Origin of the sequence: Rathayibacter sp. VKM Ac-2928 (assembly GCF_022815545.1) — a bacterium.
GTDB lineage: Bacteria > Actinomycetota > Actinomycetes > Actinomycetales > Microbacteriaceae > Rathayibacter > Rathayibacter festucae.
The window spans coordinates 573987-686734 of record NZ_JALGRU010000001.1; the positions used below are offsets into that span (position 1 = coordinate 573987).

Consider the following 112748-nt stretch of genomic DNA (forward strand, 5'->3'; position numbering starts at 1 on the left):
GCCTCGGCGCGGCGGCCGGTGTCGTAGAGGAGCATGCCGAGCAGCGACCGCGCGGTGCTGTCGGCGGGGTCCGCCGCGACCACGGCGGTCAGCGCGTCGTGCGCGTCGAGGCCGGCGGGGAAGGCGCGGGTGAGGTCGAGCGCGCGGGTGTCGACGGGCTCGCCGAGCCGGGCCAGGAGGTAGGCGGCGATCGGCGCGGCGTTGCCCGCTCCCGAGGTGCCGGCGTTCCCGCCGGCGACGGCGCGGAGCAGTCGGCGGGCCTCGCCGGTCTCACCGAACGACGCGAGGTCGAGCGCGACGTCGATGCTCTCGTGCGCGTCGGCGGGGTCGGTGCCGGTGAGCGTGCGGGCGAGCTGGTCGAGCGGATCCAGGCGCAGGGTCTCGTGGAGGAACCGCTCGGCCTCGCCGACGCGGCCGAGCGCGCGGAGGCAGACCGCGCGCAGGGCACGGGCGCGGAGGTCGTCGGTGTCGAGACGCAGGGAGGTCGCGAGGTCCTCCAGCGCCGCGGCGTGGTCACCGGCGGCAGCGGAGAGCCTCGCGCTCTCGAACAGGGCGGCGCGCGCCCACTTCCCGTCCCAGGCGGCCTTGCCGAAGGCGGCGGCGGCCTCGGTCGTGCGGCCGAGGCGGCGCAGGATCAGCCCGCGCAGGTACAAGGCCTCGGTGTCGGCGGGGTTGCCGTTGCGGGCGGTGAGGCGCCGGATCGCGGAGTCGGCGTGGGTGAGCGCGTCGGCGTACTCGCCGCGGCGGTAGGCGTGGTCGGCGAGGGCGAGGTGCACTCGCGCGTCGCCGGGATCGCGGCGCAGCGCCTCCTCCCAGTAGGGCAGCGGCGAGCGGGTCGGGTGCCGGTACTGCGCGAGGTGGACGCCGACGAGGTACAGCTCGTCGACGGAGGCGGTCTCGGCGGGTGGCAGCGGCTCGGTCGCGATCTCCGGCTCGGCGTCGTCGAACTCGGCGGGCACCTCGTAATCGAGGAGGGTCGAGCCGTGCGCGACGACCGTGATGCGCAGACCCTCCGGGCCGGTGCGCGTGGTCGGCAGGTCGGCGAGCAGCGGCTGCCCGGGCTCGAAGTCGACGGTCCACTCGTGCAGGGCGGTGCCGTCGGCCCATAGCGTCACGGTCGCGGCGGGGATGCGACGGGTCGTCGCGACGCCCACGCGGAGGATCCCGGCCTCGACGTCGAGGTGCACCGCCGCGTCGCGGGTCGCCTGGTGCGCCACTCCGATGCCGCTGATCGGATACCAGTACTGCGAGAAGGTCTTGGTCTCGCCGGGCATCAGCCAGGAGAAGTCGGGCTGGTTGTCGGTGTAGACGCCCGCCATCAGCTCGACGTAGGGCCCGTCGGCGTCGGTGAGCTGGGCGTCCCAGGCGTGGCCGAACGGGGCGTCGCCCCAGGTCCACTGCTTCTTGCCGGGGGCGAAGCGGCGGTCGGCCCAGTGCACGAAGCCCGCTCCGGCGCGGTGGTCGTAGCCGCCGAAGAAGGAGTCGCCGGTGCGGACGACCATGTACGAGGTGGGGACCGGGATGTTGCGGTACCAGTCGATCCGGTCGGCGGGCGGGCCGTCCGGCGTCGGTCCGTCGCCGCGCTCGGCCGCGAGGGCGGGGTAGTCGACGCCGTAGTAGGGGCGGTCGGCCGCCGGGAAGGCGGTGATCGCGCGGCGGGCGTGGTCGGCGACGTAGCGGACGTCGCGCGGGAAGAACGACTGGTAGTCGTCGTGCACCCGCGCCGCGACGTTCGCCCACCAGAGGAAGGTGTGCCGCTCGCTGGTGCGGTTGTGCAGGCGTACGTCGAGCTCGACGAGGCTCGAGCCGGGGCGCAGGCGCACGCCGTGCAGGCCCTTCATCCGGCGGAACGGGTCGTGGTCGCTGCACCAGACGACGACCGAGCCGTCGTCGGCGCGCTCGAGGCTCCAGGCAGTGGGCAGGTAGGTGCCGGGGCGGTGGTGCTGCGGCCAGTTGAACTCGACACCGCCGCTGATCCACGGACCCGCGAGGCCGACGAGCGCCGGCTTGATGACGGTGTTGCGGTAGAAGAAGTCGTAGCCGGTGGTCTTGTCGTAGCCGGAGTAGATCCGGCCGCCGAGCTCGGGCAGGACGACGACCTGGACGAACTCGTTCTCGAGGACGACGACGCGCCACTCCTGGTCGACGGCCTCGGAGGCGATCCGGTCGATGAAGGGCAGCGGATACACCCGCCCGCTCGAGCCCTGGTAGACGCGGCGGTCGAGGAACATCGGCAGCTGCACCGGCTCCTCGGGGGTGTAGGTCGGGAGGGTGATCGTCGTCTCCCAGACGGCTGCCGCGCCCTGCGCGAGGAGGTCGGCCGCCGCAGGCGGGGGCGCGATGAGCTGCGAGGCTTCTGCAATGACTGCCATGGGTCGAGGGTACGGAGCGCGGCGCGCGTGGAGGAATGGGCGATCTGCCGCGTCACCTGGACGATTCGCGGGCGATCGATCCTCTTTCTGACTGCTCCACCGGGTATTCCATGCGGCGGCCTGAACGAACCTGCTCAGTCCGCATCGATTCCCCATCGGAACTCGGCGCGCTCGCCCGGCTCCAGCCAGCGGAGTCCCTCGCCCGAGTTCAGGGCGTCGGGCGGGGCGGTCATCGGCTCGATCGCGATCGCGGGCGGGCGCCGGTCGCGGTCGATGTAGAGCTGCAGGACGGTGAAGGACGCGTCCGCCCAGAGCGCGGTGCGGCCGTGGCCCGGGGCGCTGAGCTCGGCGCGGACCGTGCCGTCGGGGTCACGGTCGAGAGCGGTGAAGCTCGCGTGCCAGGGTGCGTCGCGCTCCGGGACGCCGGCGCGGAGATCGAAGGGCGTGCCCGCGACCGGGAGGCGCTCGCCGGTGGGGAGGTGGCGCTCGTCGAGGACGAGGCGCTCGCGGGCGGGGAGACGGAGGCGCGGCTCGGTCGCGTCGCCGACGCGGAGGTAGGGGTGGACGCCGAGCGCGACCGGGGCGCGCCGGTCCGACTCGTTGACGAGGACGTGGCGGGCGTCGATCCCGGCGGGGCGCAGCCGGTAGCGGACGCTGGTGGTGAGGGTGAAGGGGTAGCCGGGCGGGGAGTCGAGGCGGGCGTGCAGGACGACGCTGTCGGCGGTGCGCTCGCCGACGCGGTAGCGGGTCGTGGCGAGGAGGCCGTGGTTGGCCGAGTGCGTCGCCGGGTCGGTGATCGCGAGCTGCTGGACGGCGCCGTCGAGGAGCCAGCGGCCGTCGCGGACCCGGTTCGGCCAGGGGGCGAGCACCGCGCCCGCGGCGCCGGGCGGCTGGTCGCCGTCGTAAGGCTCGACGAGGGCGCGGCCGCGCACCACGAGGGTCCGGATGCTCGCGGCGACGGGGTTGATCGAGGCGCGGACGGAGCCGTCGGCGCTGACGAGCTCGATGTCGGGCATTCAGACGGCTCCGATCGGGTGCTCGAGAGAGCGCGCGGAGGGCATGCTCGCGAGTGTACGGGCGGCTCGCTCGGCGGGGTGGATCCCGGTGCGCCGAGCGCCTGCGTCTTTCGCAAGCACGGTGAGAGTCGTCCCGGTCCGCTTTCGGTGAAGAGAGCCTTCGTCCCGCGCACTGTTTCGCGCCAGAGCGGTCGAATCACTTGTCCAGGAGCGCGCATTGCAGTTTCATACCCGTATGGCGTCCGCAATGGAGATGGACGCGCTCATAGATGGAGTGACTGACATGAAGAATTCGACGAAAGCACTTGCGACCGGCGCTCTCGTGGCCGCACTGATGGTCGGAGCGACCGGCACTGCGTACGCCGGGACGCAGGACAGTACGTTCAACGAGACTCTGCCGACCTTCCAGATCCCCGGCTGGACGGACGACCAGCACAAGGAGATCTCGAACCGAGACGGACACGTCAGGGTCGGTTCCGTGGGGAGCGATTACGTAGTGGACGTCGAGATGTGCCAGAGCGTACTGCTGGTCTGCGGAACGAAGAGATTCGGGCTGAACGACAGGAGTACTGCCGACCTGCCGAACGGATTCGCCGCCGGTTCGAAGGTGAGGCTGCAGATGCGGGTGGGCGGCGGCGGCAACGTCGTGAAGGTGCAGGTGCAGGGGACGTGGCGAAGCAATTGATGCTTCGTCACGCTCGTGCTCGTCTCCGAGCACGCGATTCGAGCCCGATCGCGGCAGCTGAAAGAGGGTGGGGATACATATGGTCTTCGTCGGTCGCTCCCGTCGAGATCTGACGACGGCGATCAGACGGGAGCTTGTCCGAGGGCGATCTCCGTGGACTCTCTGCGCCGCAGCGGGGATAGTTCTCCTGCCGACTCTGCAAGGAGTCACCGAGACCGCCAACGCGCTTTTCCGAGACGAGGGCGACGTCCTGGTCTCTCTTCTCAATTCGCCCTTGGTCTATGTGTTCCCGTTGCTCGTCGCGCTAGTAGGCTCGCGTTCTCTTGCAGACGATATCGCGCGAAGATCGTTCGTGAACGAGCGGTACCGGCAGCCTTTCTCGGCGCTGCTGTCGGCGAAGATCGTTGCCGCTGCACTCGCTTCGGCGACGGTGTTCTTCCTGCTCGGAGGAATCGCCAACCTCATCGCAGCGGTCGTCTGGCCACTGATCGGGGATCCGGCGATCGATCCCTCTGGCTACCACCCTCTTGTGCCGTTCGAGCAACGGTTCACTTTCGCCGATCTCAGCGGTGGGAGCGTTCTGGTCTTCGGGCTGCTGATGTCGCTCTGGTTCGCTTTCGCGGCGGCGGTCTACTCGGTGCTCACGTCGGCGAGTCTGGTCCTCGTCCCGAACAGAGCCGTCGCCCTGCTTCTGCCGTTCGCGGCGTATTTTGCGATGACCGTCGTACTCTCCGTTCTCCACGAGCCGGCGTTGACGCCGCTGTACTCCGTCTTCCCCGCGGGTCTTCAGCAGTCTCCGTGGCTGGTCGCAGCGTCTCCGACGCTCGTCACGGCTGCAGTCGCGGCCGCGCTCTGGCTGTTCATCGTGCGGCGCCCGAGCGAGAGCAGGCACCTCCTGTGACGGGGCAGAGACTCACCGCGCTGGTCTTCCTGGCGCTCACCGGCGCCTATGCCCTGCACTCGCGCGTCTTCGAGGAGACAGCTACCGGTCGATCGCTGGGCGTCTGGGACCTCCTCATGGACCTGGCCGGCAATCCGTACTACCTCGGCTTCGTCGTCGTTCCGCTGTGGCTGGTGCTGTCGGCGCTGCGGGCGACCCGGACTGCCTCGCCCGGAGCGCTGCTCCGCCACGGGTCGCTCCTCCGAGCCTGGGGCGGGACCCTCACGGGCCTGGCGACGCTGTACGCGAAGGCGGCGGCGGCTGCCCTCGCCGTCTGCCTTGTCTGCGGTGCGGGTCTGCAGCCGACGTCGTTCGCGCCTCCGGAGAGCGTCGCCGCCGTCTTCCGAGCGCACGGCTTCGCTCCGGTCGCGGCCTTGATCGCGCAGGTCGGCCTCCTCGGAGCGTCGCTCTGCGCGACGGCCGCTGACGTGGTATCCGTCCGCCTGCTCTCCGGCAGGGCCGCCGCTGCCTGGGCGTCGGCCGGCGGGCTCTTCCTCTGGGTCGTCCTCTCGGTGCTCGCTGTCGTTCCGCCGAGTGCGCCCCTCAGCGCGGCCGCCTTCCTCGACGTGGCGGTCGGACTGGAGAGGACCTCCCTTGTCGGGACGGCATCGAGGTCGATGATCGTCCTCCTCGGCGTCGGACTGGTGGTGCGGCTCGCCGCGCGGGCCTCGAGCCATGAGGACCGGGTCGCCGTCTCCGCTCTCCTGGCCGTCTCGGCGCTGCTCGTCCTCTTCTCCTTCCTCGAGGCGTCCGCCGGCCGGGACCTGCTCGAGGTCGCTGGTCTCCTGGTGCCGAGTCCGCTCGGATCGATCGCGGAGTCGATGCAGTACCTGCTCGTCTTCCTCCCGTTCCTCCTGGCCGGCATGATCGGCCGGGGGTCGCCTCACCTCAGCGCGAGCATCACGAGCTCATCAGAGTCGGGAGCCGGGCGGCCCGGCTGCGGCGCGAGGTCGTCCGGAACTCGGCCGGTTCGTTCGCGGCGTGGACGGTCGCGGCTCTGCTCGTGCTCGCCGGCGTCCTCTGCGCGGCCCGGGGAATCGTCCCGCCCTCGCCGGAGTGGATCGCGGCGGCGGGTGTGGTCGCCGCGGGAGGAGTGTGCGCGGCCCTGTACTGCAGCGTCGGGGTCGTCCTGCGCTGCTCGCTCTCGAGTGTTCAGCCGAGGTTCGTCGCCGTGTGCCTCTTCGCCGTCGCCGTCGTCCTGTCCCGCTCGATCTCCCCTCACAACCCGTTCCTCCTCGGCGGACTCGCCGACGACGGCCTGGGCGATGACCGGATCCCTCTGCGGATCGCCGTCCTCGTGGCGTCCCTGCTCGCCCTGTTGCCGCTGGGAAGCGTCGGCTTCCTCGCCCGCACTGCACGAAGAAAGGTCGTGGTCCGGTGGATGTGATCACCCTCGCCGAGGTCGGCAAGAGCTTCGGCCGGAAGGAGATCCTGCGGGACGTGTCCCTCCGGATCGAGGACGGGCGGACCTACGGCCTCGTCGGACCGAACGGCGCCGGCAAATCGGTGCTGCTGCTCCTGATGTGCGGTCTGCTGCGACCCTCGAGCGGCACCGTGGCGATCGATCCGGCCTACCTCTCCCGGGGTCGGGACTACCCCGATCGATTCGGCGTCTCGATCAATGGCCCGGGCTACCTGGCCGGCAGGAGCGCTCGCCAGAACCTCGCCGACCTCGCCGCCATCCGCAAGCAGGTGGGCGAGGACCGCATCGACGAGGTCCTCGAGCAGGTCGGTCTCTCGCCGACGTCGCCGCTGAAGGCGCGGAACTTCTCGCTGGGCATGCTGCAGAAGCTCTCGCTCGCGCAGGCGCTGCTCGAGCACCCCGCCGTCCTCCTGCTCGACGAGCCGTTCAACGCCCTGGACGCGGAATCGGTCGAGCGCCTGCGCGAGATCCTCGTCGCCGAGAAGGCGAAGGGCACGACCATCGTGTTCACCAGTCATCGCGACAGCGACATCGAGATGCTCAGCGATGAGGTGCTGAGGGTCGAGGGCGGCCGGGTGACGAACGGCTGACGACCGTCCGATCGTCGCGCAGCTCGGACGGCGCGTCCTTCAGGCCCGGCGTCCGAATCCGGGTCGGCTAGGACCGCAGGATCGCCTCGAGCTCGGCGACGACGAGGTCGGGCCGGGAGAGGAAGGGGTGGTGGCCGGTCGGCAGGTCGATCGAGCGGTTGGCGCGCTCGGCGTGGAGGCGCTGGAGGCCGACCGAGGTGCTGCGGTCCTCGGTGCAGACCAGGTAGGAGGAGTCGACGCCCTGCCAGCCAGCCACGGAGGTCGGGGTGGTGAAGGCGGCGATCGACTGGGTGGTGACCCGCTCCCAGGCGGCGCGCTGGGTGCTCTCGTCGGCGTCCTGGAGGAAGCGGCTGCCGAAGGAGGCGGCGTCGTAGCCGGCGACGCCGAGCGTGCCGTCGTCGCCGGGGGTGATCGAGACGGGGTCCGTCTCACCGCTCATGATGTCGCCCTGCGCCGAGCCGATGTCGGGGAGGTAGGAGGATATGTAGACGAGGTGGGCGACGGCGGCGTGCGCGCCGGCCTCGGCGATGACGGTGCCGCCGTAGGAGTGGCCGACGACGATCGCCTCGTCGTCATCGACGTCGTCGAGTGCGGTGCGCAGGGCGGCGGCGTCCTCGACCAGGCCTGCGCCCGCGCGGTCAGCCGCTGACTCGCCGCAGGAGGGCAGGGCGACGGCGCGGCTCGCGACACCGGTGCGCTCGAGGAGCAGCTCGGCGGTGCGGTGCCACCACCAGTCGCCGTCGCGGACCAGGGCGCCGTGCACGAAGAGCAGTTCCATGGCAGGAGTCTGCCCGCGATCCTCCGGCGGCGCCTCCCCGGAGGACCCGAGTCCGCTGACAGCGGAGCGCGGGGGCGATCCCGGGTCGGAGCGGGCGCTCTCGGCTTCCCGAGGGCGTTCCACCGGGCTTCGCTCAGGAGGGCCCGCCACTATCGAACCTGTTACCCGACGGAAGGTCCCCTGTGAGCACTCTCAAGCGCATCCTCAGCATGGCGTCGAAGGCGCTCGACTCCAAGAGCTCGTCGAGCTCCTCCTCGCGCCCCGCGACCGGTGGCGGCACGGACTGGCGCGACATGGTCCGCTCGGCCGCGAACGCAGTGACGGGCGACTCCCGACCCGCGTCCTCGAGCACGGCCGCCTCGAACGCCTCGGCGCCCCGCACACCCACCCCCGCCTACGGCTCGCCGCACCCCTCGGCCCGCCCGCAGGACGCCCGGCCCGCCGCCGTCGCGCCGGAGGACCGCGCGGCGATCGCCCGCTACGACTACCTCCTCCGCACCGCCGACCCCGAGCAGCTGGAGCAGGTGCACCGCGACGCGTTCGCCAAGCTGACCCCCGCGCAGCGCGCCCAGGTCGAGGGGCGCCTGCGCGACGAGCTGCCCGCGAACGAGCAGCCGCGCTCCTCCGCCCCGGACGACCTCGCCCGGGCGGCGACGCGCGGCGAGGCGCACAACCCCGGCTTCCTCAAGAGGATGTTCTCCAAGCCGGGCACGAAGGGCGCGCTGGCCGGTGCCGGAGTCGGCGCGGTCGCCGGCGTCGGCCTGGGAGCCGCGGGCGGACTGCTCGCGGCGGTCGCGGGCGGCGCGGTGCTCAGCAGTGTCGCCGGTCCGCTGCTCGCTCAGGCGGCGGGCATGGGGGTCGACTTCGAGAACTTGGCCGGCGGGCTGGGCGAGTTCGGCGATCTGGGCGAGTTCGGCGACATCACCGGCGGCGCGGGCGAGTTCGTCTCCGGCGCCGGCGAGCACGTGTCGGGGCTCGGCGAGCAGGTCTCGGACTTCGGCTCCACCTTCGAGATGCCCGATCTCGGCGGGCTCGGGAACCTCTTCGACCGCTGAGTCAGCGGGCGCGGCGCCGCACGAGGAGTGCGAGCGCCGTGCCCACCACTCCCAGCAGCGCGAGCGCGGCGCCGGTGATCGCGACGGCGGTGGTCGACCAGTCGGGCGCGGAGTCGACGACGGTGAGGTCGAGCAGCTCCCAGCGGCAGGTGCCGCCGAGCGGCCACCAGGACCAGGAGCCGGCGACGAGCGAGCCCTCCTCGGCGGGGACGCGGCTGACGCCGTTGAGGCAGACGTCGTCGAAGCCCTGCGCGGCGAGGGTCGAGTACTGCAGGGCGACCAGCCCGAGGAGGGCGAGGCCGACGACCAGCGCCGTGAGTGCGGTCAGCAGTGCCACGCGGCGCGGGGTGAGGAAGCGGCGTCTCGCGGGGGCGGGGGTCGGCGCGCTCATCCGTCGATGGTGTCATGCGGCGGCTGGGAGGCGGGTACGTCGTGCAGGTGGCTGTTCGTTCTGCAGGTGATCCTGAGGCGAGAGCGCGTTCCGCCGCGTGGCGGTCTCCGGAGACCGCCGATCACCTGCAGATCGAACCGGTGGTGGTCGGGCGGAGGCGGTCGAACGGGGCTCAGAGCCGCTGGCCCGCGAGCCTGAGCGTGACCGCGAGCAGCAGCGCCGCCGCCGCCAGGCCGACCGCGAGGAGGAAGATCCGCGGGTCGTAGCCGGTGACCGCGAGGGGCAGCAGGGCGCCGAGGACGGTGCCGATCTGCACGACGGCCATGTAGGCGCTCGCCCCGGCGCCGGGTCCGCCGCCGCTGGTCCGCTCGAGCAGGAGCAGGCCGATGCTCTGGTAGCCGGCGGCCGCGACCGCGTAGACCGCCTGCGAGAGGAGCAGCGCGAGATAGGACTGGGTGCCCGCGAGGATCGAGAACGCCAGCACCCCTGCGAGGGCGACGACGGCGAGGGTGAGCACGCTGCCGCGGGCCGAGCTGAGCCGGGTCAGCGCGGGCAGTGCGACGAGCTCGAGGACCGCCGACGCGAGCAGCACCGGCGGAACGTGCGCGGCGGGGACGCCGGAGGAGACGGCGAAGAGCGGCAGATAGATCGCTCGGAGGGTGTCGACCGACTTCAGCAGGGCGACCAGGGCCAGGGCCGCGAGGAAGACGAGGGCGAGGCGCGGGCGAGCCGCGGCGGAGGCGACGCGGGCCTCCGGCTCCACTGCGGGGGTCGACGGGCAGCCGGTCGCGCAGACGGTCGTCAGCACGGCCGCGGCGGCCGCGGCGAGCAGGGGATCGAGACCCGCCTGCGCGAGCAGGGCGTAGAGGATCAGGCCGAGGATGTAACCGGAGATCAGTACCGCGCGCATCCGGGCGATCGACGACTCCTGAGTGTCACCGCGACCCTGCGCGGCGACGCGGCCGAAGAGCTGGGGCACGAGGGTGCTGACGAACAGCATCAGCGCGCCGCCCAGGTAGAGCACGAGGACGTGGCCGCCGCTGGCGCGCACGAGCAGGAGCCCGGCCGGGACCGCGAGCGAGGTCGCGAGCAGGGCGGACCGCGGGTAGCCGGCCCGGCGGATCCGCGGCACGAGGAGGGTGTTGTAGCCGATCGCGATCGCGGCGTTCACGACGAAGAAGACCGCGATCTGCACCTTGGCGAGTCCGGCGGCGTTCAGCGCGACGGGCACGCCGACCGCGGTGATGCCGCCGAAGACCGCGTTGCTGAGCAGTGCGCCTGCGAGGGGCCGGGGGAGCCGGGGCGCTGCGGCCGCCGTCGTCGGGAGGGGGTCGCTCGTCACTCGCACTCCTCCGGGCGCGCCCGGATCCCCTCGACGCGGCGGGACCGGGGTCCGCAGCCGTGCTCGGGGATCCTCCGATCGGCCGGTGCCGACCCTCGGCTCGGGAGGAGACGCTAGCCGCGACCGCATCTTGCTCGGAGGCCGCTGGCGCGGGAGACGCGGTCGCCGCGTGCCTCGAGGTGCACCGCCGCGGCGCCGGACACGGCGGAACGGCGACTGCGAGGATGCTCAGAGCATCGGCGACGTACCCTCGGACGCATGGGGTTTCTGTTCTCGCTGCTGACCGTCGTGCTGATGGTGCTGGCGCTCGTGGATGTCGTGCGTCAGCCGGACAACGTGGTCCGCAATCTGCCCAAGATCGTCTGGATCCTGCTGATCGTCTTCATCCCGCTGATCGGCGTGACGATCTGGTTCCTGCTCGGGCACGACTGGAAGAAGGGCGAGGGCGCGTCCTTCGTCCCGGGTGGGCGCACCCGCCGGCCCCGCCGCTCCAAGACGCCGCCGCCGCCGACCATGGTGGTGCGGCCGCCGACGAAGAGCACGGAGGAGCAGCTCGCCGATCTCGAGCGCGAGGAGGCGCACTACGCGCGGCTCGCCGAGGAGCAGCGGCGACTCCGCGAGGGCGAGCGGCCGCAGGACGCCTGAGGCGCCGAGCGGCCGCGCCGGGCGCTAGCCCGCGGCTCCGAAGTTCGACGCCGTCCACTGCACCGAGGCGATCTTCGCCTGGCCCGCGATGCTGGGGTGGAAGTAGTCGGTGGTGCCGATCAGCGCCTTGGTGACGGGCGTCGCGGTGAGCGCGCCGCCGTCGTAGTCGCAGAGGGTGCCTGCGGCGGTGCACGCCTGCTGCAGGGCGGCGTTGTACTGCGTCGTCCGGGTCTTCGCGGCGGTGGCGGAGGCCGAGGCGGCGGTGCTGCTGAGGCGACCGCCGGTCGCGCTGACGCCGCGGGTGGTGCGGCAGAGGTTGCCGGAAGACCAGATCACGGCTCCGAAGCCGCCCTTGACGACGGCCCACTCGGCGGCCACGTTCGGCATCGAGGAGAGGACGATCTTCGCGGCGGGCCAGGTGCTGCGGATCTTCGTGATCGCGGCGCTCGCTCCGGTGCTGAAGGCAGCGGCCGTGGTCATCGTGTAGCCGTCGGCGGCGACCGGGTTCTTCGCGGAGCAGAGGTCGTTGCCGCCGATCAGCAGGGTGACGACGTCGGGGCGGACGCCGGCGGCGACGGCGGCGTCGATCCGCGCGGGGACGCCGGCGATCAGGTCGCCGGTCTGCGCGTAGTTCGCGGTGGTCACCGTGGTGCCCGGGTTCGCGGTGCGCAGGCGGCTGGCGAAGGAGTTGACGGTCGCGTTCGTGCCGGTGGACCAGTTGTTGCGCGGGCAGTCCGCGAACTGGCCGCAGGTGCCGTAGGCCTGGGTGATCGAGTCGCCGAGGCTGAGCACGGACAGGGTCGGGGTCGCGGCGGAGGCGGCGCCCGCGGGCACCACCGCCGCGGCCAGGGCGAGCGCGGCACCGACGGCGAGGGCGCGTACGCGGCGGCTCCCGATGCGGCGCGGGCGGAGGGAGGTGGGGAGGCGCATGAGGGGAACCGCTCTCGGTCGGGGGACGGCGGTGGGGGCCGCCGATCCTGACGTTAGGCCTGCGGGGTCACCGGCGGTCCTGCGCGCGTGGCCCCAGAACGGGGCCCGCCGAGCCCTGCCCTGTCAGCCGGGACGGTCGCCGATCAGCCGCACCCGGCTGAGCGCCCAGACGAGGGCACCGGAGAGGACGAACGCGACCGCGACGATCAGCACCGCGATCGCGACCGCGCCGTAGCCGTTCGCGGGGTCGAGGAACGGGTACGGGACCCAGCCGTCGGTCGCGCCGCGGACGAGGACGACCACCAGCCAGACGATCGGATAGACGGTGACGACCCAGAGGCGGCGCCAGGGCAGGGCCGGCCGATCGGCGACGAGCAGCCAGTCGAGCAGTCCGTAGATCGGGAAGACCACGTGCAGCACCGTGTTGGCCCAGGGCAGCGTCACGCCCCCCGCCGTGCCGATGAGCAGGGTGTTGTAGACGATGCCGACGACGAGGATCCAGCTCGTCGCCGCTCCTCGGACGAGCGTCAGCAGCGGTCCCTGCGGTCGGTCGCCGAGCGCGACCGCCGCGGTGATCAGGAGCACGATCGCCAGGAGGATGTTGCCCTGGATCGTGAAGTAGCCGAAGAAGTTGACCGGCACGATCGGCGTCCGCGAGGCGGTGTCGAGGGCGGTGCCGACGACGGCCGCGAGGACCGTCAGGGCGACGACGAGGCGCAGGACGGCGACCGGGATCCGGGTCGCGCGCGTCCCGAGGGCGGGGGAGGGCGGCGTCATCGCACGAGCGTAGCGAGCGCGGGGCCGGGGCGCGCCCGGCGGGTAGCCTGATCCGATGCTCACCATCGGTGTCGACCTGGCCGCGGAGCCCGTGCGGACGGCGGTCGCCGCGCTGGAGTGGGGCGGCGGCGGGGCGGTCGTCCGCTCGCTGGTGCTCGGCGCCTCCGACGACGACGTCGTCGCCGCGTCCCGGGAGGCGACGACGATCGGCATCGACTGCGCGTTCGGCTGGCCGCTGGAGTTCGCGGCGTTCGTCTCGGCTCACACCCGCCGGGAGGTCAGTGCGCCGCGGACGCTCGCCGGGCGCGACTGGCGGCGACGGCTCGCCTACCGGGAGACCGACCGCGCCGTTCAGAAGGTGACGAAGAGATGGCCGCTGAGCGTGTCGACCGATCGGCTCGGCATGACGGCGATGCGCTGCGCCGAGCTGCTGGACGCCTTCGCGGCGACAGGGGAGGACGTCGACCGCTCCGGGGGAGGCAGGCTCGTCGAGGCGTATCCCGCGGCCGCGCTCCGGCTCTGGGGAGTCGACACCACCGGCTACAAGACGCGGCCCGAGGCGGTGGCGCTCGCCGTCGAGGCGCTGCGCCGGGCGGCGCCGTGGCTGGTGCTGCCGGCGGATGCGGCGGCGCTGATGGCGCGCTCGGACGACGCCTTCGATGCGGTGATCGCGGCGCTGAACGCCCGGGCGCACGCCCTCGGACGGACGGTGCCGGTGCCGGAGGAGCTTCGGGAGGCCGCGCAGGCCGAGGGCTGGATCGCCCTGCCGACCTGCGGGCTGGACGAGCTCGTCGGCTGAGGCGTCAGGCGGACAGCTTGCGGTCGGCGGCCGAGGTGACAGCCTCGGCGGCGCGCTCGGCCTCCTCGACGGTGGCGAAAGGCCCGGTGAAGGCCCCGGTCAGGACGGCTCGTCCGGGTTCGATCTCGAGTCGGAAGCGGGGCAGCTCCGCCCCGGGAACGACGACGATCCGGACTCCGTTGCGACTCCATCGTGCGGGCTGAAGAATGGGGATCTGGGTCATTGGTGCTCTTTCGCGTGCATCGTGCTCGGAAGGCTTCCGCCTCGACCGTGCGTCCTCACGCTAGGTCCGCGGGTGTCCTTCCCGAACGGGGTTGACCTCCCAGGTGCGTGGAGGTAGTCACCGACGGGACACCGTGTCCTGCCTCTCGGCGGCGAGGGCGGACTCGAGCTCGGCGTCGAGGGAGCAGTCCTCGTCCGGCTCGCCGCGACGGGGGAGCGGGGCGGTGAGACCGCGCTGCACGCGGAACCGGTGACCGAGCACGATCCCGACGAGCGCTACCAGGAAGACGGCCAGACCGGTTCCCGCGATCGGGATCGCGACCGTGCCGAGCGCGCCCGGGACGGCGTCTCCCTCGTCGGTGACGGTGAGGGTGACGCGGATCGACTCCGGGACGCCCTGGGCGTCCTGCTCCCGCGCGATCCGGTCGAGGAGGGCCGTGGTGGCGGTGCGGGAGAGCTCGACGGCGCGGGCGGGATCGAACGAGGTTCCGATCACCGAGAGGAACGGCAGGGTGAAGCGGCCGCCGTTCGACTCGTCGCCGCGCGGCTGGGTGGTGCGGCGGACGGCGCCGACGCCGTCGCCCTCCTCGAGCGGACCGGCCTGCTCGGCGACGGTGGCGCGCACCTCCTCGCCGCTGGCGAGGTAGGCGTAGATCACGGCGGTGCTGCTGAGGTCGCTGACCTGGTCGTCCTCGACGCCGGGGACGCGCTCGACCCCGGGGATCTGCGCGGCGTAGGGGTTCTTCGGGCCGCCGCCGAGCAGCACGGTGACGGCGGCGCTGTGCTCGCGGTCGCCGCGGAGGGTGAGCCCCTCGTCGGTGACGGTGAAGTGCACGGCGGTCGCGACGATCACCGCGAGGACGGCGCTCGCGACGACGAGGAGCTTGCAGCGCCAGAGGACGAGGAGGTAGGTCGGCATTTCCACTGCGTCAGCGTGACCGGCGGGACCTTTCGCCAGCCTGAACAGCCTCGGTGTCCTGCGGTCAGCCGGGAGCCGGCAGGCGGATCTCGAGCCGCGCGCCGCCGAGCGGGGAGTCGAGCAGGCGCGCCGTGCCGCCGCCCGCCCGCGCCGCTTCGGCGACGATCGCGAGGCCGAGGCCCGAGCCGCCGGTGTCGCGGGCGCGGGCGTCGTCGCGGCGCTCGAAGCGGAGGAAGACCCGCTCGCGGTCCTCGGCCGGCACGCCCGGGCCGTCGTCGTCGACGCGCAGGACCGCGGTGCCGTCCTCCTCGCGCACGGTGAAGGCGACGACGCCCGCCGCGTGCCGCCGGGCGTTCTCGGCGGCGTTGCGCACGGCGCTGTGCAGCAGCGGCTCGTGCCCGTGCACCTGGGCCGGTCCGACGTCCTCGGTGCGCACGTCGACGCCCAGCGCGCGCAGCCGCGCGGCCTCGGCGAGCACGAGGTCGTCGAGGTCGACGTCCTGCTCGGCTCCCTCGTCGCGCTCGTCCACTCGGGCCAGCAGCAGGAGGCTCGCGACGAGGTGCTGCATCCGCTCGCCCTCGTCCTCGACGACCCGGGCGAGGTCCGCCAGCGGGACCGCCTCCGGATGCCGCAGGGCGACCTGGGCGTGCTGCCGGACGGCCGCGACCGGGGAGCGCAGCTCGTGCGAGGCGTTGGAGACGAAGCGGCGCTGGGCGGCCTGCGAGCGCTCGAGGCGGTCGAGCAGGCCGTTCATCGTGCGGGCCAGGCGGGCGAGCTCGTCGCGGCCGGGCGGCTCCTGGACGCGGCGCCGGAGGTCGGCGGCCTCGATCGCCTCGACGTCGGCGCGGATCCGCTCGACCGGCCGGAGCGAGCGGCCGACGACGAACCAGACCAGCGCTCCGACCACCGCCGTGACGAGCGGGACGGCGACCGCGAGAAGCCGGACGGCCGAGCCCGCCGCATCGTCGGCGCCGGCGAGGGTGCGCGCGACGACGACCGTCTCGCCCGGGTCGCCGCCGAGCTGGAGGCTCTCGGAGCCGACGACGAAGCGGGCGCCGTCGATCGAGGTGATCTGCGGCTCGTCGGAGACCGGCAGCGGCACGGCGTAGACGAAGTCGTCGTCCGCGACCGCGACGACGGAGCCCTCCCGCTGCAGCTGGATGACGACCTCGTCGGTGTTGAACGGCGGCAGACGCCCGGCGCTCTCGGTGTCGGTGGCGATCTGGCGGGCCTGCTGGTTCGCGGTGAACGCCTCGGCGTCGACGAGGGACTGCTCCAGCAGGGCGGTGAAGGCGACGGAGCCGGCGACCAGCACGGCGAGGATCGCGGCGGAGACCAGGGCGGTCAGCCGCACGCGGATGCTCCAGGGCGGGCGGGGAGCCATCGGTCCTCAGCCCTCGACGAGCCGGTAGCCGGCACCGCGGAGCGTGGTGATCGACTCCGTGCCGAACGGGCGGTCGAGCTTGGCGCGCAGCCGCGCCACGTAGACCTCGACGATGTTGAGGTCGCCGTCGAACGCGTCGTCCCAGACACCCTCGAGGATCTCGCGCTTGGCGACCACCCGGTCGCGGTGGCGGGCGAGGAAGTCGACGACGGCGAACTCGCGCGAGGTCAGCCGGATCGCGACGTCTCCCCGGTGCACTTCGCGCAGCGCCGGGTCGATCAGCAGATCGCCGACGCGGTGGACCACCGGCCGCTCCGGCCGCCCGCGCCGCACCAGCGCCCGCAGCCGCGCCACCAGGACGGAGTACTCCAGCGGCTTCACCACGTAGTCGTCGGCGCCGGCGTCCAGACCCTCGATCTGGTCGCGGTCGCCGTCCTTGGCGGTCAGCATCAGCACCGGGGTCCAGTCGCCCTCGTCGCGGAGGGTGCGGCAGAGGGCGGAGCCGCTGAGCCCGGGCATCATCAGGTCGAGGACGATCGCGTCGTAGACCGTCTCGCGGGCCCGCCACAGTCCGTCCACGCCGTCGTGCGCGACGTCGACCGAGAAGCCCTCGGCCTCGAGACCGCGGCGGACGCCGTCGGCGAAGACCGCCTCGTCGTCGACCACCAGAATCCGCATCCCGTCGAGTATCGCCGGTGCGGCGCGACCGGCGCACGGGGAGCGGGCGGTCAGTCCAGGCGGTCGAGGGTCGCGCTGATGGTCCGCAGGCATTCGATCAGGACGCCGATCTGGCGGGAGTCGAGGTCGGCGAGGACCTCGCCCTCGGCCGCGACGAGGTGCCGCATCGCGTCGTCGACGCGCTTGGTGCCGCGCGGGGTGAGCGAGACGATCTTGCTGCGCGAGTCGGCGGCGTTCTGCTCGCGGACGACGAGGCCGCGCGCGCCCAGCCGGTCGACGCGGCTGGCGAGGTTGCCGCTGGAGATGCTCAGGCGGGTGGAGAGGACGGACGGCGTCATCGTGCCGGCCGGGTTCTGGCGCAGCAGCGAGAGCAGCTCGAACTCCCACGGGGCGAGCTCGCCGGCCGCGAAGGAGAGGCGCCGCACCTCCTGCACCCGCGGGCTGAGCCGGCGCAGGCGGGAGAGGACGTCGAGCGGGGCGAAGTCGAGATCGGGCAGGGCGTCGGCCCACGCGTCGATCACCAGATCGACATCGTCGTCTTCACGCATCCCCCGATTATCGTCGGACCCGGCGGTGCCGGGCGACGGCTGGCCGCGGCGGCGCGGGAGGCCTACCCTGCCGGCCGCGGCGCACGGGCCGCTAGCCTGGTCGGGTCGGAAGGACTCCCGTGCGCGCGCACCTCGAGCAGCTCCTCGCTCTGCTGAGCGGGACGTTCCTGCTGCTCGCGCTCGTCTCGAGTCCCGACGCCGCCGTCGTGCTGGTCGTCACCACCACCGCGGTCGCCGCTCTCGTCCTCGGGGCGCGCTACCTGGCCGTCGGCGCTCGCCGGCCCGTGCTGTCGATCGGCCGCCGCGCCCGGGAGCACCGGCTCGGCCTCGCCGCGCAGCCCTCGCCGCAGCACCCGCGCACCGCGGGTCGCGTGCGCTCGCGGGCACCGGGACTGCCGGGACTGGTCGCGTAGCCCGGAGCTCTGCCTCGGGAGGCGCGACCGTTCGCGATCGCGCTCACCTCCCGACGACAGGACTCTCTTGAACTTCTACGACTTCCCGCCCATCGCGGCGGCGCTCGACGCCGCCTCCCACCTCGTCACCGGGCTCGCCTCGGCCCTCGAGCCGCTCGCGGGCGGCGCCTCGGCCGCCGTCGCGATCGTGCTGGTGACCCTCCTCGTCCGCGTGCTGCTGATCCCGGTCGGGATCTCGCAGGGCCGGGCCGAGATCACCCGCCGCCGCCTCGCCCCGCTGCTCCGCGAGCTGCAGCGCAAGCACGCGAAGAACCCGGAGGCGCTGCAGCGCGCCACCATGAAGCTCTACGCCGACGAGAAGGCCTCACCGCTCGCGGGCTGCCTCCCGGTGCTGCTGCAGGCGCCCGTCGTCTCGCTCCTGTACGGGCTGTTCGTGCACCCGGACATCGCCGGTCACGGCAACGCGCTGCTCGACGCGCGACTGCTGGACGTGCCGCTCGGGCGCTCGTTCGTCACGGCGCTCGGCGGCGGCGACCCCGCGCAGCTCGGCGTGTTCGCGGTGCTCCTCGGGGTGATCGCGCTCGTCTCGTGGCTCGCGCGCCGGGTCGCGCTGCGCCAGGCGGCGCTCACCCCGGTGCCGGAGGGGACACCCGCGGCCGTCGCGCAGCTGACCGGGGTGCTCAGCTGGATGCCGTTCCTGACGGTGCTGTTCGCCGCGTTCGTGCCGCTCGCGGCGACGCTCTACCTGACGGTCACGACGACCTGGACGCTCTGCGAGCGCGTGATCGTGCGGCGGGTGCAGGCGGGCGGGGCGCGGGCGTGAGGCGGCGCCCGCCAGCCGGCGCGCTCACCAGCCCGTCGTCAGCACCTCGTCGAGCTGGTCGGCGAAGAAGTCGGCGCTCTCGACGGTGAAGCAGAGCGGCGGCTTGATCTTCAGCACGCACTGCCGGTCGGAGGTGGGCTGCACGATCACACCGCGCTCGCGGAGGCGCTCGCAGATCGCGCGCGTCTCCGCGGTCGCCGGCTCGAGAGTCTCCCGATCGCGGACCAGCTCGAGGCCGAGGTACAGCCCGCTGCCGTGCACGGCGCCGATCAGCGGGTGGCGCTGGGCGAGCTCCTCGAGCCGGCGGCGGAGGTGCGCGCCGGTGGTCCGCGCGTTCTCCTGCAGCCGCTCGTCCGCGAGCACGTCGAGCACCGTAGTGCCGACCACGGAGCTGACCGGGCTGCCGCCCGCCGAGGAGAAGAACGAGCCCTGCGAGCGATAGCGGTCGGCGATCTCGCGGGTCGTCACGACCGCGCCCAGCGGATGGCCGTTGCCCATCGCCTTCGCGACGGCGACGACGTCGGGCACCACGCCCTGCTGCTCGAACCCCCAGAACCAGTCGCCGAGGCGGCCGTAGCCGACCTGCACCTCGTCGGCGATGCAGAGCCCGCCGTGGGCGCGGACGGCCGGGTAGACCGCGGCGAGGTAGCCGTCGGGCAGCGGGATGCCACCGGCGTTGCCGTAGAAGGTCTCGGCGATGAAGCCGCCCGGGGGAGTGCCGGCCGCGGCCAGCTCCTCGATCCGGGCGACCGCCTCCGGTGCGTAGCGGTGCGCCTCGGCCCCGCGGTGCGTGCCGCGGTAGCTGTTGGGCGCGTCGAGGGTGTGCACCCAGGGCGGCCGGGTCGCGAGCGCGTCGGGGTTGTCGGCGACGGAGGTGGAGACCGCATCGGACAGACCCGACCAGCCGTGGTACGCCTCCCGCACCGCCAGCACGTCGTCGCGGCCCGACCAGGCGCGGGCGATCCGCAGCGCCAGATCGGCCGCCTCCGTGCCGCTGTTGACGAGCAGCACAGTGTCGAGCCCGTCCGGCAGCAGGGCCGCCAGCCGCTCGCAGAACTCGCCGATCGCGGGGTAGGAGAAGCGCGAGTTGGTGTTGAGCAGCCGCCACTGCCGCGCGACCCGCTCGACGAGCAGCGGGTGGGCGTGGCCGATCGAGGTCACGTTGTTGAGCACGTCGAGGTGCACGCGGCCGGAGTCGTCGACGAGGTGCTCGCGCCAGCCGCGCAGCATCGTGGGCGGGGACTCGAAGTAGTGCTCCTGCGCCTCGGCCAGGTGCGCGAGCCGCCGGCCGAGCACCTCGGGGTCCGGCTGCGGGGCCGGCATGACCCGTCCCAGGAGCAGCGGGGTCGGGTCGCGGAGCACGTCGAGCCAGGCGCCGGCCCAGCGCGCGTTCGCGAAGGGCGGGAGGTCGACTGCGTCGAGCGCGCGCGGTGCGGCCTGGGCGCGCAGGAGTTTGCGGGCCGTTCCGACCGGATCGCCCGCTCCCACCCGGGTGCCGGGCGCGGGAGCGTCGTCGACCCCGTCGAGCCGCAGACGGACCCCGTCGGCGAGGAGGGTGACTCCGCCGGGGACGCCGCCGCCCACCTCCGCGTCGAACGGCGCGACCAGAGGTGTCTCCGCGGCGAGGTGGACCTCGGTGACCAGTGCGGTCGTCTCCGGCTCCTGCGCGGTGTGCGGGCGGCCGCGGGTCAGACGGCGCTCGCCGTAGCGCAGCACCGCCGCCCCGGCGCCGCCGGCGAGCGCGGCGCGGGCGAGGGCGGGCTCGGCGTCGTCGTCCAGCCAGCGGCCGGCGTCGAGCGCCGGGCTCTCGGGCGAGAGGTCGACGACGACGGCGTCGAGGCCGCCGAGCACGGGGACCGCGGGGGCGAGTGCGACCGGTGCGCTCGGCCGGCCGAGGGCCCGCCGGACCAGCGCCTGCAGCACCGGCAGCGGCGCGGCGATCGCCCGGTCGAGGATCAGCCGTTCGTGCTCGAGGTTCTCCCGGGCGTAGTCGTTGCCGGGGTCGCCGGCCAGGACGTCGTCGGCGCTGACGACGAGCACCGCCGCGCGGAGCACCACGAGCGGCCAGAGCGCCTCGACCTCGGCGTCGGCGAGCGGGCGCACGGCGTCGTACGCGGTGGCGGCACGGAGCACGGTGGCCGCGTCGGCGTCCGCGTGGTGCAGGAGCGAGGACAGCGTGATCGCGAGCTCGCCGACCGCCCAGCCCGCGCCGAGGTCGCCGAAGTCGATGACGCCATCGGGGAGGACGCCCGCGTCGACCACGACGTTGTCGTCGGTGAGGTCGCCGTGCACGAGCTGCACCGGGAGAGCGGCGGCGAGCGGATCGACGACCGCCAGCGCTGCGTCGACGGCCGCCCGGATCGCCCGCGCCGAGCGACGGGGCACCCGGCCGATCAACGCGTCGACGACCTCGCCCGCCCGCCGCAGGTCCCACTGGTCGGTCTCCTCGAGGCCGTCGAGCGGCTGCTCGGCGAGCGCGACGTCGACGCGGGCGGCGAGGCCGCCCATCGCCCGGACGACGGCGGGGGAGAGGTAGCCGGAGCCGGAGAGGGTCCGGCCGGCGACGAAGTCGAGGACCCGGGCCACGGCGGTCGTGCCGCCGAGGTCGATCTCGTGGAGGGTGCGGCCCTCGCGGTCGGGGCGCACGCGCGGGAGCCGGACGCCCTCGAGGTGCTCGGCGAGGCGCGCGACGGCCGCCGTCTGCGCCTCGATCCGCCCTCTCGGCGTCGCCGGATTCGCCACCTTGAGCAGCAGCCGCTCGTCGCCGGTGTCCACGAGGACGTTGCGGTCCTGATTGCTGCCCAGCTCCCGCAGTGCGCCGTGCAGCCCGTAGCGCTCGCGCAGCAGGGCGGCCGCGACCTCGTGATCGAGCGCGGGCGGGGGCGGCGGAGCGGCGTCGGACGGCATGGCGGGGGTCCTGTCGAGCGGGGATCGTTTGCGTCCATGATCCCGCGTCGGAGGGTGGGTGCAGGTGGATCTCGATGCGCCCGCTGCGCGGGCTACTCGATCAGCAGGATGCCCGCACCGCATCTACCGCGTGTCAGCGCGTCAGCGCGCGTAGGCCGACGGGTCGAAGCGGCCGAGCTCCTCGCGGAAGGCGAAGGCGAAGTCGGGCCAGAGCAGGGTGAGGCGGCGGGAGGCGGAGTCGACGTACCAGCTCTCGCAGCCGCCGTTCGTCCAGACGGTATCGGCGCTGAGTGCGTCGAGGCGGGCGAGCGCGGCGGCCTCGGCCTCCGGAGTCACCTCCAGCAGCTCGACGCCGGCGGTCTCGCGGTGCTCGAGCGCGGCGAGGACGTAGTCGATCTGCGACTCGATCATGTGCACCGCGGAGTTGTGGCCGAGGCTCGCGTTCGGGCCGTTGATCACGAAGAGGTTCGGGAAGCCGTGCACGGCGGTCGACTCGTACGCCGACATCCCGTCACCCCAGCGGTCGGCCAGCAGCTCGCCGCCGCGGCCGCGGATCCGGCGGGCGAAAGGCGGGCGGGTCGCGTGGAACCCGGTCGCGAAGACCAGCGCGTCGACCTCGTGGCCGACACCGTCGTCCCCGATCGCCGCCGAGCCCTCGATCCGGCGCAGCGGGCTCGGAACGACGCGCACGTGCGGCTGCGCGAGCGCGGGGTAGTAGTCGTCCGAGAGCAGCACCCGCTTGCAGCCGATCTCGTAGTCCGGCGTGAGGACCGCGCGCAGCTCCGGGTCGGCGACCTGCGCGGCGAGGTGGCCGAGCGCCTCCGCCCGCAGCCGGCCGATCGCGTCGGGCACGCCGACGCGGCCGGCGAAGCCGAGCTCCGCGCGCCAGAACAGCTCGGAGCGCAGCCGCTCGACGGCGCCCGGCACGCGAGCGAGCGTGCGGCGCTCCTCCGGCGGGTAGGCGCGGTTCCGACGCGGCACGACGTACGGCGCCGAGCGCTGGAACAGCACGACCTCGGCCGCGCGCTCCGCGAGGTGCGGCACGATCTGCACGGCGGAGGCGCCGGAGCCGACGATCCCGACGCGCGCCCCGTCCAGGTCGACGTCGTCGCGCCAGCGGGCGGAGTGGAAGACCGGTCCGGCGAAGCCCTCGACTCCGGGCACATCGGGCAGGCGTGGCTCGGACAGCCGCCCGGCGCAGACCACGAGGACGGCGGCGTCGAAGTCCCCCCGCGAGGTGCGGACCCGCCAGCGCTCGATGTCTTCGTTGAAGGTCATCTCCAGCACGTCGGTCCCGAGCTGCAGCTGCGGCGCGAGCCGCTCGCGCTCGACGACCCGCTCGAGGTAGGCCTGGATCTCGGCGCCCGGCGCGTAGAACGCCGACCAGTCCGTCTCGGGCGCGAACGAGTACGAGTAGAGGTGCGAGGGGATGTCGCAGGAGACGTTCGGATAGCGGTTGTCGCGCCAGGTGCCGCCGACGCGCTCGGCCCGCTCGAGCAGCGCGAAGGAGACGCCGCCGCGGCGGGCGAGGCGCGCCGCCGCTCCGATGCCCGCGAAGCCCGCGCCGACCACGACGACGTCGACCGAGGTCGCCATCAGACGATCGTCCGGGGGAGTGTCGACCCGGCCGGGTCGCGGTGCGGGTCGGCGACGAAGCGCTCGACGAGCGCGAGCAGCTCGGCCGGCCGCTCGGCCAGCATGCAGTGGCCCGCATCGATCACGGCGTAGCGGGCGTCGTCGATCGCCCCGAGCAGCGCCTCCGCCCCCTCGACGCCGACGACGGCGTCGGCGGTGCAGCCGACGACGAGCGCGGGGACGCGCAGACGCGCCGCGGCCTCGGTCGCGTCGGCGCGGGCGGCCGCGGCGAGGAGCGCGGCGGTCGCGGCGTCGGCGGCCAGCGGAGTCGCGCGCCCGGGTCCGAGGTCGGCGAGTGTGCGGACGCCGATCACGCGCGCCAGGTCCGCGCGGGCGTCGGGGAGGCCGGCCAGCGACTCCCACAGCCGGGCGACCGCGACGAGGCGCTCGGTGGGCCGCAGCCAGCCGGCGGCCAGCACCAGGGCGACCACGCGCGGGTCCGCCTCGGCGGCGGTGATCACGGCCCAGGCGCCGAGGGAGACGCCGACGACCGCCGCCCGCTCGGCGCCGAGCCGGTCGAGCGCGGCGGAGACGGCGCGAGGCGCGTCGCGCAGCGGATCCCGCAGGTCGGCGAGCTCGAGCGCCGCCACCCGGTGCCGGCGAGCGAGCATCGGCAGCAGCAGCGCCCCGTCGGCCCGGGCACCGCGCCCCGGCCCTGTCGCGAGCAGGACGACGTCCGTCGCCGGCTCACCACCGGAGTACAGGCGGACCGTGTCGTCACCCACCGTGAGGGTCGACTCCCGGATCAGCGCGGCCTGCCGCTCGAGGTACGCCGACGACCGCGTCACGAGGCGCGGCCGGCCTCGCGCACCGGCAGCCGCAGCCGTCGTGTCCGGGTGCTGCCGGGCGCCGGCGCTGTCATCGCGCGCTCGGGGGCGACGTGTCCGTAGTCGGTGGTGCGCTGACGCCAGGGCCGGCCGATCTCGCCGGTGAGACGTGCCACGGTCGCGATGTCGAGGGAGCGGTGCGCCTCGGCGCCGGCCTCCGGGCTCATCGCGCCGTCGAGCAGCAGCCCGCCGAGATCGTCCGCGCCGCCGCGCAGCAGCTCCTGCGACAGCTGCAGCCCGAGCTTCGTCCAGGCCGTCTGCACGTGCTCGATCCGCCCGTGCAGCAGCAGTCGCGCCACCGCGTGCACCGCGCGCGTCTCGCGCCGGGTCGGCCCGCCACGGGTCTGCGCGACGACCGCGGGCGGCGCCTCCGCCGGCACGAACGGCATCGCGATGAACTCGGTGAAGCCGCCCGTCTCGTCCTGGATCGCGGCCAGCGCGCGGAGATGATCGATCTGCTGCTGCGGCGTCTCGACGTGCCCGTAGACCATGGTCGCCGTCGACTTCAGGCCCCCGCGGTGCGCCGTCGTCACCGACTCCCGCCACTCGGCGACGCTCGGGTCCGCACCCTCGCTCAGGATCGCGCGCACCCGGTCGTCGAGGATCCGCGCCGCGGTCCCCGGCACGGAGTCGACGCCCGCCTCGCGCAGCGCGGCCAGCATCTCGGCGGGGGTGCGCCCGGTGCTCGTCGCGGCGTCGAGGATCTCGCCCGGCCGGAACGCGTGCAGGTGCAGGGAGGGGTGCCGTGCGTGCAGGGTGCGCACGATCAGCAGGTGGTCCTCGCCCGGCGTCGGGAGCGGTCCCTGCAGGCACAGCTCGGTGGCGCCGAGCGCGACGGCCTCGTCGGCGAGCTGCTCCAGGGTCTCGACGGTGAGCCCGCCGGCGCCCCAGAGCGCGGTGTCGATGTTGCGGTTGGCCACCACGGTGACGGTGTCGCCCACGGCGGCGCGGCGGACGTCGTCGGCGAGGGCGGCCAGTGCGTCGAGGTCGTCGCCGTCGGCGGCGAGCAGGGCCAGATAGTCGGCGTCGTCGAGACCGCCCGGGTCGGCGCTCGCGCGCTCGAGCACGGCGGCGAGGGTCGGCGCGGCCGGGCGCGGTGCGGGCGGCGGCTCCTCCTCGTACGCGCGGGGGACGATCGGCGCGGCCTCGTCGGCCAGCCACGACTCCCGGTCGGCGAGCGCGAGCACATAGGGCGCGACCCGCGGGTCGATCCAGGTCTCCGCGTCGCTCAGGTACCGCGGGTGCGCGGTGAGGCGCTCGTGCAGCCGGTAGCCGGAGTCGGCGGTCAGCCGCGCGAGGTCGTCGATGTTCGGCCACGGCCGCTCCGGATTCACGTGGTCAGCGGTCAGCGGGCTGACCCCGCCCCAGTCGTCGATCCCGGCGCGGAGGAGGAGCCCGAGCTCCTGCTCGTCGGTGAGGTTCGGCGGCACCTGGATCGTCATGTCCGCGCCGAGGACGAGGCGCGCGACGGCGACGTTCGCGACGTACTCCTGCAGCTCGAGGTCGACCTCGTTCTGCATCGCGGTCCGCGGCTTGGCGCGGAAGTTCTGCACGATGCACTCCTGCACGTGGCCCCAGAGCGCGTGCGAGTCGCGGATCGCGAACAGCGCGTCGGCCCGCTCCGCCGTGTTCTCGCCGATGCCCAGCAGCACGCCCGTGGTGAACGGGATCCGGCTGCGCCCGGCGTCGTCGAGCACCCGCAGCCGCAGCGCCGGGTCCTTGTCGGGCGAGCCGTAGTGCACGCCGCCCTTCTCGGACCACAGCCGCTCGGCGGTCGTCTCGAGCATCATCCCCATCGAGGGCGCGACCGGGCGCAGGCGCTGCAGCTCGGCCCAGGACATCACTCCGGGGTTGAGGTGCGTCACCATGCCGGTCTCGGTCATCACCAGCACCGCCATCGCGCGCACGTACTCGAGCGTCGAGGCGTAGCCGTGCTCGGCGAGCCACGCGCGGGCGACGGGCCAGCGGTCCTCCGGGCGGTCGCCGAGGGTGAACAGCGCCTCCTTGCAGCCGAGCGCGGCGCCGGCGCGGGCGACCTCGAGGATCTCCTCCGGCTCCATGAAGGTCGACTCGCGCTTGAGGGCGAGGCCGCCCGGCGTCTCGACGAACACGCAGTAGTGGCAGCGGTCGCGGCAGAGCTTGGTCAGCGGCACGAAGACCTTGCGGGAGTAGGTGATCACTCCCGGCCGGCCGCGGCGGGCGAGCCCCTCGTCGCGCAGCCGCCCGGCGGCCAGCAGCACCGCGTCGAGGTCGTCCCCGCGCGCCTCGAGGAGCACCTCGGCGCTCGCGCGCGTGATCGGCTCGCCCTCGGCGAGGCGGGCGAGGAGGGTGGGCACGGTCATGCGGAGGCGGCTCTTCCGGAGGGGTCGGTCGGCGGGCGCCGACGGGTCGGGGCACGGGAGGGTCGGACGGCCGGCGGCACGGCGGCGCCCGGTCGCGACGGAATCAGAGGGCGCGCAGACGCGGCGCGAGGTCGCGCTCGAACGCGTCGAAGAAGCGCTGCTGGTCGTCGCCCGGCGCGTGGAACACGAGGTGGTTGAAGCCCGCGTCGACGTAGGGCTTGATCTGGGCGACCGTCTCGTCCGGGTCCGAGCCGACGATCCAGCGCTTGGCGACCTGCTCGATCGGCAGCTCGTCGGCGGCGCGCTCCATGTCGACCGGGTCGGTCAGCGAGTGCTTCTGCTCGGGAGTCAGCGAGAGCGGCGCCCAGAAGCGCGTGTTCTCGAGCGCGAGAGCCGGGTCGGGGTCGTAGGAGAGCTTGATCTCGATCATCCGGTCGAGCGCGGCGGAGTCGCGCCCGCCCGCCGCGATGCCCTCCTCGACCGCGGGGAGCAGCTTCTCGGTGTAGAGCTCCATGCCCTTGCCCGAGGTGCAGATGAAGCCGTCGCCCGCGCGGCCGGCGTACTTCGCGACGACGGGCCCGCCCGCGGCGATGTAGACGGGGACGCCGTTCTCGGGCTTGTCGTAGATGGACGCCTCATGGGTGGAGTAGTACTCGCCGTCGAAGGAGACGCGGTCGCCGGCCCAGAGGGCGCGCATGAGGCGCACGGCCTCGCGCAGCCGGGCGAAGCGCTCCTTGAAGTCGGGCCAGCTCTGCTCGCCGGCGCCCTGGTAGCCGGTCGCGACCTCGTTCAGCGCCTCGCCGGTGCCCACGCCGAGCATGATGCGGTCCGGGTAGAGCACGCCGAGCGTGCCGAACGCCTGCGCGATGACGGCGGGGTTGTAGCGGTAGTGCGGCGTCATCACCGAGGTGCCGAGCCGGATGGTCGAGGTGCGCTCGCCGGCCGCGGCGAGCCAGGCGAGCGAGAACGGCGCGTGGCCGCCGGTGTGGCGCCAGGGCTGGAAGTGGTCGGAGACCACCGCGCTCTCGAAGCCGTGCCGCTCGGCGCCGACGGCCAGCTCCACGAGCTCGCGCGCCCCGAACTGCTCCGCCGATGCCTTGTACCCGAGCGTGATCGTCATAGTGCCGCCTTCGTCAGAGGGAGGGGACCGCTCCGGACACCGGGCGGTCCCTCCATTCTGCGCCCGCGCGGGCGGCGATCGGGACGCTCAGGCGGACGCGCCCGAGATGTTGACCATCCAGTGCACGCCGAAGCGGTCGGTCAGCATCCCGAAGCGGTCGCCCCAGGGCGACGTGGTCAGCGGCTCCTGGACCGAGCCGCCGGCGGCGAGCCCGTCCCAGTAGCCGCCGAGCTCGGCGTCGTCGTCGCCGAAGAGCGCGACCGTGATGCGCGCGCCCTCCTCGAACGTCATCGAGCCCGGGGTGTCGGACGCCATCAGAATCAGCCCGCTCGGCGTGGTGAGCTGCGAGTGCATGAGCAGGTCCTGCTCGGCCGGATCCTCGCTCGCGTGGAAGTCCGCGAAGGTGCTCGACACCAGCTCCCCGCCGAAGACCGAGTGGTAGAACTCCATCGCCTCGCGAGCGTTGTCGCGGAAGCCGATGTAGGGGCTGAGACTCGTGGACATGGGGTGCCTTCCGCTCGAGGAGGGCCCCAGTATCGACCCGTCGGCGATCCCGCTGCAACGGCCGCCTTCCTGCTGATCGCCCGGTCCGCGCAGCGGGTGTCCCCCTGCTGATCGAGTAGCCCGCGGAGCGGGCGACCACATGCTGATCGAGTAGCCCGCGGAGCGGGCGACCACATGCTGATCGAGTAGCCCGCGCAGCGGGCGTATCGAGATCCACCAGCGTCAGAGGCCGAGTCTGCAGACTCGCCCTGCTGATGCCGCGGGTCTCGACACGCCCCTGCGGGACTACTCGACCAGCATGTCTGCGCGCGTCTCTTCCCAGTAGATCCCCGTGTCCGGCAGGCGGGGACGGCGCGGCTTCTACAGCTCCGCGCGGGTCGGCGGGTTCGCGCCGGAGCGGGAGGTGGTGATGCCGGCGACGCGGGCGGCCCAGTGGCCGATCGCGCGCAGCGAGGGCTCGTCAAGGAGCAGGCCGTTCGGGGCGCCGAGGCCCTGGCGGAAGGCCTCGTCGAGGATCGCGCCCATGGCGGAGTCGCCCGCGCCGATGGTGTCGGCGACGACGATGCGGGCGGCGGGGACGGTGGCCCGGGCGACGGAGGAGGCGAGGAGCAGGCCCTCGCCGCCGCGGGTCACGACGGCGAGCTGCGCGCCCAGCTCGAGCAGGCGGGTCAGCACCTCGTCGAGCTGCATCGTCGGGTAGAGCCACTCCGCGTCCTCGTCGCTGAGCTTGACGATCTCGCAGGCCGCGGCGACCCGCTCGAAGCGGGCCAGCGCGTCGTTGTGCTCACCGACGAGCGCGGGGCGGATGTTCGCGTCCACGCTCGCGGTGACGCCGGCCGGCAGCGCCTCGAGCAGTTCGACGATCGCGGAGCCGCCCGGCTCGAGGTAGACGGCGATCGAGCCGGTGTGCACGTGGGTCGCGCTCGAGGGATCGGCGGCCGGCGGGTTCCAGGAGAGGTCGAAGTCGTACTCGGCCGAGCCGTCCGCCTGCAGGCGGGCCCGGGCGGTCGAGGTGCGCTCGGCGTCGCCGTGCAGCACGGTCACGCCGGAGGCGCCCAGGTGCTCGGCGATGCGCCGGCCGCGCTCGTCGTCGGCGATGTCGGTGACGAGGGTCGCCTCGCGGCCGAGGCGAGCGAGGGTGAGCGCGACGTTCGCGGGCGAGCCGCCCACGTGCTCGGTGCTCTCGCCGTCGCGCTCGACGATGTCGATCAGGGCTTCGCCGATGACCAGGATGCGGGGCGCCGCGCTGTCGCGGACGTCGGTGGAGGGCATCCCGCCATCATGCCGGTCCGCGCGGCGCCGCCGCGAGACCTCCCGCGCCTCGTCACATTCCGGCGGGGAGTCCGGCCAGCACCTCGTCCACCGTGGTCAGGGTGATCAGCGGCCCGAACAGCGCCATCGCGTCGAGCGCGCGGGTGTGGTCGGCCACGGAGGCGCCCGCGCAGGCATCCGTCACCACGCGCACGGCGACGCCCGCGTCGGCCGCGGCGAGCGCCGTCGCCAGCACGCAGCAGTCGGTCGAGACCCCGGTCAGCACCATCGAGCGGGAGTCGTCGAGCAGCGCCTCGAGCTCGGGGCCCCACTTGCCGAACGTCGGCGCGGTGATCGTGCGGTGCCCCTCGAAGCCGGGGACCAGCGCGTAGAGCGGATCCTCGTCCGGGACGAGCGCGAACGGCCAGTCCCGGTAGTAGGGGATCCAGGCGCCGCGGGGCTCGGCCGGGGCGACGAAGCGGGTGGTGACCACCCGCTCGCCGAAGTGCGGGAGCAGCCGGGTCGTCCCCTCCGCCGCACGGTCGAACTCCTTCGACGCCCACGGCGAGCCCTCGTCGGCGAAGACGTGCTGCAGGTCGATCGCGACGAGCAGGCTCACGCGTCGGCCTCCTGGCGTCGCACCGCGGACCGCGAGAGGACCAGCGTGCCGGCGAAGCCGATCACGAGGGCGACCAGCACGCCGAGGTTCGCCCCGGCCCACTCGCCGTCGCGCCCGCCGATCGGGCCGAGCAGGTAGCCCTCCCACTCGAAGCCGGGGGAGTAGTTGACGACGAGGCCCCAGCCGATCACGGCGCCGATCACCACGAGCAGCACCGGTGCGAGCGAGACGCTGCCGTAGCGGCCCCGCGAGGTGTAGAGCGCCTCCTGGTCGTAGTCGCGGCGGCGGAGGAGCAGGTCGGCCAGGAACACGCCGAGCCAGCCCGCGATCGGCACGCCGAGGGTGATGAGGAAGCCCTGGAAAGGGCCGAGGAAGTCGCCCGCGACGAAGACGACGTAGATCGCGCCGAGCACCATCAGCACGCCGTCGATGCCGGCTGCCACCGGCCGGGACACCTTGAGGCCGGTGCTGAGCAGCGCGAGGCCCGAGGAGTAGATGTCCATCACCGCACCGCCGATCAGCCCCAGCAGGGCCACGACGATGAAGGGGAGCAGGAACCAGGTCGGCAGGATGCTCGCGAGCGCGCCGATCGGGTCGGCCGCGATCGCGTCGGACAGCTCCGTCGAGGAGGCGGCGAGCAGCAGCCCGACCACCACGAGCACGACGGGCGCGACGGCGCCGCCGATCGTGGTCCAGCCGATGACCCCGGCGGTGCCGGCGGTGCGCGGGAGGTAGCGCGAGTAGTCGGCCGCCGCGTTCACCCAGCCCAGCCCGAAGCCGGTCATCATGAAGACGAGTCCGCCGATCACGGCTCCGGCCGAGCCCGCGGGCAGGCTGCCGACGGCGGCGAGGTCGATGCGGTCGAGCACGAGCACGACGTAGACGACGGTCAGCACGGCGGTCGCGATCGTGATCGCGAGCTGGAGCCGCATGATCAGCCGGAAGCCGGCGATCCCCGCGATGACGATCAGCGCCGCGACGACGATCAGCGCGACGACCTTGGTCAGCACGCCGCCGTCCCAGCCGAACTCCTCGAAGACGGTCGCCGTCGCCAGCACGGCGAGGGAGGCGAGCACCGTCTCCCAGCCCACCGTGAGCAGCCAGGAGATCACCGCGATCAGGCGGTTGCCGTCGACGCCGAAGGAGGCGCGGCTGAGCACCATCGTCGGGGCCGAGCCGCGCTTGCCGGCGACCGCGACGAAGCCGCAGAAGAGGAAGGAGACGACGATCCCGATCACGGCGACCGCGGTCGCCTGCCAGAAGGACAGGCCGAAGCCGAGCAGGAACGAGCCGTAGCTCAGCCCCAGCACCGAGACGTTGGCCGCGAACCACGGCCAGAACAGGTCGCGCGGGCGGCCGTGCCGCTCCGACTCCTGGATGGTGTCGAGACCGTTGAGCTCGATGCCGCCGGCGGGGCGGGTGGTCGGTTCGGGAGAGGTCATGACATCCCTCGTTGTCGCGCGGAAGGCCCGGGCGAACGCCGGATCCTGTCGAATGTAGTGCAGGATCGGCGCCCGATCGCGGCCGGCCGGAAGACCGGTGGACGACTCCGCGAGGTCCGCTCCTGGGGAGGAGACCCGCGGCCGCGCCCGCTCAGTCCTCCGCGCGCTCCATCAGCCCCCGCAGCGTCTCGAGGTCCGCCGCGACCCGGTCGCAGTCCTCGTCCCACTGCTCGAGCGTCATGCCGTCGTACCGGCGGACGGTGAAGGCGATCTCGGCGCCGTCGCCGTTGGCGAGGATCCGGAGCGGGTTGTCGAAGACCCGGCCGCCCTCGGTGATCACCCGGTGATCCGCCACGCCGTAGGGGTTCCGCGGCGCGAAGACGATCTCGACCCGGCCCATCGGCGAATCGGCGAACCAGTGGCCGTCCACCTCCTCGACGGAGGCCCGCGCCAGCCCCGCCGCCCAGAGCGACAGGTTCGAGGGATCGACCACGAAGGAGTACACCTCGTCCGCCGGCGCGTCGATCACGACGCCGACCGGGCGCGACTCGTACAGGACCATCTCAGTCTCCCTCCGCGGCGAAGCTCGCCACGAGCAGCGCCGCGAGCGCGGTCCGCTCGAGCATCCCCTCGATGCTCACCGATTCTCCCCGGGCGTGCGCGCCCTCGCCAGGGGCGCCGAGCCCGTCGAGCACGGGGATCCCGAGCGCGGCGATCAGATTGCCGTCGCTGGCGCCGCCCACCGCCGTCTCGGTCAGCGGCAGGTCCATCGTCTTCGCCACCCGCTCGGCCCGGCGGTAGAGCGCGCCGACGGCGGCCGTCCGCTCGAAGACGGGCCGCTGCCACGACCCGCGGACCTCGATCCGGATCCGCGGGTCCGACGCCTCGAGCGCGTTCATCTCGGCCTCCACCCGCGCCGCCTCGGCCGCGCCGCGGATCCGCACCTCGAGCTCGAGCCGCACCTTCGCGGTCGTCACGTTCACCCGGTTGCCGCCCTTCACCACGCCGATGTTGACGGTCGTCCCCGCCTCCGGCCGGGCGATCCCGAGCACGCGAGGGATCAGCGCGCCGAGCTCGTGGATCGCGCTGGCCCCCTTCTCGGGCTCGACGCCCGCGTGCGCCTCGACTCCGACGACGTCCACCACGAAGTTGCCGATGCCTTTGCGCGCCGTCTTCACCGCGGTGCCGATCGCCCCCTCGAAGACGAGCGCCGCCTCCGCCCCGCGGCTCTGGTGCTCGAGGAAGCTCCGCGAGGTGAGGCTGCCGACCTCCTCGTCGCCGTTCATCACCAGGCGGACGGCCGGGTGCGCCAGGCGGGCGTGCCGCAGCGCGAGCACGAGCCAGACCATCTGCACGAGGCCGACCTTCATGTCGTAGCTGCCCGGGCCGCTGAGGCGGTCGCCGTCGATCGCGAACGGCCAGCCGCGGGTCGTGCCGAGCGGCCAGACGGTGTCGTAGTGCCCCACCAGCGCCACGAACGGGCGGGACCCGCGCGGTCCGCGCCCCGGGGCGCTGCCCGGGAAGGTCCAGCTCGACGCGCTCGGGCAGTCCTGCTCGCGGAGGTGCTCGAGCTCGCCCGCGTGTCCGAGCCGCTCGCCGACCCAGTGCACGAGGAACGCGTGCAACTCGTCGAGCGCCTCGAGGGAGTCGCTCGGGCTCTCCATCATCACGAGGTGGCGGACGTCGTCGAGGATGCGCGCGCGCTGGTCGCGGAGGAAGGTGCGGACGCGGGCGGCGTCGGCGGCATCGGGGAAGGTCACCGCTCCGGAGTACCAGAGTGCGGCGCCCGGCGCGAACCGGCGGCGGGAGTGAACCGGACGCCGCCCCTCTACGTTGAAGGAGGAGAGGTGGAGATGTCCGAGGATCAGGCCGAGATGCTGCGTGCCCTGCACGACGAGCACTCGGCGGCGCTGTGGCGGTTCGTCCTCCGGCTCACGGGCGACCGCCAGCTGGCGGAGGACGTGGTGCAGGAGGCGCTGCTGCGCGCCTGGAAGCACCCGGAGATCCTGGCCCAGGGCGAGGCCGCGGCCCGCTCCTGGCTCTACACCGTCGCCCGCAACATCGTCATCGACGACCGCCGCAGCGCGCGGCACAACCGCGAGTTCGGCACCGACGAGGTGCCGGAGCGCGCGCACGGCGACCGGACCGACCAGGTGCTCGACGCCTGGCTGCTCTCGGAGGCGCTGGGCACCCTCAGCCACGACCACCGCGCGGTGATCGTGCACGCCTACTACGGCGGGCGCACGGTCGGCGAGATCGCCGAGCTGCTGGGCATCGCGCCCGGAACGGTGAAGTCGCGGATGCACTACGGGATGCGGGCGCTGAAGCTCGCCCTCCAGGAGAAAGGCGTGACCGAACCGTGAGCACCGAGCAGCAGAGCGACGACGCCTCCCGCGACGACGCCTTCCGCGACTGGGACGCGGCGTACCTCCTCGGCGCACTCTCGCCCGCCGACCGCCGCGCCTACGAGCAGCACCTGCGGGGCTGCGCCGGCTGCCGCGAGGCGCTGGGCGAGTTCGTCGCGATCCCCGGCCTGCTCGCGCATCTGCCGCAGGAGGACGCGCTCGCGCTGCTCGAGACGGAGCAGCGCGTCGAGGAGTCCGCCCCGCCCGCCCTGCTCGCGCACCTCGCCCGGGCGACCGACGCGCTCCGCCGCCGCACCCGCTTCCGCATCGCCGGCCTCGTGCTCGCCGCCGCCGGGGTCTCCGCGGCCGCCGCGATCGCCCTCCCGCTCGTGATCGGCACCCCGCCCACGGTGGTCGAGAACACGGTGGCTCTCGCCGCGGCGCCCGGCGTCCCGGTCGAGGCGTCGGTCCGCTTCGTCCCGGAGGCGTGGGGCACCCGGATCGACATGGACTGCAGCTGGGAGGAGAGCGGCGCGGCGACCGGGGGCGCGGCGTCCGTCGGCTACGTCATGTACGTGACCGACACGGCCGGCTCCACGGAGCCGATCGGCTCGTGGACGAGCACGCCCGGCTCGACGGTGGAGCCGAGCCTCTCGACCGGTCTGCCGCTGGCCGAGATCGCCTCGGTCGAGGTGCGCCTGCAGGGCTCCGAGCAGGTCGTCCTCACCGGCAGCCCCTGACGCGGACCTCACCCCGGCACGGGCAGCCCCTGACGCGGGGTCCGGCGCCGACCCCGATCTCCCAGGTGCGGAGCCCCGGGACTGAGTAGCTTCTCAGTCATGACGATCGCGACCCTCGCCCTCGCCCCTGCCTCCGTGACGGCGGCCTCCTCCACCGACAGCATCGACGAGCTCTCCGGTCTCGTCGGCGTCGCCGCCCGCGTGATCGCGGCGCTGGGCGAGGCCGGTGTCGGTCTGCTGACACTGATCGAGACGGTCTTCCCGCCGATCCCGAGCGAGCTGGTGCTGCCGCTGGCGGGCTTCCTGGCCCAGCAGGGGCGGATGAACCTGGTGCTCGTCGTGATCACCGCGACCTTCGGCGCCTACCTCGGCGGCCTGATCCTCTACTGGCTCGGCTACCGCATCGGCACCGAGCGCTCGATCCGCCTGCTGTCCAAGCTGCCCCTGGTCGACCGCGAGGACTTCGAGAAGGCCGTCGGCTGGTTCCGCCGCCACGGCACCTGGGCCGTCCTCTTCGGCCGGCTCATCCCCGGAGTCCGGAGTCTGATCTCGCTGCCCGCGGGTGCCGAGCGGATGAACCTGCTGCTGTTCTCGGGGCTGACGATCCTCGGCTCCGGCGTCTGGAACGGCCTGCTGATCGGCCTCGGCGCGGCGCTCGGCACCCAGTACGAGCTGGTCGACCAGTACGCGGGCGTGCTCGACGCGATCATCTACGGCGCGATCGGCGTGGTCGTGCTGCTGCTGGTGGTCCGCAGCATCCGCCGGCACCGCGCCGCCCGCCGCACCGGGGCCGGCCGCCGGCACTGACCCGGGCCGCCGGCACCGCAGGGTAGCGGGCGCACGGGCTGAGCGCGACCGCCCCCGTGTCCCGCTCGCCGCGGGGCGGAAGTGCCCTAGCGTTCGAGAGGTCAGCCCCCGACGAGAGGACCCTCATGCCCGAGAACACGGCCGAGAACGCCGCCGCCGCGACTCCCTCTCCCGCCCTCTCCCGCACCGCCGTCGAGCGCAGCTGGATCATCGGCGTCTCGCTGATCGCCATCGCCCTCGGCGTGATCGCGGTGCTGATCCCCGGCCCTACCCTGCTCACCGTCGCGATCGTCTTCGGCATCCACCTGATCGCTGCCGGCGTCTTCCGGCTCCTGCTGGCCTTCACCGCCACGCGCCTGCAGAACCGGGTTCGCTGGCTCGCGGGCCTGCTCGGCGCCCTGATCCTGGTCGCCGGCATCTTCTGCCTGTCGAACCCGTTCGAGTCGCTGAGCATCCTCGGCCTCGTGATCGGCCTGGGCTGGATCCTCGACGGCGTCTCGAGCATCACCAGCGGCCGCACCGTCGCCGGCCCGGTGTGGCTGCCGATCGCCGCGGGCATCGCCTCGGTGATCGCGGGCCTGCTCACCGTCATCATGCCGGTGCTGGCGCTGTCCGCCTTCGTCACCGTCGCGGCGATCCTGCTGATCGTCGTCGGCGTCTCGGGCCTGCTGCTGCTGCCGGGCCGCACGAGGACCGCGCCGGAGACCGCCGAGGCGCGCTAGACGCTCCAGAGCCCGAGCGCCTGCACCGGGATCGCGTAGGCGAACCAGGAGAGCGGCGCGAGGATCCAGTTCGCGAGGATCCGCCGCCGGCCGTCCGCGTGCGCGAGCACCACGGCGACCTCGGAGCGGGCGATCCGTGGGGAGTACAGCAGGGGCGCGTTCGCGACGATCGACAGCAGCGCCCCGATGATCACCGGCCCGCCGGCGAGGACGAAGAGCCCCGGCTCGGTCTGCAGCGCGAACGCCGTGGCGACGACCAGCCAGATCGCGAGCAGGGTGGCGGCGGTGGCCCGGGTCGCCCGCTGGGAGAGGCTGCGGCCGGAGGCGATCACCGGGTCGAGCGGCTCCGACCGGTCCGCCCGCACGGCCCGCACGGCCCGGAGGCGGAGCGCGACGGCGACGATCAGCGCGAGCACGGCGTAGGGCAGTCCCGCCCGCGTCAGCGCCATCGGCAGCCACGGAGTGCTCAGGGCGAGGACGCTCCCGAAGAGGCCGCCGAGCACCAGCATCCCGAGCGGGACGACGACCACCAGGCTGAGGGGGAAGCGCGGGGGGCCGTCGTGCGTCGTACGGGCGTCCGCGTGCTCCGGCTCTCCGAACGGTCGCTCACCGGTCGCCTGCGCGGCGTGCTCGTGATCCCCGTCGTCCCCGATCCCCGTGCTCCCGGCCCCCATGCCGTCGACCCTAGTCCGGCCGCCTTTCCGCGGCGGGTCCGTGGCGGGTCCGTGGCAGCATGGCGCCGTGACCGCCGCCGACCCCGCCTCCGAGCCCGACCTCGTCCCCGAGCTCCTCGTCGAGGACCTCGAGCGCAGCCTCGCGTTCTGGTGCGGCCCCTGCGGCTTCGCGGTCCGCTACGCGCGACCGGAGGAGGGCTTCGCGTACCTCGTCCGCGGCACCGCCCACGTCATGCTCGACCGGATCGGCAGCACCCGCGACTGGATCACCGCGCCGCTGGAGCGCCCGCTCGGCCGCGGCGCGAACCTCCAGATCCGCGTCGACGACGCGGACGCGGTCGCGACGGCCCTCGAGGCCGCCGGAGTGCCGCTGTTCGCCCCGTCCGAGACCCGCTGGTACCGCGCGGGGGAGGAGGAGGCGGGCGTCCGCCAGGTCCTCGTCACCGACCCCGACGGCTACCTCCTGCGCTTCCAGTCCTCGCTCGGGCGGCGCCGCGCGACGTGAGCCGAACGGCGCGCGCCATCATGCCAGCGGAGGACGCCGGAGACGGCCGCCGACTGGTTCCATCGGTTCCATGTCCACTCCGTCCACCGGCACCCTCGCGCTGCCGACCACCGACCCGGCCGCCGCCGCGCCTCCCGCTCCCGCCGCCCTCTCCGACGACGACGAGGTCTTCCGTCCGGCCGATCTCGTCACCGCGCTGACCGGCGTCGCCCTCGGCTTCTTCGCCCTCTTCGTCCACGGCCTCACGCAGTGGTCGTACGTCGGGCCCACCGTCGAGCGGGCGGGCGTGCTCGGCTGGCTCGCCCCCGCGCTGGTCGGGCTGATCTGCGTCCTCACGGCCGTGACGTCGGTGGCGGTCCGCGCCGCCCGCCGGGCGAGCCGCCGCGGGACGTCCGCGCCGACCGGAGCCGCCTCGTGACCGCCGCGCCCGCCGTCCCGTCCACCGCGACCCCCGCCGTCGCCCTCGCGCAGGAGCTGCTCCTGCGCACCGGCTGCGCCCGCCCGGGACTGCCCTGGGTCCGTGAGAGCGCAGCGGGATCCGCGGTCGACCTGGCGGTCCTCGAGCGCGGCGCGCACCTGCTCGACCTCTCCGAGGAGGCGGTCGCCCGGATCGCGCTGTCGCTCGCCACCGGCCGCCCGGTCGACCTGCGCGCGGCGTTCGGGCACCTCACCCGCGACCACGCCGAGGCCGTCATGATCGCCGTGGCCGTCGCCGGCGGGCACGACCGCGTCGAGAGCCGCGTCGTCGTCGTGGACGGCGAGCGCCGGGTCGAGAGCGTGCCCCCGCTCGGCGTCTGGCCCGATCGCGGAGCGCGACCCGGCGAGGAGGGGCTCGCCCGCGCCGCGGCCTGACCGACCCGCACGACCCCCAGACGCGGGTGACGCCTCGGTCGTCCGGCCGATCCGAGTCGCTACGGCCTTTCGCAGATCCCCGGCTTAGGGTGTCCGTGTGCAACGTGTCGACGATTTCCCAGGAGCCGGACCGGTGGCGACCTCCCCCGAGTCCGGTGACCCGCGCGAGGCGTCCGCCCTCCAGCTCCCCTCCAACGCCACCACGCCCGTCCAGGTGACGAGCGGCGAGGCCGGCTACCAGGGCGGCAATGCGGCCGACCCGGTCTGGCAGTCCTGGCGGGAGGAGCTCGCCAAGGTCGGCGGCCCCTCGCCGCTCCTGCACTTCGTCGACTCCCCGCGCACTCGCATCGAGCTGTCCACCACGCACCCGGGCGGGCTGCCGCCGTTCATCTCGGGCAAGACGACCCTGCTCTCCTCCCTCATCCGCGACGAGCTGGCGCTGCGCACCGCGAAGAACGCCGCCGCCGCCATCACCGACAAGGGGATCGAGCTGCGCTCGGTCCGCGGCATCGAGGGCGTGCACCTCGCGATCGGCCTCGCCCAGTGGCGCGCCGGCGAGACGGAGTTCACCGCCCCCGTCCTGCTGCGCCCGCTCGCGATCCGCCGCTACGGCCGCGACTTCGAGCTCAAGCTCAAGGGCCAGCCCTACTTCAACCCGCAGCTCGCCCGCGCGCTCAAGCAGCAGTTCGGCATCACGATCGACCCCGAGCAGTTCGTCGAGCTCGCGGTGCAGAGCGGCGTCTTCAAGCCGCAGCCGGTCATCGACCAGCTCCGCGGACTCACCTCGCACCTGCCCTGGTTCGCCGTGCACCCGCGCCTGGTGGTGTCGAGCTTCGCCGACGTCGCCGGCGACATGCTCCGCGACGCCCGGATGCTCGAGCACCCCGTCCTGGACGCGGTCGCCGGCAACCCGGCCGCCAAGCGCGCGCTGCAGCAGTCGCAGAAGGTGGCGTCGATCATCCCGCAGGACGAGCGTCCGCCGGCGACCGACAACCTCCTCCTGGACGCCGACGCCGAGCAGGAGCAGGTCATCGCGAACATCGCGGCCGGCAACTCGCTCGTCGTGAAGACCCTCCCCGGCACCGGCGGCACGCAGACGATCGTCAACGCGATCGGCGCGCTCGCCGCGCAGCACAAGCGCGTCCTCGTCGTCGGCGCCCGCCGCTCGAGCCTCGACAGCATCCACCAGCGACTGCTCTCCGCCGGCCTCGGCGGCATCGCCGTCAGCCCGCGCACGCTCCGCCGCGACCTGATCCAGTCGATCGGCCGCAACGAGAAGGCCGCGCGCCCCTCCGTCAGCGAGATCGACGACGCTCTGCTGCGCCTGCGCAAGGTGCTGCTCGACTACCGCGGCGCGCTCTCGCGCCGCGACCCCAGCTTCGGCGTCTCCGCGCTGCAGGCCCTCGAGGAGCTGGCGCGCCTCTCGCAGCTGCGCACGCCCCCGTCGACCGCCGCCCGCCTCGACCGCCGCGCCGTCACCGCCCTCGCGCACAGCCGGCCCGAGGCGACCCGGATGCTGATCGAGTCGGCCCGGCTCGGCGAGTTCCGCTACGGACCGGGCGACTCGCCCTGGTACGGCGCGCAGTTCGACTCGACCGCCGACGCGGAGGCCGCGCACGAGCTGGCCAAGCGCCTGCACTTGCGCGACCTGCCGCGCCTGCTCGACCGCGCCCAGGACGTCATCGCGCAGACGCGCATGCGCCCGTTCGAGTCGGTCGCCGAGCTCGGCATCTACCTGCGCCTGCTGCAGGACGTCCGCGAGACGCTCGACAAGTTCCAGCCGGCCGTCTTCGACCGCTCGATCCAGGACCTCATCGTCGCCACCTCGCCGCGCCGCGAGGCCGCCGAGATGTCCTCGACCAACCGCCGCCGCCTGAAGAAGCTCGCCCGCGAGTACATGCGGCCCGGCGCGCACGTCACCGACCTCAACGCGTCGCTCCGGCGCGTGCAGCAGCAGCGCACGCTCTGGCAGCGCTACGCCGTCGCGGGCACCGTCCCCGAGGTGCCGGTCGGCGTCGCCGACGTGCAGGTCGCGTTCCAGCAGGTGTCCGACCAGCTCGGCCGGCTCGACGAGCCGCTCGGCCGTCGCGGCAGCAGCACGCCGCTCGCCTCCCTGCCGCTCGCCGAGCTCGTCTCGATGGTCTCCGGGCTCGCCGAGGACAGCGAGGTGCTCGCCAACCTGCAGGAGCGCACGACGCTGCTCTCGACGCTGCGCGAGTGGGGCCTGGACCCGCTGCTGACCGACCTCTCGCGCCGCCACGTGCCGGCCGAGTTGGTCGCGATCGAGCTCGACCTCGCCTGGTGGCGCTCGGCGCTCGAGATCATGCTGACCGACGAGCGCGCCCTGCTCGGCGGCAACACCAGCGTGCTCGACCGCCTCGAGGCCGACTTCAAGCTCGTGGACGAGGCGCACGCCGCCTCCAGCGCCGAGCTGCTGGCCTGGAAGCTCTCGGAGACCTGGAAGATCGGGCTCGTCGACTGGCAGCTCGAGCGCGACGCCCTGCGCGCGCTGCTGCGCTCCGAGGCGTCGACCACGCCGCAGGAGCTGCAGAAGGCCGCGCCGCACCTGTCGCGGGTGCTCGCTCCGGCCTGGCTCGCCTCGCCCTACGAGGTGCACCGCATCGGCACCGAGACCACCTTCGACGCGGTCTTCCTCGTCGACGCCGGCGCCACGACCCTCGCCGAGAACGTCGGAGCGATCCGCCGCGCCAAGCAGGTCGTCGCGTTCGGCGACCCGGTGACGCAGACGCCGACGCCGTTCTCGCTCCGGGTCGACGAGACCGTCGAGTTCGGCAGCGCCGCCTCGCGCACCGACGTCGAGGCCCTGCACGCGCAGTCGGCGCTGGCCCGCCTCGGCGAGCTGCTGAACACCGTCACGCTCACCCGCAGCTACCGCGCGGGCGGCGAGGACCTCGCCGAGCTGGTGAACCGACGCTTCTACGGCGGCCGGATCGACTCGCTGCCGTGGGCCGGCTCGTTCCTCGGGCACGACTCGCTCCGCTTCCACTACATCGCCAGCGGACACGGCATGCCGGAGAACGACTCCGGAGCGGTCGAGTCCGTCGACGCCGAGGTCGCGAAGGTGGTCGAGCTGGTGCTCGAGCACGCGGTCATCCGCCCGCGCGAGTCGCTGATGGTGATCACCGCGAGCCCGCGGCACGCCGTCCGGGTCCAGCAGGCCGTGCTCACCGCGTTCGCGAAGCGCGCCGACCTCAACGACTTCATCCTCGGCGACCGGCCCGAGCCGTTCGCGGTGGTGACGCTCGAGCAGTCGGTGGCGCAGAGCCGCGACCGGGTGATCTTCTCGATCGGCTACGGCCGGACCCCGCACGGCCGCCTGCTCTCCAACTTCGGTGCGCTGGCCGAGCCGGGCGGAGAGCGCCTGCTCGCCGTCGGCATGACCCGGGCCCGCCGGTCGATGGACATCGTCTCCTGCTTCCGCCCCGGCGACATCGACGAGTCGCGGATGCGCTACGGCATGGTCGCGCTCGCGCAGGTGCTCCAGGAGGCGGAGGACCGCGTCCAGCCGAGCGACCGTGACGACTACTCCGAGCCGATGCTGGTCGACCTGGCCGCGCGCCTCGAGCGCCGCGGACTGCGCGTGAACATCGGGCACAAGGGCAAGCTCGCACTGGTCGCGGCGCACGGCACCCGCGCCGTCGTCGTCGAGACCGACCGCGACGTCAGCACGCAGAGCCTCCGGGTCTCGCTGCGGCTGCGCCCGGAGCTGCTGCGCCGCCTCGGCTGGCACTACCTCCGCGTGCACAACTTCGAGCTGTTCGCCGATCCCGAGGCCGTGGCCGCGCGGGTCGCCGGGCTGATCGGCGCCCCGCAGGACGAGACGTCGACCGGTCCGATCGAGGTGCCGGTGGGCGCCGGCGCGCCGATCGTCGAGGACACCGCCCCGGCGTCGAACGAGACGCAGCCGATCACGCCCCTGCCCGCCGACTGAGCGTGCCCGAGGACTCCCGGGCCGCCGCGCCCGCCGGCGCCGACCGACCGCTCCGGCGCTCGCGCGGCGGCCGGCGGGCGACCCTGCCCGCGAAGCCGGGCACCGACCCGTCGCCGCACGACGCCGTCGTCCCCGACCCCGAGGCGCCCGCCCTGCGCCCCGATACGGGCCCGAACGACGCCCGCCTCCGCCAGGACGTCCCCCCGCACTACTGACCCCCTCCGCGAGATGCCACTTGTGCACGCGACACGCCGTGAAAAGCGTGCACAAGTGGCATCTCGCGGGCCGCGTACGACGACGGCCCACCCTGCCGGAGCACGATGGGCCGTCGTCGTCGCGGGAGCGGGTCAGCCGCAGGTGCGGGCCGCGTAGGGGGTCTTGACCGTCGAGGTGACGGGCTTGCCGCCGACCGTGGCGGTCGCCGTCACCGTCGCCTCGCCGGCCGCGAGCTGGGCGGCCCGGACGGTGAAGGCGGCGGAGGCGTTCGAGCCCGCCTTGACGCCGGCGAAGGACTTCGTGCCCGCCGTCGAGGTGACCGTGACGTCCATCGGGACGGTGTCGCCGTTGGTCGCGACGACCGTCAGCACCACCTTGCCGGCGACGCAGCGGGTGCTCGCCGCGGCCGTCAGCTTCAGTGAGGACTGGACGGTGACCGTTGCGGTCACCGGCATCCGCGAGTCGTCCTGCGCCACTCCCCGCACCGTGAAGGTGCCGGCGGCGGCGTAGGAGGCGGGAGCGACGGCGTCCCAGGTGACGGCGACGGTGCGCTTCGCGCCGTCCGCCGTCGTGAGTTCCGCGCTCGGCAGCACCGGGGCGACGCCGGCGGCGGTCGAGACCGCGATCGGAGCGACCGAGGTGACGGCGATCGCCGGGGCGTACGCCTCGAGCATGCGCTGGTACTCGGCGCGGGTCACCGGGATGACCGTGCCGTGGCGAGGCTTGCCGCCGTCGGAGTTCTGCGGCAGGTTCTCCCGCAGCTTCGCTCCGAGCGGCTGCCAGGCGTCGGCGGCCAGGTCGTCGGTGCCGAACGGGATGTAGTGGTTCGGTCCCGCGTGGTAGTCCGGCTGGTCGATGAAGAGGAACCAGTCGAGGCCGTTCACGTCGCCCTCGTTCGCGGGGAAGACGTTCGGGCCCTCACCGCTGGTGAAGGTGCCGTTCGGCTCGCCGTTGGGCAGGCCGGAGGCGACGCGCTCCTTGACCAGGGTCCACTCGTCCGCGGGTCCGGAGGTGCCGGGCAGCGAGCCGCTGATCGTGGCGAGCAGGTCGGTGCTCTTCTCCTCGCGCAGCGTCATCGACGCCTCGTCCTTCGTGAAGCGGTAGTAGGTGTCGCCGTCCTTCGCGATGGTCGAGTCGATCGTGCCGCGGCCGGTGCCGCGCTGGACGTCGATCCACGGCTTCGCCTCCGAGAAGGTGACGAAGTCGTCGGTGGTCGCGTACATCATCTGGTTGTAGGTGACGGCGGTGCGGTCGGCCGCGTTCGTCGTCGGGTACATGTTCGAGGCCCAGAAGACGACGTAGGTGTCGAGCTCGTCGTCCCAGTACGCCTCGGGCGCCCAGGTGTTGCCGGCGAAGTCGGTCGAGACCTTCACGTGGCGCTGCGCCGACCAGTTCACCAGGTCGGTCGACTCCCAGACCTCGATGTACTTCGAGCCCGACTTCTGCGCGGTGTCGAAGCCGCCGGCCAGGCCGTCGATCTTCAGGTCCGTCGCGAGCATGAAGAACTTGTCGCCCTCGTGCGAGCGGAGGATGAACGGGTCGCGCAGGCCCTTGGTGCCCTGGTCGGAGGTGAAGACGGGCTGTCCGCCGTTCAGGGTGTTCCAGTCGAGGGCGTCGTTCCCCTTCGAGGCGGCGAGGCTGACGCGCTCGGCGCCGGCGCCCTCACCGGTGAAGAAGGCCCAGACGTAGGCCTCGGTGTCGACCGTGCCCGTGGGCAGCGGCTGGAGGCGGAGGGTGAAGTCGCGGGTGCGCGTCACCGATCCGCTGGTCGCGGTCGCGCGGACCGTCACGTCGACGGCCGGGCTGCCCGCGGTGGGGCGCTCGACGACGATGGTGCGGCTGTCGGCGGTGCTGCCGTCGCGGATCGTCGCGGCGTTCGAGCCGATGACGCTCCAGGCGATGCTCGAGCCGAGGGCGCCGCGCGCCGGGACCGAGATGTTGGTGCGGACGTCGCCGGCCTGGGCGACGGTCACGGCGTCGAGGTCGCGCTGGACCTTGTCGGCGTCGGCGAGCTGCGCGGTGACGAGCACCGGGTAGTCGACGGTGCGCGTGTCGCTGCCGGAGGTGAATGTGGCGGTGAGCGTCACGGCGGCGTCGGGGGAGCCGGCGGCCGGTCGCGTGACGACGGCGCTGCCTCCGGAGACCGCGATGGCGGCGCTGCTCGAGCGCCAGGTCACGGCGACGCCGGCGCTGCTGGTGGGCAGCGCGAAGTCGGCGGTCGCGGTCGTCGGGATGCTGACGGAGGCGACGGCGCGGTCGATCGCCTGCGACGAGTACAGCGCGGTGACCGCGTCGGCGGTGAGCGCGCTGTCGTAGACCGCGAAGTCGTCGACGAGGCCGTTCCAGCCGGCGTCGTTGTAGGTCGAGCGGCCGAGATAGCCGACCAGCGAGGTTCCGAAGGACGAGACGTTGCGCGCGATCGCGTTCTGGCCGATCCGGGTGCCGTTGACGTAGACCGAGAGGGTGCCGTTCGTGCCGTCGATGACGGTCGTGTAGAGCGAGTAGCCGGCGGGAGTGCGCAGGCCGGTGCTGGCGGCGTTCGTCGAGCCGGGGCCGACCTCGGTGCCCCACGGGGCGCCGGCGTTGGTCGCGTTCGTGACGACCGACTTGACGAAGCCGGCCGGGTTCGTCGGGTTGAGCAGGTAGTAGCCGGAGGAGTAGGACGCGCCGGCCGCGACCGGGGCGCCGAGGAACGCGGCCGCGGTGTTCGCGGGCCCGGTCCGGTTCGACAGCCAGGTGGAGACCGTGAGGTCCTTCTTGCCGACGAGGCCCGCCGTCGGGATGTCGACGTAGGGGGCCGCGGCGGCGGAGCCGCCCGGCAGGCTGAGCGCGCCCGCGGCGACGGTGGCGCCGCTGCCGCGCAGGGTGCCGTTGTAGCCGTTGCCGCTGGTGTCGGCGACGGTCGTGCCGGTCGGCGCGGTGTCGAAGCTGTAGTGGAGCAGCGGCTGGGCCGTCGCTCCGGAGGCGGAGACCGGGAGGGCGGCTCCGAGCAGCGCGGTGGCTGCGATCGTCGTGGTCGCCAGAGCGGTCCGCAACGTCGATCGTGATCGTCTCATGCAGGATTCCTCGTCGTCGAGAGGGCGACGAGGCCGCGGGTCCTCGAGGGTGAGGGTGCCGGTGCTCCGTCGCACGGGTGGTGAGGAACCACACACTAAAGGCTCGCGAGGGCGACACGCGAGCACTTTGTTACCGTTAACAAGAATTGACACGGCGGACGCCGCGGGAGTGCGCTCCGGGGACATCGCCGGACGCGACGAGAGGGGCGGCGACCTCGCGATCGCCGCCCCCCTCCTCCGTCACGGAGCGTCAGTCGACGTGCTTGCCGGAGTTCGCGGTGGTCGCGGTGCCGCCGTTGGCGAGCAGGTCGCGGATGTCGGCGAGGAGCTCGAGCTCGGTCGGCGCCTTGTCCTCGGCGGCCGGGGCGTCGTCCATCTTCTTCTTGAACGCGGTGTTCTTGAGGTGGTTGATCGGCAGGACGAACGCGAAGTAGAGCACGAACGCGACGATCACGAACTGGATCAGGGCCGAGAGGACGCTGCCCCAGGCGATGACCGACGCCTCCTGGCCGTTGCCCTCGGGGCGGATCGTCCAGACGAGCGTCTCGAGGGAGGAGGCGTCGAAGATGACGCCGATGATCGGGTTGAAGATGCCCGTCACGATCGCGTTGACGATGGTGGTGAACGCGGCGCCGATGACCACGGCGACCGCCAGGTCGATGACGTTGCCGCGGAGGATGAACTCTTTGAAACCGTTGATCATGATCTGTTCCGTTTCTGCCGGCGGGCGGAGTGGGGTGCGCGGAGGCGGGCTCGCTCCCGGGGGAACGGCGGCCCTAGGAGGAAGAGGAGGAGGACCCCGACCCGGAGGACGAGGGCTTGGAGGAGGAGGAGCCCGAGGAGCCGGAGCCCGATCCCGAGGACGAGGAGCCGGAGGAGCCCGACCCCGAGGAGCCCGACGACGAGCCGGAGCCGCCCGAGGACGACCCGCCGGAACCCGAGCCGGTCGACGCGGGAGCGGACGACCCTCCGCCCGACTCGCCCTTCGACTCCTTCGAGCCGGAACCGGACCCCGGCCCCGAGGCGCGCGAGTCGGTCCGGTAGAAGCCCGAGCCGTTGAAGGTCACGCCGACCGCGCTGAAGACCTTGCGCAGCGCGCCCTGGCAGCTCGGGCACTCCGTGAGGGTGTCGTCGGTGAACTTCTGCTGGATGTCGAAGGCGTTGCCGCACTGGGTGCAGCGGTAGGAGTAGGTGGGCACTGGTGCTCCTGAGGCGGGTGGCGGCGGGGGAGTGGGGGAAGAGGGGAGCGGGTCAGCGCGGGATGTCGACGATGCCCGAGGGAGTGACGACGCCGTCGACCGCCTGGTCGTGCACCTCGCTGGGCACGTGCTCGACGAACTCGCTGTCGAAGACCACCGCGTAGACGGGCGGGCACTTCTCCATCGAGCCGAGCGTCTTGTCGAAGTAGCCGCGGCCCCAGCCCATCCGCATGCCCGAGCGGTCGACGGTGGCGGCGGGGACGATGATCAGGTCGACGTCGTTGATCGCGATCGGGCCGAGCAGCTGACCGACCGGCTCCGGCATCCCGAACAGGCCCTGGGTCTCGGTGTGGCCGTCGCCGACCGCCCAGTCGAGCAGGCCGTCCTGGCGGGAGATGGGGAAGAGGACCCGGATCCCGCGGCTCTCGGCCCAGCCGAGGAAGGGACGGGTGCTCGGTTCGTCCGGCGCCGAGAGGTAGCAGGCGATCGACCGTGCGCCGACCCGGGTCGCCAGCTCCTCGAGGTGCTCGGTGAGGTGCAGGGTGGCCTGCTCGCGGGCGGTCGCGGTCTGCGTGCGTCGGCGCTCACGGAGCTCGGCGCGCAGCGCCCGCTTCTCGTGGGTGATGTCGGCTGGCATGGGGCCCAGTCTAGATCGGGGGTGTCGGGCCGTCCTCGCGGCCGGAGCCGCGGTCGTGGAGGAGGCCGGAGTCGCGGTCGTGAGGAGTCCGGGGTCGCGGTCGCGAGGAGTCCGGGGTCGCGATCGTGAGGAGTCCTGCGGCGGCTCCGTCCGCGAGCGGGGTACACCGTTGGCAAGCCCCTCTCGGGGCCGAAACGTGCCCGACCACGGCCGCCGCTAGTATGGCGCCCCATGGGCACTCGAATCCGCAAAGCCGTCATCCCCGCCGCCGGTCTCGGCACCCGCTTCCTGCCGGCGACCAAGGCCATCCCCAAGGAGATGCTGCCCGTCGTCGACAAGCCGGCGATCCAGTACGTGGTCGAGGAGGCCGCGGACGCCGGACTCCAGGACGTCCTCGTCATCATCGGGCGCAACAAGAACGCGCTCGCCAATCACTTCGACTCGGTCCCCGAGCTCGAGCAGAACCTCGCCAAGAAGCTGGACGACGCCAAGCTGGCGCACGTGCAGTACGCGAGCGACCTCGCCGACGTGCACTTCGTCCGCCAGGGCGAGCCGAAGGGCCTCGGCCACGCCGTCTCGCGCGCTCAGCGCCACGTCGGCGACGAGCCGTTCGCCGTCCTCCTCGGCGACGACCTGATCGACGCGCGCGACCCGCTCCTCACCCGCATGATCGACGTGGCGGAGCAGCGCGACACCACGGTCGTCGCGCTCCTCGAGGTCGACCCGGACCAGATCCACCTCTACGGCTGCGCCGCGGTCGAGACGACCGACGAGGACGACGTGGTGCGCATCACCGGCCTCGTCGAGAAGCCCTCCAAGGAGGACGCGCCCTCGAACCTCGCGATCATCGGCCGCTACGTCCTCAAGCCCGACGTCTTCGGCGTGCTCGAGCACACCGCGCCCGGCAAGGGCGGCGAGATCCAGCTGACCGACGCCCTCGAGCGCATGGCGCAGGACCCGGCGGAGTTCGGCGGCGTCTACGGCGTCGTCTTCCGCGGCCGCCGCTACGACACCGGCGACAAGCTCGACTACATCAAGGCCATCGTGCAGCTCGCCTCCGACCGGGAGGACCTCGGCGTCGACCTCAAGCCCTGGCTGAAGGACTTCGTCGCGGGGCTCTGAGCGAGGAGCCCGCGGGGCGGGCGCCCGTCCATGAGCGGGGCCCGCTGCGCGGGCGCTGCACTTCGCGCGGCCCGCTTCGCGGCCCCTCCATGCTGATCGAGTAGCCAGCGCAGCGGGCGTCCGTTCCATGCTGATCGGGTAGCCCGCACAGCGGGCGTATCGAGATCCACCTTCGCCTGCAGTCGAGTCTGCAGACCCGGCGCAGTGGCGGACGTGGGTCTCGATACGCGCCTTCGGCGCTACTCGACCAGCATGAAGTCCGCCGGGTTCGCCCCTTCAGGAGCGGGCAGGCCCCTGCATGCTGATCGAGTAGCCCGCGCAGCGGGCGTATCGAGATCCACCGTCGCTTGCAGTCGAGTCTGCAGACCCGCCCTTCTGGCGGACGTGGGTCTCGATACGCCCCTTCCGGGGCTACTCGACCGGCATGGAGTGGCGGCCCCCCTTGCTTCGGCCCCTGCCGCGTTCCGGCGCTCCGGTCCACCCCCTTCTCCCGCCGCGACTGCGCAGTAGGGTCAGCACATGCCGCTGCCGATCCCGACGCTCACCGAGGGTCGTGTCACCATCCGCCCGATCCGGGTCCGGGACGCCCGCCCCCTCGAGCGGGAGCTGATCGCCAACCGCGCCTGGCTGCGGCAGTGGGAGGCGTCCGACCCCCGCGGCGGCGCGGCCTTCGACGTGCGGGCCAGCATCCGCTCTCTGCAGCAGAACGCGCGGGCCGGCGGCGGCGTGCCGTTCCTGATCGACTGGGACGGCGAGCTGGCCGGCCAGCTCAACATCTCCAACATCGGCTACGGCTCGCTCTCCTCCGGCTCGATCGGCTACTGGGTCTCCGAGCGCTACGCCGGCCGCGGCATCACCCCGGTCTCCGTCGCGCTGGCCACCGATCACGCCTTCTTCGATCTCGGCCTGCACCGGATCGAGATCTGCATCCGACCCGAGAACCGGCCGAGCCTGCGCGTTGTCGAGAAGCTCGGCTTCCGCTACGAGGGCCTGCGCCGCCGATTCATCCACATCAACGGCGACTGGCGCGACCACTTCTGCTTCGCCCTCGTGGCGGAGGAGGTGCCGCGCGGTGTCCTGCGCCGCTACCTCGAGGGCCAGGTGCCGAGCGACGTCGGCGTGCCGACCGACGCCGACCAGCGCGCCTCCCGCCGATCGGGCCTCTCCGGGCCGCCCGACGGCGCCGGTGTCCCCCCGACGGGGAGCCGATTGATCCGCGATCCGCACGGACACACCTACCCGTAATGACGGACGGGAGCGCCCCGTGCTCCTAGCGTTGGTCGCATGAGTAGCGACTGGCTGGGTGGGGGCGTCGTCTGGGCGCTCGCCGCCGTTCTGTGGGTCGCCTATCTCATCCCCGCGTGGATGCGCAGGCGGTCGTTCTACGCGACCGAGCGCAACGCGGTGAGGCTCCAGCAGACCCTGCGGATCCTCGCCGAGACCGCCGAGGTGCCCGAGCACGTGCGTGCGGAGGCGACGGCCCGCGAGGTCGCGCTGCAGCAGCGCACCCTCCGGGCGACCGAGACCAAACAACGAGCCGAAGAGAAGGCACAGGCGATGGAGCTGGCACAGGCGGAGAAGGCGGCGCGCGAAGCGCTGCGGCGGGCGGCCGCGAGCACGCGGCAGAGCACGCGGACGGCTCCCGGCGCGATGCGCTGGCGCCAGGGCGCGGCGCTGACGGTGCTGATCGGCCTCGTCGTCGCCCTCGTCGGGCTGGTCATGCTGCCCTTCGGCGGTGCGGGCGTCGTACCGCTCGTCGGCGTGCTGGTGCTCGCCGCCGGGCTGGGCACCCTGATCCTGCTCGCTCCGGGCCGTCAGCGCAGCGCCGCGCCCGCCGCGGTCTCGACCAGCACCGCCGAGGTGGCCCGCCGCCGTGCTGAGGTCTTCGAGGCCGAGCTCGCCGAGGAGGCCGCCGCCCCCGAGGAGGAGGCCGCCGCTGCCGAGGAGACGCGCTGGACACCGCAGCCGCTGCCCAAGCCCCTCTACCTGTCCCGCGGCACCGTCGCGGCCAGCGCGATGGCCTCGATCGACGCCGTGGAGCGCCTCCGCGCCGCCGCCGCGGACGCCGAGATCGCCCAGCGCGCCGCCGCTTCGGCCCCCGAGGTCGCGCCGATCCGCTCGCCCCGCGCGACCGGCCCGGTCCCTGTCCCCGAGGCACCGCGCCCGTCCTCGCGCTTCGCCTCGATGGGCGTCGTCGAGGGCGTCGACGCGATCGACCTCGACCAGGCCCTGCAGCGCCGCCGCGGAGCCTGAGCGGTCCTCCGCCCCTCGGCCACGTGCTAATGTGGACGAGTTGTTCGGGCCGGTGACGGCTCGGAAGGCACGGGTCCGTGGCGCAGTTGGTAGCGCGCTTCGTTCGCAATGAAGAGGTCAGGGGTTCGAATCCCCTCGGATCCACCACCACACGGAAGGCCCGCTCGAGAGAGCGGGCCTTCCGTCGTTTCAGGGGCGGGATCGCTCGAGCGGGCGGTTCTTCTGTTTCTCGCGCGTCGGGCCGGCTCGGGTTGCCGCCGAGCGCGCCCGCTTCGTACGCGTTATCACGCCCGCCGTCACTGCTTCTCGCGCCATCAGCCGGTCCGGTCCACCAGACACGTATGGTTCTCACAGAACACATCCGACGAACGGCACCGACGGTGCTGGAAAGCAGGCAGAAACATGGTTCGACGCAGGACGACGGCGATGGTTGTGGGCGCCCTCGTGGCAGGAGGCATCCTCGCGGGCGGCGCGGTCAGCGCCTCCGCCGTGACGGAGCGTCCCTCCGAGGGCGGGGTCTGGGATCACGGAACCCGCTCTGGCGGCATCTACGGAAGCGGCGGTCAGGTCTACTCCGAATACCAGCACAGTGGAAAGAGCCACAAGGCGACGGCCTGCGGTCACCGCGGCTGCGCGTACAGCGGTTGGCAGCCGTCCTCGACGCTCGCCGTAGCGCACTGGTCGCCCCTGCGAGCTTCGGGCAACACTGCTTACTACGACGTCCGCGAGTAGGTCGTCCGCCCGTCATGAAGATGAAACGACTGGTCGTAGGAGGCGTAGTGCTGATGCTCGGCCTGGCCGGATGCGCGGCCCACGGACCGTCAGCCAACGGGTCTGCTCCCGCCCGGGACGTCCCCGCTTTCAGTGGTCCGTGGGCCTCGGAGTTCGCCGCCTCCTACGACCGGGCGACGGACGACTTCACCAGGTCCGTCATCGAGGACGGCGTGGTCTCGGAACAGGAGCGCTCGGAGATGATCGACCGCTTCACCAGGTGCGTCGCGGATCTCGGCTACGGCATCGACGAGTACGCGCTCGACGGGTCGTTCCACCTGACGTTCGCTCCGGATACCGACGCCGACGCCGCCTACGAAGATGTGAAGGGCTGCTCGCGCAGCTCGGGCGAGACCGAGATCGGCGCCCTCTACAGCTGGACCCATCGCAACCCGGATCGAGCTGACGAGACCACGCTGATCGTCGAGTGCCTTGCCCGCTCCGGCGTCGTGCCCTCCTCCTACTCGAAGGGTGATTACGCGGACGACACGTCGCACGATGACTTCCCCTTCGTCGACGAGGCCGCGGGGCGGGAGGCGCTGCAGGGGTGCCGAATCGATCCCCTGGGAGTCGGCTCGTGAGCCGTCTACTCGCAGTCGGGGACCAGCCGCTGCTCGCGATCCGTTGGTTCTTCGAGCATGGGTGACAAAGGCGGACCCGGCCTCGTCGTCCTCGCGGCCGTCGTCCTCGCCGGCGCCGCCGTCGCGATCGCTCTGACCGTGGCGGCGACGCCGGAGGTGCCGCCGTCGGTCGCGTTCCCGACCTCCGCTCCTGCGGAGTTCGAGCCGACGGCCCAATCGACGGTCGATGCGCGGGCCGTGAAGATCGCGGTCGAGCAGGGCGCACGAGAGCAGCTGCAGGTGCGGCGCTCCGGCACGATCACGGCGCTGGACTGCGCACCCGGGGCCGCCATCGACTCCTGGGGCAGCGTGCTCGCGGTCGACGGCTCGCGGCTCCTCAGCATCGCCACTGTGATGCCGCTCTACCGGGACCTCCGCGTCGGCGACACCGGAGACGACGTGCTCGCGCTCCAAAACGAACTCCGCCGCTTGGGTCACGCAGTCCGGGCGGACGGCGTCCTCGGGCAGACGTCGGTGAAGCTCGTCGACACGCGGCTGCGCGAGCTGGGTGCGGCGACGGAGCCGGACGTCATCGCAAGGGAGAGCCTCATCTGGCTGCCATCCCCGACGGCTCAAGCGGCGGGCTGCTCCGTCGAGCTCGGGACCACGGTGGAGTCCGGCGCGGCGATCGCCGAGCTGGAGTCGCCAGTGACGGCGGCAGCGGTCGATCCCGTCCCCGGTGATCTCCTGCCCGGTGAGCGCGTCGTGCTCGTCGCGGAGCATCCGTTGGCCGTGGATGGTCTCGGGGCGATCCGGTCCGCGGAGGACCTCCGCCTGCTGCGGTCGTCGGCGGAGTTCGAGCAGGCGGTTCGAGCAGTCGGCTCCAGCGCGGGCGGGAGTGCAAGCGCCGCAGGCGGCAGCGCCACGGTCGTGCTGGACGCGACCCTCGAACTGGCGGTGCCGATCGAGACCTGGGCTGTCCCTCCGGCCGCGATCTACGCCCTCGAGGGGCGCCACGGCTGCGTGCTGGCCGGAGGTGAGGCGGTCGCCGTCGAGGTCGTGGCGTCCGAGCTCGGGAAGTCCTTCGTCCGCTTCGCCTCACCCGAGCCACCCGCGCGGATCAGCACGGCCCCGGAGAGGACGGGAGGATGCTGAACGGTCGGAATCGGGAGTCCGCCGAGAAACTCGACTCCAGCGCGGTCTTCGTCGAGCTGGTGGCGGTGAGTCATTCGTTCGACGCCCGCGCACCGCTCTTCGCTCCGGTGAGCCGACTCCTCCTGCCGTCGCGGACCTATGCACTGACCGGTCCTTCCGGCTCGGGGAAGTCGACGCTGCTCGGGATCCTGGCAGGATCCCTCGCGCCCTCGCTCGGAACCGTCCGGACCTGCGGCGTCGCGCGGACGGGCCGGGTGCTGCAGAACCCGCACGGCACCGCGAGGCGCTCGACACTCGACCATGTCGTGCTCCCCTTCCTCGCGAGGGGCGAACGACGGTGGTCGGCCCAGGTCCACGCCGAGGCACTGCTCAGCACCTTCGGTCTGGCGGAGCGCGCCGCGACGCCGTTTGCGCGGCTCTCCGGCGGGGAGGCGCAGCGGCTCATGCTCGCGCGGGCGGTCGCCTCCGCTCCCGACCTGCTGCTCGTCGACGAGCCGACCGCGCAGCTCGACTCGAGGAGTGCGGAGACCGTCATCGAGGTGCTTGGCCACGTCTCGAGCGGCGGGAGCATCGTCGTCGTGGCGACGCACGATCGGCGTGCTGCGGCAGCCTGCGAGACGGCCATCGAGCTGGCGCCCTAGTGCGGCTCTCGTCCGTCCTCACCGAGGCGCTCCGCAGCACGGCCACCCGCACGAGCAGGCCGATCCTCGCGCTGGTGTCGTTCGTCGTCGTCATCGGAGCGCTCTGCCTCTACGACGCGATAACGGTGAGGTCGATCATGGCCGAGTTTCGAGCGTTCCACTCCGCCGGTGCGACCATCAGCACGGTGGTGTCGACGCATGGCATCTCCGGCAGGGCCTGCGAGAGGCTCGCCGGAGTGGCGGGGGCCGGAGCGGCGGGCGCGATGTCCGACGGTGGAGGGGTCGTCTTCGAGGCGCTGCCGTCCACGACGGTCCCCAGCCGACACGTGACACCGCACTTCGTCGACCTCCTGCTGCACCGGGTCGATCCCGCTATCGCCGGTCTGCTCCTCTCCCGGGAGGTCGCGGTCGCCCTCGGCAGCGACGTCGGCCAGACGGTGGCGACGACGGCGGGTCCCGTCGCGGTCGCGGGGATCTTCGACTACCCCGACGACGGCCGCCTGCCCGGACTCGGCTGGTCGGTCCTCGTCGTCGTGCCGGCGGACGGGGTGTTCGACGCCTGCTGGCTCGATGTCCCCTTCGTCCAATCACCCACGGCGTCGTTCCTCCTCACCGCAGTCGCTCCGAGTCCGGTCGAGAAGCCGTCCGCAAGTCGGTTGAACTCCCGACTGGGCGAGCCCTACGACGTCGGCGAGGCGGTCCGCACCAGACCTTCCCTTCTCGCGGTGCCGAGTGCGGCAGTGGTTGGAGTCGTACTCGGAGCGATACTCGTCCGCCTTCGTCGCCTCGAGCTGGCCTCGGCGTTGCACATCGGCGTCCGTCGATCGGCTTTGCTGGTGCAACTCCTGGCCGAGAACGCGCTCTGGCTGGCCGCTGCCTGGGCCGTGATCCCGGTCGGCGTGCTCGTTCTCGCTCTGCCCGAGAGCCCCGGCGATCGGGCCGCCCTGCTGCACGGCTGCCTCCGTCTGCTCGTCCTGGCCTCGGCGGCGACGGCCGCGGGCTGCGCCGCGGGGACTCTCCTCGTGCGGGAGAAGCACCTGTTCCGCTACGCGGCGGAGCGCTGACGGCGGTCCTGGAAACCCGTGAACTCGAGAACGGTGAGCGTGGGCGACAGCCTGTAGGCGCCCGTCGCGACGGTGGCCACAGAACCTTCCAGTTCTTGTCGGAAGCTGAACGAGGCGAGGTTATCGAGGTTGTGTCCAGCCGCCGAGAAGGCCGGGCAAAAGGGTGTGCGCATATTTCCCAAGCGTCTAGTCCTAGCAACGGGAGGAGCCGAGAGTTTCTGCGATTCGAGAACGGCGTTAGAACCTGTAGCAGTACAAATCGTCTTCTGATTCATCTACTTTCGGTTAGCCTCTGCCGCCTTCAATATGCGAGGAATCTCGGCGATTTCATCCCGACTCACGACCGCGACGCTCGACTGGCCGGCAAAGTCACGACGAGCTGATTCGAGAAGGTGGGATCGAACTACCACGATAGCTTGAGTAGCGACACCAGCATCAAGGATCCGCTTGATTCGCCTCCTCGTAATTTCCGAGACTGAAGAAGTCCATGTGCTCTTGATTTCCACAACGACTTCATTGCCTCCAATCTGCCCTTTCATGTCGACGATCGGGGGGCGACCAACGCTGGCACCTAGAACGGGAACGTCTTCCCCAACATCCGCCTGGAAGATCTTGGCTTTGAGAGCGGAGCGTACGTCTGATTCGAAGGAAGCGTCAGCGGCCCGATCATCGTCTGCAGAGTCCAGTACAGACTCAGACGCCTGGCCTGGCCTAATGCCGCTGCGAATGATATCCTCAACGTCCTTTGCTAGGTCGGGGGATTCGGACTGGATGAGCGCGAGAATCTGTCTGACGCTGTCGGGTTGGAATTCAATAGATACACCGCCACCAGAGAGCTTCTCAGGGAGTCTCCCCGCCAGGGCAAAAAGCAAGATCACTACCGAACCGAGAAGTATGGCAGACCCTCCTGCTTCAGCGGCAGGACTCTTTAGTATGGCGAATGTGCCGACAGAGGACCCCACTAAAGTCAGTAGACCTAAGAGCAGCCTAACCAGGTTCGTAAGGCCGCCGATGTGCTGTCGACGCAATACCCAGTGGGTCGATGACGATTGCATTATTTTCCCCCATAAAGTTTGAACACAGGCTAGCAGCATCGCCTCCGCCAGATTCCGCGACTCCTAGGTGAAACTACCTATGAATGTCTGGCCTGCCCTCCAAGGGGGGGTAATGCACCGTGGCGGGCAAGTTTTGGTGTACTAAAAGCAGGACTTGATTCAGGGCTGATATTTCTTTCTAGGTGGCGACTTACGTAATAGTACTTACGAGAGCTGACTGATGGCTCTACTCGCTGAAGGTCAAGTAGGTGGCACATTTGACAAGCGGGCCGCCGCGTCCGGGTCGCGCCAGTTCTCGATGGTCTGCAGGATCCAGAAGGCGGTGAAGAGGGCGAGGGCGACGGCCTCGACGATCAGCAGCCACTGCTCGCCGAGGAGCGCCGAGGCCCGGCCGGTCAGCAGCAGGACGATCGCGGCGGCGTCGACCGCGGCCAGGAGGACGGCGAGCGCGGAGTAGGCGAGCGAGTAGGCGCGGAGCGAGCCCGGTCCGCGGACGCCCTGCGAGCGCACGGCATGGGCGTGGATCCCGGCGACGGCCGCGATGAGCAGGAAGAAGAGCGCGGCGGCGGCGTAGTGGCCGAGGTCGGCGAAGGCCGGGGTAGTGGAGAAGACAGCGAGGGCGGTGAGCAGCACGGCGGCACCGCCGGCGCGCAGCCAGGCGCCGCGGTCGAGCGCGCGGTCGACGGCGAGGAAGGCGAGCGAGGCGACCAGGGCCGCCGCGGCGACGACGAGGTAGGCGAGCATCCCGACGGCGATCGCGTCCTCCGTGCCGGGGGCGACGCAGCGCGCGACGCCCGCGGGGCAGCCGGTGCCCGTCAGCAGCTCCAGCTCGTCGGAGGGGATCGGCGCGGGCACCAGAGCGATGACGGGAGCGGTGAACCCGGCGATCACGAGCAGCGTGCGGCGGAGGCTGCGCCCGGCGAGGACGACGAGGCCGACCGCGACGGCGAACAGCGAGCCGACGAAGATCGAGCGCACGGGGGTGTAGTAGGCGGCGCTGATCGAGCGCAGCGGGCCGAGCGCGACGAGGTGCCACGTCACTCCGACGCCGAGGAACAGCACGGCGGCCACCAGTGACACCCGCACGTAGCGGTAGGTCCGCAGCGACGAGACGGTGCCGTCGGCCCGCAGCGCGTCGGGGGAGTGCACGGGGCTACTCCGCGCGCAGGCCCGAGGAGGCGAGGGCGAAGTCGACGTCGATGCGGATCGCGACGCGGAGCGGGTTCTCGCGGGGCGTCCGATAGCGCTGCGAGTACAGCTCTACGGCGTGCGCGACGGCATCCGGGTCCTCCTCGATCGAGGCGGGGCCGCCGAGGCTGAGCCAGCGGATGCCGTCGACCTGGCTCACCGTCGCGGTGCCGCCGCGGCGGACGTTCAGCACCTTCTGGCTCTCGCGCGAGGTGATGACGCGGACGACGCCGTCCTCGTAGGTGAAGCCGACGGCGACGACGTGCAGGCGTCCCTGCTGCCACGGGGTCGACAGGGTGGCCAGGTGCCGCTGGGTCACGAACTCGAGGCCGTCCGCGCTGAGGATGCTCATCCCGCGAGCGTAGCCGGGCGGGCTGACACTCCCCGCGAGATGCCACTTGTGCACGCGACACGCCGCGAAAGGCGTGCACAAGTGGCATCTCGCGGGGGCGTCAGGCGCGGAGGAGGAGGGCCTCGCCCTGGCCGCCGCCACCGCAGAGGGCGGCGGCGCCGAGGCCGCCTCCGCGGCGGCGGAGGGCGAGGGCGAGGTGCAGGGCGAGGCGGGCGCCCGAGGCGCCGACGGGGTGGCCGAGGGCGATGGCGCCGCCGTCGAGGTTGACCGACTCGGGCGGCACGCCGAGGTCGTCGGCGGACTGCAGGACGACCGAGGCGAAGGCCTCGTTGATCTCGATCAGGTCGAGGTCGGCGACGGTCGCCCCGCGACGGGCGAGGGCGCGGAGGATCGCGGCGGAGGGCTGCGAGTGCAGCGAGTTGTCCGGGCCGGCGACCTGGCCGTGCTCGGCGATCTCGGCGAGCCAGGGCAGGCCGCGCGAGAGAGCCCAGCCCTTGCTCGCGATGACGAGGGCGGCGGCGCCGTCGGTGATCGGGGAGGAGCTGCCGGCGGTGATGGTTCCCTCGGGGCTGAAGGCGGGGCGGAGGCCCGCGAGGATCTCGACGGTGGTCTCGGGGCGGATGCCGTCGTCCTCGGAGACCAGGAGGTCCGGGCCGCGGCGCTGCGGGACCTCGACCGGCACGATCTCCTCGGCGAGGACTCCGGAGTCGCGGGCGGCCGCCGCGCGCTGGTGCGAGAGGGCGGCGTAGGCGTCCTGGCGCTCGCGGCGGATCCCGCGCTCGGCGTTGCCGTCGTCGGTGACGCGGCCCATCATCCGGTCGTCGAAGGGGTCGAGGAGGCCGTCGTGCAGGAGCGCGTCCTCGAGGGGCCGCGCGCCGACGCCGAGGCCGGAGCGGGCGCCGAGCAGGAGGTGCGGCGTGTTCGTCATCGACTCCTGACCTCCGGCGACGACGACGGAGGCCTCGCCGGTGCGGATGAGGCGGGCGGCGTCGATGACGGCGGTGAGGCCGGAGAGGCAGAGCTTGTTGATCGTGGTGGCGGGGACGTCCCAGCCGAGGCCGGCGCGGGTCGCGGTCTGCCGGGCGGGGCCCTGGCCGGCGCCGGCCTGGATGACCTGGCCGAGGATCACGGCGTCGATGTCGGCGGGGCGGGCCCCGGAGCGCTCGAGGGCGGCGCGGACGGCGGCGGCGCCGAGCTCGACCGCGGAGAGCGGGGCGAAGGCGCCCTGGAAGCGGGCGAAGGGGGTGCGGGCACCGCCGAGGATGACGGGGGTGGTGTCGTCGGTGGTCATGGCGGGACTCCTTCGTCGGCGGGTGGATCTCGATACGCCCGCTGCGCGGGCTACTCGATCAGCATGCATCTGCATCCTGGGGCGGGTCGCTTTGGCGGAGGCATCTGCACTCTTGCTGGTCGAGCAGTCCCGCAGGGGCGTATCGAGACCCGGTGTCATCAGCAGGGCGGGGCTGCAGACTCGCGTTCTGAAGCTGGTGGATCTCGATACGCCCGCTGCGCGGGCTACTCGATCAGCATGTGGTGCGCGTATTACTCGATCAGCATGTGGTGCACGTAGTGCTCGATCAGCATGTGGTGCACGTAGTGCTCGATCAGCATGTGGTGCGCGTAGTGCTCGATCCGCATGAGGTGCGCGGGTCGCTCGGTCAGCATGCAGTGGGCGGGGTGCTCGATCAGCGGTGGGTCAGGGGACGAGGAGGATCTTGCCGCGGGTGTGGCCGTCCTCGCTGAGGCGGTGGGCGTTGGCGACGTCGTCGAGGGCGAAGCGCGGGCCGAGCTCGATCGAGAAGCGGCCGTCGGCGGCGAGCTGCGCTGCGCGGGGGATGCCCTCGCGGCGCAGCGCCTTCTCCTCGTCGGTCAGCGGGACGGGGCTGCCGCCCATCCAGGCGCGGATGCCCAGCTCGGCCGCCCGCGCGCCGACGACGACGGTGCCGACGTGCTGGGGGTCGCTGACCAGCGCGAGGGAGGCGGCGAGCGCCTCGTCGGTGCCCGCGGCATCGAGCACGCGGTCCACTCCGCCGGGAGCCGCCGCGCGCAGGCGCTCCTCGAGGCCGGGTCCGTACGCGACGGGCTCGGCGCCGAGCTCGCGCAGCCGCTCGTGGTTGGCCGGGCTCGCCGTCGCGATCACCCGCGCGCCCCGCTCCACCGCGAACTGCACCGCGGCCTGGCCGACGGCGCCCGCGCCCGCGTGCACGAGGAAGACCGAGCCCTCCGCCACACCGAGAGAGACGACCGCCTGGTAGGCGGTGCTGATCGGGACGCCGAGCGCGGCGGCCTCCTCGAAGCCGAGGCCCGCGGGCTTGCCGTCGAGGCTCTCGGGCGCGACGACGACGGACTCGCCGTAGGTGCCGACCGCGCTGCTCACGATCACCTCGTCGCCGACGCTCCAGCCGGAGACGCCCGCGCCGACAGCGGTGATCACGCCGGCGCCGTCCGAGCCGAGGCGGCGGGGGAAGGGCGGCCCGGGGCGGATGCCGGAGCGCATCTTCCACTCGATCGGGTTCACGCCGGCCGCGCGGATCGCGACGACGACGCCTCCCTCGGGGGCCTCGGGCTCGGGCGCCTCGACGACCTCGAGCACCTCGGGGCCGCCGTTCTCGGTGTACTGCACGAATCGCGTCATGGCGTTCTCCTTCATCGGGCTGTGACCAGTCGAGCTGTGACCAGTCGAGCTGTGATCCATCGAGCTGTGACCGGGAAGAGGGAAGAGCCGGCCGGCTCAGCCCAGCAGCGTCTCGCGCACCTCGCGGCGCAGCACCTTGCCGATCAGCGAGGTCGGCAGCGCGTCGACCGTCACCACCCGCTTCGGCACCTTGTAGGCCGTCAGGTGCAGGCGGCAGAAGTCGCGCAGCGCCTCGGCCTCGACGACCGTCCCGGCGCGCAGCACGACGGCGGCGGCGACGCTCTCGCCGCCCTCCGCGCGGGGCAGGCCGACGACCGCGGCGCGCACGACGTCCGGGTGCGACTCGAGCACGCCCTCCACCTCGGACGGCGAGACGTTGAAGCCGCCCGTGATGATCAGCTCCTTCGCCCGGTCGACGATCGTGACGAAGCCGTCCGCCGAGACCGTGGCGATGTCGCCGGTGCGGAGCCAGCCGTCGGGCAGGAGCGTCGCCGCGGTGTCCTCGGGGCGCTTCCAGTAGCCCTGGAACACCTGCGGTCCCTGCAGCAGCAGCTCGCCGGACTCGCCGGGTCCGCGGTCGACGGAGGGGTCGGCCGGGTCGACCAGGCGGATCCGGGTGCTCGGGAACGGAACGCCGACCGTGCCCGGCCGGCGGCTGGGGCCGACCGGGTTGCCGAGCGCGACGGGCGAGCTCTCGGTCATCCCGTAGCCCTCGACGAGGAGTCCGCGGCTCGCGCGCTCCCAGCGGTCGACGGTCGCGACGGGCAGGCTCATCGCTCCCGAGATCGCGAAGCGGATGCCGCGCAGGCCGAGCTCACCGCGCTCGGAGGCGCGGGCCAGCGCGTCGTAGACCGGCGGCACGGCGGGCAGGAAGGTGGGCGGCGACTTCTTGGCGGCGGCCTTGACCAGTCCGACGTCGAAGGTCGGGAAGAGCACGACCTTGGCGCCGATGCTGATCGCGAACGTCAGGCAGAGCGTGAGGCCGTAGGCGTGGAAGAGGGGGAGGACCGCGTAGAAGGTCTCGTCGCCCTCGCGCAGCCCGGGCACCCAGGCCTGGCCCTGCAGCGCGTTCGCGCGGAGGTTGGCGTGGGAGAGGATCGCGCCCTTCGGCGTGCCGGTGGTGCCGCTCGTGTACTGGAGCAGCGCGGTGTCGGCGAGCGCCGGGCGCGGGTGCGAGCGGGCGATCCGGCGGCCGCCCAGGAGGCGGTCGAAGGGGATCAGCGAGCGGGTGCGCGGGCTCGTGGTGAGCTTGGCGCGCGCCTCCCGCGCCTTCGCCAGGGGCAGCCTCAGGGCGAGGCGCTTGCCGAGCGGGAAGGACGCGGTGAGGTCGACCGAGACGACGCGCTCGACGCCGAGGTCGGCGGGCAGAGCGGCGATGACGTCGGCGGTCTTGTTCCAGACCACCGCGACGCGGGCACCGTGGTCCTCGAACTGCCGACGCAGCTCGCGCGGCGTGTAGAGCGGGTTGTGCTCGACGACGATCGCGCCGAGCCGCAGCACCGCGTAGAACGCGATCACGTGCTCGGGGCAGTTGGGCAGCACCAGGGCGACGCGGTCGCCGGCGCGCACGCCGAGGCGGCGCAGCCCCTCCGCGGCCCGGGCGACCTTCTCGCCGAGCTCGGCGTAGCTCGTCTCGGCGCCGAAGAACTCGAGCGCGATGCCGCGCTTGTAGCGGGCCACCGAGTCCTCGAGCAGATCGACGAGGGTCTGCGTGGGCGGGTCGATCTCGGCCGGGACGCCCTCCGCGTAGGAGGTCAGCCACGGCTTCATCGCCAGGTTCGAGGTTCCGGAGGTCACGCTGCGAGTATCCGGCACCCGCCTCCGGGGATCCTCCGAGCACTCGGGAGGGGGTGACGCGGCACGGGCGCGCCGAGCAGACTGGCGTGATGACTGCAGCCATCGACTTCCTCCGCGACGCCTTCGACCGGGTGCACGGCACTGTGCACGCCGTGCTGGACGACAGCACCCCCGAGCGGCTCGGCTTCCGGGCCGACGCGCAGGCCAACTCCGCCGCCTGGCTCGTCTGGCACCTGACCCGGGTGCAGGACGACCACCTCGCCCCGCTCGCCGGCCGCGAGCAGGTCTGGATCTCCGGCGGCTTCCACGATCGCTCGGGCCTGCCGTTCCCGGCCGAGACGAACGGCTACGGGATGGAACCGGCCGAGGTCGCGGCGCTCGCCGCGGTGCCGGCCGAGCTGCTCGCCGAGTACTACGACGCCGTGCACGGGCAGACGCTCGCCTACCTCGACACGCTGGAGGACGCCGACCTCGCCCGCGTGGTCGACGAGGACTGGGACCCGCCGGTGACCCTCGCGGTGCGGCTCGTCTCGGTGATCGACGACGACACGCAGCACGCGGGGCAGGCCGCGTTCTCGGCCGGCCTCGCGGAGCGCGCCGGGCTCTGAGCGACGCCGGCCGCCCCTACGGTGGGACGGTGCGGTGGGGGATGAGGGCCCGAGGGGTCGGGGCGGAGTCGATCCCGGCGGGTCTCGTGCTCGTCGTCGCGACGCTGCTGACCCTGGTCGGCTCCTGGATCCCCTCCTACTGGAACGACGAGGCCGCGACCCTGCGCCTCGCGCGGCTCCCGTTGCCCGAGCTGCTCGCCTTCGCGCAGCAGAAGGACGCCGTGCACGTCGTCTACGCGCTGCTGATGCACGGCTGGATCGCGATCGCGGGGGAGTCGGAGCTGGCCGTGCGCGCGCCGTCCGCCCTCGCGGCGGGGGCGGGAGCGGCGGGCGTGCTGGTGCTCCTGCGCTCGCTGGGCCGGCCGCGGGCCGCGCTGCTCGCCGCGATCGTGTTCGTGCTGCTGCCCCGGACGTCGTTCAACGGGACGGAGGCGCGCTCCTCCGCGCTCGCCACGGCGCTCGTCGTGTGGGCGGCGGTTCTGGTGGTCCGAGCGGCGCAGGACGGCGGGGTGCTGCGCTGGGTCGCGTTCGTCGCGGTGGCGGGGCTCGCGAACGCCGTCTTCCTCTACTGCGTGCTCGTGCTGCCGGCCTTCGTGCTGCTCGCGGCGGCCGTCGGGCCCCGGCGTGACAGGGCGTTCGGGGCCGGTGTGCTCGGCGCAGTGCTGTCGGTCGGCGTCGCGAGCCCGGTGATCCTCACGGCGGCGGGGCAGAGCGGGCAGATCGGCTGGCTCCGCTCGCAGCAGGTGAACGCCTACACGGTGGTCGTCGAGTCGTTCTTCGGCTCGGCGTGGTGGCTGGCGGCGCTCGCCGTGGGGCTGCTGGTCGTCGCGGCGGTCCGGACGCGAGCGGTGCGGTCGCGCGCGACCGGGGCGGGGGCGGTTCACGCGCCGCTCGTCCTCGTGCTGGCCGTCTGGCTGCTCCTGCCGGCCGCGGTCCTGCTCCTCGGCACCGCGCTGATCGAGCCGATGTTCACCCCGCGCTACCTCAGCCTCAGCTCGCCCGCGCTGGCGACGGCGCTGGGGCTGGCCCTCGCCTCCTGGCGGCCGGTGACGGCGGGCGTCCTCGTCGGTGCCCTCGCGGTCGCGGCGCTGCCGGCGCTCGTCCTGATGCGGACGGAGACCGGCAAGCCGGCCGGACAGGACCTCCGCGCCCTCGCGCAGACGATCCAGGCCGGCGCGCGCCCGGGCGACGCGTTCCTCCTCGGCGACAGCGGGACCGTGTCGCTGCGGCCGCGGATCGCCCTCGCCGCCTACCCCTCGGCCTTCGCCGGGCTCGACGACGTCGCCCTCGAGCGCTCGTACGCCACGACGGGCACCTACTCCGACGTCCTGCTCGAGGACGACGCGCTGCGGGCCGCCCTCGGGGGCGAGCAGCGCGTCTGGACCGCCGCTCCCGCCTCCGACCCGGCGGCCTTCGACTGGCTCGCGGCGGAGGGCTTCGAGGCCGGCCCCGCCTCGACCGTGCCGACCGCGACGATCACGCTGTGGGAGCGGCGCTGACGCGTCCGCTCCGCCCCGAGCCGTTACCCTGGACCCCGGCACCGTCGCTGAGCGGCGGGGCTCGCGGTGCGAAGACCGCGCCACCGGAAGGACCTGCTCACGTGACGCTGCCCACCACCTCCACCCCCTCCGGCGAGACCGGCCTGAAGCGCAAGGGGCGCGACGTCGCCCCCGAGATCGCCCGCTCCTGGCTGCTCGTCAACGCGACCCGCACGGACACCTTCGACGCGGCGCACGCCTCGCGTGCCGACCAGGTCGTCCTCGACATCGAGGACGCGGTCGACCCGAAGGCCAAGCCCGAGGCGCGCGCCGACGTCGCCGCCTGGCTCAGCGGCGAGAAGCGCGCCTGGGTGCGCATCAACGACCACTCCACCCCGTTCTGGTCGGACGACGTCGACGCGCTGAAGGGCCTGCCCGGCCTGGCCGGCGTCATGCTCGCGAAGACCGAGGCCGGCGAGCACGTCACCGAGACCTTCGATCGCCTCGGCGGCGCGACCCCGGTGCTCGCGCTGGTCGAGTCGGCCCTCGGCATCGAGGAGGCGGTCTCGATCGCCCGCGCCCGCGGGACCTTCCGCCTCGCCTTCGGCAGCGGCGACTACCGCCGCGACACCGGCACCAGCGCCGACGACCTGGCGATGGCCTACCCGCGCTCGCGCCTCGTCGTCGCCTCGCGCATCGGCGACCTGCCCGGCCCGATCGACGGCCCGACCGTCTCCAACAGCCACCCGGTGCTGCGCGAGCAGTCCGCGCTCACCGTCTCGCTCGGCCTCACCGGCAAGCTCTGCCTCGACACCGAGCAGCTCGCGGTCATCAACGAGGTCATCAGCCCGACCCCGTCCGACGTGGCCTGGGCGCGCGACTTCCTCGACGACTTCGAGGCCCGCGGCCGCGTCATCCGCGACGGCAGCGACCTGCCGCGACTGGGCCGGGCGAAGAAGATCGACAAGCTCGCGACCGCGTTCGGGGTCAACCCGCTCTGACGCTCGGGCCGCTGACACGTCGGCGGCTCCGACCGCTCCGGCCCGCGACGGGGCACACTGGGGATCGACGAGGAGGCCGGCATGGGTGCAGTCAGCACGTTCCTGTGGTTCGACGACCAGGCGAGGGAGGCGGCCGAGTTCTACACCGAGCTCGTGCCGAACTCGCGCATCCTGAGCACCGAGGTGCTGCCCGAGGGCTCGCCCTCGCCGGGCACCGTCACCGTCGTGACCTTCGAGCTCGACGGGCAGCTCTTCCGGGCGATGAACGCCGGCCCGCGCTTCCCGTTCACGGAGGCGGTCTCGATCGAGGTCTCGGTCGAGGACCAGGCCGAGGTCGACCGGCTCTGGGACGCGCTGATCGCCGACGGCGGCGAGGAGAGCCGCTGCGGCTGGCTCCGTGACCGCTGGGGGCTGTCCTGGCAGATCGTGCCGACCGCGCTCGCGACCCTGCTCGGCGGCTCCGACGCGGAGGGCGCGGCGCGGGCGCTGCAGGCGATGCTCGGGATGACGAAGCTCGACGTCGCCGCCCTCGAAGCGGCCTATGCCGGCGCCTGAGCGGGGGCGCCCGCGGCGCTCGTCCGCCTCGCTGCGCGCGGCCTATCTGCGCGACTACCGCTACGCCTACGGATCGCGGTTCACGCATCTGCGCGAGGGCTGGGACGTCTCGCGCTACGCCTCGGGCGACGGCGCGCCCGTCCTGCTGATCCCCGGGATCTACGAGACCTGGCAGTTCCTGCGGCCGATCGCCGACCGGCTGCACGCGGCCGGGCACCCGATCCACGTGCTGCCCGCGCTCGGCTACAACACCCGGCCGATCGTCGCGTCGGCCGCGCTCGGGCAGGAGTACCTGCGCGAGCGCGACCTGCGCGGGGTCGTCGTCGTCGCGCACAGCAAGGGCGGCCTGATCGGCAAGCACATGATGGTCGTCGACGACCGCGACGAGGGCCGGATCGACCGGATGATCGCCGTCTCGACGCCGTTCAACGGCTCACCGCTCGCCCGGATCGCGCCGGCCCGGGCGCTGCGCGAGTTCGGCCCGCACCGGCCCGTGATCCGGACGCTGCTGGCCGAGCGCGACGCCGACCGGCGCATCGTCTCGATCTACGGGATGCGCGACCAGTACATCCCCGGCGGGAGCCGCCTCGCCGGCGCACGCGAGAACATCGCGGTGTCGGTGGTGGGGCACTTCGTGCTGCTGTCGCACCCGCGGGTGCTGGCGCTCATCGCGGCCCGGGTGGAGCCGGAGCGCGACGCGCCGGGGACGGACGACGTCACTCCGGAGACGACGGTCGTCGCTCCGGAGTGACGGCCGGCCGGGTCAGGACCAGGGCGTGAGCAGCACCAGCGGGATCTGCCGGTCGGTCTTCGTCTGGTACTCGGCGTAGTCGGGCCAGGCCGCGACCGCGCGCTCCCACCAGGCGGCACGCTCGTCGCCCTCGAGGACGCTCGCGGTGTAGTCCTTCTTCACCGGGCCGTCCTGCAGCTCGACGTGCGGCTCCTTGACCATGTTCAGGTACCAGACCGGGTGCTCGGGCGCGCCGCCCTTCGAGGCGACGACGACGTAGGAGCCGTCGTGCTCGACGCGCATCAGCGCGGTCTTGCGCAGCTTGCCGCTGCGGGCGCCGACCGTGGTCAGGACGATGATCGGCTTGCCGCGGAGGAGGTTGCCCTCCGCGCCGCCGGTGGCCTCGTAGAGCTCCGCCTGCTCGCGGGCCCAGGCGGACGTGCTCGGTTCGTATTCTCCAGTGAGGGGCATGAGTCGATCGTATTGCGCGCAGAACATCAGCTGAGAAGGTCCTTCATCGGCGATGAGCGACGAACTCGGCTCGCAGCTGATGTTCTGCACCGCAGCCGCACCGTCCGGGCTCCGGGTGTGCACGAGGATGGAGCGGTGCAGCCAGCAGACCAGCTCGACCGAGCCCGCATCGCGCTCCTCGGCGACGACCTCACCCGTGCCCGCTACCGCGTCGACGCCGTCCGCGAGCTGTGGGGCGAGGCCGCGGGCGAGGCGCTGCACCGCGGCGACCGGGTCCCGGCCCGGCGGGCGCTCGAGCGCAGCGGCGATTGCGGGCCGCTGGCCACGCTGGCCCGGCTGTTCCTCCTCGCCGATCCGGTGCCGACGGAGCAGGCGGCGGCGGCGTTCCCGTCGCTCGGTCTCGACGGCGCCCTGGAGCTGGAGCTCGTCCGCTCCGAGGCCGGAGCGGTGGTCACCGCCGCGCTCGACCTGCGGCCCTACGACCTCGTCGACCTGCACGGCGCCGCCTCCTGGTGGATCGCCTCCGATCTCGGCGAGCTCGCGCTCGGCCGGCCGCTCGACGAGGACCACGTGCTCGGCGTCGGCGGCGCGAGCCTGACCCTCGCCGGGCTGATGATCCAGCGGCCGGTCGGCAGCCTGCTCGACCTCGGCACGGGCTGCGGGATCCAGGCGCTGCACGCCTCCCGGCACGCCGACCGCGTGGTCGCGACCGACGTCTCGCACCGCGCGCTGGCGATCGCGGCCTTCAATGCGGCGCTGAACGGCATCGACTCGATCGAGTTCCGGCACGGCAGCCTCTACGAGCCGGTCGCGGGGGAGCGGTTCGACCAGATCGTCACCAACCCGCCGTTCGTGATCACGCCGCGGACCGCGGGCGTCCCCGCCTACGAGTACCGCGACGGCGGCCTCGAGGGCGACGAGATCGTCCGTCGGGTGATCGTCGGCGCCGCCGAGCACCTGGTGCCGGGCGGTGTCGCGCAGCTGCTCGGCAACTGGGAGTACCGGGCCGACGCGGACGCGTTCGACCGGGTCCGCGCCTGGCTGGCCGACGACCGCAGCCCGCTCGAGCAGGCGCTCGAACCCGGGCACGCCGGACTAGCCGCCTGGATGGACGGCACCGCCTCGCCGCTCGACGTCTGGATCGTGGAGCGCGAGCAGCAGGATCCGGCGATCTACGCCGAGACCTGGATCCGCGACGGCGGGACCACCCGCGGCGCGGAGTCCGACGCCCTCGTCGACGCGTGGCTCGAGGACTTCGAGCGGCGCGGCGTGACCGGAGTCGGCTTCGGCTACGCGACCCTGCGGCTCCCCGCGACGCCTCGGCCGCCGATCCGCCGCCTCGAGCGGCTCGATGCGGCGTTCGCGACCGCGGGGCTGGGCGGGCACCTCGCGCACTGCCTCGACGCGCTCGACGCGCTGTCGGTGCTCGACGACGCCGACCTCGCGCGGCTGGCGCTCGTCGTCGCCGGCGACGTGACGGAGGAGCGGCACTACTGGCCGGGCAACGACGACCCGACCGTGCTCCGGCTGCGCCAGGGCGGCGGCTTCGCCCGGGTGGAGGAGGCGGACACGGCTCTCGCCGCGGTCGTCGGGGCCTGCGACGGCGAGCTGTCGATCGCGGCGATCACGGCCGCGGTGGCCTCGCTCCTGCACGTGGAGGAGGCCGCCGTGCTGGACTCCGTGCTGCCGCGGGTGCGCGAGCTCGTCGCGACCGGGATGCTGCGGCTGCCCTGAGCGCGAGGCGTCGGGTCAGAACAGCGTGGCGGGGGCGTCCTCGGTGTCGACGGCGGGCGTCACGGCGGGGGCGGCTCCCGGCCAGCCCGGCCCGGAGTCCACGGCCGTGCGGCGCTGGTAGGCGGTCGCGGCGGCGCGGGCGCGCACGTCGGCGGCCTCGTTCATCCGGTGGTTGGCGTGCCCCTTCACCCACTCGAAGGTGACGGCGCGGCCCTGCAGCTCCTCGTCGAGCGCCTTGATGATCTCGACGTTCATCACCGGCTTGCCGTCGGCCTTCCGCCAGCCCTTCCGCTTCCAGCCCGGCAGCCACTCGGTGCAGGCCTTGATGGCGTACTGGCTGTCGCAGAGGATGTGCACGGGCTCGCTCTCCTGCGCGGTGGCGCGGAGCAGCTCGAGGACCGCGGTGAGCTCGCCGATGTTGTTGGTGCCGTGCGACCAGCCGCCGGCCGCCCAGCGCTCGTCGTCGACGTACCAGGCCCAGCCCGCGGGGCCGGGGTTGCCCAGCGCTGATCCGTCTGCGGCGGCGATGATGCTCACGTGCGGTCCTCCTCGGAATCGGTGCGCCCTCGCGAGCGCCCTTCGAGGGTAGTCGCCCGCGCCGACGCCGGTCGCCGGGCGCAACCCGGTACCCGGTGTCGGGGGCCGCTGGCAGGGTGGAGGGATGACCAGCATCCCCACCCTCACTCTCAACGACGGCACGAGCATCCCGCAGCTCGGGTTCGGCGTCTTCCAGGTCGACCCCGCCGAGACGGAGCGCATCGTCGCCGAGGCGCTCGAGGCCGGCTACCGGCACATCGACACCGCGGCGATCTACGGCAACGAGGAGGGCGTCGGGCGGGCGCTCGCCTCCTCCGGGATCGCGCGCGACGAGCTGTACGTGACGACGAAGCTGTGGAACGACGACCAGGGCCGCGACACGGCGGCCGGGGCGCTCGACGCCAGCCTGGAGAAGCTCGGCCTCGACGCCGTCGACCTCTACCTCATCCACTGGCCGAAGCCGAAGCAGGACCGCTACGTCGAGAGCTGGGAGGCGATGCAGGAGCTGCAGGCCGCCGGACGCACCCGCTCGATCGGCGTCTCGAACTTCCTCGTGCCGCACCTGGAGCGACTGCTCGCCGCGACCGAGGTCGTCCCCGCCGTCAACCAGATCGAGCTGCACCCGTACCACCAGCAGCCCACGGTCACCGCGTTCGGTGCGCAGCACGGCATCGCGACGGAGGCCTGGGGCCCGCTCGGGCAGAACAAGTACCCGCTGCTCGAGCTGCCGGTGATCACCGGCGCGGCCGAGGCGCACGGAGTGACGCCGGCGCAGGTCGTGCTGCGCTGGCACCTCGACCGCGGCCACATCGTCTTCCCGAAGTCGTCGACGAAGGCCCGCATCGTGGAGAACATCGACGTCTTCGGCTTCGAGCTCACGTCCGACGAGCGCGACGCGATCACCGCGCTCGAGCGCGCCGGCCGCGTCGGCGGCGACCCGAACGAGGTCTGACGCGGGGTCTCCTGGGGAAGATCGCCTCGTACGGAGGGGGAAGCCATGCTGATCGAGTAGCCCTCTCAGAGGGCGTATCGAGATCCACCACCGTCGGAACGCGAGTCTGCAGACCCGCCCAGTCGGTGATGGTGGGTCTCGATACGCCCCTGCGGGGCTACTCGACCAGCATGATTCCCCGCCGCCGGCGCGGCTGTTCGACCAGCATGATGTGCTCGCCGCCGTCCCAGTGCGGGTGCCCGCTTCCATGTTGATCGAGTAGCCCCGGAGGGGCGTATCGAGATCCAGGTGTTCGGAGTGCGGTGGGTCTCGATACGCCGCTGGCGCGGCCACTCGACCAACATGAGGCGCTAGGAGGCGCGGCGGGCGATGGTGACGCGGGTCGCGTACGGCATGGCGACGCGGTCGCCGGGCAGGGCGTCGACGACCTCGGAGACGGCGGCGAGGACCGCGGCGCGCTCCTCCTCCGGCATCGCGATGACGTAGCTGCGCGAGGCGAACATGTCGAGCAGCGCCGGACGGTCGAGCTCGTACTTCCAGTCGAACTCGGCGTAGGCGACGCGCTCTAGCGCCGAGCCCAGCGGCGGCCGCACCGTCTCGAAGCGCTCGGCGGCCGAGGAGCCGGCGACCTCGCCGAGGCGCCGCACCCACGGCACGGACTCGTCGCGGATGTTCCAGACCAGCGCGAGCACGCCGCCCGGGACCAGCACGCGCGCGACCTCGGCGCTCGCGCGCTCGGGGTCGACCCAGTGCCAGGACTGCGCTGCGGTGACCAGCTCGACGGACGCGTCCGGCAACGGGATCGCCTCGGCCGTCCCCGCCAGCGCCCGGACCGACGGCAGCTGCGCGGTCAGCCGCTCCAGCATCGCCGCGTCCGGCTCCACGGCGGTCACGTCGCGTCCGCGCGCCACCAGAGACGCGGTGAACTTCCCGGTGCCGGCCCCGAGGTCCGCGACGCGCACCCGGTCGGAGGCGTCCGCGCCGGCCGCCCGCGCGCGCTCGGGCACGAAGGCACCGGCCACCCGGGCGGGCGCGTGCCCGATGAGCCAGTCCACCGCGTCGTCGGGGTAGCCCGGGCGCCCGCGGTCGTAGGCGTCGACGGCCGAGCCGAAGGAGCGGCCGAGCTCGGCGGGAGAGGCGGAGGGTGTCGCGTCGGAGGGCGTCATGCCCCCGACGCTACGCCCCGGCGACTCGCCCCGGAGCTACGCGTCCGGAGCCGTCGCCCCCAGGGTCCGCGCGAGGACGTCCACCGCGTAGCCGTAGCCCGCGATGCCGGCACCGACGATCACGGCGACCGCGATGTCCGACAGGTAGGAGTGCCGCCGGAACTCCTCGCGCCGGTGCACGTTGCTCACGTGCACCTCGACCAGCGGCAGCTCGGTGGCGAGGACGGCGTCGCGGATCGCGATCGAGGTGTGGGTGTAGGCGCCGACGTTGAGCAGCAGGCCGGCGGCCGTGCCGCGCGCCTCGTGCAGGCGGTCGATGATCGCACCCTCCGAGTTGCTCTGGAAGAACTCGATCTCGAGGCCGAGCCGTTCCGCCGCGCGGGTGGCGAGCGCCTCCGCATCCGCGAGCGTGTCGGAGCCGTAGACCGCGGGCTCGCGGGTGCCGAGGAGGTTCAGGTTCGGGCCGTTGACGACGAGGATCTTCACGCTCCGACCCTAGCGACCCGGGAGTGCCGACCGGTCAGGCGAGCGTCGCCGCGATACCGACCGGCAGCGCCGGCAGCTCGGCGCGCAGCCGGATCAGCTCCCGCGCGTGCTCGTCCAGGCGGCGGTCCTCGTCGCTCCGCGGCTCGAGCGCCGGCACAGCGTCGGCCGCCCCGTCGTCGCCGCGCACCACGAAGACGCTCATGCACTGCGTCGTCAGCTCGAGCTCGCCGGTCCGCGGGTCGCCGGAGCGCACGTGGATCGCGAGGTGCATCGAGCGCGGCCCGGTGTGGATCAGCCGCGCCTCCACCTCGACGAGGTGCCCGATCCGCACCGGCCGGTAGAAGTGGATGCCGCCGGAGTAGACGGCGACCGCGTCGCGGCCGCTCCAGCCCTGCGCGACGGCGTTCGCGGCCTCGTCGATCCAGCGCATCACGATGCCGCCGTGCGCGTTGCCGCCCCAGTTGACGTCTCCGGGCGCGGCCAGGAAGCGGAAGACGATCCGCGGGCCGGTCCCCGCCTCCGTGTACTCCTGCGCGCGCATCACCTCGTGCAGCGCGCGCCGGCCGTCGATGCGGGCGGCGGCGCCCTCGGCCAGGGCGAGGTCCTCGATCGTGCGGGGGCTCCACTCCGGCACCGGGCGCGGGCGCTTCTCCTCGTCGACGGCGACGAAGATGAGGAGGCAGTGCGTCGCCTCCTCGTAGCGCCCGGTGCGCGGGTCGGCCTGGGCGACGCGCACCAGCACGTGCATGCTCGTGCGGCCGGTGTGGATGACCTGCGCGGTCGCCTCGATCAGATTGCCGACGGCGATCGGCCGGGTGAAGTGCACGTTGCCGACGTAGGCGGTGACGCAGTAGCCGCCGCTCCAGCCGACCGCGCAGGCGTAGCCGGCCTTGTCGATCCACTCGAGCACGCGGCCGGCCTGGGCGCTCCGGCCGTCGGCGGTCGCGTCCTGCGGCGCGGCGAGGAAGCGGAGGGTGATGCGGTCGTCCATGGTGCCCGTCTGGTCGTGCGGAGGAGGGGGATCTCGACATGCTGGTCGAGTAGCCGCGCCAGCGGCGTATCGAGACCCACGTGCTCGGCGGTGGAGGATCTCGATACGCCCCTGCGGGGCTACTCGATCAGCATGAAGGTCGGAGGGGAGTGGACCCGCGGAGGGGGATGCGAAGAAGGGGATGATTCCCCTCCGCGGGCCACAGGGACGCCGGCGCGCCGCCGGCGGGATCGGGATCAGGCCGCGTGGGCGGCCGGCAGCTCCTCGGCGAGCAGCCGGAGCCGCAGCGCCCGCAGCTCGGCGGTCAGCTCGGGCGGCAGGCGGTCGCCGAAGCGGGCGAAGAACGCCTCCGTCAGGGCGCACTCGTCGAGCCACGCCTCCACCGGGACGGAGAACAGCTCCTCCTTCGCGGCGGCCGAGAGGTTCAGCCTGTGCGTGTCGATCGACATCGGCAGGTCGCCGATCGCGCTGGGCCGCGACTCCGCGAGCCCCTCGATCCGCCGGACGAGCCACTGCAGCACCCGCGCGTTGTCGCCGAAGCCGGGCCAGAGGAAGGAGCCGTCGGCGCCCTTGCGGAACCAGTTGACCTGGAAGATCGCGGGCGCCTTCTCGCCGAGGTCCGCGCCGACCGCGAGCCAGTGCGCGAAGTAGTCGGCCATGTTGTAGCCGCAGAAGGGCAGCATCGCGAACGGGTCGCGGCGCAGCTCGCCGACCGTCCCCTCCGCGGCCGCCGTCTTCTCCGACGCGATGGTCGCGCCCAGGAACACGCCGTGCTGCCAGGAGGTCGCCTGGGTCACCAGCGGCACGTTGCTCGCCCGGCGCCCACCGAAGACGATCGCGTCCAGCGGCACGCCCTCGAAGGCGTCCCACTCGGCCGAGAGGGTCGGGCACTGCTGGGCCGGTGCGGTGAAGCGCGCATTGGGATGCGCGGCCGGGGTCCCGGAGGCGGGCGTCCAGGGCTCGCCCCGCCAGTCGGTGAGGTGCTCGGGCACCTCGTCGGTGAGGCCCTCCCACCAGACGTCGCCGTCCTCGCGGAGTGCGACGTTGGTGAAGATCGTGTTGCCCCAGAGGGTGTGCACGGCGTTCGGATTGCTGCTCTGCCCGGTGCCGGGCGCGACGCCGAAGAACCCGGTCTCGGGGTTCATCGCCCAGAGGCGGCCGTCCTCGCCCTTCTTCATCCAGGTGATGTCGTCGCCGAGCGTCTCCACGCGCCAGCCGGGGATCGTCGGCTGCAGCATCGCCAGGTTCGTCTTGCCGCAGGCGCTCGGGAACGCCGCGGCCACGTGGTAGCTCCGGCCCTCGGGCGAGACGATCCGGATCAGGAGCATGTGCTCGGCCAGCCAGCCCTCCTCGCGGCCCATCGCGGAGGCGATCCGCAGGGCGAAGCACTTCTTGGCCAGCAGGGCGTTGCCGCCGTAACCGGAGCCGAACGACCAGATCTCGCGCGTCTCGGGGAACTGGGTGATGTACTTCGTCGCATTGCACGGCCAGGCGACGTCGTCGCGGGTCGTGCCGTCGGCGTCGCGGAGCGGGAAGCCCACCGAGTGCACACCGCGGACGAAGGCGGTCTCCTCGGTGAAGGCGGCGAGCGGCTCAGCGCCGACGCGCGCCATGATCCGCATATTCAGTACGGCGTAGGCGGAGTCGGTCAGCTGGACGCCGAGCTGCGAGAGCGGCCCGCCGACCGGGCCCATCGAGAACGGGACGACGTACATCGTCCGGCCGCGCATCGAGCCGGCGAAGTAGGGGGCGAGCTCGGCCTTCATCGCGGAGGGCTCGCGCCAGTTGTTGGTCGGGCCGGCGTCGGCCTCGTCCGTGGTGCAGAGGAACGTGCGGTCCTCGACGCGGGCGACGTCGTCGGGGTCGGTGCGGGCGAGGAACGAGCCGGGCCGCCACTCCGGGTTCAGGGCGATCAGCTTCCCCTCCTCGACCATCCGGGCGGTGAGGCGGTACCACTCGGCAGGGGAGCCGTCGCACCACTCGATCGCGTCGGGCTGGAGGATCGCGGCCGTCTCGCGCACCCAGCGGCGCAGGACCAGCGGGGCGGGCGGCACGACCGGTGCGGCGACCGGGGTCGGCGCGGTCATGGTGGTCGTCTCGAGGAGGAGGGTGTTGCTGTAGATGCTCATGCTGGCTCCGCTTTCGGTGCAGTCGTCGTCGACGGGGTGGGGAGTCGGTCCTCGTGGCGGTCGTGATCCGACGGTGCGAGGGGCGCTCTCTGGCGCCTGAAGCCAGGATGGAGGAGGATCGAGGGGTATTTGCGAGGCCTTGACCGTCAAGAACCGCGGTTTTTGCGCCTCCGTCACAACCGATCGCTGGAGCTCGCCGTGACCGACACCACCGACCCCGCCACCGTCCCCACCGCCGGGACCGATGCCGCCCTGCTCGGGCAGCGCATCCGGCACTTCCGCACCCGCCGCGGGCTGACCCTCGGGCAGCTCGCCGAGCGCGTGGGTGTCTCGGGCAGCCAGCTCTCCCTGATCGAGACCGGACGCCGGGAGCCGCGGCTCTCGCTGATGCAGGCGCTCGCCACCGCGCTCGGCGTCGAGCTCGCCGCGCTGCTCTCGGACGAGCCGCCGAGCGAGCGCGCCGCCCTCGAGATCGAGCTGGCGCGGGTGCAGAAGGGGTCGCTCTACCGCTCGCTCGGGCTGCCGGAGTTCAAGGTCAACAAGGGCCTGACCACTCCCGTGCTCGAGGCGTTCCTCGGCGTCTACCGCGAGCTGGCGCGCCGCAAGAGCGAGGCCAGCGCGACACCGGAGGAGGCGCGGCGCGCCAATACCGCCCAGCGGCTGCAGCTGCGCGAGCGCAACGCGTACCTGCCCGAGATCGAGGCGGTCGCCGGCGAGATGCTCCGCACGGTCGGGCACCGCGGAGGCGCGCTGACCCACAGCTCGGTCTCGAAGATGGCGCGGCACCTCGGCTTCGAGATCATCCACGTCGGCGATCTGCCGCACTCGGCCCGCTCGGTGATCGACCTCGCCAACGGACGGATCTACCTGCCGCCCGCCTCGATCCCCGGCGGGCACGGGCTGCGGGCGCTCGCCCTGCAGGCGATGGCGCACCGGCTGCTCGGCCACGAGCGCCCGGTCACCTACGCCGACTTCCTCCGGCAGCGGCTCGAGATCAACTACTTCGCGGCCGCCTGCCTGATGCCGCTGGAGCCCGCCGTGGCGTTCCTGGAGGAGGCGAAGCGCGACCGGGACATCTCCGTCGAGGACTTCCGCGACGGCTTCGGCGTCACGCACGAGGCGGCGGCGCTGCGCTTCACCAACCTGCTGACCTCGCACCTCGATATCCGGATGCACTTCCTCCGCGTGCTCGGCGACGGCTCGATCCAGAAGGCCTACGAGAACGACGGCCTGCCGCTGCCGACCGACGTGACCGGTGCGGTGGAGGGGCAGACCGTCTGCCGCTACTGGTCGGCGCGCTCCGCCTTCAGCCGCACCAACCGGACGACGGAGTACTACCAGTACGTGGACACGCCGGCCGGCACCTTCTGGTCGGCCTCGCAGACCGGCACCACCGCCACGGAGGAGTTCTCGATCACGGTCGGCGTCCCCTTCGCCGAGGCGCGCTTCTTCCGCGGGCGCGACACCGACCGCCGCGAGCAGTCCCGCTGCCCCGACGAGTCCTGCTGCCGCCGCGCCCCCGCCGAGCTCGCCCAGCGCTGGGACGGCAACGCCTGGCCGAGCGCCCGCCTGCACGCCCACGTCCTCGCCCCGCTGCCCTCCGGCACCTTCCCCGGCATCGACGACGCCGAGGTCTACGCCTTCCTCGACACCCACGCCCGCGAGTCCTGACGCTCCTCCCCAGGTTCTGCCGCCCTCCGCGAGATGCCACTTATGAGGTGATTCCTCGGCGTGTCGTGGTCATAAGTGGCATCTCGCGGGAGGGGGCTGTGGAGAACGCGCGCGGGGGAGCGCGGGGTGCGGCAGGGTCCTCGCATGCAGGACGACACAGAGACAAGGATCGTGAACGCGTCGACGAGCGAGCTGGCGCGGCACCGGCTGGTGGCGGAGTACCCGGTCGGCGTCTTCCGGGGTGCTCGTGCCGCGATCGAGCCGGTGACATACGGCGAGAGGATCGCGGCGTTCGCCGCGGTGATGCGACCGGGCGAGTTCTTCTCGCACGTCACCGCCGCTCATCTCCTCCAGCTGCCCGATCGGCGGGCGACGGAGACCACTCCGCTGCACGTGTCGGTCACGCCGCCGATGCGCGCCGCCCGTCGGGTCGGCGTGAAGTCGCACCATCTCTGGGACGAGGCGGTGACCGTCGTCGACGCGGGCCATCCGGTGACGGATCCCGCCTCGACCTTCTGCCATCTCGCCGACTCGCGATCGCTCGACGAGCTGGTCGTCCTCGGCGATGCTCTCGTGCGGCCCGACGAGGAGCTCGGTCGCCGCGGCCTCCGCGTCGATCTCGAGATCCTCGCGGCGCGGGCGGCACGGTATCGCGGGCGGGGCGGCCGGCGCGCTCGGGAGGCGGTCGGGTTCGTCCGGGTCGGCTCCGAGTCGCCGAAGGAGACGCTCCTCCGGCTGCTGCTGATCCGCGCGGGGCTGCCCGAGCCGGAGCTCAACGTCGAGCTGTACGACGCGGACGGTGTCTTCGTCGCGCGGGTGGATCTGCTCTATCGAAATCAGTGGGTCGTCGTCGAATACGACGGCGATCAGCACCGGACGGACACGCGGCAGTACGAGCGGGACATCGCGCGCAGCGAGGCGATTCAAGCACTCGGCTACCGCCACATCCGCGTGCGTCTCTCCGGCCTCGTCGACCACCCCGAGGCGACAGCCGCCCGCGTCCGTCGCGCTCTCGGCCTCTGACCACCAGCGCGGCATGCCACTTATGACGAGATTCTGCGGCGTGTCGTGTTCGTAAGTGGCATCTCGCGGGAGGGGAAGGGGAGGGCGGCGTCAGCCGGAGATCAGGGCGCGGGCCGTGCCCTCGTCGAGGATGAGGTCGGTGAGGAGGCCGGCGGCGAGGGCGCCGCGCAGGCCCGGGAGCTTCGAGGCGCCCGAGACGACGCAGATGCGGCGGGAGGCGCGGCGCACGGTGGAGAGGTCCGGGCCGCTTGCACGTTCGTTCATGGGGATGTCGTCCCAGGTGCCGTCGGCCCGGTAGAACACGGTGGCGACGTCGCCGACCACGCCGGACGCACTGAGCGAGGTGAAGTCGCTCGGCTCCAGGTAGCCGCCGATGTAGACCTTCGAGGGCACCGCCGCGAACGGCGAGCCGAGGCCGAAGAGCGCGACGTCCATCCGCTGCTGCAGCTCCAGCACCCGCTTGGTCGAGCGCTCGCGCCAGACCGCCTTCTTGGTCATCGGGTCGTCGAAGAACGCCGGCACCGGGAACTGCTGCACCTTAGCGGCGTATGCGTCGCCGAAGCGGCGCAGGATCTCGCTGGAGTAGTTGATGCCGGTGGTCTCGGTGTTGCCCGCGCCGTTGAGCTGCACGATCTGGGTGTTGTGCGTCTCCTTGGCGATCAGGTGCCGGCTCATCGCGCTCATCGTCGAGCCCCAGGCGATGCCGACGATCATGTTCGAGTCGATGAACGGCCCGAGGATCCGCGCGGCCGACAGCGCGACGCGCTCGAGCCGGTCGATCTCGCTGGTGTGATCGGGCACCGGGACGATGTGCGCCGTGATGTCGAAGTGCGCGCGCACCTCCGCCGACAGGGCGCTCGCCCGGTCGAGGGGGGAGCGGATCTGGATGTCCACCAGCCCCGTCGCGCGGGCGTGCGAGAGCAGCCGCGACACCGAGGAGCGCGAGGTGTGCAGCTCGTGCGCGATGGCGTCCATCGTCAGGTCCTGCATGTAGTACAGCTGCGCGGCCCGGAGCGCGTCGCGCGTCTTGTCCGGGTGGGTCGCGTGCGTCGTCTCGTCCAGCTCGACGACCGGTCGGACAGGGGTCATTGCCACTCCTTGCACGTATTTCCACCCGTCTTGACCGGATGTGTTGTCGGGTCAAGGATGGCTGTATTCCCTCGCGATATCAACCGTCCATCTGGGGCGGCCACACTCGCACGAGGCATTCGACGCAACACCTACGACACGAAGGCGAGTACGAAGTGGCACAGTCTGTCGGAACTCCCGGAAGCTCCTCTCTCCGCGAGAGCGTCTCCGCACTGCGGGACACCCCCCGCGCGACCGTCCTCGTGATCGGCGGTGGCATCAACGGCATCGGGACGTTCCGCGAGCTCGCGCTCAACGGCGTCGACGTCGCCCTCGTCGAGCGCGGCGATTACGTCTCGGGTGCGTCCAGCGCCTCGAGCCACATGATCCACGGCGGTATCCGCTACCTCGAGAACGGCGAGTTCCGCCTCGTCAACGAGGGCGTGCACGAGCGCAACGGCCTGCTCAAGATCGCTCCGCATTACGTGAAGCCGCTGCAGACCACGATCCCGATCTACTCGACGTTCTCGGGCATCCTGGCCGCGCCGCTGCGCTTCCTCACCCACAAGTCGGGCAAGCCCCAGGAGCGCGGCGCGCTGCTGATCAAGGTCGGCCTGACCCTGTACGACTTCTTCTCCCGCGACGGCGGCGTCGTCCCGCGCCACCAGTTCCACGGCCGCAAGCGCTCGCTGAACGAGCTGCCCAAGCTCGACCCGAAGATCAAGTACACCGCCACCTACTTCGACGCCTCCGTGCACGAGCCCGAGCGCCTGGCGCTCGACGTGCTGCGCGACGCGCTCGTCGGCGGCACGAAGGCCCGCGCGGCCAACTACGTCGAGGCCGTCGGCACCGCCGAGGGCGGCGTGCTGCTGCGCGACCGCGAGAGCGGCGAGGAGTTCGCCTTCCAGGCGGACGTCGTCGTCAACGTCTCCGGACCGTGGACCGACTTCACCAACACGGCACTGGGCACGACCACGAAGTTCATGGGCGGCACCAAGGGCTCGCACATCGTCCTCGACAACCCCGAGCTGGTCGAGGCCTGCGAGGGCCGCGAGATGTTCTTCGAGCACAGCGACGGCCGCATCGTGCTGATCTACCCGCTCAAGGGCCGGGTCATGGTCGGCACCACCGACATCGAGGCCGACCCCAACGAGCCGGCCGTCTGCACCGAGGAGGAGATCGACTACTTCTTCGACCTGGTGAACCACGTGTTCCCCTCCATCCCGGTCACCCGCGAGCAGATCGTCTTCAAGTTCTCCGGCATCCGCCCGCTGCCCCGTCACGACGACGAGACCCCCGGCTTCGTCTCCCGCGACTACCGCATCGAGCCCTCGACCCTCCCCGGCGGGAAGACCCCCGTGCTGAGCCTGGTCGGCGGCAAGTGGACGACGTTCCGCGCCCTGTCCGAGCACCTCTCGAACGAGGTCTTCAAGCGCATCGGCGTCACCCGCCGCGTCTCCACCGTGAAGACCGCGATCGGCGGCGGCAAGGGCTTCCCGCGCACGGACGCCTCGCGCGCCCAGTGGATCAGCCAGCACCGCTCCGGTCTGTCCTCGGCCCGCACCGGCCAGCTGCTCGAGCGCTACGGCACCCGGGCGGAGGAGGTCATCGAGGCCCTGGCCGACGGTCACGACGAGGCGCTCGACTTCGACAAGGACTTCACCACCGGTGAGATCCGCTACCTCGCCCAGCGCGAGAGCGTCGTGCACTTGATCGACCTGGTCATGCGCCGCACCAACCACGCGTTCACCGGCGGCCTGAGCCGCGAGCTGCTCGAGGAGCTCGCCCAGCACACCGGCGAGGTCCTCGGCTGGGACGAGGCGGAGCGCGCCCAGGAGGTCGACGCGACCATCGAGCACCTGAAGAAGTACAACGGCGTCGATGTCGGCGGCACCTCGGTGCAGGCGCCGACGGCGGTCGCAGCCTCCTAGCGGGGCGACTGGCGCGGATCGACGGGAGTCCCGGTTCGAGGAGTGATCTCGAGCCGGGACTTCCGTCGTCACAACGCACAAACGTGCACGCGGCGTTCCTTGTCCCCGGTACGGGGCGCCGATAACTTCACACTCGTCGGGCATCGATGCCCGATGCGGACGCGCTCGCGCGTTCCGACCGATGAAAAGGAAATGGTCAACGTGGACAATCTCGGAGTGGTGTTCCTCGCGGAAGTCGTGGGAACGGCGATGCTCGTGCTCCTCGGCTGCGGCGTGGTCGCCAACGTCGCGCTCGTGAAGAGCAAGGGTCTCAACGGCGGGACCCTGATGGTCAACTTCGGCTGGGGCTTCGCCGTCTTCGCCGGTGTGATCGTCTCCTACAACTCGGGTGCGCACCTCAACCCGGCCGTCACGCTCGGCCTCGCGGCCAGCGGAGCGACGGAGTTCGGCTCGGGCGTCCCGGTCAACATCGTCTCGATCCTGATGTACATCCTCGCCCAGATGATCGGTGCGATCCTCGGCGCCGTCTTCTGCTGGCTCGCCTACAAGCAGCACTTCGACCAGGAGCCCGACCCGGCCAACAAGCTCGGCGTCTTCTCCACGGGTCCTGCGATCCGCAGCTACGGCTGGAACTTCGTCACCGAGGTCATCGGCACCTTCGTCCTCGTCTTCGTCGTGATCGGCTTCGGCGGCGGGCGCCAGGGCGACGGCGGACTCGCGGCGCTGGGCGCCCTGCCCGTCGCCATCCTGGTGATCGCGATCGGCGCCTCCCTCGGCGGCCCGACCGGCTACGCCATCAACCCCGCCCGTGACCTCGGCCCCCGCATCGCCCACGCGCTGCTGCCGATCAAGGGCAAGGGCTCGAGCGACTGGAGCTACGCCTGGGTCCCCGTCGCGGGCCCGATCGTCGGCGGTGTCCTCGCCGGTCTCGCGTCGACCGCGCTGCTGCCGATCCTCTAGCCGGTCCTGCGGGCCGCTGCGGCTCGCGATCCGCACTCCACTTCACCCGTTACGAAGGAGTAATCATTCATGGCTGACTACGTCATCGCTATCGACCAGGGGACCACGTCGTCCCGCGCGATCATCTTCGACAAGAAGGGCTCGATCGTCTCGACCGGGCAGAAGGAGCACGAGCAGATCTTCCCGCGCGCGGGCTGGGTCGAGCACGACCCGATCGAGATCTGGAACAACGTCCGCGAGGTCATCGGCCAGGCGCTCTCCCGCGCCGACCTGACCCGTCACGACATCGCCTCCGTCGGCATCACCAACCAGCGCGAGACCGCGGTGGTCTGGGACAAGACCACCGGCGAGCCCGTCTACAACGCCATCGTCTGGCAGGACACCCGCACGCAGTCGATCGTCGACCGGCTCGCCGGCGACGAGGGCGCGGACCGCTTCAAGTCGATCGTCGGGCTCCCGCTCGCGACCTACTTCTCGGGCACCAAGATCGTCTGGATCCTCGAGAACGTCGAGGGCGCCCGCGAGAAGGCGGAGGCCGGCGACCTGATCTTCGGCACCACCGACACCTGGGTCCTCTGGAACCTGACCGGCGGAGTCGACGGCGGCGTGCACAAGACCGACGTCACCAACGCCTCGCGCACCCTCTTCCTCGACCTCGAGACGCTCGAGTGGCGCGACGACATCCTCGAGGCCTTCGGGGTGCCGAAGTCGATGCTCCCCGAGGTGTGCTCCTCCTCCGAGGTCTACGGGCAGGTCGAGTCCTCCTCGCTGCTGCGCGAGGTCCCGATCGCCGGCATCCTGGGCGACCAGCAGGCCGCGACCTTCGGCCAGGCGGCGTTCGATCCGGGCGAGGCGAAGAACACCTACGGCACCGGCAACTTCCTGATCTTCAACACCGGCACCGAGATCGTGCACTCCAAGAACGGGCTGCTCACGACGATCGGCTACAAGCTCGGCGACGGCGAGGTGCACTACGCGCTCGAGGGCTCGATCGCGGTCTCCGGCTCGCTGATCCAGTGGCTGCGCGACAACCTGGGCCTCATCGGCTCGGCCCCCGAGGTCGAGGCGCTGGCCGCGACGGTCGAGGACAACGGCGGCGCGTACTTCGTCCCCGCGTTCTCCGGACTCTTCGCGCCGTACTGGCGAGCGGACGCGCGCGGTGCGCTCGTCGGCCTCACCCGCTACGTCAACAAGGGCCACATCGCCCGTGCCGCGCTCGAGGCGACGGCGTTCCAGACCCGCGAGGTCCTGGACGCGGTCAACGCCGACTCCGGCGTCCCGCTGCAGGAGCTCAAGGTCGACGGCGGCATGATCGCCAACAACCTGCTGATGCAGTTCCAGGCCGACATCCTCGGCGTTCCGGTCGTCCGGCCGGTCGTTGCGGAGACCACCGCGCTCGGCGCCGCGTACGCCGCGGGCCTCGCGGTCGGCTTCTGGGAGAACCTGGACGACCTGCGCCAGAACTGGCAGGAGGACTCGCGCTGGACCCCGCAGATGGACCAGGACGAGGCCGCCCGCCAGTACCGCCTCTGGAAGAAGGCCGTCACGAAGACCTTCGACTGGGTCGACGAGGACGTGCAGTAGGCACTGCACCACTGAGCGACGAGGGCCCGCGCACGCAGAGTGCGCGGGCCCTCGTGCGTGGGTCCACTGGGAAGAGACGCCCGCCGACATGCTGGTCGAGTAGCGCGCAGCGCGTCTCGAGACCCGCCCCCGGCGGAGCTCCGTCAGAGCAGTGGGCGCCGACGCCCCGTCGCGACCGCGACGAGAGCGAGTGCCAGCAGCCAGGCCGGGCCCGCCAGCACGGCCGCGACCGTGGGCGGCGCGGACGCCGACAGGGCAGCGAGGGGCACGACGTCCTCGAAGGCGGTGCCGCTCGTGAAGGTCCCGGCGCTGAGCGGCACCAGGGCCGCGAAGAGCACGAACAGCGGTGCCCGGACGATCGTGCCGACCAGCGCGCCCCAGATCGCACCACCGACACCGGCCACAGGCACGAGGGCCACGACGCCGAGGTCCGGAGTGACCCTTCCCGCCGAGACGACCGCGACGCCGGCGACTCCGATCGCGACCACCGCCGTCGCGAGCACCGCACCGGCACCCGCCGCCACCAGGAACCGAGCCGCGAGCGCCGGCCGGAGCCCCGACGAGAGCACATCGCGCGCGAGGATCCCCTTCTCGAAGGCGCTCGCCGTCCGCAGTGCCGCGAAGGCGGTGGCCCCGACGACACCGCCCTGCAGCAGCGCCGCCGAGATCGCGTGCTCGAGCGAGTCCGATTCCTCCGGTGGGAGCGCGCCGAGGTCGACCTGCGTCACGGCGACGAGGAGAGGGAGCACGGGCAGCAACCCGAAGACCAGTCCCCAGAGCGGTGTCCGGCTCGCGACCACGCGCCGGAACTCGGCGGCGACGGCGCGGGTGAACGGTCCCTCCGCGGCCGCGGCCGCGTCCGTCACCGGGCCCGCCGCTGCTCGAGGATCCGCGCGCCGCCGATCGCCAGGAGCGCCCAGACGGCCAGGACGGCCAGGGCGAGCAGCGCGGGGAGCATCCCCTCGACCGGCGCACCGGTCGCTCCCGCGACGGCTCCGATCGGGAGCAGTCGCCCGACGTCACGGGCGATGGTGAGCAGCGGCGCGGCGAGGGCGGCGGGGAGGACCAGCACGATCGGGATGCAGGCGTAGTAGTTCCGCACCGCGTAGCCGATGCCGACGCCCAGCACGCCGCTCAGGGCACAGGCGAGGACGACGCCGACCGAGGCGGACAGCAGAGTGATGTCCGGCGTCAGGCGACGGCCGGCCGTCGCCAGGACCACCGCAGTGATCGGCCACCAGCTCACGACCGCCACCACCCCGAAGACCGCGCCCGAGACCGCGCCGGCCAGCGCCTTCGCCACCAGGATCGCGTCCCGGCTGCCGAGCAGCAGCGTCCGGTCGAGCGAGTGGTAGTACGTCTCCCGGGTGTAGGCGTAGGACCCGTAGAAGCAGGCGCCCAGGGCGGCGCAGGCGGCGAAGCCGAGGACGAGGCGTGTCGCCCCGGCGTCGTCGAGGCCGTCGAGACGGTCGGTGACGTCGGCCAGGTTGATGCCGAAGAGGGGGATCAGGATCGCGTAGGCGAGGAGGACCGGGAACGACGAGCCGCTGCGGGAGCGCAGGATCTCGGCCCGTGCGAGCGCGCCGGCCCCGCTCATCGGCCGGCCTCGCCGTCGACGAGGTCGAAGTAGCCGTCCTCGAGACTCCGCCCTCCCGAGCGGGTGAGGTCCTCGAGCGGGCCGTGGAAGAGCATCCGGCGGCGCAGGACGACGACCTCGTCGACGGTGTGCTCGAGCTCGGCGAGCTGGTGGCTGGAGACGAGGACCGTCCGTCCGCGCTCGGCCTCGGCGCGGATCAGGCGCCGCAGCCAGCGGATCCCCTCGGGGTCGAGCCCGTTCGCCGGTTCGTCGAGGACGAGGATCTCCGGGTCACCCGCCAGGGCCGTGGCCAGGCCGAGGCGCTGGCGCATCCCGGTCGAGTAGCCGCGGACCGGCCGCCGCGCCGCCTCGGCGAGGCCGACCGTCTCCAGCAGCTCGTCGACGCGGGAGAGCGATGCGCCGACCGCGCGGCCGACGATCGCGAGGTGCCGACGGCCGGTGATGCCGTTCTCGAAGCCGAGGCCGTCGAGGTGCACGCCGACGACCCGCGCGGGAGCGCGCAGCTCCGCGAACCGGTGGCCGCCGATCCGCGCCTCACCGGAATCGGGGCGCAGCAGTCCGACCAGCCCGCGGAGCGCCGTGCTCTTGCCGGCGCCGTTCGGGCCGAGGAGCCCGACGACCGTCCCCTGCCGCACGGAGAAGCTGAGGTCGTCCACGACGCGGCGGCCGCGGAAGGTCTTGGTGAAGTGCTGGAAGTCGAGCGCAGAGCTCATGGGCGGGCCTTTCGAGGGAGGGGGGTCATCGTCGTCGAGCGGTCGTCCCGCCGGCGCCGAGCGGTCGCGCGGACAGGTCGTCCAGGAGCCGGTGCACGGGGTCGACCAGCGTCGGGTAGTCGCCGGAGACCGACCGCGCGAGCACCTTCGCGGCGGCGAAGGCGAGGGCGGGCAGTGCGGCGTCCGAGTGCAGCCGCTCGCCGAGCACCTCGACGAGGGAGCGCCGGGCGTCCGGGGCGGCGAGGCTGTGCACGTAGAGGGTCGCGACGTCGAGGTGCTCGGGTCCGCGCCCCCAGGCCTCCCAGTCGGCGAGGCCGAGCGGTGAGACGAGCAGGTTGCCGGGGTGCAGGTCGCCGTGCGCCGTCGTCCAGCACGGGGTGCCGCGCGGGAACCGGTCGCCGAAGAAGCTGTGCAGCAGCCGGTCCACCGTGGCGGGGACGGTCGACTCCCGCTGCGTCGGGATGGCGGCGAGCGCGTCGAGGATCTCGCCGAGCTCGAGCCAGACCGCCGGATCGACCTCCGTCTCGAGGGCGAGCTCCGCCGTCGGGGACAGGGCGCGACCGGGCAGGCGGGTCATCAGCTCGGCGCGGAGCCGGAACCCCTCGACGGAGGGCGGGGCCCACTCCTCGACGGCGAGCACGACCGGCTTGGGCAGGGCCGGGAGCACGGCGCTGTCCGCCGTGCCGGTCCACCACGCCCCTTGGGCGAGCGCCGAGGGGGAGCTGACGAGACGGAGCCAGAGCGGCTCGCGGTCGCGCCGGACAGGACCGGAGAGGGTCCTGCCTCGCCAGCCGGGGACCGAGTCACCGTCCCTCGCGACGGCGAGCACGCGGAGGGCGTGCTCGAAGGCGCGCTCGAGCGCGTTCCCGCCGGTCACCGGCCGACCCACAGTCGGCGGAGTGCGTCCCCGGCGACGAGATCGAGCACCGCGCCGCCGATCGTGCCGCCGCCGAGGGAGACCGAGGCGCCGCCCACCGGGGGAGTGCTCGCGGAGTCGGGCAGGGCGAGGGGATAGCCGACGGCCGGCACGTCATCGAGCCCGGTGAGGGGCGCGAGCGCGGCGATCGGGGCGAGCAGCGGCTCCGCGGGCCCGCTGACGACGGCCGTCGACCGCGGGGACCGCACCGCGATCCCGTTGCTGGTCAGCCGAACCGGGGTGCCCGGCACGATCCTCGGGTCGGCCGAGGTCCGCACGAGTAAGGCCTCGCCGTCGCGGACGACGTAGCCGGCCTCGATGCGCTCCTCGAGGGGAAGGGCGCCGACTCCGGCGAGAGCGGCAGCGAGGACCGCGGACGCGATGGCGACCCGGAGCCCTCCGACCCGGGCCTTCCTCGCGGCTCGCGCGAAGCGGACGAGGGAGACGACGAGCGCGCCGGAGAGCGCCGCCGCGAACACCAGCGCGATGATCGCCCCCGGCTCCGTGAGGATCAGGACGGGGACGCTGCGGACGTAGGCCCAGCCGATCAGGAGCAGGGCGAAGCCGCGGCAGCCGACCCCGAACAGGACGAGCCAGGGGGAGGCGCGTGGCGCGGTTCCGCCCAGCAGGCGCAGGACGGCGTCGCCGACGGCGCCGATCGCGGTTCTGCGCAGGAACGGCCGGTCGAGGACCGCGACCAGGGCGAGATAGCCGTCGAGGTGCACGAGCGGAATGAGATTGGTCACCGCGCTGAGTGCGGCCGCGACGACGAAGCACGCGAGAGCGGACCGGCCCGTCGGCGCCCACAGCAGGGCGGTGGCGGCGCTCGCCGCGAGGACGAGGTGCACCGCCGGGCCGGCGAGCGCGACCGCCGCGCGGGAGCGCCGGTCGCCCAGACGCCAGCCGTCTGTGACGTCGCAGAAGAACGCGGGCGCGAGGTAGAAGATCATCAGCCCGGCCCGGCGGGGTCGTCCGCCGAAGGCGGCGAGGGACACCGCATGACCGGCCTCGTGCACCGCTCCCGCGAGCAGGAACGCGACCGACACCGCGAGCAGCGAGGGCAGCGGCAGCGGCTCGGCGAGGACAGCGGCGATCTCGACGGAGTGGACGATCGCGCTCACGCCGCCCAGGAGCAGCACGGCGCCGGCGGCGGTGACCGCGAGCAGCCGGACCGGTCGTCGGCGCAGGAGCCGCGCGAGCACGAGCGCCGGCCGCGTCGCATCGAGCAGGGTCAGCTGGAGACTCGCCGGCGGTCGGAACTGCAGCCGATGCGACCGCGGCTCGCGGCGCTCGGAGCCGGCGAGGAGCCCGGCCGCCGCGAACTCGCGGAGCAGGGCGGCCGTCTCCTCGTCCGTCAGGGAGGTGCTCCCGGTGCCCTCGGTCTCGTCCGTCTCGTGCGCGCTCGGACGCAGCCCGGCGGCGAAGGTCGCCACCGCGGGACCGACCCGTGCGCGCGGGACGCCCCGCACCGAGAGGATCCACGGAGCGCCGGGAGCGATCGGCTCGTCGATCGTCACGGTGTCCGCCAGCCGGGGCGCGGGATCGCTCATGCCCGGACCAGCTGCAGCAGCGTCGAGTCCTCGGTCTCCACCAGCGCGGTCCGCGCGACGAGCCGCAGTCCCGCGCGCTCGGCCTCCACCGCGACCTGGTCGGCGTCGACGACGTTCACCCGCGAGCGGAAGAAGCGCGCCGCCGCACGCCCCTCGGGATCGAGACCGACCTGCACGACCTCGACGTCCCGGTGGAGACCGTCGGGGGTGACGGCGGACGTCACGACGGCCGCCCCCGGTCCGCCGGACGGCCCGGGCACGGCGCGGATGCGCGAGCCGCGGCTTCCGGCGACGTAGGCGTGGTCGGGGCTCGACGCGGTGATCAGGAGGATGCCGTCCGCTCCGAGGTGCTCGCGGGCGGCTCGGAGGAAGGCGTGCCGGCCGGCTCGGTCCAGGAGCGCGATGGACGTGGCGCCGAGGACGACGGCGCCGAAGCGCTCCGGCAGGTGGAAGCAGGTCATGTCGCCGACCAGCGCCCGGGAGCCGTCGGCGATCCTGGCGGCGGGCAGCGCCGCGATCCGCGACCGGAGGATGTCGACCATCGTCGGCGAGAGGTCGAGGCCGACGACGGGGCGGCCGAGGCCCAGGAGGGGCACCGTGAGGCGTCCGCCGCCGCAGGCCAGCTCGAGGATCGGCCCCTCGGTCCGGCGGACCGCTGCCAGCAGCGGGCTGATCTCGCTGCGGTCCTCCGCGGTGAAGTACTCGTAGACGACGGACCCGTCGGGTCCGTAGAGGTCCTCCGGCGCCACGGTGGCGGGGGAGAGGGCGCCGAGGAGGGCGGCGCTCGCCGCGGTGAGGGGCGGCGGGTCCGAGGGGTGCTGCATGGGCGCTCCAGGTCTGAGAGGGAGCGGTTCCGGCCGCTCGAGCGTCCGGGACCGCGGGAGGTGCACGGTCGGCTAGGTCGCGAGCAGCACGATGCTGCCGAGCGCGATCACGATCCTCAGACCGGCGTCGGCGGTCCGCCAGCCGTCGGCCGGAGCGACCGCGGGTTCGATCTCCTGGAAGAGAACGGGATTCTCCATTTCTCACCTCCTCGGTGATGAGGTCCTCGGTGAAGAGGTGCTCTCCTCGAGAGCTAGGTCAGGACGATCGCGCCGAGCCCGAGGCCGACAGCGATCCCGAGCTTCGTGGCGATGTACCAGTCGGAATCGGGTGCGGCCATCGACTCGATCTCCTCGAATCGCAGGGGGGTGGGTGGTTGCATGCGTCGTCTCCTCGTGTCGTCGTCTGGAATCCGGGTGTCATCGGTCGGTCCCGGTCAGGTGAGGAGACCGACGAAGACGCCCGCGACGAGGAGCCCCGTCGTGAAGCCGGAGGCCGCCGACTCCCAGTCGGGAGCGACCGCCTGCTCCAGCTCATGGAATTCGAGCTCGTTCGTGGTGTTCATGTGTTCACCTCCCTCGTTCGGTCGTAGGGCCCGCGCCGGCGGGAAGGCCGCGCGCAGGAGTCGGAGGGCGTCGTCGAGCGCCAGGCCGGGCAGCGCCGAGCTGTCCCAGCGGGCGACGATCGCGAGTGCCGCGTCGCGGAGGGCGCGGTCGGCGACGGCCGGAGCGGTGATCCCCCACCGCTCGGACCACTGGGCGCTGCCGACGACGGGGTCCGGGTCGAGCCCGAGAGGAGCGGCGAACCACTGCCAGACGGCCCGTCGTCGCGCGCGACGCTCCGGGGAGTCGCGACTCCACAGGACGGGCAGCAGCGGCATCGTCGCCGGCACCTTCCGCAGGCCCGCGCGACTGCTCACCTCGTTCGCGAGGTACCAGTGCGTCGCCGCGAAGGGATCGGCGGTCGCCGAGCGCAGCACGCCGTGACTGCCGGCGCTCGCCGATGCGAGCGCCGAGCGGTCGGCGCGGCGGACGAGTCCGGCGCTCCCGGCGACGCGGCCGCCGGCCTCGGCCAGCGCCTCCAGCAGTCGCCTCGACCCATCGTCGGCGGAGCGGTCGGCGGGCGATCCGGACCGCGAGCCGATCAGCCGCAGGGCCGCCTCCGCCGCTCCCTCGAGCACGGAGGAGCGGGTCAGCGTCGCCGTGAGCTCGGCGTCGAGCACGGCGGCGTCGGCCCGGAGCGCTTCGCCGACCACGACGGAGCGGAGGCCGCCGATCTCGCGGCAGGCCGCGGCGCTCGTCTCGCTGCCGGGCCCGATCGTCGTGGGCACCAGGACGAGACGAGGGACCTCCGTCGACGCGGGGAGGTCCGGGGCGAGAAGGCCGCCGTGCCTGCCCAGCAGTCCGTCGAGGCGCGATCGGAGGGCGCGGTCGACGGCGAACAGGCGCGCCAGCGCCGCCACGTCGTGCAGCCTGCCGCCGCCGATGCCGACGAGGCGGTCGGGACGGACGGCGCGGAGGGCGCGGTCGACGGTGTCGAGCAGCCGACCCTGCTCGGACGCGACGTCGAGGACGACCACCGGTCCGTGCAGTCGCTCGGGCTCGACGGCTCCGCACCGGACGAGCGCGCTGTCGAGCACGAAGAGGGACAGCCGGGAGCCGGTGGCCGCCGCGTCCGACGCCAGACCGGACCGCAGATCGGTGCTGCGGACCCTCATGCGTCGAGCGCCGCACTGATGATGCGCGGGATTTCCGCGAGGTCGCGGTCGCTGGACACCGCCGCAGGGAGGAACTGGATCCCGCCCGGCGCGGGGTGCACGACCGCCCCGCGCCGCCGGATGTCCTCCACCAGGCCGAGGACCTCGTCGGCGCTGGCGACCCCCGCGATCCGCAGGGCCCGGAAGGACCCGGCACCGGAGGATCCGAGCACCCGCGGATGCGCGGACAGCGCGGTGACGGCACGGTCGAGGCCGGTGCTCACGCGCGGGAAGCCGTCGGCTCCGAGCAGCTCGGGGAGCAGCGCGAGGCTCTGCAGGACGGCGGCACAGACCGCGGGTGTCCCCGCCTGGGTCTCCGCATGGACGAACGGGGCGTCGGCGGCATCGATCTCGGCGAGGATCCGCTCGCCGACGACCACGGCGGCCGCCGCGAGCGTGCCGTTCGTCAGCGCCTTCGACAGAACGACCGCGTCGGGCGCGAACGGCCAGCGCGAGCAGGCGAGGAACGGGCCGGTGCGGCCGAAGCCGGTCGCCACCTCGTCCGCGACGACGGGGACGCCGTCCCGGGACACGCGCTCGAGCACCGCGAGGAGTGCGTCCGAGAGCGGGAGAGCACCGGAGCCGAGGACGGGCTCCACGACGATGCCGCAGATGCGCCGTCCCTCCCGGTGGAGCAGCGACTCCAGCGCGTCCGGATCGTCGTGCGCCACGTGCCGGACCCCCGAGCGGTCGACACCGTAGACGTCCTGGCCCAGCTCGTCGCCGCTCAGCGCGTGGGCGCCGTAGGTGAGCCCGTGGTAGCTGCCGGACAGGCCGACGACCAGCCGGCGCTCCGGCCGCCCGAGGAGCGCGGCCCGCTGGCGGAGCAGCTTCATGACCGCGTCGTTCGCGCTGCCGCCCGAGGTGGTGAGGAGGACGCGCCGGAAGGAGGCGTCCGGGAGCGCGTCGCCGACGACCGCGAGCAGTGCCGAGGCCGCCCGCTCCGCCCAGGGGTGACTCCGCCGGAAGAGGGACAGGTAGGAGGCCTCGGCCAGAGCCGCGGCGATGGCAGCGGTGAACTCCGGTCGGCCGCAGCCGAACGGCGCGTTCCACAGTCCGCTCGTGAGATCGATCGCCTCGACGCCGTCGGCGAAGCGGATGCGTGTCCCCGTCGCGCCCACTGCCGCGACGGTCCTGGCCGCCGCCGTCGGCGAGACCAGGGGGACGAGGACCGGCGAGGCCGTCACGCTCCTCTCCGGAGGTGGACGCCCTCGTGCTCGAATCGCTCGACGAGCCGCGCGACGAAGGCCTCGTCGGCCGGCGTTCGCACCCCGTCGTCCGTGCCGTCGCTCAGCAGCCGTTCGACGACGACCGCGGTGGCAGGAGCGAGGGCGAACCGCCGCAGGGTCCGGGGCTCCACCAGGACGCGCTCGTCGCCCCGGTGCAGGAGGATCAGATCGGAGCGCGTGAGCGTCGCCACCTCCCCGTCCGGTCGGAGGGACGTTCCGAGCCCGACCACCGACCACGCCGGGCCGGTGTCGTCGGCGGCGGCGAAGGCGAGGCCGGCGCGGTACAGCGCCAGCCAGGGGCGGCGCGCGATGTCGTCGGCGACATCGCCGCCCAGCGCGGCGAGCCGGTCGAGCGGACGGTACGACCTGTCGAGGGCGGCCGCGAGGCCGTCGGGGTCTCGGGCGTCGCCGAGGACCAGCCCGTCCGGACCGAGCGTCGCGACCCCGTCCCGGCCGACATCGACGGCGGCGACGGGTCCGGCAGCGGGGTCGTCCGTCAGCGGCAGACCGCTCACGGCGACCGCGGCTCCCAGGAGCTGCGGGACCAGCCGACCGGAGGCGCGGGCGGCGTCGGCGTCCTCCCGATAGGCCTGCCAGCCGTTCGCATCGCGGAGCCGTGCGGTCGTCGCACCGGTGACCGGGAGGAACGCGATCGAGGCGTAGTCCTCCGTCTGGACCCGCAGCTCGCCGAACCAGGCGACGTCTCCCGGCTCGTCGAGTCCGCCGCGGTAGGTGAGGACGGCGGCGCCGTCGCCGGTCGGGGCCTCGCGGGTCGCATCATCGTCGGTCGCGCTCTCGGCCGGGAGGAGCAGGACGTCCTCCGGGCCGAGCAGCGGCTCCATCGCTCCTCGCCACCGCCGGTCGGCGAGGCGCACGACCCGTCGAGCGTCGACCCGATCACCCGTCACCCACTGGAGGACGGCCCGGGCGACTCCGCGTCGATCCACCGCGGTCGCTCGCGTGTCGTTGTCGGCGTCGGCGGAACGGGACGGAGTCGAGAGCGCCGTTCGCGAGCGGCGGTCGCCGCGATCGGGGGAGCGCGTCGCGTCTCCGTCGGAGCGGATCGGTCTTGGGTCGTAAGCCATACGCGGATGGTAACCAACCGAAGCTCACGTCTGTCAAGCGCGACTCGCCGACCGAATCGACGATCGCTGCTGTGCGCCACTGGCGGGGCTCGGCACGCGCCTCCGGCCCCTCCTGCCGGCGTCGGTGCTAGACATACCGGTATGAACAACGCAGCAGCAAGCAGGCGACTCCTGGGACGGCGGTGGCTGTCGTGAGATCCCGTTCCGTCCTCGTCGTCCTCGTCGTGCTCGGTCTCTACGGCCTCGTCCGAGGCGTCCTCGACACCCCTGCGGTCATCGCGGCACCGAGCGCCCTCGGGATCGCGTCGCTGTGCACCTCCGCCGTGCTCCTGGTCGTGGCGATCGCAGCGCTCGCCCTCGAGTTGCGGCACAGACGGAGGAAGCGTGCCGCTGCGACCTCGCCCGCCGCCGCCCAGACGGCCCGAGACGCCGGCGACGGGCAGTAGAGCCGGAGGCGTCAGCCCCTCGGCCGCGTCAGTACCCACCGATGCTGGTCGAGTAGCCCCGCAGGGGTGTATCGAGACCCACCGTCCTCAGAAGGGCGGTCCGCAGACTCGTCTTTCTGGCGCGGGTGGATCTCGATACGCCCGCTGCGCGGGCTACTCGATCAGCATGAAGTCCGTGCGTCGAGTCCACTCATGCTGGTCGAGTAGCCCCGGAGGGGCGTATCGAGACCCGCCGTCCTCAGCAGGGCGGTCTGCAGACTCGTCTTCTGACGCGGGCGGATCCACCTGGAAGAGACGCCCGCGAACATGCTGGTCGAGTAGCCCCGGAGGGGCGTATCGAGACCCACCGTCGTCAGCAGGGTGGGGCAGCAGGCGAATGTTCTGATGCTGGTGGATCTCGATACGCCCGCTTCGCGGGCTACTCGATCAGCATGGACACCGCTGAGCGGGCGGCGGACGGCTCCGCACCCGTCGAGACGCCGGATCGCGGCCGCTCAGCCCGTCAGCCCCGCGACCGCGTCCAGCTCGTCCAGCGAGCCGATGCGCACCACCCCGAGCTCGACGGCCTCCGGCGGCAGCTCGCGCCCGTGCTCCGGACCGCCGACGCGGTCGAGCCACACCCCGCGCAGGCCGGCGCGCGCCGCGCCGATCGCATCGGTGCCCAGCCGGTCGCCGACGTACAGCGCGTCCGCCGGAGCGACGCCGAACCGCTCGCACGCGACGCGGAAGATCCGCGCATCCGGCTTCGTCACGCCGACCTCGCCCGACGCGACGAGGTGCTCGACCCGCTCCGTCAGACCGATCGCGTCCGTCTTGGTCGTCTGGAAGTCCACATCGCCGTTGGTGATCACGCCGATCCGGACGCCCGCCGCCTCGAGCCGGTCGAGCACCGGCACGGCGTCGTCGTGCAGCGTCCACGCCGCGACGTAGTGCCCCAGGTAGGCGGCGAACCACGCGCTCGCCTGCTCCGGCGTCAGCTCGACGCCGGCGTCCGCGGCGAAGGCGACGGCGCGGGCGCGGCGCTGCCCCTCGTAGTCGAGCTCGCCGGCGAGGTAGCGGTGGTAGTGCTCCTCCTCCAGTGCGTGCCATCGCCGCTGCAGCGCGCCCGCCTCGCCCGCGTAGGCGTCGCCGAGCGACGCCGCGTACGCGACGATGCCCTCGCGCACTGCGCTGGCGTGCGCGAAGAGCGTGTCGTCGAGGTCGAAGAGGGCCAGCCGCAGCACGGTCGGCTCAGCGGCCGCGGCGCAGCAGGCCGACACGCTCGTACACGGTCGCGAGCGTGCGCTCGGCCGTCTCGGAGGCGCGGTCGGCCGCTCGAGCGAGCATCCGGTCGAGCTCGGCCGGGTCGGCGAGCAGCTCGGCGGTGCGCGCTCGGATCGGGTCGAAGGTCGCGGCGACGACCTCGACGAGGCCCTTCTTCAGGTCGCCGTAGCCGCGGCCCGCGTACTCCTGCTCGAGCGACTCGATCGTGCGGTCGGCGAGGACGGAGTAGATCGTGAGCAGGTTCGAGACGCCGGGCTTGGCGGCGCGGTCGAAGCGCACCTCCGACTCGGTGTCGGTGACGGCGCGCATGATCTTCTTCGCGGTGACCTTCGGCTCGTCGAGCACGCTCAGCAGGCCCGCGTCCGACTCCGCCGACTTCGACATCTTGGCGCCGGGGTTCTGCAGGTCGTAGATCTTCGCGGTCTCCTTCGCGATGTACGGCTCCGGCATCGCGAAGGTCGCACCGAAGCGCGTGTTGAAGCGGTTCGCGAGGTCACGGGTCAGCTCGAGGTGCTGGCGCTGGTCCTCGCCGACCGGCACGGCGTCGGTCTGGTAGAGCAGGATGTCGGCCGCCATCAGGATCGGGTAGGTGAACAGGCCGACCGAGGCCGCCTCCGCGCCCTGCTTCGCCGACTTGTCCTTGAACTGCGTCATCCGGCTGGCCTCACCGAAGCCGGTGACCGTGTTGAGGATCCAGGCGAGCTCCGCGTGCGCCGGGACGTGCGACTGGATGAACAGCGTCGAGCGCTCCGGGTCGATGCCGGCGGCGATGTACTGCGCGGCCGTCGCGCGGGTGCGCTCGCGCAGCTCGGCCGGCTCCTGCGGCACGGTGATCGCGTGCAGGTCGACGACGCAGTAGTAGGCGTCGTGGTCGTCCTGCATCGCGACCCACTGCGTGAGGGCGCCGATGTAGTTGCCGAGGTGCAGCGAGCCCGAGGAGGGCTGCATGCCGGAGAAGATGACGGGCTTCGCGCCCGGAGTGCTGGGGGTCATGGTGAGGCCTCGTGAGTGACGGCGGCGCGGTCGGCGCCGGGGGAGAAGGGGGTCAGAGCTCGTAGTCGACGACGACCGGCGCGTGGTCGGACCAGCGGGTGTCCCAGGCGCTGGCGCGGTCGATCTCGTGGCTGCGGGCCAGGGCGGCGAGCTCCGGCGTCGCGAGCTGGTAGTCGATCCGCCAGCCGGTGTCGGTGTCGAAGGCCTGGCCGCGCTGCGACCACCAGGTGTAGGGGCCGGGCACCTCGCCGGCGAACCGGCGGCCGAGGTCGACCCAGCCCATCCCCGCTCCGGCGTTGTAGCCCTCCTCGCCCTCCGCGCCGACGAAGCGGTCGAAGTAGGCGCGCTCCTCGGGGAGGAAGCCGGCCTTCTTGACGTTGCCCTTCCAGTTCTTGATGTCGAGCGTGCGGTGGCCGACGTTGAGATCGCCCATCACCACGGCGAGCGGGTTGTGGGCCTGCAGCTGGGGGAGGCGCTCGATCATCGCGTCGAGGAAGCGCATCTTCTCGTCCTGCTTCGGCGTGCCGACGCCCCCCGAGTGCACATAGGTGGAGACGACGGTCACGGTCCGGTCGCCGATCTCGTAGTCGGCCTCGAGCCAGCGGCCCGCGGAGTCGAAGTCGTCGGCGCCGAGCGCGACCCGGTGGATCGTCGCGCGCTTGCGCGAGGCGAGCGCGACTCCGGCGCGGCCCTTGGCGGTCGCCTCGTCGTGCAGCACGTCCCACTCGTCGCCGAGCAGGCCGGTGAGGTCGTCGGTGGAGGCGCGGACCTCCTGCAGGGCGAGGATGTCGACGTCGCGGGCGGCGAGCCAGTCGCCCATGCCCTTGCGGAAGGCGGCGCGGACGCCGTTGACGTTGACGGAGGCGATGCAGAGCGGCTTTCGAGTCACCGGAGCAGTCTACGGAGGACCGCCGACACGGCGCGGCACGCGGGGGAGCGGCGGACCGGCGCGCCCCCGGGCACGCAGAAGCCGGCGGCCCCGTCCCGCGCCGCCCCCTCGGAGGAGAGGGGCGACGCGGAGTCGGGACCGCCGGCGGGACCGCTCAGGACGGTCGGTCGGTGCGGATCAGACGGCGACGGGGCGGGCCGTGGCCGGCTCCGGGACCTCGGCGACGATCGGAGCGCGCTTGATGCTCTTCGCGATGATCACGCAGACCGCCGTGACCACCATGCCGACGAGGATCGCGACCAGGTAGAGCAGCGGCTGCCCCACCAGCCCGGTCACCCAGATGCCGCCGTGCGGGGCACGCAGCGTCGAGCCGAAGAGCGCGACGAGCGCGCCGGTGACGGCCGAGCCGATCATGGCGGAGGGGATCACGCGCAGCGGGTCGACCGCGGCGAACGGGATCGCTCCCTCCGAGATGAAGGAGGCGCCCAGCAGGTAGGCCGCCTTGCCGTTCTGGCGCTCGGCGTCGGTGAACAGGCGCTTGCGGAGCGAGGTGGCGAGGGCGAGGCCCAGCGGCGGCGTCATGCCGGCCGCCATCACGATCGCCATCACCTTGAACTGCACCGAGTTCGGGTCGCCGTCCGCGGGGACCGAGGCGAGCCCCGTGGTCGCGAAGGCGTAGGCCACCTTGTTGACCGGGCCGCCCATGTCGAACGCCATCATCAGGCCCAGGATGATCCCGAGGATGATCAGGTTGCCGCCGGTGAGGCCCGAGAGCCAGGCCGACAGTCCCTCGCTCAGCGCGCGCAGCGGGGCGCCGAGGACGACGAACATCAGGAAGCCCGTGATGAAGGTCGCGATCAGCGGGATGATGACGACCGGCATCAGCGACTTGAAGGCCGCCGGCAGCTTGATCCGCGAGATGAAGAGCGCCGCGTAGCCGGCGATGAAGCCGGACGCGAGGCCGCCGAGGAAGCCGGCGCCGACGGTGACCGCCACGGCGCCGCCGAGGAAGCCGGGCGCGATGCCGGGCCGGTCCGCGATGCCGAAGGCGATGAAGCCCGAGAGCACCGGCACCAGGAACGCGAAGGTCGCGCCTCCGATCAGGAACATCACTCCGGCCCAGTCGGTGATGTTCGCGATGTTGAAGCCGTTGTCGATGATCTGCTGCGGCGTGTAGCTGACGATCTGGTAGCCGCCGAAGAGGAACGACAGCGCGATCAGCAGACCGCCCGCCGCGACGAACGGGATCATGTAGGAGACGCCGGTCATCAGGTTCTGGCGGATGCGCGTGCCGACGCCGACCTTCTTCGGGGCGGCGGGCGCCGCGGCCGGAGTCGAGCGGGCGGCGGACGGGGCCGTGCCGGTGCCGCGCAGGGCGAGCGCCCGGTCGAGCACCTCGTCCGGCTTCGACAGCGCCTCGGCGACGCCGACCTGGAGGATCGGCTTGCCGGCGAAGCGGTCCTTGCCGCGGATCTCGAGGTCGGCGGCGAGGATGACGACGTCCGCGGCGGCGATGTCGCCCGCGGTCATCTCGTCCGAGCCGGCGGCGCCCTGGGTCTCGACGTGGATCGGGTAGCCGCGCTTCTTCGCGGCCTGCTCCAGTGCCTCGGCGGCCATGTAGGTGTGCGCGATGCCGGCGATGCAGCTCGTCACCGCGACGAAGCGCGGGGCGCCCGTCGAGGCGGCGGCGGGAGCGTCCTGGACCTTCGCGGCGGCGCGGTCGATGACGTCCGCGGCCTTCGCGAGCGCCTCCGAGGTGCCGACCTCGAGGGTCGGCTTGCCGGCGAAGCGGTCCTTGCCGCGGACCTCGAGGTCGGCGGCGAGGATCACGACGTCGGCGTCGGCGATCGTCTGGTCGGACATCGGGTCGGAGCCGGCCGCGCCCTGGGTCTCGACCTGGATGTCGTAGCCCTTCTTCTTGGCGGCCTGCTCGAGGGCCTCGGCCGCCATGTAGGTGTGCGCGATGCCGGCGATGCAGCTGGTGACGGCGACGATCTTCACGAGACGACGACCTCTCGGGCGATGATGTCCGCGACTTCCTGGCCGCTGCCGGCGGCGCGGAGGGATCCGGTGAAGGACTCGTGGATCAGCTTGCGGGCGAGCTGGGCGAGGATCTTGAGGTGGGCCTGGTCGGCGCCGTCAGGGGCGGCGATGAGGAAGATCAGGTCCGCGGGGCCGTCCGGGGCGCCGAAGTCGACGCCGGACTTGGCGATGCCGACCGCGACGCTGGGCGAGACGACGTGCGAGGAGCGGGCGTGGGGGATCCCGATGCCGCCGGGCATGCCGGTGGCCATCTGCGACTCGCGGTCGCGGACGTCGGCGAGGAAGCCGTCGAGGTCGGTGACGCGGCCGGCGTCGGCGAGCGTCTTCGCGAGCTGCGCGGTGGCGTCGTCCTTCGTGGCGGCGGTGAGGTCGACGATGACCGTCGACGCCTCGGTGAGAGCAGTCATGCGCTCAGTTCTCCAATCGGGAGGGTGGGGTCGGGGTTCTCGACGACGGAGACGTCGTCGAGGCGGAGGGAGTCGGGACCCGGGGCTTCACTGCCCGGGAGGGTGACGGCGGCGGTGCCCCAGGCGACGGCCGTCCGCAGACGCTCCGCCTCCGAGGCCTCGGTCGCCGACAGGTAGCCCGCGAGGGTGCTGTCGCCGGCGCCGACGGTGCTGAGGGGCACGACGGGGGGTGCGCCCGCCCACCACGACGAGTCCGCCGTGACGAGGAGGGCGCCGTGCTCTCCGAGGCTCACGAGCGCTCGCGCGTCCGGGAGGCGGAGGAGTGTGCGGGCTCCGTCGACGACGTCGCCGACGGATGCGAGGGAGCGGCCGAGGAGCTCCTCGAGCTCCTCGAGGTTGGGCTTCACCAGCGTCGCGGTGCCGGCCGCGATGATCGCGGTCAGCGGTGCTCCGGAGGTGTCGACGGCGAGGGGGACGCCGAAGTGGGTGGCGAGGCGGCCGAGCGCCGGGTAGAAGTCGTCGCCGAGGCCGGGCGGGACGCTGCCGCAGGCGACGAGCCAGCGCGGGCCGGCGACGACGTGGTCGCAGATCAGAGCGGAGAGCGCCTTCGCCTCCTCCGGCGTGACGGCCGGGCCGGGCTCGTTGATCTTGGTGGTCCGGCCGGTCGCGTCGTCGACGACGGTGATGTTGGTGCGGATCGGCTCGGCGATCGCGGCGCTGGCGGAGGCGACTCCGGCAGCCTCGAGCATGGTGCGCAGGTCGAGGCCGGTCGAGGCGTCGGCCGGGTAGATCGCCGTGGCCTCGACGCCGTTGCGGGCGAGGGCCCTGGCGACGTTGACGCCCTTGCCGGCCGGGTCGCGGCGCACGCCGTGGGCGCGGTTGACCTCGCCGACGGCGAAGCCGCTCGTCGACAGGGTGACGTCGATGCTGGGGTTGGCGGTGACGGTGACGATCATGCGCGGACGACCTCCGGGCCGGCCGATTCGATGTCGTCGGCGAGCTCGTCGTCGACTCCTCGATCGGTGATGACGGTGTCGATCGCGGACAGCGGGGCGACGTGCCCGAAATCCTGGCGGCCGAACTTGGAGTGGTCGGCGAGGACGACGACCCGGCGCGCGGCGGCGATGAGCGCGGTCTTGACGACGGCCTCGTCGAGGTCGGGGGTGGTGAGCCCCCGCTCCCGGCTGATGCCGTTCGTGCCGATGAAGGCGACGTCCACCGAGACGGTGGGGATCACCTGGGCGACCCACGGCCCGACGGCGGCCTGCGTGACGCCGCGCAGGTGCCCGCCGAGCAGGTGCAGGTCGATGTTGGGCCGGCCGACGAGCGCCACCGCGACAGGGAGGGAATGGGTGACGACCGTCAGCCGGCGGTCCAGGGGGAGCAGCTCCGCGAGGCGGACCGTGGTGGTCCCGGCGTCGATGGCGATCGAGCCGCCGTCGGGGACCTCGGCCAGCGCGGCGGTGGCGATGCGGTCCTTCTCCGCGGCGAGGTGGCCCTCGCGGGCGGCGACCTCGGGCTCGATGCCGAGGCGCTCGACGGGGATGGCCCCGCCGTGGGCCCGGCGCAGCAGGCCGCGCTTCTCCAGGCTGGTGAGGTCGCGCCGGATCGTCTCGGGCGTGACCGCGAGGGACTGCGCGAGGTCGCGGACCTCGACCCGCCCGTCGGTGCGGGCGCGGTCCAGGATCGCCTGGTGCCGCTCCGGTGCGTACATGTGGACTCCGTCGTCTCGCGAGATGCTACGCCTCGTCCGCGGTGTCGGTGTCGACCTCGGATCTGCGTTTACATCTTTTTAGACCCGTTCGTGTCCGCTGTCAACAGAAACGGACATATTTGTCGGACGTCGTTCCGCTCGGGGGGCTCCGACGCCGCAGCAGCGTCGAGGAGAGCGTGCGTCGCGGACAGCGACTGCCGCGGAGTCAGGCGGCCGCGTCGGCCAGCTCGTCATCGAGGCGCGAGAGCTGCTTCTCCAAGCGTCGGCGCTTGAGCAGCGAGGCGTCCGGCAGGGCGGCGCGCAGGCGCTCGCGCTCCGCCTCGGCGAGGGTGCGGCGGGCGAGGCGCAGCTGCTCCTCGCGCTCGCGCTCGATCTCGTCCGGCGTGCGCTTGCGCGCCGAGATGCCGGCGTCGCTCATGCCCACCGAGATCCAGGAGGCGACGATCAGGATCACCTGGCAGACCAGGTTGAACCAGATCAGCAGACCGATCAGGACGGCGAACGAGGCGAGCAGCGGGTTGCGCGAGGCGCCGCCGAGCAGTTGCGTCCCGAGGACCTTGAGCGCGCCGAGCGCGATCCCGCCCATCAGCGCGCCGACCCAGAGGTTCTTCCACGGGATCGGGATGCCGCTGAGGATCCGGAACGAGCCGGCGAGCGTCGCGGTGTCGAGCGCGAGCATGATCAGCAGGCCGACGACGGTGCCGGTGACCCGGCCGAGGGTCGAGTCGCTGCCGATCCCGAGGACGTCGAACGCGACGTCGACGAACGAGGTCGAGAAGACCGAGAGCGCCGCCGAGACGATCAGCACCGCGCCGAAGACGAGCGCGAGCCCCGCGTCCTTGAGCTTGAGCAGCACGAACAGGACGGTCGGACCGGGCAGGGAGAACAGAATCCGGACGGCCTGGCGGAGGCTGCCGAGGAAGTTGAGCGCCGTCCAGAGCAGACCCGCCGCGGCGATCACCCCGGTCCAGCCGAGGATCGTGGAGTCGAGCAGTGTGTCGATGGAGACCAGCGAGTTCTTGTCGCCGATCAGCCCGGGCACCGAGCTGGTGAGCAGCTGCAGGAGCGAGTCGCGCAGCGCCGCGTTGTCGCGCAGGACGAAGCCGAAGACCGCGAAGAAGACGAACAGCGCCGCGAAGATCGCGAACAGCGCCTGGAAGGCGAGCCCCGACGCGAACAGCGGCCCGCCGCTCTCGGAGTAGTGCAGCATCACCCGCACCGGCCGCGTCCGCATGATCCGCTCGAACAGCGCCGGGATGCCGCGCGGTGCCTCGGTCGCCGCCTCCGTCATGCCCTCCAGCGTAGAGGCGCCGGGCGCGCCTCCGAGACGCACGCCTCCGCCGCGCGCGGCGACGCGACCTCCAGCTAGCGGGGTCGCCTCCGGCTCGTCGAATGCCGCACATCCGACGTGTCGGAGCAGTTCCCGCGTGCCGGACCGCGGCGGCGCGACCTCCGGCTCGCAGAATCACCTCCGGCTCGTCGAATCGCCTCCGGCTCGTCGAATGCCGCACATCCGACGTGCCGGAGCAGTTCCTGCGTGCCGGACCCCGGCGGCGCGACCTCCGGCCCGCGGAATGATCCTCGGCTCGTGGAATTGCTTGCATCCCGCGTGCCGAGGTGGTTTCCGCGTGCCGAAGCTCGTCCGCGCGACCTCCGGCTCGCGGAATCGCCTCCGGCTCGCGGAATCGCCTGCGGCTCGTCGTCCTGCGCGCTTCTGACGAGCCGAGGCTCGTCTCGCGTGCCGAGGCGCCGACGCCGTCACGTCCGGCTCGCGGAACGATCCTCGGCTCGTGGAATCGCGGACTTCCGGCGTGCCGGAGCTGTTTCCGCGTGCCCGACCTCGTCCGCGGGACCTCCGGCTCGCAGAATCACCTCCGGCTCGTGGCTCCGGCCGATTCTGACGTGCCCGAGTGGTTTCCGCGTGCCCGAACGGCCCCGACGCGACCCTCGGCTCGTGGAAGGACCTCCGGCTCGCGGAAGCACGCCCCTCCTGCGTGCCGGAGCCTGTTCCGCGTGCCGGAGCATCGGCGCTGCCGGCCGGTCGTCGCCCGACGACCTCGGCTTCCTCAACCCGTGCGCCTCTGATCGTCACGGGACGGGTGCTCGCGCCGGGCGGGCGGGGCTCAGCGGAGCGGGCCGCGGGCGCGGACCGCGAGGATGCTGTCGCGGGTGCGCGGCCAGTGATGCATCACGTCCACGTAGGTGAAGCGGAGCGTCGTGTACCCGCGCTCGGCTGCCGCTCGGTCGCGATCCCGGTCTCGCTGGAAGGCCCGGGGGTCGTCGTGCCAGGCGCGCCCGTCGATCTCGAGGAGCAGCCACCCGTCGATCACCAGGTCGACCCTGCCGACGCCGTCGATCTCGACCTGGATGTCGCACCCGATGCCGAGCAGATGCAGGCGGACCCGAGTGACGGACTCCGTCCCGGACTCCGACCGGGCGTCGACGAGTTCCGCGACGACGGCGAAGCGACGGGGCAGCGCCGCCAGCGCCTGGGCGAGACCATCGGCCCCGATTCGGCGCAGGCGCAGGCACGAATCGGCGACGGCGACGGCGAGCTCGAGAGGCTGGCAGAGGAAGACCTGGGTCAGCGCTCCGATGCGCGTCGTCCGGATGGAGCGGTACTCCGTCGGCCGTGCACGGCGACTCCAGTGCGCGACCACGTCGTCGCCCAGTTCTCGCGGCCGCGGGCGCGAGCTGGAGGTGATGGCGAGGTGGAGTCGGGTGTCGGGCGGGCGGAAAGCGCCCGCCTCCGCCAGCAGCGAGATGCAGGACAGCGACCCGCAGGCCTCCGCCGCGCGCAGCTCCTCCGCCGACGCGTGCGGCGACGCGTACCAACCGCGCCTGATGCGGCGCAGCGCCCCCGATCGCACGGCGGCCGTGGCGTCGACGCCGACCGCGTGAAGGTAGCCGATGTGGTGCACTCCGTACTGCATCCGCCGACTCTGCCGTCGGACGGCGATCCGTGCGGACCCGATCGCCCGTTCGGTGGAGTGCTCGCGCTCACCGCCGACTGTGGAGGAGACGACCGAGGGCCGGCGCCGGAAACGTCGGGCTCGCGATTCGAGGTCCGGCTCGTCGATCCGCCGTCTCCGGGCATGCCGAAGGAGTTTCCGCGTGCCGGAGGTGGGATGGGCTGACGTTCGGCTCGTGATTCCGGGTCGGGGTCGTCGATTCGACGGGTTTCAACGTGTCGGAGTTGTTTCCGCGTGCCGGAGGTGGCGCGGGGGATGTTCGGCTCGTGATTCCGGGTCGGGCTCGCTGATCGGCCGGATTCGGGCGTGCCGGAGCTGCTTCCACGTGCCGGAGGGGCACCGCGAGCACCGGGAACGACGAACGGCCCGCCGGATCCGAGGATCACGACGGGCCGAACGGGGAGGAAGCGTCAGGCGCGGCCGCGGATGACGGCCTGCTTCACCTCGGCGATCGCCTGGGTGATCTGGATGCCGCGGGGGCAGGCCTCGGTGCAGTTGAAGGTCGTGCGGCAGCGCCAGACGCCCTCCTTGTCGTTGAGGATGTCCAGGCGGGCTCCGCCGGCGTCGTCGCGCGAGTCGAAGATGAAGCGGTGCGCGTTCACGATCGCGGCCGGGCCGAAGTACTGGCCGTCCGTCCAGAACACGGGGCAGGACGACGTGCACGCGGCGCAGAGGATGCACTTGGTGGTGTCGTCGAAGCGGGCGCGGTCGGCGACCGACTGCACGCGTTCCTTGCCCTTGGTCGGCGGGGTGTTCGCGATCAGGAACGGCTGCACCTCGCGGTAGGAGGCGAAGAACGGCTCCATGTCCACGACGAGGTCCTTCTCGAGGGGCAGGCCCTTGATCGCCTCGATGTAGATCGGCTGCGAGATGTCGAGGTCCTTGATCAGCGTCTTGCAGGCCAGGCGGTTGCGGCCGTTGATCCGCATCGCGTCGGAGCCGCAGATGCCGTGCGCGCAGGAGCGGCGGAAGGTCAGCGAGCCGTCCTGGTCCCACTTGATCCGGTGCAGCGCGTCGAGGACGCGGTCGGTCGAGAACATCTCGACGTCGAAGTCCTGCCAGCGCGGCTCGGTGTCCTGCTCCGGGTCGAAGCGGCGGATGATGAACGTGACGGTGAACGCCTCCGGGGCCGCGGGGGCGGCGGGGGGCTGCTCGAGAGTGGCGGACGACACGACTAGTACTTCCTCTCCATCGGCTGGTACCGGGTGATCACGACGGGCTTCCAATCGAGGCGGATGTGGTCGCCCGCGTCGGAGGAGTGGGCGTCACCGGAGAGGTACGCCATCGTGTGCTGCATGTAGTTCTCGTCGTCGCGCTTGGGGAAGTCGTCGCGCATGTGACCGCCGCGGCTCTCCTTGCGGTTCCGGGCGGAGTAGACGACGACCTCGGCGAGGTCGAGGAGGAAGCCGAGCTCGACGGCCTCCAGGAGATCGGTGTTGAAGCGCTTGCCCTTGTCCTGCACCGAGATGTTGCGGAACCGGTCGCGAAGGCGCTGGATGGTGCCGGTGACCTGCTCGAGCGACTCGTCGGTGCGGAACACCTGGGCGTTCTTGTCCATCTCGTCCTGCAGCTCCTTGCGGATCGAGGCGATCCGCTCGGTGCCGGTGGCGCCGCGGAGCGAGGCGAGCATGTCGCGGATCGCGCCGGCGGGGTTCTCGGGCAGGGGAGTGAAGTCGACGGTCTGCGAGTAGTCCGCGGCGTTGTTGCCGCTGCGCTTCCCGAAGACGTTGATGTCGAGCAGCGAGTTGGTGCCGAGGCGGTTCGAGCCGTGCACCGAGACGCAGGCGCACTCGCCAGCGGCGTAGAGGCCGGGGACGACGGTGGTGTTGTCCGAGAGGACCTCGGCCTTGACGTTGGTCGGGATGCCGCCCATCGCGTAGTGCGCGGTCGGCATGACCGGCACCGGCTCGACGACCGGGTCGACGCCCAGGTAGGTGCGGGCGAACTCGGTGATGTCCGGGAGCTTCGTCTCGAGCACCTCGGCGCCGAGGTGGGTGCAGTCCAGCAGCACGTAGTCCTTGTGCGGGCCGGCGCCGCGGCCCTCCGCCACCTCCTGGACCATGCAGCGGGCGACGATGTCGCGCGGCGCGAGGTCCTTGATGGTGGGGGCGTAGCGCTCCATGAAGCGCTCGCCCGAGGCGTTGCGGAGGATCGCACCCTCTCCTCGCGCTCCCTCGGTCAGGAGGATGCCGAGCCCGGCGAGGCCGGTCGGGTGGAACTGGAAGAACTCCATGTCCTCGAGGGGGAGGCCCTTGCGCCAGATGATGCCGACGCCGTCGCCCGTGAGGGTGTGCGCGTTCGACGTCGTCTTGTAGATCTTGCCGAAGCCGCCGGTGGCGAAGATGATCGCCTTCGCCTGGAAGACGTGCAGCTCGCCGGTCGCCAGCTCGTAGGCGACGACGCCCGACGGCTTGTTGACGCCGTCGACCTCGGTCATCACCAGGTCGAGCACGTAGAACTCGTTGTAGAAGTTGATGCCCAGGCGGACGCAGTTCTGGAACAGCGTCTGCAGGATCATGTGGCCGGTGCGATCCGCCGCGTAGCAGGCCCGGCGCACGGGCGCCTTGCCGTGGTCGCGGGTGTGACCGCCGAAGCGGCGCTGGTCGATCTTGCCGTCCTCGGTGCGGTTGAACGGGAGGCCCATGTTCTCGAGGTCGATGACCGCGTCGATGGCCTCCTTCGCGAGGATCTCCGCCGCGTCCTGGTCGACGAGGTAGTCGCCGCCCTTGACCGTGTCGAAGGTGTGCCACTCCCAGCTGTCCTCCTCGACGTTCGCGAGGGCGGCGGCCATGCCGCCCTGCGCCGCACCGGTGTGCGAGCGCGTCGGGTACAGCTTGGAGATGACGGCGGTCTTCGCCTTGGGCCCGGCCTCGATCGCGGCGCGCATGCCCGCTCCGCCGGCTCCGACGATCAGCACGTCGAACTGGTGGTAGTGGACGCCGTCGGCGCCGAGGGTCTGGGTGAAGGCGCTCTGGTCTTCGCCGCCGCTGTGGACGTGGCCTGGTGTGCTCACTGGGTGACTGCTCCGTTGAACGGGGTGGAAGGGCGGGAGTGGGGGAGGGGCGCTCCCGGGGGCGGGACGGTGCCGCGCGGACGCACCGCGCGGCACCGGGCGCCTAGGCGGCGCAGAAGGAGGGCAGCAGGCTCGGGTCCCCGCCGGTGGGGCAGGGGTTGAACCCGAAGACGACGTAGGTGCCGAGCGCGATCAGCGCGACGACCGAGACGACGATGCCGCCCTTGAAGACGCGGGCCAGCAGCGGCGAGGTCGCGTAGTCGTTGACCAGCGTGCGCATGCCGTTGCCGCCGTGGATGAGCGCGAGCCAGAGCATCGCGACGTCCCACCACTGCCAGAACGGGTTGGCGAGCTTGCCGCCGACGAAGCCGAAGTCGATGGCCTTAATGCCGTCGCCGAGAAGCAGGTTGAAGATCAGGTGCCCGAAGATCAGGACGATCAGCACGACGCCGGAGGCGCGCATGTAGATCCAGCCCCACTTCTCCCAGTTGGTGCCGGAGGAGCGGGTCGGGACGTGCGGAGTCCGCGGTGCGGCGACGGTGCTCAATGGGCACCTCCCTCGCTGAAGACGTTGATGAGGTGGCGGGGTGCGAAGCCGAGCATCAGCACGACCCACAGGCCGATGACGACCCAGAAGAGCAGGCGCTGGTGGCGAGTGGCCCAGCTCCAGAAGTCGACCAGGATGATGCGCAGGCCGTTCATGGCGTGGAACGCGATCGCGGCCACGAGGCCGGTCTCGCCGAGGCCCATGATCGGGTTCTTGTACTGGGCGATGACCGCGTTGTACGCCTCGGGGCTCACGGCGATGAGGGCCGTGTCGAGGACGTGCACGAGGAGGAAGAAGAAGATGGCGACACCGGTGATCCGGTGCAGCACCCACGACCACATGCCTTCGCGACCGCGGTAGAGGGTTCCGGCCGGACGGCGGATCTTCCCCTGCTTCCGGGGTGCGAGGGTTTGAGCAGCTGAAACTGACACGAACAACCCTCCCTGGTTGACTGCTCCGTCGGCCTGACCGGACCCGCGACTCGAGGACGCGGGCGGGGCGGAGGAGCGGCGAGAACACTCGCTCGACGATTCTAAGCGCCGGGCCCGATCGCCGCGGCTTAGGCGAGCCTTAGCTGCCGCGGGCCATCGACACGGGCGCGCCGACCGTCGCGTAGTGCGCGAGGAGCTCGTCCGTGAGCGCGCTCCAGGTGCGGTGCAGCACGCGGCGGCGGCCCGCTTCGCCGAGCCGGGAGCGGAGCTGCGGGTCGCCCAGGAGCCGCTCGACCTGCCGGCGGAGATCGGAGTCGCTCTCCGGCGCGTAGAGCAGTCCGTCGACCCCGTGCTCGATCAGATCGGTCGGGCCGCCGGCGTGCGGGGCGACGACGGCGGTGCCCGAGGCCTGCGCCTCCTGCACGGTCTGGCCGAAGGTCTCCTCGGTGCCGGTGTGCACGAAGACGTCCAGCGCGGCGAAGACCGCGGGCAGGCGCTCCCCGTCGAGTCGTCCGAGCATCCGCGCCGAGGAGCCGAGCGCCGCCGCGACCCGGGAGGAGGAGGGTCCGTAGCCGCCGACGACCAGGTCCGCGCCCGGAAGAGAGGAGAGGGACGCCAGGCGCTCGACCCGCTTCTCGGGGGAGAGGCGGCCGATGTAGCCGACGAGCGCGTCGCCGGCGGCGACCGGCGCCCGCACCTCGGCGGCGTAGGAGGAGGAGCGCATCCGCGGGTGGAAGCGGTCGCTCTGCACGCCGCGCCCCCAGAGCGCGGTGCGCTCGATCCCGGCGGCGGCGAGGTCGTCGAGCGCACTGGTCGAGGGGGCGAGGGTGAGGTCCGCGCCCGCGTGGATCTGGCGGATCACCCGCCAGGCCAGGGCCCGGGCGCCGCGGATGCCGTAGCGGGCGGCGAAGCGCGCGACGTCGGTCTGGTAGATCGCGACGCTGGGCACCCCGAGCCGGTTCGCGGACGCGATGGCGCGCGCCCCCAGAAGGAAGGGCGAGGCGACGTGCACGACGTCGGGTTCGAAGTCGGCGAGCTCGCGGGTGAGCGCGAGCGTCGGGATCCCGACGGGGAAGTCGCGGTAGGCGATCGCCGGGTGCTCGACGACGCGGTGGCCGGCGTAGTGCCCGGGCGCCCCCGCGGCAGGGCAGACGACGAGGGCCTCGATCCCGCGCGCCGCGAACTCGTCGAGGACCCGGAGGACGCTCGTGGTGACACCGTTCAACGACGGGAGGAAGCTCTCCGTGACGACCGCGACTCTCACCCTCCGGACGGTACGGGCGCCGTGTGAACGCGGGAGCGCGCCCGGGTGAACGGACGGACACGTCCGGGCGCCCTTGTATCCTGCGGACATGACATCACCTGAGACCGATGGCCGCGCCCCGCTCGACCGCTTCTACAGCGTGATCCCGGCAGGCGGGATCGGCTCGAGGCTGTGGCCGCTCTCCCGGGCCGACGCCCCCAAGTTCCTGCACGACCTCACCGGCTCGGGCCAGACCCTGCTCCGCGACACCTGGGACCGCCTCGCGCCGATCTCGGGCGCCGACCGCATCATGGTCGTCACCGGCCGTGCGCACCGCGCCGCCGTGGAGCGCCAGCTCGAGAGCCTCGAGGACCTCAACGTCGTCCTCGAGAGCGAGCCGCGCGACTCCTCCGCCGCGATCGGCCTCGCCGCCGCGATCCTCGAGCGCCGCGAGCCCGGCGTGATCATCGGCTCGTTCGCTGCCGACCACGTGATCAGCGGTCAGCACCTCTTCCACGACGCGGTCGCGGAGGCGGTCGTCGCCGCCGACGCCGGCTACATCGCGACCATCGGCATCACGCCGACCGAGCCCGCGGTGGGCTTCGGCTACATCCGCACCGGCGCCCACCTCGGCATCGAGGGCGCCGCGCACACGCTCGCCGTCGACTCCTTCGTCGAGAAGCCCGACGCCGAGACCGCCCGCACCTACGTCCAGAGCGGTCAGTACCTCTGGAACGCCGGCATGTTCATCGCCCGCGCCGACCGCCTGCTCGAGGAGCTCGGCCGCTCGAAGCCGAAGCTGCTCGCCGGTCTGCTCGAGCTCGCGGAGGCGTGGGACACCCCGGAGCGCGGCGCGGTCGTCGACCGCATCTGGCCGGGCCTCGAGAAGATCGCGATCGACTACTCGGTCGCCGAGCCGGCCGCCGCGGAGGGCAAGCTCGCCGTCGTCCCCGGCCACTTCTCCTGGGACGACGTCGGAGACTTCGCCTCCATCGCGAAGCTGCACGCGAGCGGCCTGCGCTCCGACCTGGCGATCCTCGGCGAGGACGCCCGCGTCCTGGCCGACTCCGCCACCGGCATCGTCGTCAGCGGCGGCAACCGCACCATCGCGCTGATCGGCGTGAAGGACATCGTCGTCGTCGACACCCCCGACGCCCTCCTCGTCACCACCACGGAGAACGCCCAGAAGGTGAAGGGCGTCGTCGACGCCCTCCGCCTCTCGGGCCGCACCGACGTCCTGTAGCCGATCGTCCCGAGATCCGTCGTCCTGGAACAGGTGGATCTCGAGACGCGTGCTCCGCGCGCTACTCGATCAGCATGCCCGTGGGACCGCGCGCGCTGAGGGCGCGCGCCGTGAGCAGCTGGCAATGCCCCTGGCTGGACATGTGCCCTCCGCGGCGCGGGCCTCCCGGACTCCCTCGCCCGCAGGGTCGAGGGCCGCGAGCCGGAATCGCGTGCCAGCGATTCCGGCCAGCCCGACGCGACACGCTCTGCAGAACGCACCACCTCGATGGGCCGACCGCGGGGGAGGAGCCGCTCGCGGCTCCTCCCCAAGATCAACACTGTGTAACGCTTCCCGAGTTGGCCCTCCGCGGCGGCTGAGCGTTCCGACACCTTGGGTAACGTGAGGTCATCGATGCCCTGCAGTGCCGATCGTGCGCGCGGGGCCGAATCTTGGAGGACGAATCTTGACTATCACCACGCGTAAGGCCGCGTTCGGCGGTCTCGCCGCTCTGGGCGTCACCGCGCTTCTCGCCGGTTGCGCCTCCGCCCCCGAGGAGAGCGGCTCGAGCGCCGCCGCCGGTGGCGACTTCCTGCCCTGCATGGTCTCCGACGCGGGCGGGTTCGACGACAAGTCGTTCAACGAGCTGGGCTACAACGGCCTGGTCGCGGCGTCCGAGGACCTCGGCGTCACCCCGAAGACCGTCACCTCGGAGTCCGAGACCGACTACGCGCCCAACCTGACGAGCCTCGTCGACCAGGGCTGCAACCTGATCATCACCGTCGGCTTCGCCCTCGCCGAGGCCACCTCGGCCGCGGCGGAGGAGAACACCGACATCGACTTCGCCATCATCGACGACGCGTCGATCGATCTGCCGAACGTCAAGCCGATCACCTTCGACACCTCGCAGTCGGCGTTCCTCGCCGGCTACGCGGCGGCGTCGTACTCGAAGACGGGCGTCGTGGGCACCTACGGCGGCCAGCAGTTCCCGACCGTCACCATCTTCATGGACGGCTTCGCGGACGGCGTGGCGTACCACAACGAGCAGAAGGGCACCGACGTCAAGGTCGTCGGCTGGGACGTCGCCGCGCAGACCGGCTCGTTCACCGGAGGCTTCGCCGCCGGTGTCGAGGCCAAGTCGGCCGCGCAGTCCCTGATCGACCAGAACGCCGACGTCATCCTCCCGGTCGGCGGCCCGATCTTCCAGTCGGCCATCGAGGCCATCCGCGACTCCGGCAAGGAGATCGCCATGGTGGGTGTCGACGCCGACCTGTACGAGACCTACCCCGACGGCGGCGACCTGTACCTGACCTCGATCCTCAAGGGCATCGAGGCCGGCACCACCGACGTCACCTCCACCGCGGGCGCCGACGCCTTCGACGCGACCCCGTACGTGGGCACGCTCGAGAACGACGGTGTCGGCATCGCGCCGTTCCACGACTTCGAGTCGAAGGTCTCGGCCGACCTGCAGGGCGAGCTGGACACCATCAAGGAGGGCATCATCGACGGCTCGATCACCGTCGAGTCGCCGTCCGCGCCCGCCGCGTCCTGATCCCCGGATCGATCGCAGCGCACTGACGAAGAGGCCGGTGGGCCCGAGTTCTGCTCGGGCCCACCGGCCTCTCGTCGGCTGTCCCGCCGGCTCCCGCGCGCTGGCACCCCGCACCGAAAGTTAGATTGGACCCATGAAGCTCGAACTGCGGGGCATCACGAAGCGCTTCGGCGCTCTCGTGGCCAACGATCACATCGACCTCACCGTCGAACCCGGTGAGATCCACTGCCTCCTCGGCGAGAACGGCGCGGGCAAGTCCACGCTGATGAACGTCCTGTACGGGCTGTACCAGGCGGAGGAGGGCGACATCCTGCTGGACGACGTGGTCCAGCACTTCTCCGGCCCCGGCGACGCCATGAAGGCGGGGATCGGGATGGTGCACCAGCACTTCATGCTCGTCCCGGTCTTCTCGGTCGCCGAGAACGTCATGCTCGGCCACGAGGAGACGAAGTCGGCCGGCCGGCTCGACCTGGCCGCCGCGCGCGCCCGCGTCCGCGACATCTCCGACCGCTTCGGCTTCGACGTCGATCCCGATGCGATCGTCGAGGACCTGCCCGTCGGCGTCCAGCAGCGGGTCGAGATCATCAAGGCGCTCTCCCGCGATGCGAAGGTCCTCGTCTTCGACGAGCCGACCGCCGTGCTGACCCCGCAGGAGACCGACGAGCTGATCGCGATCATGCGGCAGCTGCGCGCCTCCGGGACCGCGATCGTCTTCATCACGCACAAGCTGCGCGAGGTCCGCGAGGTGGGCGACCGCATCACGGTCATCCGCCTCGGCCAGGTCGTGGGCGAGGCCTCGCCGACGGCGAGCAACGCGGAGCTGGCCTCGCTGATGGTCGGCCGCGCCGTCGAGCTCACCGTCCAGAAGGAGCTGGCCCGGGCGGGCGACGAGGCCCTCGTCGTCAGCAACCTCACCGTCCGCGACGCGAACGGGCAGGCCGTCGTCGACGACGTCTCGTTCGAGGTCCGCCGCGGCGAGATCCTCGCCATCGCCGGCGTGCAGGGCAACGGCCAGACCGAGCTGACCGAGGCGATCATGGGCCTGCAGGAGCGAGTGGAGGGCACGGTGACCCTCGACGGTCGCCGGCTCGACGGCCTCTCCGTCCGCCGCGTGCTCGACGCCGGCGTCGGCTTCGTCCCCGAGGACCGCACCGAGGACGGCCTCGTCGCCGAGTTCACCATCGCGGAGAACCTGATGCTCGACCGCAGCGACAGCGGCCCGTTCGTCAAGGGCCTCGGCCTGCAGCTGAAGGCGCTGGAGACGTTCGCCGAGGAGCGCGTCCGCGAGTTCGACGTCCGCGCGCAGGGCATCACCACGCACGTCGGCCGGCTCTCCGGCGGCAACCAGCAGAAGGTGGTCCTGGCCCGCGAGCTCAGCCGTGAGCTGCGGCTGTTCATCGCCGCCCAGCCGACCCGCGGCATCGACGTCGGCTCGATCGAGTTCGTGCACAAGCGCATCGTCGAGACCCGCGACACCGGCGTGCCCGTCATCGTCGTCTCCACCGAGCTCGACGAGGTCGCGGCTCTCGCCGACCGCATCGCGGTCATGTACAAGGGCGGCATCATCGGGATCGTCCCCGCCGACACTCCCCGGG

The 112748-nt window shown here is 72.6% G+C and carries 110 protein-coding genes and 1 tRNA gene (2 of these 111 cut by a window edge); 43 read left to right on the forward strand and 68 right to left on the reverse strand.

Going from position 1 to position 112748, the window contains the following annotated elements:
- Together MT350_RS02790 and MT350_RS02795 are read right to left on the reverse strand one after the other, a co-directional pair.
- Window positions 1–2372, reverse strand: partial view of a DUF5107 domain-containing protein gene (locus MT350_RS02790; protein ID WP_243615340.1) — the 5' portion only. It extends 544 nt beyond the left edge of the window; the window shows 2372 of its 2916 coding nt (coding positions 1–2372); its start codon is at window positions 2370–2372; the stop codon falls past the left edge of the window.
- A gap of 134 nt (window positions 2373–2506) precedes the next feature.
- A complete protein-coding gene (locus MT350_RS02795; RefSeq protein WP_243598759.1) occupies window positions 2507–3388 on the reverse strand; it encodes a galactose mutarotase in 882 nt (293 codons plus the stop codon).
- 247 nt (window positions 3389–3635) lie between these two features.
- On the opposite strand from MT350_RS02795, the gene MT350_RS02800 reads away from it, so the two are divergent.
- Window positions 3636–4073, forward strand: a complete 438-nt coding sequence (locus MT350_RS02800; protein WP_243615341.1) for a hypothetical protein — start codon at window positions 3636–3638, stop codon at window positions 4071–4073.
- Between the two features lie 79 nt (window positions 4074–4152).
- Window positions 4153–4974: a hypothetical protein gene (locus MT350_RS02805; protein ID WP_243615342.1), complete on the forward strand. Its 822-nt coding sequence runs from the start codon at window positions 4153–4155 to the stop codon at window positions 4972–4974.
- A gap of 139 nt (window positions 4975–5113) precedes the next feature.
- Here MT350_RS02805 and MT350_RS02810 read toward each other — a convergent pair whose 3' ends face one another.
- Window positions 5114–5878, reverse strand: a complete 765-nt coding sequence (locus tag MT350_RS02810) for a hypothetical protein (protein WP_243615343.1) — start codon at window positions 5876–5878, stop codon at window positions 5114–5116.
- A 138-nt stretch (window positions 5879–6016) separates the two neighbouring features.
- Between MT350_RS02810 and MT350_RS02815 the strand changes: the two genes are divergently transcribed.
- Window positions 6017–6400, forward strand: coding sequence for a hypothetical protein (locus MT350_RS02815; RefSeq protein WP_243615344.1), 384 nt, complete (start codon window positions 6017–6019; stop codon window positions 6398–6400).
- Complete coding sequence (locus MT350_RS02820) at window positions 6391–7026, forward strand: ATP-binding cassette domain-containing protein (protein ID WP_133960526.1); 636 nt, start codon at window positions 6391–6393, stop codon at window positions 7024–7026. The genes MT350_RS02815 and MT350_RS02820 overlap by 10 nt, the downstream gene beginning before the upstream one ends.
- Before the next feature lie 67 nt (window positions 7027–7093).
- Here MT350_RS02820 and MT350_RS02825 read toward each other — a convergent pair whose 3' ends face one another.
- Complete coding sequence (locus MT350_RS02825) at window positions 7094–7804, reverse strand: alpha/beta hydrolase (protein WP_243615345.1); 711 nt, start codon at window positions 7802–7804, stop codon at window positions 7094–7096.
- Between the two features lie 182 nt (window positions 7805–7986).
- On the opposite strand from MT350_RS02825, the gene MT350_RS02830 reads away from it, so the two are divergent.
- Window positions 7987–8859: a cation-transporting ATPase gene (locus MT350_RS02830; RefSeq protein ID WP_243598763.1), complete on the forward strand. Its 873-nt coding sequence runs from the start codon at window positions 7987–7989 to the stop codon at window positions 8857–8859.
- Between the two features lies 1 nt (window position 8860).
- Here the strand turns inward: MT350_RS02830 and MT350_RS02835 are convergent, their stop codons facing one another.
- Window positions 8861–9250, reverse strand: a complete 390-nt coding sequence (locus tag MT350_RS02835) for a hypothetical protein (RefSeq protein WP_243598764.1) — start codon at window positions 9248–9250, stop codon at window positions 8861–8863.
- A 172-nt stretch (window positions 9251–9422) separates the two neighbouring features.
- Window positions 9423–10592: a hypothetical protein gene (locus MT350_RS02840; RefSeq protein ID WP_243598765.1), complete on the reverse strand. Its 1170-nt coding sequence runs from the start codon at window positions 10590–10592 to the stop codon at window positions 9423–9425.
- 258 nt (window positions 10593–10850) lie between these two features.
- Between MT350_RS02840 and MT350_RS02845 the strand changes: the two genes are divergently transcribed.
- Complete coding sequence (locus tag MT350_RS02845; protein ID WP_123445203.1) at window positions 10851–11237, forward strand: PLD nuclease N-terminal domain-containing protein; 387 nt, start codon at window positions 10851–10853, stop codon at window positions 11235–11237.
- 24 nt (window positions 11238–11261) lie between these two features.
- On the opposite strand, the gene MT350_RS02850 is transcribed toward MT350_RS02845, so the two are convergent.
- Both MT350_RS02850 and MT350_RS02855 read right to left on the reverse strand, forming a co-directional pair.
- Window positions 11262–12167: a GDSL-type esterase/lipase family protein gene (locus MT350_RS02850; RefSeq protein WP_243598766.1), complete on the reverse strand. Its 906-nt coding sequence runs from the start codon at window positions 12165–12167 to the stop codon at window positions 11262–11264.
- Between the two features lie 123 nt (window positions 12168–12290).
- Window positions 12291–12944: a Pr6Pr family membrane protein gene (locus MT350_RS02855; RefSeq protein WP_243598767.1), complete on the reverse strand. Its 654-nt coding sequence runs from the start codon at window positions 12942–12944 to the stop codon at window positions 12291–12293.
- 55 nt (window positions 12945–12999) lie between these two features.
- On the opposite strand from MT350_RS02855, the gene MT350_RS02860 reads away from it, so the two are divergent.
- Window positions 13000–13743, forward strand: a complete 744-nt coding sequence (locus MT350_RS02860) for a DUF429 domain-containing protein (protein ID WP_243598768.1) — start codon at window positions 13000–13002, stop codon at window positions 13741–13743.
- 4 nt (window positions 13744–13747) lie between these two features.
- On the opposite strand, the gene MT350_RS02865 is transcribed toward MT350_RS02860, so the two are convergent.
- The 5 genes from MT350_RS02865 to MT350_RS02885 form a co-directional block, all read right to left on the reverse strand.
- On the reverse strand, window positions 13748–13966 hold the full coding sequence (locus tag MT350_RS02865) for a hypothetical protein (RefSeq protein WP_243615346.1): 219 nt from the start codon (window positions 13964–13966) through the stop codon (window positions 13748–13750).
- 117 nt (window positions 13967–14083) lie between these two features.
- Window positions 14084–14884, reverse strand: a complete 801-nt coding sequence (locus MT350_RS02870) for a hypothetical protein (protein WP_243598769.1) — start codon at window positions 14882–14884, stop codon at window positions 14084–14086.
- 64 nt (window positions 14885–14948) lie between these two features.
- Window positions 14949–16268 carry a HAMP domain-containing sensor histidine kinase gene (locus MT350_RS02875; RefSeq protein ID WP_243598770.1) on the reverse strand — a complete coding sequence of 440 codons (1320 nt, stop codon included), beginning with the start codon at window positions 16266–16268 and terminating at the stop codon, window positions 14949–14951.
- Between the two features lie 6 nt (window positions 16269–16274).
- Entirely contained in the window at window positions 16275–16946 is a 672-nt protein-coding gene (locus tag MT350_RS02880) for a response regulator transcription factor (RefSeq protein WP_123702432.1), read from the reverse strand.
- A 50-nt stretch (window positions 16947–16996) separates the two neighbouring features.
- A complete protein-coding gene (locus tag MT350_RS02885) occupies window positions 16997–17494 on the reverse strand; it encodes a MarR family winged helix-turn-helix transcriptional regulator (protein ID WP_243598771.1) in 498 nt (165 codons plus the stop codon).
- A 119-nt stretch (window positions 17495–17613) separates the two neighbouring features.
- Here MT350_RS02885 and MT350_RS02890 point away from each other — a divergent pair, with 119 nt between their 5' ends.
- Window positions 17614–17907, forward strand: coding sequence for a hypothetical protein (locus MT350_RS02890; protein ID WP_123733838.1), 294 nt, complete (start codon window positions 17614–17616; stop codon window positions 17905–17907).
- Window positions 17908–17974: 67 nt separating this feature from the next.
- Window positions 17975–18730 carry a membrane protein insertase YidC gene (locus MT350_RS02895; RefSeq protein ID WP_243598772.1) on the forward strand — a complete coding sequence of 252 codons (756 nt, stop codon included), beginning with the start codon at window positions 17975–17977 and terminating at the stop codon, window positions 18728–18730.
- Between the two features lie 24 nt (window positions 18731–18754).
- Here MT350_RS02895 and MT350_RS02900 read toward each other — a convergent pair whose 3' ends face one another.
- From MT350_RS02900 to MT350_RS02950, 11 genes are all read right to left on the reverse strand, one after another.
- On the reverse strand, window positions 18755–21637 hold the full coding sequence (locus MT350_RS02900) for an aminotransferase (RefSeq protein ID WP_243615347.1): 2883 nt from the start codon (window positions 21635–21637) through the stop codon (window positions 18755–18757).
- A 141-nt stretch (window positions 21638–21778) separates the two neighbouring features.
- Entirely contained in the window at window positions 21779–23233 is a 1455-nt protein-coding gene (locus tag MT350_RS02905) for an NAD(P)/FAD-dependent oxidoreductase (protein ID WP_243615348.1), read from the reverse strand.
- A complete protein-coding gene (locus MT350_RS02910) occupies window positions 23233–24060 on the reverse strand; it encodes an alpha/beta fold hydrolase (protein ID WP_243615349.1) in 828 nt (275 codons plus the stop codon). The genes MT350_RS02905 and MT350_RS02910 overlap by 1 nt, the downstream gene beginning before the upstream one ends.
- Window positions 24057–26441 carry a 7,8-didemethyl-8-hydroxy-5-deazariboflavin synthase CofG gene (cofG, locus tag MT350_RS02915; protein WP_243615350.1) on the reverse strand — a complete coding sequence of 795 codons (2385 nt, stop codon included), beginning with the start codon at window positions 26439–26441 and terminating at the stop codon, window positions 24057–24059. Before cofG ends, MT350_RS02910 begins: the two co-directional genes overlap by 4 nt.
- A gap of 103 nt (window positions 26442–26544) precedes the next feature.
- A complete protein-coding gene (gene fgd, locus MT350_RS02920) occupies window positions 26545–27561 on the reverse strand; it encodes a glucose-6-phosphate dehydrogenase (coenzyme-F420) (RefSeq protein ID WP_123445218.1) in 1017 nt (338 codons plus the stop codon).
- Window positions 27562–27648: 87 nt separating this feature from the next.
- Entirely contained in the window at window positions 27649–28065 is a 417-nt protein-coding gene (locus MT350_RS02925; protein WP_243598777.1) for a VOC family protein, read from the reverse strand.
- Window positions 28066–28425: 360 nt separating this feature from the next.
- Entirely contained in the window at window positions 28426–29337 is a 912-nt protein-coding gene (locus MT350_RS02930; protein WP_243598778.1) for a carbohydrate kinase, read from the reverse strand.
- A 52-nt stretch (window positions 29338–29389) separates the two neighbouring features.
- Window positions 29390–29935, reverse strand: coding sequence for a cysteine hydrolase family protein (locus MT350_RS02935; RefSeq protein ID WP_243598779.1), 546 nt, complete (start codon window positions 29933–29935; stop codon window positions 29390–29392).
- Window positions 29932–31377, reverse strand: coding sequence for a cytosine permease (locus MT350_RS02940; protein WP_173250483.1), 1446 nt, complete (start codon window positions 31375–31377; stop codon window positions 29932–29934). The genes MT350_RS02935 and MT350_RS02940 overlap by 4 nt, the downstream gene beginning before the upstream one ends.
- Before the next feature lie 151 nt (window positions 31378–31528).
- Complete coding sequence (locus MT350_RS02945) at window positions 31529–31939, reverse strand: SRPBCC family protein (protein WP_243598780.1); 411 nt, start codon at window positions 31937–31939, stop codon at window positions 31529–31531.
- 1 nt (window position 31940) lies between these two features.
- Window positions 31941–33137, reverse strand: a complete 1197-nt coding sequence (locus tag MT350_RS02950; RefSeq protein WP_243598781.1) for a M20/M25/M40 family metallo-hydrolase — start codon at window positions 33135–33137, stop codon at window positions 31941–31943.
- A gap of 93 nt (window positions 33138–33230) precedes the next feature.
- Here MT350_RS02950 and MT350_RS02955 point away from each other — a divergent pair, with 93 nt between their 5' ends.
- The 4 genes from MT350_RS02955 to MT350_RS02970 all read left to right on the forward strand — a co-directional run bounded on the left by MT350_RS02955 (window position 33231) and on the right by MT350_RS02970 (window position 35991).
- Window positions 33231–33740 (forward strand): sigma-70 family RNA polymerase sigma factor, encoded by a 510-nt coding sequence (locus MT350_RS02955; protein ID WP_132435921.1) that lies wholly within the window; start codon window positions 33231–33233, stop codon window positions 33738–33740.
- Window positions 33737–34462, forward strand: a complete 726-nt coding sequence (locus tag MT350_RS02960) for an anti-sigma factor (protein WP_243598782.1) — start codon at window positions 33737–33739, stop codon at window positions 34460–34462. The genes MT350_RS02955 and MT350_RS02960 overlap by 4 nt, the downstream gene beginning before the upstream one ends.
- Before the next feature lie 99 nt (window positions 34463–34561).
- A complete protein-coding gene (locus MT350_RS02965) occupies window positions 34562–35269 on the forward strand; it encodes a DedA family protein (RefSeq protein WP_243598783.1) in 708 nt (235 codons plus the stop codon).
- A gap of 125 nt (window positions 35270–35394) precedes the next feature.
- On the forward strand, window positions 35395–35991 hold the full coding sequence (locus MT350_RS02970) for an HdeD family acid-resistance protein (RefSeq protein WP_243615351.1): 597 nt from the start codon (window positions 35395–35397) through the stop codon (window positions 35989–35991).
- Here MT350_RS02970 and MT350_RS02975 read toward each other — a convergent pair.
- A complete protein-coding gene (locus tag MT350_RS02975; RefSeq protein WP_243598784.1) occupies window positions 35988–36665 on the reverse strand; it encodes a hypothetical protein in 678 nt (225 codons plus the stop codon). The genes MT350_RS02970 and MT350_RS02975 overlap by 4 nt on opposite strands.
- 67 nt (window positions 36666–36732) lie before the next feature.
- Here MT350_RS02975 and MT350_RS02980 point away from each other — a divergent pair, with 67 nt between their 5' ends.
- From MT350_RS02980 to MT350_RS03000, 5 genes are all read left to right on the forward strand, one after another.
- On the forward strand, window positions 36733–37170 hold the full coding sequence (locus tag MT350_RS02980; RefSeq protein WP_243598785.1) for a VOC family protein: 438 nt from the start codon (window positions 36733–36735) through the stop codon (window positions 37168–37170).
- 70 nt (window positions 37171–37240) lie between these two features.
- Window positions 37241–37588, forward strand: coding sequence for a hypothetical protein (locus MT350_RS02985; protein ID WP_243615352.1), 348 nt, complete (start codon window positions 37241–37243; stop codon window positions 37586–37588).
- The gene (locus MT350_RS02990; RefSeq protein ID WP_164874404.1) at window positions 37585–38022 is read left to right on the forward strand and encodes a hypothetical protein; all 438 of its coding nucleotides are present in this window, start codon (window positions 37585–37587) and stop codon (window positions 38020–38022) included. The genes MT350_RS02985 and MT350_RS02990 overlap by 4 nt, the downstream gene beginning before the upstream one ends.
- A 133-nt stretch (window positions 38023–38155) precedes the next feature.
- Window positions 38156–41974: a DEAD/DEAH box helicase gene (locus MT350_RS02995; RefSeq protein WP_374204639.1), complete on the forward strand. Its 3819-nt coding sequence runs from the start codon at window positions 38156–38158 to the stop codon at window positions 41972–41974.
- Between the two features lie 2 nt (window positions 41975–41976).
- Window positions 41977–42189 carry a hypothetical protein gene (locus tag MT350_RS03000; RefSeq protein WP_123733856.1) on the forward strand — a complete coding sequence of 71 codons (213 nt, stop codon included), beginning with the start codon at window positions 41977–41979 and terminating at the stop codon, window positions 42187–42189.
- 132 nt (window positions 42190–42321) lie between these two features.
- Here the strand turns inward: MT350_RS03000 and MT350_RS03005 are convergent, their stop codons facing one another.
- From MT350_RS03005 to MT350_RS03020, 4 genes are all read right to left on the reverse strand, one after another.
- Entirely contained in the window at window positions 42322–45246 is a 2925-nt protein-coding gene (locus MT350_RS03005; protein WP_243598787.1) for an immunoglobulin-like domain-containing protein, read from the reverse strand.
- Between the two features lie 250 nt (window positions 45247–45496).
- Complete coding sequence (mscL, locus tag MT350_RS03010) at window positions 45497–45949, reverse strand: large conductance mechanosensitive channel protein MscL (protein WP_243598788.1); 453 nt, start codon at window positions 45947–45949, stop codon at window positions 45497–45499.
- A 73-nt stretch (window positions 45950–46022) separates the two neighbouring features.
- Window positions 46023–46445: an FmdB family zinc ribbon protein gene (locus MT350_RS03015; protein ID WP_243598789.1), complete on the reverse strand. Its 423-nt coding sequence runs from the start codon at window positions 46443–46445 to the stop codon at window positions 46023–46025.
- A 52-nt stretch (window positions 46446–46497) separates the two neighbouring features.
- Window positions 46498–47082, reverse strand: coding sequence for a 5-formyltetrahydrofolate cyclo-ligase (locus MT350_RS03020; protein ID WP_123445234.1), 585 nt, complete (start codon window positions 47080–47082; stop codon window positions 46498–46500).
- Window positions 47083–47313: 231 nt separating this feature from the next.
- Between MT350_RS03020 and galU the strand changes: the two genes are divergently transcribed.
- The 9 genes from galU (at window position 47314) to MT350_RS03065 (ending at window position 54648) form a co-directional block, all read left to right on the forward strand.
- Window positions 47314–48204 (forward strand): UTP--glucose-1-phosphate uridylyltransferase GalU, encoded by an 891-nt coding sequence (gene galU, locus MT350_RS03025; RefSeq protein ID WP_123445235.1) that lies wholly within the window; start codon window positions 47314–47316, stop codon window positions 48202–48204.
- A 519-nt stretch (window positions 48205–48723) separates the two neighbouring features.
- Complete coding sequence (locus MT350_RS03030) at window positions 48724–49449, forward strand: GNAT family N-acetyltransferase (RefSeq protein WP_123445236.1); 726 nt, start codon at window positions 48724–48726, stop codon at window positions 49447–49449.
- A 39-nt stretch (window positions 49450–49488) separates the two neighbouring features.
- The gene (locus MT350_RS03035) at window positions 49489–50457 is read left to right on the forward strand and encodes a hypothetical protein (protein WP_243598790.1); all 969 of its coding nucleotides are present in this window, start codon (window positions 49489–49491) and stop codon (window positions 50455–50457) included.
- A gap of 71 nt (window positions 50458–50528) precedes the next feature.
- A tRNA-Ala gene (locus tag MT350_RS03040) sits at window positions 50529–50604 on the forward strand.
- Between the two features lie 255 nt (window positions 50605–50859).
- Window positions 50860–51189: a lactococcin 972 family bacteriocin gene (locus tag MT350_RS03045; protein ID WP_243598791.1), complete on the forward strand. Its 330-nt coding sequence runs from the start codon at window positions 50860–50862 to the stop codon at window positions 51187–51189.
- Between the two features lie 53 nt (window positions 51190–51242).
- A complete protein-coding gene (locus MT350_RS03050) occupies window positions 51243–51809 on the forward strand; it encodes a hypothetical protein (protein ID WP_243615353.1) in 567 nt (188 codons plus the stop codon).
- 57 nt (window positions 51810–51866) lie between these two features.
- On the forward strand, window positions 51867–52943 hold the full coding sequence (locus MT350_RS03055; protein WP_243598793.1) for a peptidoglycan-binding protein: 1077 nt from the start codon (window positions 51867–51869) through the stop codon (window positions 52941–52943).
- The gene (locus MT350_RS03060; protein WP_243598794.1) at window positions 52937–53584 is read left to right on the forward strand and encodes an ATP-binding cassette domain-containing protein; all 648 of its coding nucleotides are present in this window, start codon (window positions 52937–52939) and stop codon (window positions 53582–53584) included. Before MT350_RS03055 ends, MT350_RS03060 begins: the two co-directional genes overlap by 7 nt.
- Window positions 53584–54648 (forward strand): hypothetical protein, encoded by a 1065-nt coding sequence (locus tag MT350_RS03065; RefSeq protein WP_243598795.1) that lies wholly within the window; start codon window positions 53584–53586, stop codon window positions 54646–54648. Before MT350_RS03060 ends, MT350_RS03065 begins: the two co-directional genes overlap by 1 nt.
- A 275-nt stretch (window positions 54649–54923) precedes the next feature.
- Here the strand turns inward: MT350_RS03065 and MT350_RS03070 are convergent, their stop codons facing one another.
- The 7 genes from MT350_RS03070 to MT350_RS03095 all read right to left on the reverse strand — a co-directional run bounded on the left by MT350_RS03070 (window position 54924) and on the right by MT350_RS03095 (window position 61675).
- On the reverse strand, window positions 54924–55610 hold the full coding sequence (locus tag MT350_RS03070) for a hypothetical protein (RefSeq protein WP_243598796.1): 687 nt from the start codon (window positions 55608–55610) through the stop codon (window positions 54924–54926).
- 333 nt (window positions 55611–55943) lie between these two features.
- Window positions 55944–56852 (reverse strand): hypothetical protein, encoded by a 909-nt coding sequence (locus MT350_RS03075; protein ID WP_243615354.1) that lies wholly within the window; start codon window positions 56850–56852, stop codon window positions 55944–55946.
- Between the two features lie 4 nt (window positions 56853–56856).
- Window positions 56857–57243 (reverse strand): pyridoxamine 5'-phosphate oxidase family protein, encoded by a 387-nt coding sequence (locus MT350_RS03080; RefSeq protein ID WP_132435910.1) that lies wholly within the window; start codon window positions 57241–57243, stop codon window positions 56857–56859.
- A gap of 100 nt (window positions 57244–57343) precedes the next feature.
- Window positions 57344–58534 (reverse strand): acetyl-CoA C-acyltransferase, encoded by a 1191-nt coding sequence (locus tag MT350_RS03085; protein ID WP_243615355.1) that lies wholly within the window; start codon window positions 58532–58534, stop codon window positions 57344–57346.
- Window positions 58535–58785: 251 nt separating this feature from the next.
- The gene (locus MT350_RS19915) at window positions 58786–58908 is read right to left on the reverse strand and encodes a hypothetical protein (protein WP_279396238.1); all 123 of its coding nucleotides are present in this window, start codon (window positions 58906–58908) and stop codon (window positions 58786–58788) included.
- A 31-nt stretch (window positions 58909–58939) separates the two neighbouring features.
- Window positions 58940–59878, reverse strand: a complete 939-nt coding sequence (locus MT350_RS03090) for an NADP-dependent oxidoreductase (RefSeq protein ID WP_243615356.1) — start codon at window positions 59876–59878, stop codon at window positions 58940–58942.
- 96 nt (window positions 59879–59974) lie between these two features.
- Window positions 59975–61675 (reverse strand): long-chain-fatty-acid--CoA ligase, encoded by a 1701-nt coding sequence (locus MT350_RS03095; protein WP_308197459.1) that lies wholly within the window; start codon window positions 61673–61675, stop codon window positions 59975–59977.
- A gap of 89 nt (window positions 61676–61764) precedes the next feature.
- Here MT350_RS03095 and MT350_RS03100 point away from each other — a divergent pair, with 89 nt between their 5' ends.
- The 5 genes from MT350_RS03100 (at window position 61765) to MT350_RS03120 (ending at window position 66068) form a co-directional block, all read left to right on the forward strand.
- Entirely contained in the window at window positions 61765–62283 is a 519-nt protein-coding gene (locus MT350_RS03100; RefSeq protein WP_243615626.1) for a DUF664 domain-containing protein, read from the forward strand.
- 41 nt (window positions 62284–62324) lie between these two features.
- On the forward strand, window positions 62325–63782 hold the full coding sequence (locus MT350_RS03105; RefSeq protein ID WP_243615357.1) for a glycosyltransferase family 39 protein: 1458 nt from the start codon (window positions 62325–62327) through the stop codon (window positions 63780–63782).
- A 143-nt stretch (window positions 63783–63925) separates the two neighbouring features.
- Complete coding sequence (locus tag MT350_RS03110) at window positions 63926–64762, forward strand: CoA ester lyase (RefSeq protein ID WP_123445387.1); 837 nt, start codon at window positions 63926–63928, stop codon at window positions 64760–64762.
- Between the two features lie 81 nt (window positions 64763–64843).
- On the forward strand, window positions 64844–65317 hold the full coding sequence (locus tag MT350_RS03115; RefSeq protein ID WP_243615358.1) for a VOC family protein: 474 nt from the start codon (window positions 64844–64846) through the stop codon (window positions 65315–65317).
- The gene (locus MT350_RS03120) at window positions 65304–66068 is read left to right on the forward strand and encodes a triacylglycerol lipase (RefSeq protein ID WP_243615359.1); all 765 of its coding nucleotides are present in this window, start codon (window positions 65304–65306) and stop codon (window positions 66066–66068) included. Before MT350_RS03115 ends, MT350_RS03120 begins: the two co-directional genes overlap by 14 nt.
- A 12-nt stretch (window positions 66069–66080) precedes the next feature.
- On the opposite strand, the gene MT350_RS03125 is transcribed toward MT350_RS03120, so the two are convergent.
- Complete coding sequence (locus tag MT350_RS03125; RefSeq protein WP_123445252.1) at window positions 66081–66518, reverse strand: nitroreductase family deazaflavin-dependent oxidoreductase; 438 nt, start codon at window positions 66516–66518, stop codon at window positions 66081–66083.
- A 135-nt stretch (window positions 66519–66653) separates the two neighbouring features.
- On the opposite strand from MT350_RS03125, the gene MT350_RS03130 reads away from it, so the two are divergent.
- Window positions 66654–68252, forward strand: coding sequence for a methyltransferase (locus MT350_RS03130; protein WP_243615360.1), 1599 nt, complete (start codon window positions 66654–66656; stop codon window positions 68250–68252).
- A 15-nt stretch (window positions 68253–68267) separates the two neighbouring features.
- Here the strand turns inward: MT350_RS03130 and MT350_RS03135 are convergent, their stop codons facing one another.
- On the reverse strand, window positions 68268–68789 hold the full coding sequence (locus tag MT350_RS03135; RefSeq protein WP_127886034.1) for a ribonuclease H: 522 nt from the start codon (window positions 68787–68789) through the stop codon (window positions 68268–68270).
- Window positions 68790–68913: 124 nt separating this feature from the next.
- Here MT350_RS03135 and MT350_RS03140 point away from each other — a divergent pair, with 124 nt between their 5' ends.
- Complete coding sequence (locus MT350_RS03140; protein ID WP_243615361.1) at window positions 68914–69741, forward strand: aldo/keto reductase; 828 nt, start codon at window positions 68914–68916, stop codon at window positions 69739–69741.
- A gap of 350 nt (window positions 69742–70091) precedes the next feature.
- On the opposite strand, the gene MT350_RS03145 is transcribed toward MT350_RS03140, so the two are convergent.
- The 4 genes from MT350_RS03145 to MT350_RS03160 form a co-directional block, all read right to left on the reverse strand.
- The gene (locus MT350_RS03145; RefSeq protein ID WP_243615362.1) at window positions 70092–70907 is read right to left on the reverse strand and encodes a class I SAM-dependent methyltransferase; all 816 of its coding nucleotides are present in this window, start codon (window positions 70905–70907) and stop codon (window positions 70092–70094) included.
- Window positions 70908–70943: 36 nt separating this feature from the next.
- Complete coding sequence (gene aroQ / locus MT350_RS03150) at window positions 70944–71393, reverse strand: type II 3-dehydroquinate dehydratase (RefSeq protein ID WP_123735176.1); 450 nt, start codon at window positions 71391–71393, stop codon at window positions 70944–70946.
- Window positions 71394–71427: 34 nt separating this feature from the next.
- Window positions 71428–72384, reverse strand: coding sequence for an acyl-CoA thioesterase (locus tag MT350_RS03155; protein ID WP_243598806.1), 957 nt, complete (start codon window positions 72382–72384; stop codon window positions 71428–71430).
- A 236-nt stretch (window positions 72385–72620) separates the two neighbouring features.
- A complete protein-coding gene (locus MT350_RS03160; RefSeq protein ID WP_243615627.1) occupies window positions 72621–74471 on the reverse strand; it encodes a phosphoenolpyruvate carboxykinase (GTP) in 1851 nt (616 codons plus the stop codon).
- A gap of 240 nt (window positions 74472–74711) precedes the next feature.
- On the opposite strand from MT350_RS03160, the gene MT350_RS03165 reads away from it, so the two are divergent.
- Both MT350_RS03165 and MT350_RS03170 read left to right on the forward strand, forming a co-directional pair.
- Window positions 74712–76184 (forward strand): helix-turn-helix domain-containing protein, encoded by a 1473-nt coding sequence (locus MT350_RS03165; RefSeq protein WP_132435897.1) that lies wholly within the window; start codon window positions 74712–74714, stop codon window positions 76182–76184.
- 144 nt (window positions 76185–76328) lie between these two features.
- Window positions 76329–77207 (forward strand): endonuclease domain-containing protein, encoded by an 879-nt coding sequence (locus MT350_RS03170; protein WP_243615363.1) that lies wholly within the window; start codon window positions 76329–76331, stop codon window positions 77205–77207.
- A 90-nt stretch (window positions 77208–77297) separates the two neighbouring features.
- Here the strand turns inward: MT350_RS03170 and MT350_RS03175 are convergent, their stop codons facing one another.
- Window positions 77298–78296 (reverse strand): sugar-binding transcriptional regulator, encoded by a 999-nt coding sequence (locus tag MT350_RS03175; protein WP_123445261.1) that lies wholly within the window; start codon window positions 78294–78296, stop codon window positions 77298–77300.
- 155 nt (window positions 78297–78451) lie between these two features.
- Here MT350_RS03175 and MT350_RS03180 point away from each other — a divergent pair, with 155 nt between their 5' ends.
- The 3 genes from MT350_RS03180 (at window position 78452) to glpK (ending at window position 82750) form a co-directional block, all read left to right on the forward strand.
- Window positions 78452–80206, forward strand: a complete 1755-nt coding sequence (locus tag MT350_RS03180) for a glycerol-3-phosphate dehydrogenase/oxidase (protein WP_243582883.1) — start codon at window positions 78452–78454, stop codon at window positions 80204–80206.
- Window positions 80207–80398: 192 nt separating this feature from the next.
- Complete coding sequence (locus tag MT350_RS03185) at window positions 80399–81166, forward strand: MIP/aquaporin family protein (RefSeq protein WP_243586379.1); 768 nt, start codon at window positions 80399–80401, stop codon at window positions 81164–81166.
- 69 nt (window positions 81167–81235) lie between these two features.
- On the forward strand, window positions 81236–82750 hold the full coding sequence (gene glpK / locus MT350_RS03190) for a glycerol kinase GlpK (protein WP_243615364.1): 1515 nt from the start codon (window positions 81236–81238) through the stop codon (window positions 82748–82750).
- Window positions 82751–82893: 143 nt separating this feature from the next.
- Here the strand turns inward: glpK and MT350_RS03195 are convergent, their stop codons facing one another.
- The 11 genes from MT350_RS03195 to MT350_RS03235 all read right to left on the reverse strand — a co-directional run bounded on the left by MT350_RS03195 (window position 82894) and on the right by MT350_RS03235 (window position 92280).
- The gene (locus MT350_RS03195) at window positions 82894–83616 is read right to left on the reverse strand and encodes a hypothetical protein (RefSeq protein ID WP_243615365.1); all 723 of its coding nucleotides are present in this window, start codon (window positions 83614–83616) and stop codon (window positions 82894–82896) included.
- Window positions 83613–84347 carry a hypothetical protein gene (locus tag MT350_RS03200; RefSeq protein WP_243615366.1) on the reverse strand — a complete coding sequence of 245 codons (735 nt, stop codon included), beginning with the start codon at window positions 84345–84347 and terminating at the stop codon, window positions 83613–83615. The genes MT350_RS03195 and MT350_RS03200 overlap by 4 nt, the downstream gene beginning before the upstream one ends.
- Window positions 84344–85060: an ABC transporter ATP-binding protein gene (locus MT350_RS03205; protein WP_243615367.1), complete on the reverse strand. Its 717-nt coding sequence runs from the start codon at window positions 85058–85060 to the stop codon at window positions 84344–84346. The genes MT350_RS03200 and MT350_RS03205 overlap by 4 nt, the downstream gene beginning before the upstream one ends.
- Before the next feature lie 25 nt (window positions 85061–85085).
- Entirely contained in the window at window positions 85086–85937 is an 852-nt protein-coding gene (locus tag MT350_RS20345; protein ID WP_243615368.1) for a phosphotransferase, read from the reverse strand.
- Window positions 85934–87526, reverse strand: a complete 1593-nt coding sequence (gene mpaP, locus MT350_RS03215) for a daptide biosynthesis intramembrane metalloprotease (RefSeq protein ID WP_243615369.1) — start codon at window positions 87524–87526, stop codon at window positions 85934–85936. The genes MT350_RS20345 and mpaP overlap by 4 nt, the downstream gene beginning before the upstream one ends.
- The gene (gene mpaM / locus MT350_RS03220; protein ID WP_243615370.1) at window positions 87523–88350 is read right to left on the reverse strand and encodes a daptide-type RiPP biosynthesis methyltransferase; all 828 of its coding nucleotides are present in this window, start codon (window positions 88348–88350) and stop codon (window positions 87523–87525) included. The genes mpaP and mpaM overlap by 4 nt, the downstream gene beginning before the upstream one ends.
- A gap of 72 nt (window positions 88351–88422) precedes the next feature.
- A complete protein-coding gene (locus tag MT350_RS19925) occupies window positions 88423–88548 on the reverse strand; it encodes a hypothetical protein (protein ID WP_260311822.1) in 126 nt (41 codons plus the stop codon).
- A 53-nt stretch (window positions 88549–88601) separates the two neighbouring features.
- On the reverse strand, window positions 88602–88730 hold the full coding sequence (locus tag MT350_RS19930; RefSeq protein ID WP_260311824.1) for a daptide-type RiPP: 129 nt from the start codon (window positions 88728–88730) through the stop codon (window positions 88602–88604).
- Window positions 88731–88784: 54 nt separating this feature from the next.
- Window positions 88785–90065 (reverse strand): iron-containing alcohol dehydrogenase, encoded by a 1281-nt coding sequence (locus MT350_RS03225; RefSeq protein WP_243615371.1) that lies wholly within the window; start codon window positions 90063–90065, stop codon window positions 88785–88787.
- Entirely contained in the window at window positions 90062–91291 is a 1230-nt protein-coding gene (gene mpaD, locus MT350_RS03230; protein WP_243615372.1) for a daptide-type RiPP biosynthesis aminotransferase, read from the reverse strand. Before mpaD ends, MT350_RS03225 begins: the two co-directional genes overlap by 4 nt.
- Window positions 91288–92280 (reverse strand): hypothetical protein, encoded by a 993-nt coding sequence (locus tag MT350_RS03235; protein WP_243615373.1) that lies wholly within the window; start codon window positions 92278–92280, stop codon window positions 91288–91290. The genes mpaD and MT350_RS03235 overlap by 4 nt, the downstream gene beginning before the upstream one ends.
- Window positions 92281–92609: 329 nt before the next feature.
- Here MT350_RS03235 and MT350_RS03240 point away from each other — a divergent pair, with 329 nt between their 5' ends.
- The gene (locus MT350_RS03240) at window positions 92610–92864 is read left to right on the forward strand and encodes a hypothetical protein (protein ID WP_243598817.1); all 255 of its coding nucleotides are present in this window, start codon (window positions 92610–92612) and stop codon (window positions 92862–92864) included.
- A 494-nt stretch (window positions 92865–93358) separates the two neighbouring features.
- Here the strand turns inward: MT350_RS03240 and MT350_RS03245 are convergent, their stop codons facing one another.
- From MT350_RS03245 to MT350_RS03310, 14 genes are all read right to left on the reverse strand, one after another.
- The gene (locus MT350_RS03245; RefSeq protein ID WP_243615374.1) at window positions 93359–94123 is read right to left on the reverse strand and encodes an HAD family hydrolase; all 765 of its coding nucleotides are present in this window, start codon (window positions 94121–94123) and stop codon (window positions 93359–93361) included.
- On the reverse strand, window positions 94095–95120 hold the full coding sequence (gene trpS / locus MT350_RS03250) for a tryptophan--tRNA ligase (RefSeq protein WP_243615375.1): 1026 nt from the start codon (window positions 95118–95120) through the stop codon (window positions 94095–94097). Before trpS ends, MT350_RS03245 begins: the two co-directional genes overlap by 29 nt.
- 52 nt (window positions 95121–95172) lie before the next feature.
- Window positions 95173–96009 (reverse strand): exodeoxyribonuclease III, encoded by an 837-nt coding sequence (locus MT350_RS03255; protein WP_308197460.1) that lies wholly within the window; start codon window positions 96007–96009, stop codon window positions 95173–95175.
- 177 nt (window positions 96010–96186) lie between these two features.
- The gene (locus MT350_RS03260) at window positions 96187–98010 is read right to left on the reverse strand and encodes a PTS fructose-like transporter subunit IIB (RefSeq protein WP_243615376.1); all 1824 of its coding nucleotides are present in this window, start codon (window positions 98008–98010) and stop codon (window positions 96187–96189) included.
- On the reverse strand, window positions 98007–98459 hold the full coding sequence (locus MT350_RS03265) for a PTS sugar transporter subunit IIA (RefSeq protein WP_123445279.1): 453 nt from the start codon (window positions 98457–98459) through the stop codon (window positions 98007–98009). Before MT350_RS03265 ends, MT350_RS03260 begins: the two co-directional genes overlap by 4 nt.
- Window positions 98456–99415 carry a 1-phosphofructokinase family hexose kinase gene (locus tag MT350_RS03270; RefSeq protein ID WP_123735192.1) on the reverse strand — a complete coding sequence of 320 codons (960 nt, stop codon included), beginning with the start codon at window positions 99413–99415 and terminating at the stop codon, window positions 98456–98458. The genes MT350_RS03265 and MT350_RS03270 overlap by 4 nt, the downstream gene beginning before the upstream one ends.
- Window positions 99412–100173 carry a DeoR/GlpR family DNA-binding transcription regulator gene (locus MT350_RS03275; protein WP_123445281.1) on the reverse strand — a complete coding sequence of 254 codons (762 nt, stop codon included), beginning with the start codon at window positions 100171–100173 and terminating at the stop codon, window positions 99412–99414. The genes MT350_RS03270 and MT350_RS03275 overlap by 4 nt, the downstream gene beginning before the upstream one ends.
- A gap of 205 nt (window positions 100174–100378) precedes the next feature.
- Complete coding sequence (locus MT350_RS03280) at window positions 100379–101464, reverse strand: YhjD/YihY/BrkB family envelope integrity protein (RefSeq protein ID WP_243598820.1); 1086 nt, start codon at window positions 101462–101464, stop codon at window positions 100379–100381.
- An 832-nt stretch (window positions 101465–102296) separates the two neighbouring features.
- Window positions 102297–103106, reverse strand: coding sequence for a hypothetical protein (locus MT350_RS03285; protein WP_243615377.1), 810 nt, complete (start codon window positions 103104–103106; stop codon window positions 102297–102299).
- A 449-nt stretch (window positions 103107–103555) separates the two neighbouring features.
- Window positions 103556–104317: a succinate dehydrogenase iron-sulfur subunit gene (locus MT350_RS03290; RefSeq protein WP_123445284.1), complete on the reverse strand. Its 762-nt coding sequence runs from the start codon at window positions 104315–104317 to the stop codon at window positions 103556–103558.
- 2 nt (window positions 104318–104319) lie between these two features.
- Complete coding sequence (gene sdhA, locus MT350_RS03295) at window positions 104320–106062, reverse strand: succinate dehydrogenase flavoprotein subunit (RefSeq protein ID WP_243615629.1); 1743 nt, start codon at window positions 106060–106062, stop codon at window positions 104320–104322.
- 199 nt (window positions 106063–106261) lie between these two features.
- Window positions 106262–106705, reverse strand: coding sequence for a succinate dehydrogenase hydrophobic membrane anchor subunit (locus MT350_RS03300; protein ID WP_123702562.1), 444 nt, complete (start codon window positions 106703–106705; stop codon window positions 106262–106264).
- Window positions 106702–107136 carry a succinate dehydrogenase, cytochrome b556 subunit gene (gene sdhC / locus MT350_RS03305; RefSeq protein WP_132435881.1) on the reverse strand — a complete coding sequence of 145 codons (435 nt, stop codon included), beginning with the start codon at window positions 107134–107136 and terminating at the stop codon, window positions 106702–106704. The genes MT350_RS03300 and sdhC overlap by 4 nt, the downstream gene beginning before the upstream one ends.
- A gap of 139 nt (window positions 107137–107275) precedes the next feature.
- The gene (locus MT350_RS03310) at window positions 107276–108400 is read right to left on the reverse strand and encodes a glycosyltransferase family 1 protein (RefSeq protein ID WP_243615378.1); all 1125 of its coding nucleotides are present in this window, start codon (window positions 108398–108400) and stop codon (window positions 107276–107278) included.
- A gap of 88 nt (window positions 108401–108488) precedes the next feature.
- Between MT350_RS03310 and MT350_RS03315 the strand changes: the two genes are divergently transcribed.
- The 3 genes from MT350_RS03315 to MT350_RS03325 form a co-directional block, all read left to right on the forward strand.
- Window positions 108489–109622: a mannose-1-phosphate guanylyltransferase gene (locus MT350_RS03315; RefSeq protein ID WP_123735196.1), complete on the forward strand. Its 1134-nt coding sequence runs from the start codon at window positions 108489–108491 to the stop codon at window positions 109620–109622.
- 445 nt (window positions 109623–110067) lie between these two features.
- Window positions 110068–111153, forward strand: coding sequence for a BMP family protein (locus MT350_RS03320; RefSeq protein WP_123445290.1), 1086 nt, complete (start codon window positions 110068–110070; stop codon window positions 111151–111153).
- A gap of 133 nt (window positions 111154–111286) precedes the next feature.
- On the forward strand, window positions 111287–112748 hold the 5' portion of the coding sequence (locus tag MT350_RS03325) for an ABC transporter ATP-binding protein (protein ID WP_243615379.1). It continues 59 nt past the right edge of the window; 1462 of the gene's 1521 nt are visible here — the first part of the coding sequence; it begins with the start codon at window positions 111287–111289; its stop codon lies off the right edge, out of view.

Excerpts from the sequence above, each read along its gene's own strand:
- MT350_RS02795 (WP_243598759.1), bottom strand. The coding sequence starts at position 3,388 with ATGCCCGACATCGAGCTCGTCAGCGCCGACGGCTCCGTCCGCGCCTCG.
- MT350_RS02800 (WP_243615341.1), top strand. The coding sequence starts at position 3,636 with ATGGAGATGGACGCGCTCATAGATGGAGTGACTGACATGAAGAATTCG.
- MT350_RS02805 (WP_243615342.1), top strand. The coding sequence starts at position 4,153 with ATGGTCTTCGTCGGTCGCTCCCGTCGAGATCTGACGACGGCGATCAGA.
- MT350_RS02810 (WP_243615343.1), bottom strand. The coding sequence starts at position 5,878 with ATGCCGGCCAGGAGGAACGGGAGGAAGACGAGCAGGTACTGCATCGAC.
- MT350_RS02825 (WP_243615345.1), bottom strand. The coding sequence starts at position 7,804 with ATGGAACTGCTCTTCGTGCACGGCGCCCTGGTCCGCGACGGCGACTGG.
- MT350_RS02835 (WP_243598764.1), bottom strand. The coding sequence starts at position 9,250 with ATGAGCGCGCCGACCCCCGCCCCCGCGAGACGCCGCTTCCTCACCCCG.
- MT350_RS02845 (WP_123445203.1), top strand. The coding sequence starts at position 10,851 with ATGGGGTTTCTGTTCTCGCTGCTGACCGTCGTGCTGATGGTGCTGGCG.
- MT350_RS02850 (WP_243598766.1), bottom strand. The coding sequence starts at position 12,167 with ATGCGCCTCCCCACCTCCCTCCGCCCGCGCCGCATCGGGAGCCGCCGC.
- MT350_RS02855 (WP_243598767.1), bottom strand. The coding sequence starts at position 12,944 with ATGACGCCGCCCTCCCCCGCCCTCGGGACGCGCGCGACCCGGATCCCG.
- MT350_RS02860 (WP_243598768.1), top strand. The coding sequence starts at position 13,000 with ATGCTCACCATCGGTGTCGACCTGGCCGCGGAGCCCGTGCGGACGGCG.
- MT350_RS02865 (WP_243615346.1), bottom strand. The coding sequence starts at position 13,966 with ATGACCCAGATCCCCATTCTTCAGCCCGCACGATGGAGTCGCAACGGA.
- MT350_RS02870 (WP_243598769.1), bottom strand. The coding sequence starts at position 14,884 with ATGCCGACCTACCTCCTCGTCCTCTGGCGCTGCAAGCTCCTCGTCGTC.
- MT350_RS02875 (WP_243598770.1), bottom strand. The coding sequence starts at position 16,268 with ATGGCTCCCCGCCCGCCCTGGAGCATCCGCGTGCGGCTGACCGCCCTG.
- MT350_RS02880 (WP_123702432.1), bottom strand. The coding sequence starts at position 16,946 with ATGCGGATTCTGGTGGTCGACGACGAGGCGGTCTTCGCCGACGGCGTC.
- MT350_RS02885 (WP_243598771.1), bottom strand. The coding sequence starts at position 17,494 with ATGCGTGAAGACGACGATGTCGATCTGGTGATCGACGCGTGGGCCGAC.
- MT350_RS02900 (WP_243615347.1), bottom strand. The coding sequence starts at position 21,637 with ATGCCGTCCGACGCCGCTCCGCCGCCCCCGCCCGCGCTCGATCACGAG.
- MT350_RS02905 (WP_243615348.1), bottom strand. The coding sequence starts at position 23,233 with ATGGCGACCTCGGTCGACGTCGTCGTGGTCGGCGCGGGCTTCGCGGGC.
- cofG (WP_243615350.1), bottom strand. The coding sequence starts at position 26,441 with ATGACCGTGCCCACCCTCCTCGCCCGCCTCGCCGAGGGCGAGCCGATC.
- fgd (WP_123445218.1), bottom strand. The coding sequence starts at position 27,561 with ATGACGATCACGCTCGGGTACAAGGCATCGGCGGAGCAGTTCGGGGCG.
- MT350_RS02925 (WP_243598777.1), bottom strand. The coding sequence starts at position 28,065 with ATGTCCACGAGTCTCAGCCCCTACATCGGCTTCCGCGACAACGCTCGC.
- MT350_RS02930 (WP_243598778.1), bottom strand. The coding sequence starts at position 29,337 with ATGCCCTCCACCGACGTCCGCGACAGCGCGGCGCCCCGCATCCTGGTC.
- MT350_RS02940 (WP_173250483.1), bottom strand. The coding sequence starts at position 31,377 with ATGACCTCTCCCGAACCGACCACCCGCCCCGCCGGCGGCATCGAGCTC.
- MT350_RS02945 (WP_243598780.1), bottom strand. The coding sequence starts at position 31,939 with ATGGTCCTGTACGAGTCGCGCCCGGTCGGCGTCGTGATCGACGCGCCG.
- MT350_RS02955 (WP_132435921.1), top strand. The coding sequence starts at position 33,231 with ATGTCCGAGGATCAGGCCGAGATGCTGCGTGCCCTGCACGACGAGCAC.
- MT350_RS02965 (WP_243598783.1), top strand. The coding sequence starts at position 34,562 with ATGACGATCGCGACCCTCGCCCTCGCCCCTGCCTCCGTGACGGCGGCC.
- MT350_RS02970 (WP_243615351.1), top strand. The coding sequence starts at position 35,395 with ATGCCCGAGAACACGGCCGAGAACGCCGCCGCCGCGACTCCCTCTCCC.
- MT350_RS02975 (WP_243598784.1), bottom strand. The coding sequence starts at position 36,665 with ATGGGGGCCGGGAGCACGGGGATCGGGGACGACGGGGATCACGAGCAC.
- MT350_RS02985 (WP_243615352.1), top strand. The coding sequence starts at position 37,241 with ATGTCCACTCCGTCCACCGGCACCCTCGCGCTGCCGACCACCGACCCG.
- MT350_RS03005 (WP_243598787.1), bottom strand. The coding sequence starts at position 45,246 with ATGAGACGATCACGATCGACGTTGCGGACCGCTCTGGCGACCACGACG.
- mscL (WP_243598788.1), bottom strand. The coding sequence starts at position 45,949 with ATGATCAACGGTTTCAAAGAGTTCATCCTCCGCGGCAACGTCATCGAC.
- MT350_RS03020 (WP_123445234.1), bottom strand. The coding sequence starts at position 47,082 with ATGCCAGCCGACATCACCCACGAGAAGCGGGCGCTGCGCGCCGAGCTC.
- galU (WP_123445235.1), top strand. The coding sequence starts at position 47,314 with ATGGGCACTCGAATCCGCAAAGCCGTCATCCCCGCCGCCGGTCTCGGC.
- MT350_RS03030 (WP_123445236.1), top strand. The coding sequence starts at position 48,724 with ATGCCGCTGCCGATCCCGACGCTCACCGAGGGTCGTGTCACCATCCGC.
- MT350_RS03035 (WP_243598790.1), top strand. The coding sequence starts at position 49,489 with ATGAGTAGCGACTGGCTGGGTGGGGGCGTCGTCTGGGCGCTCGCCGCC.
- MT350_RS03045 (WP_243598791.1), top strand. The coding sequence starts at position 50,860 with ATGGTTCGACGCAGGACGACGGCGATGGTTGTGGGCGCCCTCGTGGCA.
- MT350_RS03050 (WP_243615353.1), top strand. The coding sequence starts at position 51,243 with ATGCTCGGCCTGGCCGGATGCGCGGCCCACGGACCGTCAGCCAACGGG.
- MT350_RS03055 (WP_243598793.1), top strand. The coding sequence starts at position 51,867 with ATGGGTGACAAAGGCGGACCCGGCCTCGTCGTCCTCGCGGCCGTCGTC.
- MT350_RS03060 (WP_243598794.1), top strand. The coding sequence starts at position 52,937 with ATGCTGAACGGTCGGAATCGGGAGTCCGCCGAGAAACTCGACTCCAGC.
- MT350_RS03080 (WP_132435910.1), bottom strand. The coding sequence starts at position 57,243 with ATGAGCATCCTCAGCGCGGACGGCCTCGAGTTCGTGACCCAGCGGCAC.
- MT350_RS03085 (WP_243615355.1), bottom strand. The coding sequence starts at position 58,534 with ATGACCACCGACGACACCACCCCCGTCATCCTCGGCGGTGCCCGCACC.
- MT350_RS19915 (WP_279396238.1), bottom strand. The coding sequence starts at position 58,908 with ATGCTGACCGAGCGACCCGCGCACCTCATGCGGATCGAGCACTACGCG.
- MT350_RS03090 (WP_243615356.1), bottom strand. The coding sequence starts at position 59,878 with ATGACGCGATTCGTGCAGTACACCGAGAACGGCGGCCCCGAGGTGCTC.
- MT350_RS03100 (WP_243615626.1), top strand. The coding sequence starts at position 61,765 with ATGACTGCAGCCATCGACTTCCTCCGCGACGCCTTCGACCGGGTGCAC.
- MT350_RS03105 (WP_243615357.1), top strand. The coding sequence starts at position 62,325 with ATGAGGGCCCGAGGGGTCGGGGCGGAGTCGATCCCGGCGGGTCTCGTG.
- MT350_RS03115 (WP_243615358.1), top strand. The coding sequence starts at position 64,844 with ATGGGTGCAGTCAGCACGTTCCTGTGGTTCGACGACCAGGCGAGGGAG.
- MT350_RS03120 (WP_243615359.1), top strand. The coding sequence starts at position 65,304 with ATGCCGGCGCCTGAGCGGGGGCGCCCGCGGCGCTCGTCCGCCTCGCTG.
- MT350_RS03125 (WP_123445252.1), bottom strand. The coding sequence starts at position 66,518 with ATGCCCCTCACTGGAGAATACGAACCGAGCACGTCCGCCTGGGCCCGC.
- MT350_RS03140 (WP_243615361.1), top strand. The coding sequence starts at position 68,914 with ATGACCAGCATCCCCACCCTCACTCTCAACGACGGCACGAGCATCCCG.
- MT350_RS03145 (WP_243615362.1), bottom strand. The coding sequence starts at position 70,907 with ATGACGCCCTCCGACGCGACACCCTCCGCCTCTCCCGCCGAGCTCGGC.
- MT350_RS03155 (WP_243598806.1), bottom strand. The coding sequence starts at position 72,384 with ATGGACGACCGCATCACCCTCCGCTTCCTCGCCGCGCCGCAGGACGCG.
- MT350_RS03160 (WP_243615627.1), bottom strand. The coding sequence starts at position 74,471 with ATGACCGCGCCGACCCCGGTCGCCGCACCGGTCGTGCCGCCCGCCCCG.
- MT350_RS03170 (WP_243615363.1), top strand. The coding sequence starts at position 76,329 with ATGCAGGACGACACAGAGACAAGGATCGTGAACGCGTCGACGAGCGAG.
- MT350_RS03175 (WP_123445261.1), bottom strand. The coding sequence starts at position 78,296 with ATGACCCCTGTCCGACCGGTCGTCGAGCTGGACGAGACGACGCACGCG.
- MT350_RS03185 (WP_243586379.1), top strand. The coding sequence starts at position 80,399 with ATGGTCAACGTGGACAATCTCGGAGTGGTGTTCCTCGCGGAAGTCGTG.
- glpK (WP_243615364.1), top strand. The coding sequence starts at position 81,236 with ATGGCTGACTACGTCATCGCTATCGACCAGGGGACCACGTCGTCCCGC.
- MT350_RS03200 (WP_243615366.1), bottom strand. The coding sequence starts at position 84,347 with ATGAGCGGGGCCGGCGCGCTCGCACGGGCCGAGATCCTGCGCTCCCGC.
- MT350_RS03205 (WP_243615367.1), bottom strand. The coding sequence starts at position 85,060 with ATGAGCTCTGCGCTCGACTTCCAGCACTTCACCAAGACCTTCCGCGGC.
- mpaP (WP_243615369.1), bottom strand. The coding sequence starts at position 87,526 with ATGAGCGATCCCGCGCCCCGGCTGGCGGACACCGTGACGATCGACGAG.
- mpaM (WP_243615370.1), bottom strand. The coding sequence starts at position 88,350 with ATGCAGCACCCCTCGGACCCGCCGCCCCTCACCGCGGCGAGCGCCGCC.
- MT350_RS19925 (WP_260311822.1), bottom strand. The coding sequence starts at position 88,548 with ATGGAGAATCCCGTTCTCTTCCAGGAGATCGAACCCGCGGTCGCTCCG.
- MT350_RS19930 (WP_260311824.1), bottom strand. The coding sequence starts at position 88,730 with ATGCAACCACCCACCCCCCTGCGATTCGAGGAGATCGAGTCGATGGCC.
- MT350_RS03225 (WP_243615371.1), bottom strand. The coding sequence starts at position 90,065 with ATGAGGGTCCGCAGCACCGATCTGCGGTCCGGTCTGGCGTCGGACGCG.
- trpS (WP_243615375.1), bottom strand. The coding sequence starts at position 95,120 with ATGACCCCCAGCACTCCGGGCGCGAAGCCCGTCATCTTCTCCGGCATG.
- MT350_RS03265 (WP_123445279.1), bottom strand. The coding sequence starts at position 98,459 with ATGACTGCTCTCACCGAGGCGTCGACGGTCATCGTCGACCTCACCGCC.
- MT350_RS03270 (WP_123735192.1), bottom strand. The coding sequence starts at position 99,415 with ATGATCGTCACCGTCACCGCCAACCCCAGCATCGACGTCACCCTGTCG.
- MT350_RS03275 (WP_123445281.1), bottom strand. The coding sequence starts at position 100,173 with ATGTACGCACCGGAGCGGCACCAGGCGATCCTGGACCGCGCCCGCACC.
- MT350_RS03280 (WP_243598820.1), bottom strand. The coding sequence starts at position 101,464 with ATGACGGAGGCGGCGACCGAGGCACCGCGCGGCATCCCGGCGCTGTTC.
- MT350_RS03285 (WP_243615377.1), bottom strand. The coding sequence starts at position 103,106 with ATGCAGTACGGAGTGCACCACATCGGCTACCTTCACGCGGTCGGCGTC.
- MT350_RS03315 (WP_123735196.1), top strand. The coding sequence starts at position 108,489 with ATGACATCACCTGAGACCGATGGCCGCGCCCCGCTCGACCGCTTCTAC.